General features: G+C 62.6%; 113 protein-coding genes, 1 tRNA gene and 1 pseudogene (1 of these 115 cut by a window edge). 71 read left to right on the top strand and 44 right to left on the bottom strand.

The genetic code is table 11. From position 1 onward, the window contains the following. Both ilvD and H0X95_RS09320 read left to right on the top strand, forming a co-directional pair. On the top strand, positions 1–599 hold the final stretch of the coding sequence (ilvD, locus tag H0X95_RS09325) for a dihydroxy-acid dehydratase (protein WP_059721385.1). Its footprint begins 1,075 nt before the window's first position; the window shows 599 of its 1,674 coding nt (coding positions 1,076–1,674); its start codon lies beyond the left edge, outside the window; its stop codon occupies positions 597–599. 129 nt (positions 600–728) lie between these two features. Then, positions 729–1,055, top strand: coding sequence for a c-type cytochrome (locus tag H0X95_RS09320; RefSeq protein WP_034201455.1), 327 nt, complete (start codon positions 729–731; stop codon positions 1,053–1,055). 137 nt (positions 1,056–1,192) lie between these two features. Here H0X95_RS09320 and H0X95_RS09315 read toward each other — a convergent pair whose 3' ends face one another. From H0X95_RS09315 to H0X95_RS09305, 3 genes are read right to left on the bottom strand one after another with little or no spacing between them, the layout of a single operon-like run. Next, positions 1,193–1,948 carry a DUF2486 family protein gene (locus H0X95_RS09315; protein ID WP_059721386.1) on the bottom strand — a complete coding sequence of 252 codons (756 nt, stop codon included), beginning with the start codon at positions 1,946–1,948 and terminating at the stop codon, positions 1,193–1,195. Between the two features lie 25 nt (positions 1,949–1,973). Next, the gene (locus H0X95_RS09310) at positions 1,974–2,390 is read right to left on the bottom strand and encodes a DNA polymerase III subunit chi (RefSeq protein ID WP_006484796.1); all 417 of its coding nucleotides are present in this window, start codon (positions 2,388–2,390) and stop codon (positions 1,974–1,976) included. 34 nt (positions 2,391–2,424) lie between these two features. Beyond that, entirely contained in the window at positions 2,425–3,936 is a 1,512-nt protein-coding gene (locus tag H0X95_RS09305) for a leucyl aminopeptidase (RefSeq protein ID WP_006484797.1), read from the bottom strand. Between the two features lie 122 nt (positions 3,937–4,058). On the opposite strand from H0X95_RS09305, the gene lptF reads away from it, so the two are divergent. From lptF to H0X95_RS09290, 3 genes are read left to right on the top strand one after another with little or no spacing between them, the layout of a single operon-like run. Next, complete coding sequence (gene lptF / locus H0X95_RS09300) at positions 4,059–5,153, top strand: LPS export ABC transporter permease LptF (RefSeq protein WP_006484800.1); 1,095 nt, start codon at positions 4,059–4,061, stop codon at positions 5,151–5,153. A gap of 3 nt (positions 5,154–5,156) precedes the next feature. Then, positions 5,157–6,305, top strand: coding sequence for an LPS export ABC transporter permease LptG (lptG, locus tag H0X95_RS09295; RefSeq protein ID WP_196446032.1), 1,149 nt, complete (start codon positions 5,157–5,159; stop codon positions 6,303–6,305). 27 nt (positions 6,306–6,332) lie between these two features. Further along, positions 6,333–6,716, top strand: coding sequence for a sirohydrochlorin chelatase (locus H0X95_RS09290; protein WP_006484798.1), 384 nt, complete (start codon positions 6,333–6,335; stop codon positions 6,714–6,716). Positions 6,717–6,797: 81 nt separating this feature from the next. Here the strand turns inward: H0X95_RS09290 and cobA are convergent, their stop codons facing one another. The 6 genes from cobA to H0X95_RS09260 form a co-directional block, all read right to left on the bottom strand. Beyond that, the gene (gene cobA / locus H0X95_RS09285; RefSeq protein ID WP_006484807.1) at positions 6,798–7,547 is read right to left on the bottom strand and encodes a uroporphyrinogen-III C-methyltransferase; all 750 of its coding nucleotides are present in this window, start codon (positions 7,545–7,547) and stop codon (positions 6,798–6,800) included. 60 nt (positions 7,548–7,607) lie between these two features. Continuing rightward, entirely contained in the window at positions 7,608–8,924 is a 1,317-nt protein-coding gene (locus tag H0X95_RS09280; protein ID WP_006484806.1) for a sulfate adenylyltransferase subunit 1, read from the bottom strand. A gap of 22 nt (positions 8,925–8,946) precedes the next feature. Then, positions 8,947–9,909 carry a sulfate adenylyltransferase subunit CysD gene (cysD, locus tag H0X95_RS09275; protein WP_006478076.1) on the bottom strand — a complete coding sequence of 321 codons (963 nt, stop codon included), beginning with the start codon at positions 9,907–9,909 and terminating at the stop codon, positions 8,947–8,949. 75 nt (positions 9,910–9,984) lie between these two features. After that, complete coding sequence (locus H0X95_RS09270) at positions 9,985–10,737, bottom strand: phosphoadenylyl-sulfate reductase (RefSeq protein ID WP_006484803.1); 753 nt, start codon at positions 10,735–10,737, stop codon at positions 9,985–9,987. Beyond that, positions 10,734–11,276, bottom strand: a complete 543-nt coding sequence (locus tag H0X95_RS09265; protein WP_059721387.1) for a DUF934 domain-containing protein — start codon at positions 11,274–11,276, stop codon at positions 10,734–10,736. The genes H0X95_RS09270 and H0X95_RS09265 overlap by 4 nt, the downstream gene beginning before the upstream one ends. Positions 11,277–11,301: 25 nt before the next feature. Beyond that, positions 11,302–12,981, bottom strand: coding sequence for a nitrite/sulfite reductase (locus H0X95_RS09260; protein ID WP_006484802.1), 1,680 nt, complete (start codon positions 12,979–12,981; stop codon positions 11,302–11,304). A gap of 212 nt (positions 12,982–13,193) precedes the next feature. Here H0X95_RS09260 and H0X95_RS09255 point away from each other — a divergent pair, with 212 nt between their 5' ends. From H0X95_RS09255 to H0X95_RS09245, 3 genes are all read left to right on the top strand, one after another. Further along, positions 13,194–14,135: a CysB family HTH-type transcriptional regulator gene (locus H0X95_RS09255; protein WP_006478072.1), complete on the top strand. Its 942-nt coding sequence runs from the start codon at positions 13,194–13,196 to the stop codon at positions 14,133–14,135. 70 nt (positions 14,136–14,205) lie between these two features. Then, on the top strand, positions 14,206–15,372 hold the full coding sequence (locus tag H0X95_RS09250; protein ID WP_059721388.1) for an ABC transporter substrate-binding protein: 1,167 nt from the start codon (positions 14,206–14,208) through the stop codon (positions 15,370–15,372). A 96-nt stretch (positions 15,373–15,468) separates the two neighbouring features. Next, positions 15,469–15,553 (top strand) — tRNA-Leu (locus tag H0X95_RS09245). Positions 15,554–15,693: 140 nt separating this feature from the next. Here H0X95_RS09245 and H0X95_RS09240 read toward each other — a convergent pair. Further along, a complete protein-coding gene (locus H0X95_RS09240) occupies positions 15,694–16,596 on the bottom strand; it encodes a LysR family transcriptional regulator (RefSeq protein ID WP_006482979.1) in 903 nt (300 codons plus the stop codon). A 121-nt stretch (positions 16,597–16,717) separates the two neighbouring features. Between H0X95_RS09240 and H0X95_RS09235 the strand changes: the two genes are divergently transcribed. Beyond that, positions 16,718–17,455: an SDR family oxidoreductase gene (locus H0X95_RS09235; protein ID WP_006496126.1), complete on the top strand. Its 738-nt coding sequence runs from the start codon at positions 16,718–16,720 to the stop codon at positions 17,453–17,455. A 42-nt stretch (positions 17,456–17,497) separates the two neighbouring features. Next, on the top strand, positions 17,498–18,397 hold the full coding sequence (locus tag H0X95_RS09230) for an SDR family oxidoreductase (protein WP_059721389.1): 900 nt from the start codon (positions 17,498–17,500) through the stop codon (positions 18,395–18,397). A gap of 30 nt (positions 18,398–18,427) precedes the next feature. Here H0X95_RS09230 and H0X95_RS09225 read toward each other — a convergent pair whose 3' ends face one another. Further along, positions 18,428–19,318, bottom strand: coding sequence for an alpha/beta fold hydrolase (locus H0X95_RS09225; protein ID WP_059721390.1), 891 nt, complete (start codon positions 19,316–19,318; stop codon positions 18,428–18,430). A 106-nt stretch (positions 19,319–19,424) separates the two neighbouring features. Here H0X95_RS09225 and H0X95_RS09220 point away from each other — a divergent pair, with 106 nt between their 5' ends. Further along, positions 19,425–20,321: a LysR family transcriptional regulator gene (locus tag H0X95_RS09220; protein ID WP_059721391.1), complete on the top strand. Its 897-nt coding sequence runs from the start codon at positions 19,425–19,427 to the stop codon at positions 20,319–20,321. 25 nt (positions 20,322–20,346) lie between these two features. On the opposite strand, the gene H0X95_RS09215 is transcribed toward H0X95_RS09220, so the two are convergent. From H0X95_RS09215 to copC, 4 genes are all read right to left on the bottom strand, one after another. Continuing rightward, positions 20,347–21,282: a LysR family transcriptional regulator gene (locus H0X95_RS09215; protein WP_006482774.1), complete on the bottom strand. Its 936-nt coding sequence runs from the start codon at positions 21,280–21,282 to the stop codon at positions 20,347–20,349. A gap of 165 nt (positions 21,283–21,447) precedes the next feature. Further along, positions 21,448–22,221, bottom strand: coding sequence for an SDR family oxidoreductase (locus tag H0X95_RS09210; RefSeq protein WP_006478064.1), 774 nt, complete (start codon positions 22,219–22,221; stop codon positions 21,448–21,450). 180 nt (positions 22,222–22,401) lie between these two features. After that, positions 22,402–22,902 (bottom strand): DinB family protein, encoded by a 501-nt coding sequence (locus tag H0X95_RS09205; protein ID WP_058901743.1) that lies wholly within the window; start codon positions 22,900–22,902, stop codon positions 22,402–22,404. A 66-nt stretch (positions 22,903–22,968) separates the two neighbouring features. Beyond that, a complete protein-coding gene (gene copC / locus H0X95_RS09200; RefSeq protein WP_059721392.1) occupies positions 22,969–23,343 on the bottom strand; it encodes a copper homeostasis periplasmic binding protein CopC in 375 nt (124 codons plus the stop codon). Positions 23,344–23,458: 115 nt separating this feature from the next. On the opposite strand from copC, the gene H0X95_RS09195 reads away from it, so the two are divergent. The 7 genes from H0X95_RS09195 to H0X95_RS09165 all read left to right on the top strand — a co-directional run bounded on the left by H0X95_RS09195 (position 23,459) and on the right by H0X95_RS09165 (position 31,307). Beyond that, entirely contained in the window at positions 23,459–24,175 is a 717-nt protein-coding gene (locus tag H0X95_RS09195; protein WP_006482773.1) for a 16S rRNA pseudouridine(516) synthase, read from the top strand. A gap of 594 nt (positions 24,176–24,769) precedes the next feature. Continuing rightward, complete coding sequence (locus H0X95_RS09190) at positions 24,770–25,252, top strand: DUF2778 domain-containing protein (RefSeq protein ID WP_125902558.1); 483 nt, start codon at positions 24,770–24,772, stop codon at positions 25,250–25,252. Further along, positions 25,249–25,527 (top strand): hypothetical protein, encoded by a 279-nt coding sequence (locus H0X95_RS09185; RefSeq protein WP_105775754.1) that lies wholly within the window; start codon positions 25,249–25,251, stop codon positions 25,525–25,527. Before H0X95_RS09190 ends, H0X95_RS09185 begins: the two co-directional genes overlap by 4 nt. Positions 25,528–26,392: 865 nt before the next feature. Beyond that, a complete protein-coding gene (locus H0X95_RS09180; protein ID WP_196446031.1) occupies positions 26,393–26,737 on the top strand; it encodes a hypothetical protein in 345 nt (114 codons plus the stop codon). Positions 26,738–27,803: 1,066 nt separating this feature from the next. Further along, entirely contained in the window at positions 27,804–29,675 is a 1,872-nt protein-coding gene (locus H0X95_RS09175) for a DEAD/DEAH box helicase (protein WP_105776998.1), read from the top strand. A 315-nt stretch (positions 29,676–29,990) separates the two neighbouring features. Continuing rightward, positions 29,991–30,308, top strand: a complete 318-nt coding sequence (locus H0X95_RS09170; RefSeq protein ID WP_146122870.1) for a hypothetical protein — start codon at positions 29,991–29,993, stop codon at positions 30,306–30,308. Positions 30,309–30,524: 216 nt separating this feature from the next. Beyond that, positions 30,525–31,307 (top strand): Rha family transcriptional regulator, encoded by a 783-nt coding sequence (locus H0X95_RS09165; protein ID WP_181154984.1) that lies wholly within the window; start codon positions 30,525–30,527, stop codon positions 31,305–31,307. Between the two features lie 323 nt (positions 31,308–31,630). Here the strand turns inward: H0X95_RS09165 and H0X95_RS36385 are convergent, their stop codons facing one another. Beyond that, positions 31,631–31,768, bottom strand: coding sequence for an H-NS family nucleoid-associated regulatory protein (locus H0X95_RS36385; RefSeq protein WP_370871465.1), 138 nt, complete (start codon positions 31,766–31,768; stop codon positions 31,631–31,633). Next, positions 31,765–31,989, bottom strand: a complete 225-nt coding sequence (locus H0X95_RS35935) for a hypothetical protein (protein ID WP_230878176.1) — start codon at positions 31,987–31,989, stop codon at positions 31,765–31,767. The genes H0X95_RS36385 and H0X95_RS35935 overlap by 4 nt, the downstream gene beginning before the upstream one ends. Positions 31,990–32,122: 133 nt before the next feature. Between H0X95_RS35935 and H0X95_RS09155 the strand changes: the two genes are divergently transcribed. The 31 genes from H0X95_RS09155 (at position 32,123) to H0X95_RS09005 (ending at position 62,098) form a co-directional block, all read left to right on the top strand. Then, positions 32,123–32,635: a helix-turn-helix domain-containing protein gene (locus H0X95_RS09155; protein ID WP_181154985.1), complete on the top strand. Its 513-nt coding sequence runs from the start codon at positions 32,123–32,125 to the stop codon at positions 32,633–32,635. Between the two features lie 263 nt (positions 32,636–32,898). Beyond that, on the top strand, positions 32,899–33,264 hold the full coding sequence (locus H0X95_RS09150; protein ID WP_146122872.1) for a hypothetical protein: 366 nt from the start codon (positions 32,899–32,901) through the stop codon (positions 33,262–33,264). A 54-nt stretch (positions 33,265–33,318) separates the two neighbouring features. Next, positions 33,319–33,981 carry a hypothetical protein gene (locus H0X95_RS09145; protein ID WP_146122873.1) on the top strand — a complete coding sequence of 221 codons (663 nt, stop codon included), beginning with the start codon at positions 33,319–33,321 and terminating at the stop codon, positions 33,979–33,981. Then, positions 33,896–34,801: a terminase small subunit gene (locus tag H0X95_RS09140; RefSeq protein ID WP_105777000.1), complete on the top strand. Its 906-nt coding sequence runs from the start codon at positions 33,896–33,898 to the stop codon at positions 34,799–34,801. Before H0X95_RS09145 ends, H0X95_RS09140 begins: the two co-directional genes overlap by 86 nt. Further along, a complete protein-coding gene (locus H0X95_RS35930) occupies positions 34,801–36,105 on the top strand; it encodes a hypothetical protein (RefSeq protein ID WP_146122874.1) in 1,305 nt (434 codons plus the stop codon). Before H0X95_RS09140 ends, H0X95_RS35930 begins: the two co-directional genes overlap by 1 nt. A gap of 25 nt (positions 36,106–36,130) precedes the next feature. Then, entirely contained in the window at positions 36,131–37,582 is a 1,452-nt protein-coding gene (locus H0X95_RS09130; RefSeq protein WP_105777002.1) for a hypothetical protein, read from the top strand. Positions 37,583–37,587: 5 nt separating this feature from the next. Then, on the top strand, positions 37,588–38,601 hold the full coding sequence (locus tag H0X95_RS35925) for a hypothetical protein (protein WP_230878175.1): 1,014 nt from the start codon (positions 37,588–37,590) through the stop codon (positions 38,599–38,601). 263 nt (positions 38,602–38,864) lie between these two features. Next, positions 38,865–39,587 carry a hypothetical protein gene (locus tag H0X95_RS09120; protein ID WP_105777005.1) on the top strand — a complete coding sequence of 241 codons (723 nt, stop codon included), beginning with the start codon at positions 38,865–38,867 and terminating at the stop codon, positions 39,585–39,587. Positions 39,588–39,603: 16 nt separating this feature from the next. Further along, positions 39,604–40,389, top strand: a complete 786-nt coding sequence (locus tag H0X95_RS09115; RefSeq protein WP_196446030.1) for a hypothetical protein — start codon at positions 39,604–39,606, stop codon at positions 40,387–40,389. A 24-nt stretch (positions 40,390–40,413) separates the two neighbouring features. Continuing rightward, positions 40,414–41,007, top strand: a complete 594-nt coding sequence (locus H0X95_RS09110) for a hypothetical protein (RefSeq protein WP_146122875.1) — start codon at positions 40,414–40,416, stop codon at positions 41,005–41,007. A gap of 46 nt (positions 41,008–41,053) precedes the next feature. Beyond that, on the top strand, positions 41,054–42,079 hold the full coding sequence (locus H0X95_RS09105) for a DUF2184 domain-containing protein (RefSeq protein ID WP_146122876.1): 1,026 nt from the start codon (positions 41,054–41,056) through the stop codon (positions 42,077–42,079). A gap of 200 nt (positions 42,080–42,279) precedes the next feature. Then, positions 42,280–42,759 carry a hypothetical protein gene (locus tag H0X95_RS09100; protein ID WP_105777009.1) on the top strand — a complete coding sequence of 160 codons (480 nt, stop codon included), beginning with the start codon at positions 42,280–42,282 and terminating at the stop codon, positions 42,757–42,759. Between the two features lie 26 nt (positions 42,760–42,785). After that, a complete protein-coding gene (locus H0X95_RS09095; RefSeq protein ID WP_105777010.1) occupies positions 42,786–43,253 on the top strand; it encodes a hypothetical protein in 468 nt (155 codons plus the stop codon). Between the two features lie 11 nt (positions 43,254–43,264). Continuing rightward, the gene (locus H0X95_RS09090) at positions 43,265–43,705 is read left to right on the top strand and encodes a hypothetical protein (RefSeq protein WP_105777011.1); all 441 of its coding nucleotides are present in this window, start codon (positions 43,265–43,267) and stop codon (positions 43,703–43,705) included. Positions 43,706–43,714: 9 nt separating this feature from the next. Beyond that, the gene (locus H0X95_RS09085; protein WP_227747574.1) at positions 43,715–44,482 is read left to right on the top strand and encodes a phage baseplate protein; all 768 of its coding nucleotides are present in this window, start codon (positions 43,715–43,717) and stop codon (positions 44,480–44,482) included. Positions 44,483–44,492: 10 nt separating this feature from the next. Then, positions 44,493–45,548: a hypothetical protein gene (locus tag H0X95_RS35920; RefSeq protein WP_227747575.1), complete on the top strand. Its 1,056-nt coding sequence runs from the start codon at positions 44,493–44,495 to the stop codon at positions 45,546–45,548. Positions 45,549–45,677: 129 nt separating this feature from the next. Continuing rightward, on the top strand, positions 45,678–47,030 hold the full coding sequence (locus H0X95_RS09075; protein ID WP_105777012.1) for a hypothetical protein: 1,353 nt from the start codon (positions 45,678–45,680) through the stop codon (positions 47,028–47,030). Positions 47,031–47,118: 88 nt separating this feature from the next. Continuing rightward, the gene (locus tag H0X95_RS09070; protein ID WP_105777013.1) at positions 47,119–47,559 is read left to right on the top strand and encodes a hypothetical protein; all 441 of its coding nucleotides are present in this window, start codon (positions 47,119–47,121) and stop codon (positions 47,557–47,559) included. A gap of 71 nt (positions 47,560–47,630) precedes the next feature. Beyond that, entirely contained in the window at positions 47,631–48,164 is a 534-nt protein-coding gene (locus H0X95_RS09065; RefSeq protein ID WP_105777014.1) for a hypothetical protein, read from the top strand. Positions 48,165–48,319: 155 nt separating this feature from the next. Then, positions 48,320–50,350 carry a phage tail tip lysozyme gene (locus H0X95_RS09060; RefSeq protein WP_105777015.1) on the top strand — a complete coding sequence of 677 codons (2,031 nt, stop codon included), beginning with the start codon at positions 48,320–48,322 and terminating at the stop codon, positions 50,348–50,350. A 15-nt stretch (positions 50,351–50,365) separates the two neighbouring features. Next, a complete protein-coding gene (locus H0X95_RS09055) occupies positions 50,366–51,028 on the top strand; it encodes a hypothetical protein (RefSeq protein ID WP_105781927.1) in 663 nt (220 codons plus the stop codon). 11 nt (positions 51,029–51,039) lie between these two features. Further along, positions 51,040–51,327 carry a hypothetical protein gene (locus tag H0X95_RS09050; RefSeq protein ID WP_105777017.1) on the top strand — a complete coding sequence of 96 codons (288 nt, stop codon included), beginning with the start codon at positions 51,040–51,042 and terminating at the stop codon, positions 51,325–51,327. Between the two features lie 5 nt (positions 51,328–51,332). Then, positions 51,333–52,508, top strand: coding sequence for a hypothetical protein (locus H0X95_RS09045; RefSeq protein ID WP_105777018.1), 1,176 nt, complete (start codon positions 51,333–51,335; stop codon positions 52,506–52,508). Between the two features lies 1 nt (position 52,509). Next, positions 52,510–52,935, top strand: coding sequence for a hypothetical protein (locus H0X95_RS09040; RefSeq protein ID WP_105777019.1), 426 nt, complete (start codon positions 52,510–52,512; stop codon positions 52,933–52,935). 20 nt (positions 52,936–52,955) lie between these two features. Continuing rightward, entirely contained in the window at positions 52,956–53,354 is a 399-nt protein-coding gene (locus H0X95_RS09035; RefSeq protein ID WP_146122877.1) for a hypothetical protein, read from the top strand. Between the two features lie 10 nt (positions 53,355–53,364). Then, positions 53,365–54,573, top strand: coding sequence for a baseplate J/gp47 family protein (locus tag H0X95_RS09030; RefSeq protein WP_105777021.1), 1,209 nt, complete (start codon positions 53,365–53,367; stop codon positions 54,571–54,573). A 54-nt stretch (positions 54,574–54,627) separates the two neighbouring features. Further along, complete coding sequence (locus tag H0X95_RS09025; RefSeq protein WP_227747576.1) at positions 54,628–56,208, top strand: SPRY domain-containing protein; 1,581 nt, start codon at positions 54,628–54,630, stop codon at positions 56,206–56,208. Positions 56,209–56,219: 11 nt separating this feature from the next. Continuing rightward, on the top strand, positions 56,220–58,967 hold the full coding sequence (locus H0X95_RS09020) for a hypothetical protein (protein ID WP_105777022.1): 2,748 nt from the start codon (positions 56,220–56,222) through the stop codon (positions 58,965–58,967). A 156-nt stretch (positions 58,968–59,123) separates the two neighbouring features. After that, complete coding sequence (locus H0X95_RS09015) at positions 59,124–59,819, top strand: hypothetical protein (RefSeq protein ID WP_227747577.1); 696 nt, start codon at positions 59,124–59,126, stop codon at positions 59,817–59,819. Positions 59,820–59,934: 115 nt separating this feature from the next. Continuing rightward, complete coding sequence (locus H0X95_RS09010; RefSeq protein ID WP_125902560.1) at positions 59,935–61,518, top strand: hypothetical protein; 1,584 nt, start codon at positions 59,935–59,937, stop codon at positions 61,516–61,518. A gap of 25 nt (positions 61,519–61,543) precedes the next feature. Further along, positions 61,544–62,098, top strand: coding sequence for a lysozyme (locus H0X95_RS09005; RefSeq protein ID WP_125902561.1), 555 nt, complete (start codon positions 61,544–61,546; stop codon positions 62,096–62,098). A 45-nt stretch (positions 62,099–62,143) separates the two neighbouring features. Here H0X95_RS09005 and H0X95_RS09000 read toward each other — a convergent pair whose 3' ends face one another. From H0X95_RS09000 to H0X95_RS08980, 5 genes are all read right to left on the bottom strand, one after another. Beyond that, positions 62,144–62,941, bottom strand: coding sequence for a lysozyme inhibitor LprI family protein (locus tag H0X95_RS09000; protein WP_105777026.1), 798 nt, complete (start codon positions 62,939–62,941; stop codon positions 62,144–62,146). A 201-nt stretch (positions 62,942–63,142) separates the two neighbouring features. Further along, complete coding sequence (locus H0X95_RS08995) at positions 63,143–63,559, bottom strand: DUF4279 domain-containing protein (protein ID WP_105777032.1); 417 nt, start codon at positions 63,557–63,559, stop codon at positions 63,143–63,145. 7 nt (positions 63,560–63,566) lie between these two features. Next, complete coding sequence (locus H0X95_RS35915) at positions 63,567–63,902, bottom strand: hypothetical protein (protein WP_227747578.1); 336 nt, start codon at positions 63,900–63,902, stop codon at positions 63,567–63,569. Positions 63,903–64,092: 190 nt separating this feature from the next. Then, complete coding sequence (locus tag H0X95_RS08985; protein WP_125902562.1) at positions 64,093–64,341, bottom strand: hypothetical protein; 249 nt, start codon at positions 64,339–64,341, stop codon at positions 64,093–64,095. A 594-nt stretch (positions 64,342–64,935) separates the two neighbouring features. Then, positions 64,936–66,123: a tyrosine-type recombinase/integrase gene (locus H0X95_RS08980; RefSeq protein ID WP_105777027.1), complete on the bottom strand. Its 1,188-nt coding sequence runs from the start codon at positions 66,121–66,123 to the stop codon at positions 64,936–64,938. Positions 66,124–66,415: 292 nt separating this feature from the next. Here H0X95_RS08980 and H0X95_RS08975 point away from each other — a divergent pair, with 292 nt between their 5' ends. Further along, positions 66,416–66,604 carry a hypothetical protein gene (locus tag H0X95_RS08975; RefSeq protein ID WP_006496133.1) on the top strand — a complete coding sequence of 63 codons (189 nt, stop codon included), beginning with the start codon at positions 66,416–66,418 and terminating at the stop codon, positions 66,602–66,604. On the opposite strand, the gene H0X95_RS08970 is transcribed toward H0X95_RS08975, so the two are convergent. Beyond that, positions 66,587–67,624: an NAD-dependent epimerase/dehydratase family protein gene (locus H0X95_RS08970; protein WP_006496134.1), complete on the bottom strand. Its 1,038-nt coding sequence runs from the start codon at positions 67,622–67,624 to the stop codon at positions 66,587–66,589. The genes H0X95_RS08975 and H0X95_RS08970 overlap by 18 nt on opposite strands. A gap of 107 nt (positions 67,625–67,731) precedes the next feature. Here H0X95_RS08970 and H0X95_RS08965 point away from each other — a divergent pair, with 107 nt between their 5' ends. The 3 genes from H0X95_RS08965 (at position 67,732) to H0X95_RS08955 (ending at position 70,709) form a co-directional block, all read left to right on the top strand. Continuing rightward, positions 67,732–68,763, top strand: a complete 1,032-nt coding sequence (locus H0X95_RS08965) for a CDP-6-deoxy-delta-3,4-glucoseen reductase (protein WP_006478058.1) — start codon at positions 67,732–67,734, stop codon at positions 68,761–68,763. 292 nt (positions 68,764–69,055) lie between these two features. Further along, positions 69,056–70,240 carry an acetylornithine transaminase gene (locus H0X95_RS08960; RefSeq protein WP_059721393.1) on the top strand — a complete coding sequence of 395 codons (1,185 nt, stop codon included), beginning with the start codon at positions 69,056–69,058 and terminating at the stop codon, positions 70,238–70,240. A gap of 13 nt (positions 70,241–70,253) precedes the next feature. Then, positions 70,254–70,709, top strand: coding sequence for a GNAT family acetyltransferase (locus H0X95_RS08955; RefSeq protein WP_059721394.1), 456 nt, complete (start codon positions 70,254–70,256; stop codon positions 70,707–70,709). A 17-nt stretch (positions 70,710–70,726) separates the two neighbouring features. On the opposite strand, the gene H0X95_RS08950 is transcribed toward H0X95_RS08955, so the two are convergent. The 8 genes from H0X95_RS08950 to H0X95_RS08915 all read right to left on the bottom strand — a co-directional run bounded on the left by H0X95_RS08950 (position 70,727) and on the right by H0X95_RS08915 (position 77,865). Next, complete coding sequence (locus H0X95_RS08950; protein WP_006488939.1) at positions 70,727–71,398, bottom strand: DUF2278 family protein; 672 nt, start codon at positions 71,396–71,398, stop codon at positions 70,727–70,729. A 246-nt stretch (positions 71,399–71,644) separates the two neighbouring features. Next, positions 71,645–72,361 (bottom strand): ABC transporter ATP-binding protein, encoded by a 717-nt coding sequence (locus H0X95_RS08945; RefSeq protein WP_012492822.1) that lies wholly within the window; start codon positions 72,359–72,361, stop codon positions 71,645–71,647. Next, entirely contained in the window at positions 72,361–73,137 is a 777-nt protein-coding gene (locus tag H0X95_RS08940) for an ABC transporter ATP-binding protein (RefSeq protein WP_006478053.1), read from the bottom strand. The genes H0X95_RS08945 and H0X95_RS08940 overlap by 1 nt, the downstream gene beginning before the upstream one ends. Before the next feature lie 23 nt (positions 73,138–73,160). Then, the gene (locus tag H0X95_RS08935) at positions 73,161–74,330 is read right to left on the bottom strand and encodes an ABC transporter permease subunit (protein ID WP_006488940.1); all 1,170 of its coding nucleotides are present in this window, start codon (positions 74,328–74,330) and stop codon (positions 73,161–73,163) included. Positions 74,331–74,349: 19 nt separating this feature from the next. Continuing rightward, positions 74,350–75,300 (bottom strand): branched-chain amino acid ABC transporter permease, encoded by a 951-nt coding sequence (locus tag H0X95_RS08930; RefSeq protein WP_006488946.1) that lies wholly within the window; start codon positions 75,298–75,300, stop codon positions 74,350–74,352. Positions 75,301–75,511: 211 nt separating this feature from the next. Beyond that, a complete protein-coding gene (locus tag H0X95_RS08925) occupies positions 75,512–76,222 on the bottom strand; it encodes a hypothetical protein (RefSeq protein ID WP_006488963.1) in 711 nt (236 codons plus the stop codon). A gap of 204 nt (positions 76,223–76,426) precedes the next feature. Next, complete coding sequence (gene ispH / locus H0X95_RS08920; RefSeq protein WP_006488968.1) at positions 76,427–77,407, bottom strand: 4-hydroxy-3-methylbut-2-enyl diphosphate reductase; 981 nt, start codon at positions 77,405–77,407, stop codon at positions 76,427–76,429. A gap of 2 nt (positions 77,408–77,409) precedes the next feature. Continuing rightward, positions 77,410–77,865 carry an FKBP-type peptidyl-prolyl cis-trans isomerase gene (locus H0X95_RS08915; RefSeq protein WP_006496137.1) on the bottom strand — a complete coding sequence of 152 codons (456 nt, stop codon included), beginning with the start codon at positions 77,863–77,865 and terminating at the stop codon, positions 77,410–77,412. A 135-nt stretch (positions 77,866–78,000) separates the two neighbouring features. Here H0X95_RS08915 and radC point away from each other — a divergent pair, with 135 nt between their 5' ends. The 4 genes from radC (at position 78,001) to nadB (ending at position 81,186) form a co-directional block, all read left to right on the top strand. Next, the gene (radC, locus tag H0X95_RS08910) at positions 78,001–78,774 is read left to right on the top strand and encodes a RadC family protein (protein ID WP_048984577.1); all 774 of its coding nucleotides are present in this window, start codon (positions 78,001–78,003) and stop codon (positions 78,772–78,774) included. Between the two features lie 237 nt (positions 78,775–79,011). Further along, on the top strand, positions 79,012–79,245 hold the full coding sequence (rpmB, locus tag H0X95_RS08905) for a 50S ribosomal protein L28 (RefSeq protein WP_004186391.1): 234 nt from the start codon (positions 79,012–79,014) through the stop codon (positions 79,243–79,245). Positions 79,246–79,262: 17 nt separating this feature from the next. Continuing rightward, positions 79,263–79,430, top strand: coding sequence for a 50S ribosomal protein L33 (rpmG, locus tag H0X95_RS08900; RefSeq protein WP_006478046.1), 168 nt, complete (start codon positions 79,263–79,265; stop codon positions 79,428–79,430). A 169-nt stretch (positions 79,431–79,599) separates the two neighbouring features. Next, positions 79,600–81,186, top strand: a complete 1,587-nt coding sequence (gene nadB, locus H0X95_RS08895; protein WP_006488962.1) for an L-aspartate oxidase — start codon at positions 79,600–79,602, stop codon at positions 81,184–81,186. Positions 81,187–81,281: 95 nt separating this feature from the next. Here nadB and nadC read toward each other — a convergent pair whose 3' ends face one another. From nadC to purN, 6 genes are all read right to left on the bottom strand, one after another. Next, on the bottom strand, positions 81,282–82,163 hold the full coding sequence (nadC, locus tag H0X95_RS08890; RefSeq protein ID WP_059721395.1) for a carboxylating nicotinate-nucleotide diphosphorylase: 882 nt from the start codon (positions 82,161–82,163) through the stop codon (positions 81,282–81,284). Beyond that, complete coding sequence (gene nadA / locus H0X95_RS08885; RefSeq protein WP_048984591.1) at positions 82,160–83,296, bottom strand: quinolinate synthase NadA; 1,137 nt, start codon at positions 83,294–83,296, stop codon at positions 82,160–82,162. The genes nadC and nadA overlap by 4 nt, the downstream gene beginning before the upstream one ends. 254 nt (positions 83,297–83,550) lie before the next feature. After that, positions 83,551–84,747: a DesA family fatty acid desaturase gene (locus H0X95_RS08880; protein WP_006491832.1), complete on the bottom strand. Its 1,197-nt coding sequence runs from the start codon at positions 84,745–84,747 to the stop codon at positions 83,551–83,553. A 215-nt stretch (positions 84,748–84,962) separates the two neighbouring features. Continuing rightward, complete coding sequence (locus H0X95_RS08875) at positions 84,963–86,345, bottom strand: mechanosensitive ion channel family protein (RefSeq protein WP_006488952.1); 1,383 nt, start codon at positions 86,343–86,345, stop codon at positions 84,963–84,965. A gap of 18 nt (positions 86,346–86,363) precedes the next feature. Continuing rightward, on the bottom strand, positions 86,364–87,629 hold the full coding sequence (locus tag H0X95_RS08870) for an RsmB/NOP family class I SAM-dependent RNA methyltransferase (protein WP_006488956.1): 1,266 nt from the start codon (positions 87,627–87,629) through the stop codon (positions 86,364–86,366). Continuing rightward, positions 87,626–88,288, bottom strand: a complete 663-nt coding sequence (gene purN, locus H0X95_RS08865; RefSeq protein ID WP_006496140.1) for a phosphoribosylglycinamide formyltransferase — start codon at positions 88,286–88,288, stop codon at positions 87,626–87,628. Before purN ends, H0X95_RS08870 begins: the two co-directional genes overlap by 4 nt. 123 nt (positions 88,289–88,411) lie before the next feature. Between purN and H0X95_RS08860 the strand changes: the two genes are divergently transcribed. The 5 genes from H0X95_RS08860 (at position 88,412) to dut (ending at position 94,629) form a co-directional block, all read left to right on the top strand. Next, positions 88,412–89,404, top strand: a complete 993-nt coding sequence (locus H0X95_RS08860) for a bifunctional riboflavin kinase/FAD synthetase (RefSeq protein ID WP_059721396.1) — start codon at positions 88,412–88,414, stop codon at positions 89,402–89,404. 103 nt (positions 89,405–89,507) lie between these two features. Beyond that, complete coding sequence (gene ileS / locus H0X95_RS08855; RefSeq protein WP_006488953.1) at positions 89,508–92,345, top strand: isoleucine--tRNA ligase; 2,838 nt, start codon at positions 89,508–89,510, stop codon at positions 92,343–92,345. A 2-nt stretch (positions 92,346–92,347) separates the two neighbouring features. Next, on the top strand, positions 92,348–92,848 hold the full coding sequence (lspA, locus tag H0X95_RS08850) for a signal peptidase II (protein WP_006488949.1): 501 nt from the start codon (positions 92,348–92,350) through the stop codon (positions 92,846–92,848). Between the two features lie 67 nt (positions 92,849–92,915). Next, on the top strand, positions 92,916–94,127 hold the full coding sequence (gene coaBC, locus H0X95_RS08845; RefSeq protein WP_006488958.1) for a bifunctional phosphopantothenoylcysteine decarboxylase/phosphopantothenate--cysteine ligase CoaBC: 1,212 nt from the start codon (positions 92,916–92,918) through the stop codon (positions 94,125–94,127). A gap of 55 nt (positions 94,128–94,182) precedes the next feature. Continuing rightward, positions 94,183–94,629 (top strand): dUTP diphosphatase, encoded by a 447-nt coding sequence (gene dut, locus H0X95_RS08840; RefSeq protein WP_006488961.1) that lies wholly within the window; start codon positions 94,183–94,185, stop codon positions 94,627–94,629. Positions 94,630–94,689: 60 nt separating this feature from the next. Here dut and H0X95_RS08835 read toward each other — a convergent pair whose 3' ends face one another. From H0X95_RS08835 to clpS, 4 genes are all read right to left on the bottom strand, one after another. Further along, positions 94,690–95,460 (bottom strand): COG4705 family protein, encoded by a 771-nt coding sequence (locus tag H0X95_RS08835; protein ID WP_006496142.1) that lies wholly within the window; start codon positions 95,458–95,460, stop codon positions 94,690–94,692. Positions 95,461–95,594: 134 nt separating this feature from the next. Beyond that, entirely contained in the window at positions 95,595–96,974 is a 1,380-nt protein-coding gene (locus tag H0X95_RS08830; protein ID WP_006488957.1) for an amino acid permease, read from the bottom strand. Between the two features lie 103 nt (positions 96,975–97,077). Further along, complete coding sequence (gene clpA, locus H0X95_RS08825; RefSeq protein WP_006496143.1) at positions 97,078–99,378, bottom strand: ATP-dependent Clp protease ATP-binding subunit ClpA; 2,301 nt, start codon at positions 99,376–99,378, stop codon at positions 97,078–97,080. After that, entirely contained in the window at positions 99,375–99,689 is a 315-nt protein-coding gene (gene clpS, locus H0X95_RS08820; RefSeq protein WP_006398529.1) for an ATP-dependent Clp protease adapter ClpS, read from the bottom strand. Before clpS ends, clpA begins: the two co-directional genes overlap by 4 nt. Before the next feature lie 545 nt (positions 99,690–100,234). On the opposite strand from clpS, the gene H0X95_RS08815 reads away from it, so the two are divergent. Beyond that, positions 100,235–100,438: a cold-shock protein gene (locus tag H0X95_RS08815; RefSeq protein ID WP_006488945.1), complete on the top strand. Its 204-nt coding sequence runs from the start codon at positions 100,235–100,237 to the stop codon at positions 100,436–100,438. A gap of 181 nt (positions 100,439–100,619) precedes the next feature. On the opposite strand, the gene H0X95_RS08810 is transcribed toward H0X95_RS08815, so the two are convergent. Continuing rightward, positions 100,620–102,218, bottom strand: a complete 1,599-nt coding sequence (locus H0X95_RS08810; protein WP_059721397.1) for a multicopper oxidase family protein — start codon at positions 102,216–102,218, stop codon at positions 100,620–100,622. A gap of 588 nt (positions 102,219–102,806) precedes the next feature. Here H0X95_RS08810 and H0X95_RS08805 point away from each other — a divergent pair. Next, positions 102,807–103,031 carry a hypothetical protein gene (locus H0X95_RS08805; protein ID WP_006490888.1) on the top strand — a complete coding sequence of 75 codons (225 nt, stop codon included), beginning with the start codon at positions 102,807–102,809 and terminating at the stop codon, positions 103,029–103,031. A 123-nt stretch (positions 103,032–103,154) separates the two neighbouring features. Here the strand turns inward: H0X95_RS08805 and H0X95_RS08800 are convergent, their stop codons facing one another. Together H0X95_RS08800 and icd are read right to left on the bottom strand one after the other, a co-directional pair. Continuing rightward, positions 103,155–105,383: an NADP-dependent isocitrate dehydrogenase gene (locus H0X95_RS08800; protein ID WP_006496145.1), complete on the bottom strand. Its 2,229-nt coding sequence runs from the start codon at positions 105,381–105,383 to the stop codon at positions 103,155–103,157. Between the two features lie 282 nt (positions 105,384–105,665). Next, positions 105,666–106,922: an NADP-dependent isocitrate dehydrogenase gene (gene icd, locus H0X95_RS08795; RefSeq protein WP_006478026.1), complete on the bottom strand. Its 1,257-nt coding sequence runs from the start codon at positions 106,920–106,922 to the stop codon at positions 105,666–105,668. Here icd and H0X95_RS08790 point away from each other — a divergent pair. From H0X95_RS08790 to H0X95_RS35910, 7 genes and pseudogenes are all read left to right on the top strand, one after another. Next, the gene (locus tag H0X95_RS08790) at positions 106,921–107,133 is read left to right on the top strand and encodes a hypothetical protein (protein WP_034178370.1); all 213 of its coding nucleotides are present in this window, start codon (positions 106,921–106,923) and stop codon (positions 107,131–107,133) included. The genes icd and H0X95_RS08790 overlap by 2 nt on opposite strands. Before the next feature lie 66 nt (positions 107,134–107,199). Continuing rightward, positions 107,200–107,778 carry a pseudouridine synthase gene (locus tag H0X95_RS08785; RefSeq protein WP_006490892.1) on the top strand — a complete coding sequence of 193 codons (579 nt, stop codon included), beginning with the start codon at positions 107,200–107,202 and terminating at the stop codon, positions 107,776–107,778. 281 nt (positions 107,779–108,059) lie between these two features. After that, positions 108,060–108,275, top strand: a complete 216-nt coding sequence (locus H0X95_RS08780; RefSeq protein WP_011352970.1) for a hypothetical protein — start codon at positions 108,060–108,062, stop codon at positions 108,273–108,275. 160 nt (positions 108,276–108,435) lie between these two features. Then, positions 108,436–108,936, top strand: coding sequence for a DUF192 domain-containing protein (locus H0X95_RS08775; RefSeq protein ID WP_006496146.1), 501 nt, complete (start codon positions 108,436–108,438; stop codon positions 108,934–108,936). A 239-nt stretch (positions 108,937–109,175) separates the two neighbouring features. Then, positions 109,176–111,287, top strand: a complete 2,112-nt coding sequence (gene fusA, locus H0X95_RS08770) for an elongation factor G (protein ID WP_006496147.1) — start codon at positions 109,176–109,178, stop codon at positions 111,285–111,287. A gap of 166 nt (positions 111,288–111,453) precedes the next feature. Next, positions 111,454–112,464, top strand: coding sequence for a HoxN/HupN/NixA family nickel/cobalt transporter (locus H0X95_RS08765; RefSeq protein ID WP_006496148.1), 1,011 nt, complete (start codon positions 111,454–111,456; stop codon positions 112,462–112,464). 290 nt (positions 112,465–112,754) lie between these two features. Then, a pseudogene (locus tag H0X95_RS35910) lies at positions 112,755–113,533 on the top strand (hypothetical protein); the annotation flags it as partial.

Below are 113,533 nucleotides of genomic sequence, written 5' to 3'. Positions count from 1 at the left end.
TGCCGCGCGCGGATCAGCACGTGATCCTCCCGATCGACCGCGCGCTGTACAAGGAAGGCCACCTGGCGATCCTGAAGGGCAATCTCGCGGAAGACGGTGCGGTCGCGAAGATCACCGGCCTGAAGAACCCGGTGATCACGGGCCCGGCGCGCGTGTTCGACGACGAGCAGAGCGCGATGGACGCGATCCTCGGCGACCGGATCCGCGCGGGCGACATCCTCGTGCTGCGCTACCTCGGCCCGCAGGGCGGCCCCGGCATGCCGGAAATGCTCGCGCCGACTTCCGCGATCATCGGCAAGGGGCTCGGCGAATCGGTCGGCTTCATCACGGACGGCCGCTTCTCGGGCGGCACCTGGGGCATGGTGGTCGGCCACGTCGCGCCGGAGGCGTTCGTCGGCGGCACGATCGCGCTGGTGCAGGAAGGCGATTCGATCACGATCGACGCGCACCGGCTGCTGCTGCAACTGAACGTCGACGAGGCGGAACTCGCACGCCGCCGCGCCGCGTGGCGGCAACCGGCGCCGCGCTATACGCGCGGGGTGCTCGCCAAATTCGCGGCGCTCGCGCGGCCGGCGAACCAGGGGGCGGTCACGGGCTGAGGCAGGGACACCATCGCATGCGGCCCCGATAAAGGGGGGGCCGCCTGGGGAACGCGCAAAACCTGCTTCCCCTTTGCTTCTATAATGCGCGGACCATGAAGCCGGCCGTCCCCGCCGGCGGAGAACCGCATGAAACAGACGATATTGCGCGTGCTGCTCGCGACGCTGCTGACCGGCAGCGCGGCGGCGGCGCGTGCCGACCAGGCCGACGGGCTCGTCCTGGCGCAGCGCAGGAACTGCATGGCCTGCCATGCGATCGGCAAGCCGCTGATGGGCCCGGCGTTCCGCGACATCGCCGGCAAGTACGCGGCGCGTGGCGATGCCGTCGATTACCTCGCGCAATCGATCGTGAAAGGCAGCGTCGGCGTGTGGGGCAGCGTGCCGATGCCCGCCAATACGCAACTGACGAGCACCGAAGCGCACACGCTCGCGCAGTGGGTGCTGTCGGTACGCTGAACCGGATAGCGGCGCGGCGCCCCCCGTCGGGTGCAGGGCGCCGCAAGAAGGCAGCCCTGTAACGACTGGCCAGCGCCTTCCCGGCGGCTTCACAGGCGCTTACCGCACCTGCTCCCCGTTCGCGAACGATGGCCCGTTCAGCCGGAATGACCGGCGCGACGACGGGCGATCTCTTCATCGACCGCATCGCGCACCCAGTCCATCACCTCGGTTTCCAGCGCGAGCGCGACTTCGCGCGTGACCTGGCCGACCAGCCAGGCCGAATGCTCGTGCAGCGCATCGCGACAACGCGCTTCGATGGCCTCGCGCCCGGCCCCGGTCAGATAATTCGTCAGGCGATTGCGCAGCCGTTCGGCGATGTGCTGTGCATCTTCCGGCGTCAGCCCGTCCGCGGCCTGCGCATCCGGCTGCGGCGCTGCGCTCGGCAGGACCGCCTCTGGCATCGCCGTACCGGGCGCGTGCCCGGCCGCTTCGTGCACCATCGCGGCGAACGTGGGCTGCGGCAGGTCGTCATTGACCAGCGACGAGCGCAGCGGCGCCATCGTCGCCCCGGCCTCTTCGGCGACCACGCGCTCCGCGGCGCCGGGTTCGGCCGGCGCATCGGTCTCGCCCGCGGCGGCCGGCGTCGCCACGTCGCCCGGCAGCTCGACGGCCGGCACGTGCGGCGTCGGGACGCGTTCGACCACGACGGAATCGGGGTCGGCTTCGGTTTGACGGGAATCGGCCGGCGCGGCAGCGGCGGCGCCCGGTGCGATCACGTCGGTGAGCACCGGAATCGCCGCGCGGTCGTGCGGCGCGGCGGCGGCGGACGCGGACGAACGCGCCGACGCCGGCTTGCCCGGCACCAGCACGTCGGTCAGTGTCGGGATCGAGGATGAATCGGCTTCTGTCACGGGAACACTCCGTCGACGGTTGCGGCTAGCCGCCCTGCTTGTAGTTGTTCAGCGCGTAGCCGCGGTCGCGGTAGAACCGGTAGCGGTCGCGGCCCGCGGCCAGCTCGTCCGGCGCGTTGCCGACCACTTCGAGCAGGCGCTCGAAGCGGGCGAACTGCGCGGGCACGGTCGCGCCGAGGTTCAGCAGCACGTGATGATGCGGCGCGCGATCGAGATCGGCGGCCAGCACGATCGGCGTGCCGGCTGCATGCTCGCTGTCGACGCCGCAATGCGGGATGAAATCGAGCGGCGAGAACGTCCAGAGCCGCTCGTCGAGCGCGCGCAGGCGCGCGGGCTCCGCGAGCACGACGACCGGCTGCCCGGCCTGATAGGCCTTGCGCAGCAGCCGGCACGCGTACGCGAGCGAATCGCCGACGTTCGAGTGGAAATCGATCCGCGTCATGGCCCGCGCACCCGCAGCGTCGTCAGCCCCGCCATCACTGGCCGGCGCGGTCGATCAGGAACTGCGCGAGCAACGGCACCGGACGGCCCGTCGCGCCCTTCGCGGCACCGCCCTTCCACGCGGTGCCCGCGATGTCGAGGTGGGCCCACGGGTAGCTCTCGGTGAAGCGCGACAGGAAGCACGCGGCCGTCACGGCGCCGGCCGGGCGCCCGCCGATGTTCGCGAGATCCGCGAAATTCGACTTCAGCTGATCCTGGTACTCGTCGTCGAGCGGCATGCGCCATGCCGGGTCGTTCGCCTCGCGCGACGCGTCGAGCAGTTCGCCCGCGAGCGCGTCGTTCGTCGAGAACAGCCCGCTGTTGTGGCCGCCCAGCGCGATCACGCAGGCGCCCGTCAGCGTCGCGACGTCGATCACGGCGGCCGGCTTGAAACGCTCGGCGTACGTGAGTGCGTCGCACAGGATCAGGCGGCCTTCGGCGTCGGTGTTCAGCACCTCGATCGTCAGCCCCTTCATGCTGGTGACGATGTCGCCCGGCTTCGTCGCATTGCCGCCCGGCATGTTCTCGCAGGTCGGCACGATCGCGACGACGTTGATCTTCAGGCCCATCTCGGCGACCGCGCGAATCGTGCCGAGCACCGAGCCCGCGCCGCACATGTCGTACTTCATCTCGTCCATGCCCTCGCCCGGCTTCAGCGAGATGCCGCCCGTATCGAACGTGATGCCCTTGCCGACCAGCACGACCGGCGCGGCCTTCGCGGCGGCGCCCTGGTAGTGCAGCACGATGAACTGCGGCGGCTCGACCGACGCGCGCGCGACCGACAGGAACGACCCCATCTTCAGCGCCTGGATCTGCTTGAGCCCGAGGACTTCGGCCTTCAGGCCCCAATCCTTCGCGATCTTCTTCGCGGTGTTGCCGAGATAGGTCGGCGTGCAGACGTTGCCCGGCAGGTTGCCGAGGTCGCGGGTGAGATCCATCCCGTTCGCAAGCGCGACGGCCTGCTTGACCGCGACCTTCGCGGCCTTTTCGTCCGCCGGGTCGACGCTGAACACGACGCGCTTGAGCGTGTGCGACGCCGGTTCCGGCTTGCTCTTCATCTGCGTGAAGCGGTAGGTCTCGTTGCGCAGCGCGAGGATCGCGGCGCGCACGCCCCAGTCGGAGCTGCGCTCGTCGACCGGCAGTTGCGCGAGCGAGAACGTGACCTGGACGACCTTGGTCGCCAGCAGCGCGCGCCAGGCGGCCGTCACCGCATCGTTATAGGCTTTCTGATTGAAAGCATCCTGCTTGCCGAGCCCGACCAGCAGCACGCGCGACGCGCCGATGCCCGACACTTCGTGCAGGAACAGCGTCTTGCCGCGCTTGCCGTCCATGTCGCCGGCCTTCACCACGCGCGAGATCAGTCCCTTGGTGGCCGTGTCGATGTCGAGCGCCGCGCCCGACAGGGTCTGCGCCTCGAAGATGCCGAGCACGATGCAGTCGGACTTCCCGGTCAGGAACCCCTTGGCCTCGCCTTTGCTCCAATCACAGCCTTTTATGCTAAAGTCCATCGCGCTTGTCCTCGGATAAAATCTGGGCTAAGGATGAAAGCCGCAATTATCCGCTATTTTTCCCGTGGCGGCGCGAGCGCTCCACCACGCGTGCGCAGCCTCCCGCCCTCTTCTCATCAAGAATGATCTTCGAACGCTCCCTCCAGCGCGAGCTTGCGTATACGGCTGGCGCCGTGTTCATGGTGCTGCTCACGATCATGCTCACGACGATGATGATTCGCATCGTCGGCTACGCCGCGTCCGGCGAAATCGATCCGCGGGACGTGCTCGTGCTGATCGGCCTGACCGTGATCGGCTATCTCGCCGTGATGCTCGTCGTCACGCTGTTCGTGTCGATCCTGTTCGTGCTGACCCGGTGGTACCGGGACTCCGAAATGGTGGTGTGGCTCGCGTCCGGCGTGAGCCTCACGCGCCTCATCAAACCGATCGGCGTGTTCGCCGCGCCGATCATCCTGCTGATCACCTTCTTCGCGTTCGTCGGCTGGCCGTGGTCGAACCAGCAGAGCAAGATGATCAAGGCGCGCTTCCAGCAGCGCGACGAAATCTCGCTGCTCGCGCCGGGCCAGTTCCGCGAATCGGCCGCGAACCATCGCGTGTTCTTCATCGAGAAGATGTCGCCGGACCAGAGCAAGGTCCAGAACGTGTTCGTCACGTCGACGGAAAACGGCAAGGTCAACGTGGTCGTGTCGCAGACGGGCCATACGGAAACCTCGAAGGACGGCGATCGCTTCGTCGTCCTCGAGGACGGCCGCCGCTACGACGGCACGCCCGGCCAGCCGAACTTCAAGATCATGGAGTTCGAGCGCTACGGCGTGAAGATCACGAGCAAGCCCGTCACCAACGTGCAGACCACCAACAGCACGCCCACGCCCGACCTGTTGCGCAACCCGACGCGCGACAACCTCGCGGAATTCGCGTGGCGCGCGGGGCTGCCGCTGATCGCGATCAACCTGATGGTGCTCGGCATCCCGCTCTCGTACCAGAACCCGCGCCGCAGCCGCACGATCAACCTCGTGATGGCCGTGCTGATCTACCTCACGTACTCGAACCTGCTGAACGTCGTGCAGGCGCAGATCGAGCAGGGCAAGATGTCGTTCGGCGTCGGGCTCGTCGGGCTGCACGTCATCGTCGCGGCGATCGTCGCGTTCATTTTCTGGTTGCGCGTGCGCAATCGTCCGTTGTTGACACGCGCGCTGTTCGGCCGCTCGGGAGCATGATCGATGCGGCTCTATGAAAAGTACTTCGCGCGACAGATCTACATCACGTTCATCTTCATCCTGTTCGCGTTCTCGGGTCTGTTCTTCTTCTTCGACCTGATCAGCGAGCTGAACTCGGTCGGGCACGGCAACTACAAGTTCGGTTACGCGGTGCTGCGCGTCGCGCTGCAGACGCCGTCGCGCTTCTACGAGATCATCCCGGTCGCCGCGCTGATCAGCGCGATCTACGTGTTCGCGCAGATGGCCGCGAACTCGGAATTCACGATCTTCCGCGTGTCGGGCCTCGCGACCAACCAGGCGCTGCGCTCGCTGCTGAAGATCGGCGTGCCGCTCGTGATCGTCACCTACCTGATCGGCGAATTCGTCGGCCCGTACGCCGACCAGTTGTCCGAACGCGTGCGGCTGCAGGCGCTCGGCGCATCGGTGTCGTCGAACTTCCAGTCGGGCGTGTGGGTGAAGGACACGCTCGCGGCCCGCGAGAACGGCGAGCAGGTCACGCGCTTCGTCAACGTCGGCAGCCTGTCGCCCGACTCGACGATCAGCAACGTGCGCATCTACGAATTCGACTCGAAATTCCAGCTGCGGAACGTGCGCATCGCGCAGACGGGCCGCTACGAGCCGCCCGGCCACTGGCTGCTGAAGGGCGTCACCGAGACGGAGCTGACGCCGATCAAGCCGATCAGCGGCCAGCCGGCCGATGCGCTGAACCCCGTGTACCGGTGGCAGCAGGTGTCGCTGCCCGAATACCGGCTGCGCTCCGACCTGACGCCGCAGATCCTGTCGGTGCTGCTCGTGTCGCCGGAGCGCATGTCGATCATCAACCTGTTCCGCTACATCCAGCACTTGCGCGAGAACCAGCAGGACACGCAGCGCTACGACATCGCACTGTGGCGCAAGCTGCTGTATCCGTTCGCGGTGTTCGTGATGCTCGTGCTGTCGCTGCCGTTCGCGTACCTGCATACGCGCGCCGGCGTGGTCGGCGTGAAGGTGTTCGGCGGCATCATGCTCGGCATGAGCTTCCAGCTGCTCAACACGCTGTTCTCGCACATCGGCACGCTGAATACGTGGCCCGCGCCGCTCACCGCGGCGACGCCGGGCCTCATCTATCTCGCGCTCGGCCTGTTCGCGCTCAAGTGGGTCGACCGGCACTGAGCGCCGCGTCGCGACGGAGGCTTCGACATGCATTCGCACGGTATCGTCCTGTTCGGCCACGGCGCCCGCGACCCGCGCTGGGCCGAGCCGTTCGAGCGGCTGGCCGCGCGGCTGCGCGGCGCCGGCTCCCCTGCCGCGCAGGTGTCGCTCGCCTTCCTCGAACTGATGACGCCGTCGCTCGGTGACGCCGTGGCCGCGCAAGTCGCGGCCGGCTGCACGCGCATCACCGTGGTGCCCGTATTCTTCGGCCAGGGCGGCCATGTCCGCCGCGACCTGCCGCAGCTCGTCGACGCATGCCGCGCCGCGCATCCGGGCGTCGAGATCCGCTGCGCGACGGCCGTCGGCGAAGACGACGGCGTGCTCGACGCGGTCGCGCGCTATTGCGTCGGGCAACTCGGCGGCGACGCGTAGGCCGCGCTTTCCGCGCAGCCAAAGAAAAAGCGCTGGCGGTTGCCAGCGCTTTTTTCGTTTCGGACCGCGTTCGAGCCGCGCTCAGGCGGCATTGCGCACCGGAGCACCCGCCTGCGCCAGCCGTGCGCGTTCGGCGAATGCATCGCCGATCATCAGCAGGCTCGGTTCCGCCGGATCGAGCCACGCCTGCGCGTCGCCGGCCGCCATCTGCGCGAGCGTGAGCGTCAGCGTGCGTTCGCGCGCGGTGCTGCAGGCCTCGACGATCGCCACCGGCGTCGCGGGCGCACGGCCGGCGTCGATCAGTTCCTGCGCGATGCCGGGCGCGCTGTCGCGGCCCATGTAGTAGACGATCGAATCGGCACGCGCGGCTTCGCGGATCTCGTCGCTGCCCGGCGCGCGGCTGTGCGTCGCGAACGCGACGCTGCGCGACACGCCGCGCAACGTGAGCGAACGCTTGAGCGTCGCCGCGCCGGCCAGCGCCGCGGTGATGCCCGGCACGACCTCGTAGTCGATGCCGGCCGCCTCGAGCGCGCGCATTTCCTCTTCGGCGCGGCCGAACAGCATCGGATCGCCACCCTTCAGCCGCACGACGCACGCGTGCTCGCGCGCCGCGTCGACGATCTGCTTGTTGATGAAATGCTGCGCGGTCGAGCGCTGCCCGCAGCGCTTGCCGACCGCGATCTTGCGCGCGTTCGGCGCATAGTCGAGCATCGCGGGCTCGACGAGCGCGTCGTGCAGCACGACGTCGGCCTGCTCGAGCAGCCGCATGCCGCGCACCGTGATGAGGTCCGCGGCGCCCGGCCCTGCTCCGATCAGATACACCTTGCCCATGTTTGTCGCTTCGTTAGGGTCCTGCCGCGGCGGCCGGTTCGCCGCCGCGCCGATTGACGATTACGCCGAGAACGCGCGGATCATGCCCGCGGCGACCGTGTGGTGGGTCGCCTCGTCGATCAGCACGAACGCGCCCGTACCGGGATGCGCATCGTAGGTGTCGCAGACGATCGGCTTCTGCAGCGTCAGCGCCACGCGGCCGATGTCGTTCATCTTCAGTTCCTGACGGTCGGTCGCGTGCGACAGCGTATGCACGTCGAGCACCTGCTTGACCGCGCCGATCTTCGCGAACACCGTGCTGGTGGTCTGCTTCAGCAGGTACTTGCGCTGCGGCGACAGCGGCGCCTCGTCGAACCAGCACAGGTCGGCCTCGAGCTTCTTGGCCGGCTCGACCGGCTCGGCGGTCGTGACGAGCATGTCGCCGCGCGACACGTCGACATCCTGTTCGAGACGGATCGTCACGGTCTGGCCCGCGAACGCGTGCGCAACCGCCGCGGTGCCGCCGGGCACCGGCGCGACGATCTCGGCCACCGTCGCGGTGCGGTTCGACGGCAGCACGACGATCTCGTCGCCGACCTTCACTTCGCCCGACTCGATCCGGCCCATGTAGCCGCGGAAATCGTCGGCCGAGCTGCCGTCCTGGCGCGCGACCCACTGCACCGGGAAGCGCAGCGCGTCATGCGCCTGCGTCTCGACCGGCAGCGATTCGAGCACGTCGAGGAGCGGCTCGCCCGCGTACCACGGCATGCGCTCGCTCGCGCCGACGATGTTGTCGCCCTTGAGCGCCGACACCGGCACGAAGCGCACGTCGGTCAGGCCGAGTTGCTTCGCGAGCGCGACGTACGCGTCGCGGATCTCGTTGAAGCGCGCCTCGCTGTAGTCGACGAGGTCCATCTTGTTGATCGCGACGATCACGTGCTGCAACCCGAGCAGCTTGACGATCGCGCTGTGGCGCTTGGTCTGCGGCAGGAGTTGCACGACGCCGTTCTCGACCGTGATGCGCGTCGCGTCGACCAGGATGATCGCCGCGTGCGCGGTCGACGCGCCCGTCACCATGTTGCGCGTGTACTGCTCGTGGCCCGGCGTGTCGGCGATGATGAACTTGCGCTTCGCGGTCGCGAAGTAGCGGTACGCGACGTCGATCGTGATGCCCTGCTCGCGCTCGGCTTCCAGACCGTCCGTCAGCAGCGCGAGGTCCAGTTCGTCGCCGACCGTGCGCTTGTTCTTCGCGCGCGACAGCGCGGACAGCTGATCGGACAGCACGGCCTTGCTGTCGTACAGCAGGCGGCCGATCAGCGTGCTCTTGCCGTCGTCGACGCTGCCCGCGGTGATGAAGCGCAACACGCCGAGGTCTTCGGTGTTCTCGATGATGCTCATGATGTGAATGTCCTCGTGTGCTTCAGAAATAACCTTGCTTCTTGCGCTGTTCCATCGCGGCTTCGGAGGCCTGATCGTCCATCCGGGTCGCGCCGCGCTCGGTGATCTCGGTCACCGCCGTCTCGGCGATGATCTTCTCGACGTCGTCCGCGTCGCTCTCGACCGGGCACGTGCAGCTGATGTCGCCGACCGTGCGGAAGCGCACCTGCGCCAGCTCGCTCGTCTCGCCGTCACGCATCGGCGTGAGCGGCGTGACCGGCACGAGCAGCCCGTTGCGGCGCACGATCTCGCGCTGGTGCGCGTAGTAGATCGACGGCAATTCGAGGTTCTCGCGCGCGATGTACTGCCACACGTCGAGCTCGGTCCAGTTCGAGATCGGGAACACGCGCAGGTGCTCGCCCTTGTGCAGGCGGGCGTTGTACAGGCTCCACAGCTCCGGGCGCTGCGCCTTCGGGTCCCACTGGCCGAATTCGTCACGGAACGAGAAGATGCGCTCCTTCGCGCGCGCCTTCTCTTCGTCGCGGCGCGCGCCGCCGATCAGCGCCGTGTAACCGTGCTGCTCGATCGTTTCCAGCAGCGTGACGGCCTGCGCGGCGTTGCGCGAATCGGTTTCGCGGCGCAGCACGACCGTGCCGCGCTTGATCGAATCCTCGACATGGCCGACCACCAGCTCGGCGCCGAGCTCTTGCGCACGACGGTCGCGGAAGTCGATCACTTCCTCGTAGTTGTGGCCCGTGTCGATGTGCACGAGCGGGAACGGCAGCGTCGTCTTGCGGTTCGCGCCGAGGCCGAACGCCTTCAGCGCGAGGTGCAGCACGACGACCGAGTCCTTGCCGCCCGAGAACAGCAGTGCCGGCTTGCTGCATTCGGCAACCAGTTCGCGCAGGATGTGGATCGACTCGGCTTCGAGCCAGTCGAGGTGGCCCATGCGGCTGTCGGCGCCGGTGGGCGGGGCAAAGGCGGATTGCTCGAGCGTCGTGCTCATGATTTCAGTCCTTCTCTTCTGGGTTCGTGCCGCCCGCTGTCGCGGGCGACGCAATATTCAGTTTCTTGTCGGCTTTCAGTGCGCGGCGCCGGCTTCGGCATTCGCGGGAATCGGCGTGATCGTCGTGATGTGCAGCCCGCATTCCTTCGTGTCGCGCGACTCCCACCACCAGCGGCCCGCGCGGCTGTCCTCGCCGGGGCGGATCGCACGCGTACACGGCTCGCAGCCGATGCTCGGGTAGCCGCGCGCATGCAGCGGATTGACCGGCACGTCAAACGCCTTAAGGTACGCCCACACGTCGGCTTCCGTCCAGTCGGCGAGCGGGTTGTACTTCGCGATCCCGCGCGCTTCGTCCTGTTCTTCCTCGTGCAGCTCCGCGCGCGTGACCGACTGCTCGCGGCGCTGGCCCGTCACCCACGCGCCGACGTCGGCCAGCGCACGGTTCAGCGGCTCGACCTTGCGGATGTGGCAGCACGACTTGCGCAGCTCGACGCTCTCGTAGAACGCATTCAGGCCGTGCTCGGCAACGTACCGGTCGACCGCGTCCTGCTGCGGATGGAACTGCTCGATCTCGTAGCCGTAGCGCTCGCGCACCCGGTCGATCATGCCGAGCGTTTCCGCGTGCAGGCGGCCCGTGTTCAGCGAGAAGATGCCGATCGGCACGCCCTTCGACAGGATCGCGTGCGTGAGCAGCATGTCTTCCGCGGCGAGGCTGCTCGCGAACTTCACCTTGTCGTGACGCTCGCCGATCTGCGCGAGCAGCGCGTCGAGGCGCTCGACCTTCGCGGCGAGTTCCGGCGTCAGCGCGGTGGCGGTCGCGGTGCTCATGCGCTCACCTTGGCGTCGGACGCGGCCTCGCGGCGGCGGAACAGCGGCGCCGGCTCGTCGAATGCGCCCTGGTAACGCTGCGTGAATTCGGTGAACGCATTCAGCGCGTCGTGGATGTCCTTGTCGGCACGCACCGCGAACGCGTCGAAGCCGCAACGCGACATGTACAGCAACTGGTCGCGCAGCACGTCGCCGATCGCGCGCAGCTCGCCGGTCCAGCCATGACGCTCGCGCAGCAGGCGCGCGATGCTGTAGCCGCGGCCGTCCGCGAAGCGCGGGAAGTCGACGGCGATCAGCGAGATCGCGCCGAAGTCGGCCACGAGATCGGCCGGCTCGCTGTCCGGCGCGAGCCACACGCCGAGTTCGTCCTTCGTCTTCGCGGCGACGAGCGCCGCACGCTCGGCCTGCCACAACGCGAACGGCACCAGCACCTTGCCGGCCGGCAACGCGTCGACCGCGGGCAGCGCACCGTCTTCCGCCGCGCGCACGACCTGCCATGCATCGTCGATCACTGCGCGGTTCTTGATAATCGAAGCCATCTGCAAATTCCTTCTACCCGGTTGGTTACGCGTTCACTGCCTGGCGCGCCGCATACACGCGCTCCTTGAACGGCGCGATGCCGATGCGGTCGTACGTGTCGACGAAGCGCTCGCCGTCGAGGCGCGCCTCGACGAACGTATCGATCAGCTTCGCGATCACGTCGGGCACTTCCTCGGCCGAGAACGACGGCCCGATCACGCGGCCGAGGCGCGCGCCGTTCTGGCCCGTGCCCTGCTCGCCGCCGAGCGACACCTGGTACCACTCGGCGCCGTCCTTGTCGACGCCGAGGATGCCGATGTTGCCGACGTGGTGGTGACCGCACGAGTTCATGCAACCGGAAATGTTCAGCGACAGTTCGCCGAGGTCGTACACGTAGTCGAGATCGTCGAAACGCTGCTGGATCGCCAGCGCGATCGGGATCGACTTCGCGTTCGCGAGCGAGCAGAAGTCGCCGCCCGGGCACGCGATGATGTCGGTCAGCAGGCCGATGTTCGGCGTCGCGAAACCGGCCGCCTTCGCCTTTTCCCACAGCGCGAACAGGTCGCGCTTCTTCACGTTCGCGAGAATCAGGTTCTGCTCGTGCGACACGCGCAGCTCGCCGTACGAGTACGCGTCGGCCCAGTCGGCGACCAGATCCATCTGCGCGTCGGTCGCATCGCCCGGCGCCACGCGGTGATCCTTCAGCGACAGCGTGACGGCTGCGTAACCGGGCACCTTGTGCGGCGCGACGTTACGCTCGACCCAGCGCGCGAACGCCTTGTTCTCGAGCAGGTGCTGTTCGAACGACGCGTCGGTGTCGGCCAGCTTCTCGTAGACCGGCGGCTTGAAGTACTGCGACACGCGATCGAGCTCGGCCTGCGTGAGCGTCGACGGGCCGTCCTTCAGGTGCTGCCATTCTTCCTCGACCTGCTGCGCGAACTTCGCCGGCGACAGCGCCTTCACGAGGATCTTGATCCGCGCCTTGTACAGGTTGTCGCGGCGGCCGTAACGGTTGTACACGCGCAACACGGCTTCGCAGTACGTGAGCAGGTGCTGCCACGGCAGGTCTTCCTTGATCACCGCGCCGATGATCGGCGTACGGCCGAGGCCGCCGCCCGCGAGGATGCTCGCGACCACTTCGCCCTGCGCGTTCTTCTTCAGGTACACGCCGAGGTCGTGGATCTGCACGGCCGCACGGTCACGCTTCGAGCCCGACACCGCGATCTTGAACTTGCGCGGCAGCCACGCGAATTCGGGGTGGAACGTCGACCACTGGCGCAGGATCTCGGCCCACGGGCGCGGATCGATCTCTTCGTCCTGCGCGACGCCGGCGAACTGGTCGGCCGTGATGTTGCGGATGCAGTTGCCCGACGTCTGGATCGCGTGCATCTGCACCGACGCGAGCTTCGCGAGGATCTCGGGCGTCTCTTCGAGCTGCACCCAGTTGAACTGGATGTTCGAGCGCGTCGAGAAATGGCCGTAGCCGCGGTCGTGTTCGCGGGCGATGCGCGCCAGCATCCGGAGCTGGTCGCTGCGCAGGTTGCCGTACGGAATCGCAATGCGGTGCATGTACGCGTGGCGCTGCATGTACAGGCCGTTCTGCAGACGCAGCGGACGGAATTCGTCTTCGCTCAACTCGCCCGACAGCCGGCGGCGCACCTGATCGCGGTACTGCGCGACTCGCTCGTCGACGATCGTCTGGTCGTATTGGTCGTACTGATACATTCGGGGACCCCAGGGTTTTCGTGGTGACTGCGCGACGTCCTAGCCACGTCGCGCCCGAATCTCCGTTCCGCCGCACCGCCGTATCCGCTGCCGGCTGGATTGCTAATGACGAAAACAGATATCCATATTTGAAAAACTCCGGTGAATCGTAATAAACTCGCCTTATATTTCAAACGACTAAAAAATTCTGTTGATATGCGGAAGGGTTATAAATGAACCTGCACCAATTTCGCTTCGTGCGCGAGGCCGTCCGGCAGAATTTCAACCTCACCGAGGCCGCCAAGGCGCTCTACACGTCGCAACCGGGGGTATCGAAGGCGATCATCGAGCTCGAGGACGAGCTGGGCGTCGAGATCTTCACGCGGCACGGCAAGCGCGTGCGCTCGCTCACCGAGCCGGGCCGGATCATCCTCGCGTCGGTCGAGCGGATTCTTCAGGAGGTTGAGAGCCTCAAAAGGGTCGGGAAGGATTATGCGGCGCAGGACCAGGGCAACCTGACCATCGCCGCGACCCACACGCAGGCCCGCTACTCGCTGCCGGCCGCGATCGCCGAGTTCAAGAAGCGCTTCCCGAAGGTGCACCTGTCGATCCTGCAAGGCAGCCCGACGCAGGTGGCCGAGATGGTGATCCACGACCAGGCCGATCTCGCGATCGCGACCGAGGCGATCTCCGACTACAAGGAACTCGTGTCGCTGCCCTGCTTCCAGTGGCACCACGCGGCCGTCGTGCCGGCCGACCACCCGCTGCTCGAACGCAAGCCGGTCACGCTCGACGATCTCGCGCAGTACCCGCTGATCACGTACGACGACGCGTTCGCGGGCCGCAAGAAGATCAACCATGCGTTCGCGCTGCGCGGGCTGTCGCCGGACATCGTGCTCGAGGCGATCGACGCCGACGTGATCAAGACCTATGTCGAGCTCGGCCTCGGCGTCGGCATCATGGCCGACATCGCGTTCAACCCCGAGCGCGACCGCGGCCTGCGGCTTATTCCGGTCGGCCACCTGTTCGGCAGCAACGTCACGCGCGTCGCGCTCAAGCAGGGCGCCTACCTGCGCAGCTATGTGTATACGCTCGTCGAACTGCTGTCGCCGACACTGAACCGCAAGCTGATCGAGCAGGCGCTCAAGGGCGAAGCCGAATCGTACGAGCTTTGACGGACAGGTATGAACACGGGGGCGCACATTGCGCCCCTTTTCGTTGCCCGACGGAGATGGAGATTCCCGCATGACGCTTCCCGCCCTGTTGCGCCGCACCCGCCTGGCCGCCGGCGCCGCCCTCGTGCTGGCCTGCGCGGCCGCGCATGCCGACCTGAAGGTCGGCGTCGACCTGTCGTCGACCGGCCCGGCCGCCGCGATCGGCATCACGAGCAAGAACGCGATCCTGATGTGGCCGAAGACGATTGCCGGACAGCCCGTGCAAGTCACGGTGCTCGACGACGCATCCGACCCGGGCGCCGCGGTGCGCAACATCCGCAAGCTGGTCGACGAGGATCACGTCGACGTCGTGGTCGGCCCGAACATCACGCCGGCCGCGCTCGCGGCGCTCGACACGGTGGCCGCCGCGCAGACGCCGATGATCACGCTGGTCGGCTCCGGCTCGATCGTCGAGCCGCAGGAAGGCGCGCGGACCTGGGCGTTCAAGATGGCGCAGAGCGACCGCGCGATGGCCGACGTGATGACGCGCTACATGGCCAACCACGGCGTGAAGACGGTCGGCTTCATCGGCTTCGCGGACAGCTACGGCGACAGCTGGCTCAACGAATTCACGCGCTTCGCGGACCTGCGCAAGATCCGCGTGATCGCGACCGAGCGCTTCAACCGCACCGACGCGAGCGTCACGGGCCAGGCGCTGAAGCTGATCGCGGCGAAGCCCGACGCGATCCTGATCGCCGGCGCGGGCACGCCGACCGTGCTGCCGCAGCGCACGCTGATCGAGCGCGGCTACAAAGGGCCGATCTACCAGACGCACGGGATCGCGACGCCGGAATTCATCAAGCTCGGCGGCAAGGACGTCGACGGGACGCTGTTCCCGACCCAGCCGGTGGTCGTCGCGCGCACGCTGCCGGCCGACCACCCGGCCCGCCAGGCCGCGCTCGCGTTCGTCGATGCGTACGAGGCGAAGTACGGCGCCGGCACCGTCACGCAGTTCGCGGGCGATGCGGCGGGCGTGTACCCGCGCCTCGCCGACGCGGTCGGCCGCGCGCTGAAAGCCGCGCAGCCCGGCACGCCGGCGTTTCGCGCGGCGCTGCGCCGCGAGCTGGAACGCGCGCATGAGCTGGTCGTACCGAACGGCGTCGTCAACACGAGCGACAAGGATCATGTGGGGCTCGATCAGCGCGCGAGCGTGATGGGGATCGTGAAACAGGGCCGCTTCGTCTACCTGAGCCAGTAATGTGCGTGCCGGGCATCGGCGCAGCTTGCCCGGCATCCGGATTTCCGCCATAATCCGCGTTTCGCCGCGCACCACCGCATGCGCGGCCAGGATCAAGCCCAGGTGGTGAAATTGGTAGACGCAGGGGACTCAAAATCCCCCGCCGCAAGGCGTGCCGGTTCGATTCCGGCCCTGGGCACCAGTATTTCGCAGCGTCACGCGCTGCATCTGTCGAAACCCGCGCAAGCTGCCGCTTCGCGGGTTTTTTATTTTTGCCGCGCGTTCCGCCCCGCACCGGGCGACCGACGGTGGCCTGCCGCCGATCTCCCTCCCACGATACGCTCAGACCGTCAACTCGCGGACGAAGTCGAGAAACACCCGCACCTTCGCGGCCACGAGGTTCGACGCGTGGTGATACGCGTAGAGCGGAAATGTCTCGTCCGTCCACTCCGGCAGCAGCAGGACCAGTTTCCCGTCGGCAACGATGTCCCGCGCGTAGAGTTCCAGCAATTGCGCGATGCCCGCGCCACCGACGCACGCGCCGAGCAGGCCGCCCGTATCGTTGACCATCAATCGTCCACCGGCATCGAACGGCACCACTTCCTTGCCCCGATGAAATTCCCATTCGTACGGCCGCCCCGTTACCGGGTCGCGGATCAGCACGCAACGATGCCCGTGCGCGAGATCGCGCGGATGACGCGGTTCGCCGTGACGCTCGACATAGGCCGCCGATGCGCAGGTCAGCACGCGCGTCTCGAGCAGTAGCCGCGCACGGTATGACGACGGCTCGGGCACGCCGAAGCGCACGGCCACGTCGAATCCGTCGGCGACGAGGTCGCCCATCCGGTCGCGCACGCTGATCTCGACGGACAGGTCGGGAAAGCGGTCGAGAAACTCCGCCATCCTCGGCGCCAGCACGTAGTGGCCGAACGTGCCGTCCACGTTGACCCGCAGCCGCCCCCTGACGCGTGCCTTCGATCGGCCGGCGTCGATCGCCGCGTCCTCGATGCCGGCCAGCAGCGGCGCGACCGCCTCGTAGAAGCGCCGTCCTTCGTCGGTCAACGTGATCGCGCGCGCCGTCCGGTTGAAGATCCGGATGCCGACCCGCTCTTCCAGCCGCGCGACGGCACGGCTCACCGCCGGCTGCGTCAGGCCCATCGCCTCCCCGGCACGCGCGAAGGTGCCCGCCTCGATCACCGCCGAGAGCACGCCGATTCCGCTCAGAAGCCTGCTGTCGAATGCCATAAGACATACTTTTAGTCATGTATTAACTGAGCATTATTCATTATTTTTATTGATCGCAGAAGCCTACATTTGTCCCTGTCGCCGGATCGAACGGCATTCATCCATTCACCAGGAGCAGGACATGAGCACATCGGAACAGGTCGCCCTCGTCACGGGTTCGTCGCGCGGCATCGGCGCGGAAATCGCCCGCCAACTCGCCCGGGACGGCTTCCGGGTCGTCGTCAACTATGCCGGCAGCGCCGGCCCGGCCCGCGAAGTGGTCGACGCGATCGTCGCCGACGGCGGCCATGCCGTCGCGGTGCAGGCGAACGTCGCCGACCCGGCGGCCGTGGCCGCGCTGTTCGACGCCGCCCGCGACGCATTCGGCGGTCTGGATGTGGTGGTCAATTCCGCGGGCGTGATGAAGCTCGCGACCATCGCCGACTGCGACGATGCGCTCTTCGACGAAACGTTCGCCATCAACGTGAAGGGCACCTTCAACGTCTGCCGCGAAGCGGCAAAGCGGGTGCGCGACGGCGGACGCATCATCAACCTGTCGACCAGCGTGATCGGCATGCGCATGCCGACTTACGGCGTGTACGTCGCCAGCAAGGCAGCGGTCGAAAGCCTCACGCAAGTGCTCGCGCAGGAAATGCGCGGGCGCGGCGTCCGCGTGAATGCCGTCGCGCCGGGACCGGTCGCGACCGAGTTGTTCCTGCAGGGCAAGAGCCCGGAACTCGTCGACCGGCTCGCGAAGCTGAACCCGCTCGAGCGGCTCGGCCAGCCCGACGACGTCGCGCGCGTCGTCGCGTTCCTCGCCGGCCCGGACGGTGCGTGGATCAACGGCCAGATCCTGCGCGCCAACGGCGGCATGTGCTGACGGCCGCTCGCTGCCCCCTATCTTTCCGCCAGGAGATCGCTCATGAAGGAAGTCGTCCTCGTCACCGGCGCGTCCAGCGGCTTCGGCTTGCTGACGGCCCAGGCGCTCGCCCGCGCCGGTCACACGGTCTACGCGTCGATGCGCGACAGCGCCGGGCGCAATGCGCCGCGCGCCGCCGCCGTCGCGGCCTATGCGCAAGAACACGGCGTCGACCTGCGCAGCCTCGAACTCGACGTCGGCGACGATGCGTCGGTCGACGCCGCCATCGAGCGCGTGATCGCCGACCACGGCCGTCTGGACGTCGTCGTCCACAACGCCGGCCACATGGTGTTCGGGCCGGCCGAAGCGTTCACGCCCGAACAGCTTGCGCAGCTCTACGACGTCAACGTCGTGTCGACCCAACGCGTGAACCGCGCGGCGCTGCCGCACCTGCGCGGCCAGCGCCGCGGCCTGCTCGTCTGGGTATCGTCCTCGTCGGCGCGCGGCGGCACCCCGCCGTTCCTCGCGCCCTACTTCGCCGCAAAGGCCGCGATGGATTCGCTCGCCGTGTCCTACGCCGCCGAACTCGCCCGCTGGGGCATCGAAACGTCGATCGTCGTGCCGGGCGCGTTCACCCGGGGCACGAATCACTTCCTCCATGCGGGCAAGCCGGCCGATACCGCCGTGCAGGCCGCCTACGACGGCGGGCCGTACGCGGGCGTCGCCGATCAGGCGTTGCGGGGCCTCGCCGCGCTCGAACCGGCGGACGCCGACGCGGGCGCCGTCGCCACGGCGATTGCCGAGCTCGTCGCGGCGCCGGCCGGCAAGCGCCCCTACCGCGTGTTCGTCGATCCGTCGCAGGACGGCGCCGAGGAAGTGTTCCGCGTCGGCGATCGCATCCGCCGCGAGATGTTCAGGAACATCGGGCTCGCCGACCTGCTCGCGCCGCGCGCCGGCGGTTGATCCTTCGCGCGCCGGGCCGGCCGGCGCGCGTCACCCGTGCCCGCAGAACCGGAGAATCGCGTCCGCGACCGCCGCCGCGGATTCACGCTGCGGGAAGTGCCCGATTCCGTCGAGCACCTGCCGCTCGTAGCGCCCGGAGAAGAACCGCTCGCGCCCGGCCGAGCTGTCCGGATGATTGCAGGTGTCCGCGCCGCCGTGCAGCACGAGCGTCGGCACCGCCAGCACGGGCGCCGGGTTCAGCCGCGCGTCGTCGTCGGCATAGGCCGGCGTGCCCGGCGCGAAGCCCCAGCGCTGCCGGTACGAATGCAGCACGACGTCGATCCAGTCGGGTCCGTCGAACGCAACGGCCGCAGCGTCGAAATCGCCGTCGCGATACCAGCCCGGCGGCGACCACGTATCCCACATCAGGCGCGCGAACGCACGGCGGTCGTCGCGCAGCGCCTGCTCGCCGCGCGGCGTCGCCATGAACCAGTGATACCAGTAGTTGCGCGCCTGCTGCAGCGACAGCGGCTGAGCGGGATCGTTGGTGCCGTACCCGACCGACAGCATCACGAGGTGCGACGCGACACCGTCGCGCAACCCGCACGCGTTCGCGGCCGCGCGGGCGCCCCAGTCGTGCCCGACCAGCAGCGGCCGCTCGATGCCGAGCGCATCGACGAATTCGAGCAGGTCGCGCCCGAGCGCCGCGAGCTGGCCGCTGCGCGGCACGGACGCGTCGCGAAAGCGCGTCGGCGCGAAGCCGCGCAACGCGAGCGCGAGCACGCGGTAGCCGCGTGCGGCGAGCGCCGCGGCCACCGCTTCCCAGCCGACCGGGCTGTCCGGCCAGCCGTGCAGCAGCACGGCCGCGCGTTCGCCGCGCGGGTTCCATTCCAGATAGGCAATATCGAGCGACGCGGTGGCCGCATGCGCATAGGTCGTCATCGTGTACTCCGTGAGGTCAGCCTGAACCTACGATGGTAGGCCGGTCTTTCATCACGATTCACGGAGTATCATGATTCATTCCTCATATTTCGCGTCGAATCGATCCATGGAACCGCCGACCGATCCCGCGTCGACCGCGCTCGACATCGCACTGCTGCGCACCTTTCTCGAAGTCGTCGACCGCCGCGGGTTCGCGCCGGCCGCCGAGCGCCTTGCGCTGACGCCGTCCGCCGTCAGCGGCCACATCAAGCGGCTCGAACAGGCCGCCGGCACCGTGCTGCTGGCGCGCACGACGCGCCGTATCGCGCTCACGCCGGCCGGCGACACGCTGTACGCCTACGCGCGCAACATCGTCGACATGGAGCGGGAGGTGCGCGCGCGGCTGCGCGGCGCGCCGGCGCACGGACCGTTGCGGGTGGGCGCGTCGGAGGACTTCGCCGGCGCGTGGCTGCCGCACGTGTTGCGCACGTTCCGCGACCGCCACCCGCACACGTCGATCGAGCTGAAGGTCGGGATCACCGCGTCGCTGCTGCGCGAGCAGATGCTCGGCCGGCTCGACGTCGTATTCGGCAAGCAGTGCCGGCAGGTCGACGCGCCGGGCGAGCTGCTGTGGGAAGAGCCGCTCGTGTGGGCGTTCGCAGCGGACCGCCCGCTCGACGCAGGCGGCGAAGTGCCGCTCGCGCTGTTTCCGCAGCCGTGCGTCTATCGGGAAGCCGCCGTCGCGGCGCTCGCCGCCGCGCTGCGGCCGTTTCGCGTACTGTTCGAAAGCGGCAGCATGGCCGGTTGCGTGTCGGCCGCGCTCGCCGGCTTCGCGGTCACCGCGCTGGCGCGCAGCCAGCTGCGCGACGGCTTGCGCGAATGCGGGCCGCAGGACGGCTTGCCGGCGCTGCCGGCCGCGCGCTTCCATGCGTTCGCGGCGAAACCGGACGGCCCCGGCGCGGCGTTGATCGAGGCCGTGCGGAACATCGGGCGCGACCGGCGGTTCGCCACGCAGCCCGACTGAAGAGCCGCGCGCGCCGGCCTGCCGGTCAGTCGCCGTCCGAACTCGCTGCTTCGCCGGTCCCCGTCAGCGCATCGGCCATCAGTTCCCCGAACCATTCGATGAACGCATTGAGCCGCCTCGACCGGTGCCGGCGGTGCGGATACACGGCCGACACGTCCATCGGCTCGGCGCGATGGCCGGGCATCACGTCGACGAGCGCGCCGCTTGCCAGCAGATGCTCGACGTCGAAGCGCGGAATCTGGATCAGCCCCATGCCCGCGATGCAGCTGGCGATATAGGTTTCGGCGTTGTTGACGATCACGCGGCTCGGCAGCGTCAGCACGCGCCGCTGCCCGTCCGCGCAGTATTCCCAGCCGAGTTCGCGCCCCGTCGTCGGGGACGCATAGCCGATCGCCCAGTGCCCGTGCGCGAGCGCGTCCGGATGCTCGGGCACGCCGCACTCGCGCAGGTAGTCGGGGCTCGCGCAGTTGATCAGCGTGAACTGCCCGAGCGGCCGCACGACGAGGCTGCTGTCCGCGAGCCGCCCGACGCGAATCGCGCAATCGACGCCCTCCTGCACGAGGTCGATCGAGCGGTCCGTGGAGCCGAGCGACAGCTGCAGCTTCGGATAGCGGCGAAACAGCGACGGCAGCGCGGGCGCCACGACGCGCCGCGCGATCCGGCTCGGCACGTCGACGTTCAGCCGCCCGACCACGTCGTGGTCGCGGCGCCGAAACAGGCGGTCGAGTTCATCGGCCTCCGCGAGCAGGCGCCGGCCGCGCTCCAGCAGCAGCGCGCCGTCGGCAGTCAATTGCACCTGGCGCGTCGTACGGTGCAACAGACGCGTGCCGAGCGCCGTCTCCAGTTGCTGGACGGCCGCCGACACGGTCGCGCGCGGCGCGTCGAGCGCATGCGCGGCCTTGATGAAGCTGCCCATCTCGGCAACCTGCAGGAAGATCCTGACCTGATCCAGCTTGTCCATCGGCGGGAAACCCGGGTTCGAACGACGGTCACCGCCGGCCGCCGCGCATCGCGACCGGCTTCGGCGGCACAGAGAAAACGGGCGCGCGGCCTCGTGGCTGCGCGCCCGTCCATTGTCCACGCAAACGCGCCAGTGCGGTGCGCCGTGCGGCCGCGAGCGGCCCGGTTACTTGGTCGTGTAGCCGCCGTTGATCAGGATCGTCTGGCCGGTGATCCACCAGCCGTCGGTCACCAGATGGCGGATGAACGGGACGACGTCCTCGATGTCGGTCAGCCCCGTCTTGCTGAACGGCGACAGCGCGGCGGCCGTCTTGTGATACGCGACCGCGTCGGCGCCTTCGGCCGGATAGAAGAACGGCGTGTCCATCGGGCCCGGCCCGACGGCCGTCACCGAGATCCCGCGCGCGCCGTACTCCTTCGACGCCGCGCGCGTGAAGTGCTCGACCGGCGCCTTCGACCCTTCGTACGCCGCGTAGAACGGCGTGAACGCGCCGAGCAGCGACGTCACGAGCGTGACGAGCTTGCCGTGATCCTCGAGATGCCGGCCCGCTTCCTTGATGAAGAAGAACGCCGACTTGCTGTTGACCGCGAACATCTCGTCGTACTCGGCCTCGCTGATCTCGGTGAACGGCTTCTTCAGCACCTTGCCGACCGTGTTGATCGCGATGTCGATCTTGCCGAAGCGCTGCTTCGCGTCGTCGAACAGCTTCTCGACCGCGGCGGCCGTCGTCAGGTCCGCCTGGAACGTCGCGGCCTCCGCGCCGGCCGCACGGACCGCCGCGGCGGTCTCCTCGGCCTGCGCCTGCGATGCCGCGCTGTTGTAGTGAATCGCCACCGCCTTCGCGCCGTGGCCCGCCAGGTCCCGGGCGATCAGGCCACCGAGATTCTTTGCCCCGCCTGCGATCAGGACGACCTTGTCTGCGAGCGTATGAGTTGCCACGGTTGACTCCTTTTTTCGTTGGACGAAGCTAGGAGTGTAGGCATCCGCGCCCGCTCGATCAGCCGGCTGCGGCTGGATGGATTATCCAGAAAACCGATCCAATCCGAGCCGCGCAATGTGGCGTGCCGCACCGACGGCGGCGCCGGATTCCGGCATGCCAATGCGCGAGCGCCGGCCGACTCAGCGCGCGTACAGCGCCGCGTCGATCTTGCCGAGCAGCCACTGCATGCCGGACAGGTGCTGCTGATCGTGGCTGCACAGGTAATGGACCAGCCCGCGCACGGTCAGCGAACCGTAGCCGTCGAACTCGCCGGTACGCGCGAACTGTTCGGGCGTGAGGCGCGACAGCAGCGCCAGCGTCTCGCGTCGTGCGTCGCGAATCGCCGCGAGCACGTCGGACGCATACGCGTCGTCGTAGCGCCGCTCGATCGCGAGTGCGTCGCCGTCGATCGAGACCAGCAGCGGCCGGTCTTCGTCGAGCATGCGTCGCAGCCGTACGTGATAGCCGTCGATCTCGATGTCGCGCACATGGCAGAGTTGCCCGAGCGGCGAGAAATGCTCGCTCGGCATGCCGGACCAGTCGTCGGGGGTCCAGCGCGCATAGCCGTCGGGCACGGCCGCGAAATGCGCTTCGAGCTGACGGGGAAAATCGGCGAGTGCGTCGAGCGTCGTCGGATTCATGCGGGAGACTCCCTGTCGGATAAAGGCGGGCGGCAACCCTGGCACGGGCCTGCCGCCGCCGTTGCGTCACTTCACGCTGAAGCCGTACGCGCCCTGCGTGCGATGCCCGTCGGTCGCGACGGCCACCCACTTCACCGTGTACGCGCCCGTACCGGGCGCCGCGAGCGGCACCGTCATCCGCTTGCGGTTCGACGCGTCGATGCGCGCGCGGCCGTCCGACACCGTCTTGCCGGCGCCGTCGACGACGACGATCGAGCTGAATGCCGGCTCCAGCGGCTCGGTGAAGTCGATCGTGACGGCGGCCGGTGCGGCAGCCAGCGCCGCGCCCGCCGCCGGGTCGCTGTGCGCGAGATGCGCGTGCGCGAACGCGGCCGACGAAACGGTTGCGGCCACGATGACGGCGGCAACGTGTCGGCCGAACGGGAACGAATCGAAAGGCATGGACTTTCCGTGAAGAATGAACGGGGCGCCGCGCACCGCGCAGCGTTCCGGCAGCTTACCAGCGCACGCGCGTTCATGCCGGTCGGGCACCAGTGCTTGATAGAATGCGCGCGCTATGGATCTCGAAAGCATTCTCTACACCCAGGGCTTCGGCTCGCGTCGCCAGTGCCGCGGCCTGATCGAAGCCGGCCGCGTCGCCGTCGCGGGCGCCGCCGCGACCGACCCGGACGCCGCGTTCGACACCGACGGCCTCGTGTTCTCGGTCGACGATGCGGCATGGCCGTTCCATGCGCGTGCGTATCTCGCGCTCAACAAGCCGGCCGGCTACGAGTGTTCGCGCGATCCGCAGCACCATGCGAGCGTGTTCAGCCTGCTGCCCGCGCCGCTCGTCGCGCGCGGCGTGCAGTGCGTCGGCCGGCTCGACCAGGACACGACCGGCCTGCTGCTGCTGTCCGACGACGGCCAGTTCGTGCACGCGTACACGTCGCCGAAGCGCAAGGTGCCGAAGACCTACGTCGCGACCGTGCGCCACCCGCTCGACGACACGCAACTGCACGCGCTGCGCACCGGCGTGCAACTGCACGGCGAGCCGAAGCCGATCGCGGCCGTCGCGGCCGACGCCCGCGCCCCGCACGCGCTCGCGCTGACCGTCCTCGAAGGCAAGTACCACCAGGTCAAGCGGATGGTCGCCGCGGCGAGCAACCGCGTCGAATTGCTGCATCGCGAAAGCATCGGCGGCTTCACGCTGCCGGCCGACCTCGCGCCCGGCGCATGGCGCTGGCTCGACGAAGCCGACCTTGCCGCACTGCGCAATCCCGTCAAAACCCTGTAAGGGAATTTTACGATCCTTATATGACAAGCCTGAGCGGGGTTGTACGTATTTTTGTACGTAGAAAAAATTTGGCTACTTCCCCAAGCTCCGCATGATGCCATGCGCCACTTGCCGAACTTCCTCCGGACGGGCGTGAACGGGACTCCACCGCGTGCGCGCGCCCTGCTTCACGACCGCCGCTGACAGGTCTATCAATTCCTGCCGGATCGCCGCATGGACTGGCGCACCGAGCACGCTTGGTGCGCGCCGCGCAAGTTCCCTCACTACGTCAAAGTCGCGTTGCAGGATTGACACAACGTGCGCCACAAGGTCGGCGCGCTCTCTGGTGGACCGCTTGATTTGCTCGGTGGAGATCGGAGTAAGAGCGATGGGTTCCAGCGCTGCGGGGGTCAAGTATTCGTGCTTCATAGGCCGAAGTGTACCGTGCCGGTGTAGCGGGCTTTGCTGTCATCCCGAGTCAGGTTCGTGACAGCGAGTTACCGGACGGTTGCCCCTTCCTTTGAGACCTGATGGAGGCAGACGAGGCTTATTGAGTTTGTCAGGCTCTTGTGCCACCATCCGTCGGACAATTAACTCAAATATTCCGAGGGATAAATGCCCGCAAGCTGCTTTTACACGTTGAACAAACAAAACATTTCCGCGCTTGTATGCTCTGGCTTGGGTAGCATGGCTGCATTCTCGGGTAAGCCGGGATTCATCAACGACCCAGCAGCCGTGGCGAAACAGGATACTGGCCCGATCCCACCGGGCCGTTATTACATCGTTGCAAGGCAGTCGGGCGGACACCTTGGCTGGCTTTACGATTGGCTTAAAGACCAAGCCTCGCACGTTGATCACAGTCAATGGTTTGCTCTTTACCGAGCGGACAAGCAGATTGACGACTTCACATATGTGTCCGGCGTGAAGCGCGGAAACTTCCGATTGCACCCGAATGGTCGGTTTGGGATTAGTGAAGGCTGTATTACCCTAAACTCTCAAGCGGATTTCAACCGACTCCGCGAATTCCTGCTCAAGCAGCAGACGGCGATAATTCCCGGCACATCGCTTCAATATTACGGAACGGTAGACGTGCGATGAAGCGATTCTTCCTCTGGCTGGGTGTCACGCTGCTTCTGACAATTCCGGCATTTCTCGTCCTTACTCGAATGGACCCGCTCATGGACTGGCTTTATAGCGGGTCGGGATGGGACACGCTTGCGCCGCTGTTCCACATTTCGAATGCGGTGGGGAGCGAAGGTCACGAAAACGTGATCGTGAACGTTCTACTGCTCGCTTCCTTTCTTCTGGCGGGACTTATTGGGGTCGTCGCGGTCAGGCTGATCTTCCCGCGCTCCCGGAATCCCTCGGCCTAATACGCGGAGAAGTACCGCTCTCCCTGTCGCCACCCGTCCAAGCCGCCCAACTTCGGTCGTGCTGGTTCGTCTATTCGCCCATTTTTCGGGATATATTACCTGTGTTGGGCCACATTGGCCCGGACTGAGGGGACCTACGCAACGTCGCACTGAAAGGTAGGAGCGGAGAATGAGAACAAGCAAATCGCTTATTGGAATGGGCTTGATTGCCGGTTTAGCGGGGTTATTGAATGGATGCGCGATGACGCCGGACGAAATCCACAACGCCACGACGGAGAAGTTGTGCCGGGCATATAGCGCCCCACTCAGCGACACCTACTTCAGTCCGGAGATTCGAGACGAACTCTATCGACGCGGTGCCGGTTGGTGTACCGATCCGAATGTCGTCATGAGTCGGGCCAACAACAGTCTCGCTCTTATACAGAGCGGCACCGCTTTGATGCAGCAGAGTGCACCCCGCCCCGCTCCCGTAATCGTATCGCCGCCTATCACGTGCCACAGCTACGGTGGCTGGACAACCTGCCAGTGACAAAAAAAGCCCCCGAGGGTGCTCAACTCTCGGGGGCCATACGAGGCCGGACGGCTTACACATGACCGCCCGTGGCGAGTGTACCACGCTTAGGGATTCACCTGCGTGACCTGCGTGTGACGTGCAGAAATGTGCGCTGAAAAAAACCCGTGCGAACAGGAGCGAACGCACGGGCCAAAGACCGCGTAACCGAGGCAGTATACGCGTGAAACCCATTATAGCTTACCCGAAGGTTCGAAAACGCTTAAAATCGACGTCTCACAATTTAAATCAGACGTATACTACATTTTGTCTGACAAAAAACGCCGACTTCGTAATCAGCCAGCAATGCGCCCGGTGCTTGACCTGATGCGGACTGACCGTGGTTACATGCTTGGTCGATTTTTGGGGCTGGTTTGTCACCTTTCGCGGACCATCGATCCGACCGATTTCCATCGGCATATCTCGGAAAAACCTGATGCGGCAGTCAAGCGCGCGTCCTTAGTCCTAAATTTCGAACTCGAAAAAATCAGAGCAAATGATCCCGAGCGTGCGGTAGTGATCCGACGGCGGATGCTCTCCATTGTGGAGCCTTTGCGCTCCGTCGATATGACCGCGCCGCTCAGTTTCGCGGAACAGCACGCATTTTCCCAAGGCTTATTTCTGGAGCGAGAAGCGCTCGAACTCGGCGGGATCATTTGACACGCCGGACTGAGGCACCGAGAGTTTCGCGCGCCGATCTTGCAAGCTCTTCAAAATGCGCTGCTCGGCTGCGTCGAAGTATGTCCAGTCTCGGGAGCGGCGATCGGGGCACGACGGATGCGTAGCACCTAATCTACCGGCGCTCGCCCCCACTCAATTCGCCGAATAGCGCGGCGTTTCCCTTCTTTTTCGTCGTTCCGTACTGGACCGGCCGTCTCGCAGAAAAGTGTGCAGTCAGCGCGTCTGCTCAACCGGCGTAACCACCTGCTCAAACGGCGTCACTGTCGGGGGCTGTCGCCCCAGCCGCTTCGCGGCTCCCCCCCTGAGCGCTGCGCTCCCCCAGCCGTCTTTTCCGTTTTTCCAGTCCGGTCGTAGGGACCGCCGTGGAAAATGGTAGACAACGGACCGTTCTATTAGAGGGGGGACGTTATCACCTCTTTCATGTCTGGTGCTTCGCACCAAGTCGAAAATAGCGATAACGAGTCCTCCTATAAGGAACGCTCAGTGTCTACTCTTTCCGGTCTGGTCCAGACGACCGATGCGGAAAACGATAGAACCAGATTGAAAAATATCATCAGATACCACCGTGCCGTATCGCGAGTGGCCGAAGGCCCGAAGCGATACGAGGTGGTGTTCCGAAGGAAAACCCCACACAGCCCCCATCCGATATCCAGATGGTTTCATCGTCGGCTGTATCTGAAATTGCGAGCATTGTCCGCCGTTCCGCTTCGCTCCACGGTCACGCCATGCCAAGACTGCGTGAAGCTGTTCCGACTTGGTGCTCCGCACCCGACTGGAACGAGTCCGCCAATCTGCTCGCCATTCCCGCCCGTCTCCCCCAGTCCCCCCGTCCCCAACAGTGACGCCGGTTGAGCAGGTGGTTACGCCGGTTCAGCACCGATTTTGACCCTCTCCCTTGTTTAGTAATTTCGCCCGCTCAGTTTAGTGAAATTTTTTGGTCGTGTGCATCGAAGAAACCGGAAATCGCGGAGTAAATACCAATTTTATTTTGTGAAGGGGCGTTGTCCCCGTCATCTACCAAAATTGACTTGAGGATTGAAACGTGATGAATATTTCCTTTGTCGCTGCACCTCCCGGTGCTCGCAAGACGACTGCTGCGCTGAATTACATCGCTGACCATATTCGGCGCGGTGACGACGGAGAAGAAGTCGGATTCATTTTTTACGTCGTGCCGACCCGGAAGCTCTTGCATCAAAGCTTGGACAACCTGAGAAAGCTGGTCAAGGACCATCAATTCCGAGATTACGTCCGCGAGATCACTTCTGAACGCGTTAATAGCCGCGCCGTTTCCGATCGAATCCATGCCGCACTTGACGGGAAGTCGCTGAACGGGATGTCGTCCCGCCCGTTTGTCGAAGGATCGGTCATTTTCATGACACACCAGGGTTTCCTTGGCCTGAAGGATCACGACCTGTTCGCGCGCACAACGATCGTGTTCGATGAAGCCCGGAAGTGGGTATCTTCTGTGGAAACGCTCAAGCTGCCCAAAGGGGCCGATACACTCTTTAACGGCTTGTTTGAACAGCAAAAGTTCAAGAAAAGCGAGTTCACGATCCTGCGGCCGAGGGACATTCCTCACAATAAGCGGGCATCCCTGATTACGAATGACGCGTCCGGGGAAGCGTACGCCAAACTGTCCGAAATGCACAAGACGCTATCTAAGCGCTATGACGGACATGAACGGGTACAAATATTCGCGCGCAAGACCGAAACTGAGAAGTCGCTTCGTATCACCTATATCGAGATGCCATCGTATCCGTTCAGGGGCTTCCGAGAAGTAATCATCCTGTCGGCGGACTTTGAAAGCTCCCAAATGCACCATTTGCTGCGCTACGAAGAAATTCAGCCGAAGAACATTACAGAAAGCTTTATGAACAAGTGGCTCGGCGGGGAGTATCGCAAGTGTCTACAGTCAGTCGAGGCGCGGCACAGTAATGTAACGATCCTGCCATTGATCCGGTCTGACCGCATGCCGTCGAAGTATCAGGCGCAGTCTGGCATTCTCATCGCACGCGATAAGCTCGTTGATTTGAAAGAGAAAATGGAAGCTCTGGACGTCGATACCCCGGCGCTGCATGCCGTGGTCGAGCACGAACGCAAGCACGGTAACGTTGACTACCTCCTCGACTCGTCGGCCATCAAGCTACGAACTGCTCTGCGGGAATACGGCTGCGAACTGGACATTCTTCAATGGATGATCGATCGGTCGACCGAAGCGGCTACCGAATGGTGGAAGAAGCACGGCAAACCCGCGAAAGGTGTTGGCATGCTCAATAACGATGCGGCTGAACGCGGATATGTGGCCGACCCCGACCACTTCGACACGATTTCCGTCGGCGAGATTGAGGGACGGAACGAGTTCTCAAAAGCGAATGTAGTCTGCTTTTTAGCCAGCATTAATCCAGACCCGATGGTCAGCAGACTGCTTAACACGATGCTCGGTCCGACCGGATACGATGCCTCGGAAGACTACATTGTGGACAAGGCGATTCAGGGGATCGGCCGGGGGAATATTCGCGATCATGATTCCCATGCCGAAATGTTGGCGATTGTCCCGACGACCGGTCTGGCCGAACGGCTGCGCGCGCGAATGAAGCTCTGCCCGACAATCGATTACAGCGTCGTGGACCAACAGGGGCTTACCTACTGGAGCCTGAACGAGGCTGCTTCTGAAGAAGAGCGAGAGCCTGAGTCGAAGAAGGCTGCGCGCCGACAAAAGGAGTATCTGAAAGACCCGCTCAATGCCGAATTGACCAAACTTCGCAAGCTTCGATCAAAGGCTAAGGCCCAGTTAGCGGCGGCCAAGACGCCGGAGAAGGTCGCCAAGTACGAGCGTCGAATTGCCGAAATCCAAGACCAAATTCGCGAAAAAACGGAAGAACGCAACAGATTTCGAGACGCACACGAACCGTTCTAACCGGTCGCCATCCTCTCGGAGACACACGTCGGAAGAAGAAAGAAGGGAAAGCCTACCCCTCATATATAAGACCGACTCTTTCCCGTTTTGTCGATCTTTTTCGGCGCGACTTCGAAAATTTCCCGCGCAAACGCTAATTTTAGTGATGAAGGGCGCAACAATTTCGCGCCTCGCTCACCCTCTTGAGAAACCACTATGAAAAAAACTCTGCTTCGCTCTATCGGCCTGACGTGCCTCGCATTGGCAGTCTACGCAAGCCTTTTCGCGATTCTGCATTTCTCAACTCATTGATTCAAAGGAAAAAAGGAAGATCGTATGTTGAATCTCGGTCCTACACAATATTCTCCGCCTACGTGGGACGATTTGCCGATCCAGCCAGAGACCAATCCTGCTGGACTGGAACGGGAAGCCCTGCGCGAGTCAGTTTACAGTTTCCTGACTAAGGTAATCCCAGTCGCGATTCGACGGATGGGCGAAGGGGATTACCCGCCTGCGCTATGTCGCGAACTACTGAACCGGCTGAACAACCACATTCAGATCGCTGGCGAACTTGGATGCATCAAAGAGGAAACCCGGCTGATTCAAACGCTGCGAAACGTTGCCGCACGAATGGATGCTTTGGTTTATTCCTGATTTTTCGTATTTCTCAAATCTGAGAAAAACTCCCATCCCCGCAGTAAATAAATGATACGGGCATTGGCGTGCCCAATTACACAGGGGTCATCCCTGCACCGTGCGCTTTGTGTAGCGTCACGCCAACTTTTGGTAAACAGCCAAATGACGGTGCAGGGGTGACCTTTTCTTCTTGCAGGTCTAAAAATGAATAACGGGCAAATGAATAACGGGCTTATGACTTTCGATCCGGCGCAGCCCCTCACTATGTCATCACGCGAGATTGCGGATTTGACGGGGAAAGAGCATCGTAACGTATTGCGTGATGTTCGCGCGTTGCTGGACGAGCTAAATCTAGATGCGCTCAGTTTTGAGCACATCTATAAAGACGCATCAAACCGACAGCAGACGGAATTTCGGCTACCAAAACGGGAAACCCTGATTCTTGTATCTGGGTATAGCGTGCAGATGCGTGCGCGAATCATTGACCGCTGGCAGGAGCTCGAAGCTACGACAGCTAACAAACTACCAACGCGAACAGAAGCGCTCCGTCTCGCATTGGAGCAATCAGAACGTGCCGATGCGGCCGAAATAGAAGCCGAAAAACAGCGTGCTCTGAAACAAGAGTGGAAACTGTACGCGAAAGAGCTTGAGAACGACGTGGAACAGAAGGCGGCTGTAATCCAAAGCCAAGCTCCAGCAGTAGCCTTTCACGCCACCTTTACCGCAAATGGTGAAGATATGGGATTCCGAGAGGTCGTGAAATTCATTCGCAGGGTTGATCCAGAAATTACCGAACCTTCGTTTCGCAAGTTCCTTCAGGATGGACGAATCGTCTACAAGCTCAATGGGAAGGATACACCGTATGCGTCTTATGACGCGCCTGCGCGCGGTCTGTTCCGTATGACGATGAATTGCGCAGGACAAAAGGACTGGAAATTCACAGCGAAAGGAGCGGAATGGATCAAAGACCTCTGGCTCAAGGATCAATCGCATACGCGCCCCGTTTCAGGCGCTTGACGCCACCATAGTATCGCACACTACACTGTACGTTTATACAGTGCATTGACGAGCATGGATAAGGACCGCTACGTCAGCAGCGACCGGTTCAGTTCACGCTGCTGCTGGGTGTGCGAGCACTGGTCTGGCGTCGCGATTTGTCAGGGGAGCCACGCGTGCTGTGGCCACCCCCGGCATCCCGGCTTGATCGGACGGCCGCGCTTGGGATGCGCATTTTTCGCGCGTGCAGTAGGTCTTGACGAACTCGACGCCGAGACTTGCGACGCGCTCGCGCACAAATACTCTAAGTCATGAAAAAACCCCGCTCAACGCGGGGTCTGGATTTATTCCGACGTTGCCGTATCGATCGCCAACTGTCGTTGGCGTGGATCGGTTTCCGGTCGGATTTCATATTCGGCTTCGTGGCCTGCTAACCAGCGCGGCAGCCTGCCTCGACCGTTCCACGTCTTCCCCGTGCTCATTTCGGCAGCATCTTGCTCGTTTTTCGCCGCTTGCCTGTCTTGCGCTGAAAATTGAAGCGCTCGTTCAAGAGCTTGATGACTTCGAGCGCGAACGATTCGCCAAGCTCATCAGCCAGCGCAGTAACGGTTTTAATTCCGGCCTCACGGGCTTCGGCTTGCGCAGATTGAATCTGCGCGTCGATCTCGGCCTTCCGTTTCAACAATTCACTCAGTTCGGGCATTCGTATTTTCCATGTGTAGTGAACCTAACGCACTTTCCCGTGCGCATTTGTGGACTATACCGCTCGATCCGATTCTATTCAACCTATCTATATGAAACGAATTCGCAGAATTCCATTCGAAGAGGTCATCCACATGACGCGCATGCTTCTGACGATGCCCCCCTCAGAAGTAGCCGCGCACTTTGATGTATCCACGGCTTTCCTCGACTCGCTATACCACATTGACCCCGCGCATATCCGCCATAAAGGCATGATCTACGAGTATGAGGTGCCGGACGAACCCGACGAACCCGACGAACCGGAAACGCCCGAAGTCATCGAAATCTGCGGCGTCGAATATAGTGGAGCGGCATTAAAGCTTCTTCGCATGGGCAAGGAAAAACGCATGCAGCTTGAGCTGCAGGCAAAGCAGCGCGCCGAACGGAAGGCACAACGTCTTGGCCCGAATGCCAAAACATACGGCAGGCGATCGACTCTCGGGCGCACAGGCCCGCTCACCCCGGACGAGGTTCGGGAAATCAAAAAGCTACTCTCGGAAGGTCTTTCAGGAAGGGCCGTGGCAAGACAGTTCAAAATTTCGCCCGCCACGGTGCGACGGGTTCGCACTGGGCAATCCCATCGATTCGTAACCGACACTCCTGAATAATGGGTGATACCTATCAAATCCTGAAAATTTGCTAATTTCATTATAAGAGCAAATGCAGGGGCATCTATGCTCTATTTTCCCAGTTAGGAAAATTTTCAATCGCCGCGCTTTCGAAGCTGGCATATGGCCCGTGATTCGAATGCCGCAGGCAGGGGGCTTACCGATTTCATCCCTACCCACAAGAAATCGGCCTAAATCCTAAACTTGGGCGGGTCCGGCCGATCGTTGATCCGCCCTAAACCTATTCTGGAGCGATTCAACGCATGGAAGAAATCGAACCGACAACCGAAGCGCGGGCAGACCAAATCGCCGCGAACCCCGTCTCCGATGATACGAGCGCAGCATCCACACAGGACGCTCAACCCGGCACTACCGGCGTGCCTGTCGTAGAAAACTCATTCGCCCGCGTCCATCCAACAATCGGCCTGCGGACAGCTACCGACAAGCTCAATCGTGCCGCTCCGATTATCGATGTTCAGACTGAAATCACCGTTTGCTTCGCGGACGGGACGATGTGCCGTACGTCGGTGGCCCACAGCCGCCACGACGCAGGAACGAATGCCGAGCGAATCGCAGCGGCACTGTCACAGGTGACTGTCGAATCCGCAATTCGCTGTATCGCCAACTGATTTACCTTCCCCTGATATTCACGGGAAGGTTTTTTGCGTTCGTGCGGAAGACCTATGACGACCTTAATACAACAAGAAAGACGCTCATTGGCAATCGCTCCGACGCGGGATCACGCAAACCCGACTGTCGCTGTGCTTCAACTCGACGCAGTTATTGAAGTCGGTTCCGAAGACGGCCCGCCTTTCGCGCTAGACGCTCATAAATGGTCCATCCTCCATATGGGGGCGCTCACCAATCCGATTACCGATCTGCGCGAGATATCGATGCAGTCTCAAAAGTTCTATGCAGAACTTTCAGATTTGATAATCGAGTACAGACCAGATGGACTGGCGGCATGCAATTTGATCAATAGCGACTGCGTTAGCGCAATGATCGGAATTATGTCTGTCATGCCCTCATCGACGTTCACCACAACACGGGGATTGGTATTCCCGGAAAACAGGTCCACCTACGTAAAGCCTCACATCGAAGAGCGGGTTGAGTTCTCGCCGCTGTACCTCTGCCCCGTCCCTCAAGAAAACGCGATTTTAATTGCTTCGCACGCACTCCAAGACGGCGTGCAGAAACGTTTTGGGCTGGAAATTCCCCGAATCAGTCCTCGGGAATTTAAGTCCATGATAAGGAACTACTATGGCACTACTAAAAAAGGAGCTTCCCGACCCGGAAAACGTCCAGAAAGGCTCATTCGGACCACGCGCAACGCCAATTCCCGATGAGGCGAAGCTCAGAATCACGCTCGAAAAGGATACCGAAACCGGTGAAACCAAGCGGTTGACATTTCAAGAAGAAACGTTGTGTCTGGAATATATCAAAGACCACAACTGGTTTCGCGCATGCAAACGGGCGGGTCTGAAAACCTCGACCGATCTCCGCATGCAGCCGCACATTCGCAAGCGTCTGGAAGAATTGCATGCTCTCAAGACAGCGCGCCACGCAATCGAAGCCGAAGCAATCACCGAGTACCTGTTTAATGTAGTCACGGCCGATCCTAACGAATTGGCAGAAGTCGTTACGGGCGCGTGCCGATACTGCTACGGATATGACATTTCGCACCTTGCCAAGCACGGCGAGTACAAATACAACCACCACTACCAGTTTCGAACCAAGGATGAGCAAAAGCGCGTCAAGGAAGCGAACAACGGGAAATACCCGAACGGCAATGGCGGGATTGGGTATTCGAGCGAACGCGCACCGAATCCTGACTGCCCGATGTGCGACGGTCGCGGCGAAACACATTACGTCGTCCACGACACAAACACTTTCAGTAACGCCCGCTACTTGATCAAAGGTTTGAAGATCGGGAGCAATGGCCAGATTGAAGTTCAGACGCTTGACAAGCTAAAGGCCGCAGAAATGCTGCTGCGCACGCTCGGCGCATTCGAAGCGGACAACAAACAGAAAAAAGATACGCACCTCATTATCGAGGGAGGCATCGATCGCGAACTACTCAAGAAGCTCCAATCAGCGTCACTTGACGACCTCGAAGCCGAATTGCAGGCGCAGCTACGAGACGAGCATGAGGTTGGGGATGATTAATGAGCGGTCTGATTCAAATTCCCAAGCTTCGGTACGATCAATCGCTCATTGTCGCGGACCCTCATCGCTGGAAAGTCGTTCGCTGTGGTCGCCGGTGGGGCAAGACCGTGCTGCTGTCAGCAATCGCAGAGGATGCCACAGCGAAAGGCGAGCCGGTCGCGATCTACGCTCCGCAATTTGCGACGCTACAAGAAACATTCAGGGATATCCGAAACGTACTCGATCCGATTATTACGTCAGCTTCGCAGGGACACGAAATCCGCACGTCAACAGGCGGGAAGTTGGATTTTTGGTCCCTTCAACCGGGCGGAATGTTCGGGCGAGGACGAAAGTACAAAACTGTCCTCATCGATGAAGCAGCGTTCGCTCCGCCCGGCACCCTGCACGAATATCGCACCGCAATCATCAACCTGACGAAAGAGTTCGCGGATAGTCAGATTTACGTGTTCTCGACGCCGGAAGAACCCGATCTCGATAACTTCTTCTACGCACTTCACGCGCACGACGATTATCGATGGATAGAAAACGATCCAAAGGGCAATCGCCGCAGGTTCAAGCAATTCTGGCGACCTACTCACTCGAATCCCGCCATTCCACGCCAAGAACTAGAAGATGACAAAGCCACCATGCACCCTCTCGCCTACAAGCAAGAGGTGCTGGCGCAGTTTGTTGACTGGTCCGGCGTGTCGCTATTCTCAAACATCAATCACGGCGTCCAGCCACACCCGCGATACGACTACATATTCGCCGTGATCGATTCCGCCATGAAATCCGGCGTCGAGCACGACGGCTGCGCGGTAATGTTTTTCGGCTACACATCAGCATTCACGCCACATTTGCACGTGCTCGACTGGGACATCGTTTCGCTCGAAGCCGTCAACCAATACCAATGGCTGCAACAAATTCTGGGACACGGTGAATATTTGGCGAAGCGCTACGCCGCACACCAAGGATTCACGACCTGCCTTATCGAGGATAAAGCCAGCGGAATCGTTCTGCTGCAACAAGGTCGCGACAACAACCTTCCCGTCGAACCGATTCACTCGGTCTACACATCCGTCGGTAAAGACGAACGCGCGCGAACCATCCTCGATCCCGTGTACTCGGGTGCAGTGAAGTTCGTGCAGTACGCGTACGACAAGGTGACCGAATATAAGAACGAAACCAAAAACCACGCGATAAACCAGATTCTGCGTTATCGCATCGGGGATAAAGAGGCATACAAGCGGCCGGACGACCTGTTCGACGCATTCAGCTACGGCGTCATCTACGCACTGGTCCCACAGATGCGCAGACGCGATTAATCGTGCTAACGCACAAGGCTTCAATATGGCACTTTCACCACACCAAGACGGAGACACCACGCTCTCATCCGCAGTGGATGTTTTCTTCCCTGAGTTCGAAGTCGCCCGGAACACCCAGCTCTACAACGACCTCTGCAACGAAGTCATCGAGCCCGGTTCTGGGTTGGACTATGAGCTCGCGAAACGCATATATCTCGAACACCCACTAGGTAGCCGCATCGTAGATAGCCCGATCACTTTGGCATTCACCCAAAAACGGGAAATCTCCGGCGTCCCTGAAGAAGCGAAAAAGGCGTTTCTCAGCGCGTGGAAGCAGGCTCGCGCAGACGTAGCAATCAAGAACACTGCACGCCATGCACGCATCTACGGCGCAGGGACGCTGGTGGACCTTGGCGACGGCACGTTCAAAGTATACGACCCGCTCCTGACCGCCGGATCAATCGTCGGCAACATCGGGGAACCGCTCTCCCGCGACTTCCTGACCGCAGACGATCCAGTCGTACGCGGCAGTCAGTTCAACAACCAAAACTCGATCGTCCTGTACAACGGCGCGCAAGTGTATCTGGCGTACTCGGCTTCCGCGTTCTCCTACGGTGGCCGCAGCGTGTTCTACAACATGCTCCCGATGCTCGCGGGCTTTCTGTACTCAATCGACGTAGACACGCTCGTTCTGAAGAAAGCCGGTGCGCTCGTCGCCAAAACAAAACCTGTCGGTGCGGCAGGCAACCGCATCACTCAATTCTTCCGGCGCAAGAAAGCCGACGACGTTAAGCGGGCGCTCAACGGCAATGTCATCGCGATAGAAACCGACGAGTCAATCGAAACTATCAACATGACGAATTCGGATGACATGGTGACGGCGCGGGACAACATGATTTCAAACATCGCGACCGCTATGGACGCGCCCGCGCTCATCCTGAAGAACGCCGTCCTCACGCAAGGTTTCGGGGAGGGTTCGGAAGACGCCAAGATCCTCGCCCAGTACGTCGAGCGATATCGTGAAGAAATTGAATGCCTGTTCGACTGGATCACCCCAAAGATTCAAGCACTGGCGTGGTCCGAAGAATGGTATCAATCGTTCCAGATGTCTCACCCTGAATACGCGAGCATCAGTTACCAATCCGCAATCAATTTCTGGAAGGCAAATTTTTCGTTTGCGTGGCCCAACTATCTGTCCGAGCCAGACTCCGAGAAACGGAAGGGCCAGAAAGATTCCTTCGATGCATATATGCAGGTCTATCGGGAATTGCAAAGCGGAATCCGAAACCCGGAGAACCGCAGAGCGCTCGCCCAAACCATGATCGACCTCACCCAATCCGACGCTTTCAAAACACTCTTGCCCGAGCCGATTCTGATTACATTCGATGAGGACGATTTTGCGGCTCCCGCACCTACCGAATTCAAAGGCTCAATCAAAGAAACTGAGGACTTGGACGGAGCCGCCGATACGGACGACAAATCGCAATCCAATGAGTAACCGAAATGGCCGCATGGAAGTCAACTCTCACGGCTATCATGCGGCAATTCGCAGATAGCGCAAGGTCAACGAATGACTTGGCTCTCGCCGTCACCAAACTGCGGGAGTTACTGCAACAAAGCCCACAGGACAAAGAAGAAATTCAAAAACGTGTCCGCAAAACACTCACCGATATTCACGATAGGGAACTGAAAAAACAGCCGCCCTCACCCACCAATACGTTCACGCGTGCGCGAGTCGCCCAATCCGCACAGAAGCTGTTGGACGAAAAAATCGTCCAGTCCCTTTCGCTCATCGAGCTAAATCGCTCGAAATCGGTAGAAACGACAGTGCAACGGTTCGTAGGCTGGGCCGCGTCGCTTCCCCCTAAACTCACTGTAGACCATCCTCGACAGGTCATTGAGAAGGTCGAAAAAGGCTTCAGAATCGTTGAAAAAAGCCCGATCGAGATAAAAAGAGAAGAAGAACGGCTCCGAGAAGCGGGTATCGAGCGCAAAGTCAAGACACATAAACGGGTAACGACGTACACGACCCGATACGTCCAAGCGCCGCCCGGACCCGAGAAAACCGAGTCCTACGCGATGCGAAAACTGCGTGCGGATCGAGACAATATCAGCAAAGCAGCAGAGAAAGCGCTTGCCAGATACGAAGCGCAGCGTGTCACGCAGGATCAAGCGCACAAGTTAGCGGCCGGTATTGCAGAGACAATCGCGGTCAATAATCAGGCGCTTGGGTTCGTGTGGGAGCACCATTGGTCTAAACACCCCCGAGAAGACCATGAAAAACGGGATGGGATAGTTTATCTCTATCGCGATTCGCCAATTATCCGGCTCGCCCACAGCAAAGGATGGATTCGAAATTCATCCATCGAGTACGTTGAGGACTTGCCCGAGATACCCGGACAGGAGATTAACTGTCGCTGCACTGCGTCATACATCTACAGTCTGTCCGGCCTGTATCGGAAAGCGCCTTACATGTTCACCCAAAAATACGTGGACGCCCGCTCTCAGATTACTTGACCTAGGCAACTATCCAACTCTCACCTGATGCGCCGATACAACGCAATTTAGTAAGCTATTTGTAACTCTATCGTCTCTCGCTGACTTTTTATAGCTGTTCGATATTGACAGTCGAATCGACATATGCAGGTCAGCTAATCCATTTTACATATTGGAGATAAACGCATTTTCCGGGGTCATATCACCCGATTTCAGGGTGGCTATCACAAATCGGAGCGTCTGCGGGCGATGCTTGCACAGTCAACTATACGGAGTGAATAAATGTGCTGAAACAGACCGAAATAATCCAGCAGCTAAAAGGCGGTGCGCCCTCACCCATCGCGTACGACAACAGCCTGTATTACCGCGCGCGGTTGACCGGCACCGGAGACGTTTGGCGAAGTCGTCAGGGCGATATGTTCCGGCCACCGGAGTTTTACATGACGCCGGAGTTTCTTTCGCGATGCGCGGGCGTGCCGGTCATCATGAATCATCCCGAGGATTCGGCAACGATTAACCCTCACGATGTGAGGATCGTAGGCACCATCATCTACGCCTACCTCAATCCGGACGATCCGACAGAGGTGCTGTGCATTCTGCGGATCATCGACGGCCTCATTCAAGAGGACTTGCTCACCAAGATTCTGTCCACGTCCCCATCGATCATCGTAGGGGGGTCCACCGTGAGCGACGGCGTAATCATCGAGGGTGCGCCGCTTGCCGCTCCCGACCATTTAGCAATCTGCGCTCAGGGCGTATGGGACCACGGCGGGCCACCGTCCGGGATCGACCAAACGATCATTCCGGCGACTGACGCTGAATCTTTGACTGAAAACTTAGAAGAAAACTCAAAGATCGATGACTCCGTTTCGGTGGACCCCGCCGATACGCCAAGAACCTCCCAATTTAATGAATGTAATGCGGAAAGCACCGGACCAGCAATCGATTGGCTTGCCGCGATACAGACTACTCCGCCAATGATGTTCGATTTGGCTCTAATCAAATAATTTCAGGATCACTCACATGACTGCTGAAGAATTCCAAAAGATGCTGTCGCCTATGGTCGCTCAGGCCATCAACGATAGCGTTGCCACGCATTTCGCTCCGTTGCGTGCAGAGATCGAGGCATTGAAGGCCGCAAAGGCGCTCAATGATTCGGAGAGCGACAAAGAAACCGGCGACGAGAAGAAGGAAAACGACTCGTTCGAAGCGCCCGTAAAGACGGCTGACGAGTCCGCATCCGCTCCGGTCGATCCGCTGACCGCTGCGCCAGTGACGAACGACACGCCGACCAATCCGGAGACGGACGAAGCGCAAGAGACGGCGCAGAACAGCGAGATTGCCGAACTGAAGGCCAAGATTGCGGCGCTCGAAGCGGCTCAGGCTGCACAAGCGGCACCCGCTCCGGCCCTGTCCGACGAGGAAGAAGCCGCCATCGCTGACGCGTATACGCACGCCGATTCTATCTACCAACTGCACGGCATGCGCGCTCCCAAGCACATGGAACGAGAAAGCTTGATCGCCTATCGCCGCCGTCTTGCAAAGGGGCTGCAAAAATTCAGTCCGGCGCAAAAAGCCGTGAAGCTGTCGGAGATTAACGATAGCGCCCTGCTGTCACTGGCAGAACGCGAAATCTACGCGGATGCAGCGAATGCAGCCAACAGCCGCGAGATTCGCCGCCCGGTTCGCGTTGTCGAGAAGAACGTCAACGGCGTTCGCATGCAGCAACTGGAAGGTGTGACCGCGAAGGAATGGATGAGCGACTTCATGGCTCCCGGCTTTTCCGCTCGCCTTGCCCGTCCGCAGTAAACCACACAATAAGGAAAACAAATCATGGTGCAATTTGACCCGATGAAGGTTGCCGCGTTTGACGGCATTTTTAACAAGGGCACTGAAGGCGTCACGCAAGGCGAAATCCAATCGATGGGCGGCTATGACCGTTTCCACATCGAAGGTGGCTACTCGATCGACAGCAAGTCCCTCTATGGCGGTCTGCCCGTGAACGTCGGCATCGCGGCAAAGGGTGCTCAGACGATGGGTTCGGCAGTCCGGCGCGCTACGACGGCTGCGGAAGTTTCCGGATTCGTCATCTCGACCCAGATGTTCAACGCGATCCAAGTTCCGGGCGGCGCAGGTGTCGTCAGCAAGGGCATGGGCGTGCAGTTTGGCCGCTTCGGCTCGGGCGTGCGCGTAGCTGTTCAGATCGACCCCGCGCTCGCTGAAACGCTGTACGGCGGCGGCGCACAGCCTGCTAACGGCTTCGGTTGGGACTACACGAACAACAAGCTCATCGCGGCTGCAACGGCGGCTGACAAGCTCCCAATCACGGTGACGGCGCTGTACCCGGATTCATTCATTCTCGTTGAGGATGCGGTGACGGGCTTCGTGTCGCAAGCAGTGGGCGCGGCGGCTGTTATCCAGCTCTAAACCATAACTAAAACAAAGGGGCTACGGCCCCTCATTGGAGTCCATAATGTCTCAAGCATTTTCGAATATCGTCAAAGCTCAACGCAGCTTTACGGAGCCGGGAGTGATCGTCTCGTACACCCAGCAGTCGGGCGCATTCAACATGCTCGCTGGCGGCGCGCCGGAAGTGAAGATCGGCCACTACGATCAATACGTGTATCAGCACATGATCGAAGTGCGTAGCGCGGCGACTGCAAACCAAGCTGCTGCGAACGTGATGCCGAATGCAACGTTCCGCACGTCGTACGGTTCGGTTCCGACCTACCTGCTTCGCTCGCGCGCGCAATACGACCATCACGAAGCCTCGGCGGCCTCAAGCTGGAATGTGAACCTTGCGGACGCGAAGCGTCTTGCTGCGTATCAAGGCATCTTCCAAGCGGCCCGTAACGGTCTGCTCTTTGGCTTCACGCCGTCGAATGGTGAAGGTCTGTTGAACGCGCCTATCACGGCCGTCAGCATCCCGCCGGACGCAGACAATCACACAACCCTGAGCACCATGAACGCGCCGTATCTGTTCGACTTCTTCCTGAAGACGATTCAGGACGTGCGTAAACGCGTGCTCAACGTCGGTCAGGGCGTCCCGACCAAGGTTGTGGTCGTCTCGACGCAAGACATCATCGGCTTCCTCGAAGCCAGCGTCGTTGACCTCACGTCGTATCAGCGTATCGGTTCGGGCGTGAACACGATCAAGGGCAGCATTACCGACGTGAACGACTGGAATGGTGTGGACGTGGAGTGGCACGTGGACGACAACCTGCAAGGTCAAGGCGCGGGCGGCACAGACGCAATCTTTGTGATCGTGCCGGAACTCGCTCCGCAAGGTAAGAGCCCCGTTTCTACCAACATCTTTGCGGAGAAGCTGCAACCTTCTGATTCGGGCACGGCTCGCCAATACTTCGGTTCGGATACGCCGATGGAATTCACTGCTCCGCTGTCGGGTGGCGTGGTGGACATCGTCTACGAACAGCGCATGACGCCGGGTTGGATGGTTCGCCCGAAAGCTGCAACCCTTGTATCGGTGAAGTACCAGTAAGCCAATTCTGGAATTCGGGGAGTCCACACGGGTTCCCCGTTTCCCCTTCACTTGGCTCGCATGGCAGAGCGATCCCCCGCTCGATAACAAGAATTACAAACTCACGCCATTCCGACCGTCCACACAAAAATACGCTCAGGAATTCGCCAATTTGAGTAATGGGCGGATCGTTTCCCGCTATCGAATTTCAAGGAAAATAAATGGACATTTTCATTACAAACCTCACGCCGCACGCAATCGAGTTCAAGTACCGCCTGTCGGGCGTCTCTGCATTGCAGGTTCGGCCCATCCCGCGCGCGGGCACGATCAAGCTGTCGCATGAGCCGGAAGTCATCAAGTCGATCATTGACCAGCATGCGATCTACGGAATGATGGACGTTACGGAAGCGCTGTCACGCGGAATTCCAGCGTCTAAGCTGCATTTGGTGTATCAGGAAGGTAAGCCGATCAGTGCGACACAACTGTATGACCTTGTGCATGGGCGCATGAAGAAGCGAGACGAAGAAGCCATCGCGATCGCAGAGCGGGGCTTCGAAGCAGTCGAGGAAGGCGCAGAGGACAACTCGCAAGAGCGCGAATTCACGCTGACTCGCGAAGCCGCTTCGATCACCGAGACAGATGGTGATGTACCGCGCGACGTTATCAGCCCCAAACAAGTGCTCAACAAGCGCAGCAAATAATAACTATCGCACAGGGGGCCGAAAAAATGCCTGACAACGATGAAGTCAATCAGTTGCGAAGCGAAATTAGAGACTCGCTCACGCAACTTGGATCGGGGATCAGTGAGATTCGCGCCGCGCTAACAGCATTCATTGAACGCATTACGAGGCTCGAAGAAAACAGCAAGCGCATTCCACAAATCGAGAAGCGCGTCGATGACCTCGACAAGAAGCTTGAACCTATCCGCGACGAAGTAGTTTCCGCCACCAACGCGGCGCGCTGGGCCAACAAGCTCGCGAAATGGATCATGCCTTCCGTGTTCACGGGTGCGGCCGCGATTGGCGCGATGTACATCCGCGACCACATCAACCAGCAGCTTCAGCCAGTCGTCGCAGAGATGCACGACATTCAAAGCAAGCAACAGTCGCAAATTAACGAACTCGACATACAGGTGCGTTCCGCACAACAGCAACAGCGTTCGGCTGGTGTGGACAGTAGACGCGATCGATATTGAACGGAGCTTTTATGGCAGTTTCACAAGCGGGATATCTGCAATTCTTGCGGAGTGTTGTAGGTGTGCCGGTTGAGGCACTGCCCGACGACAGCCCATTCATCACGATCAGTTACACGGTCGGTTTCGCGCTGACGCCGTGCGAATTCCAGTGCGCATCCGCCGCGATCTATGAACTGATGGTGTATTACGCGGCAACCTCATTCCTATACAACAATGCCGTCGATCAACCGGGCCAGAACTGGTTTGCCAACGTACAAAAAGAATACGGCTTACTGTCGGGTTTCAACGGGATCATTCAGAGTGCGGCCGATCAAGGTACGAGCGCCGCGACCGTCGTTCCGGATTGGGTAAAGAGCGCGACTTTGCAGGAATTGCAGTGGATGAAAGACCCTTTCGGACAGCGTTTCGTGGGATATCTGCAAATGATGGGGTCAGTTTGGAGTCTGGTGTAAGGGGCGTCTATGAACAATTTCGATCACATTCGCCGCCCATTCCAGTCGTCCATCAAGCAGGTTGCGCAGACGGCGGCAGAACAAAATGCGTGGAGTCAGTCTAAGGGCTGGCCTGCGATCGTTGAGTCGGTGAATGGGTCGATTGTGACGGTGCGGCTCGACGTAACGAGCCAGTGGACGTTTCCCCCTATCACGGTCCCGCTCGCTGGGCCGGAGTACATTCGCTACCCGATCAAGAAAGGCGACGCCGGGATTCTGGTTCCGGTCGCAGCCTCGACCGGCAAGATTTCCGGGCTGGGCGCGAATACGCCGCCTACGCTCGATCAACCGCCGAACCTGACGGCTCTCGTATTTGAACCGTGCGGCAACGTGCATTGGACACCGCCCATCGATCCGCAGGCGGTCGAAGTCTACGGGCCGAACGGCATCATCCTGCACGACACGGCCAGCAATTCAACGGTCACGATCGCTCCGGGCGGAATCACGATTACGACGGGCGGCGTCACGGCGACGTTGAAGGACGGCAAGGTCGACATCACGGCCAGCACATCGATAAGCCTCACGGCCCCTCAAATCGCGCTCAACGGCACGTTGACAGCTACGGATAGCTCAGGCGGAACGGCGACGATCAACGCGCCGGTCAAGATCAACAACAAGCTCGACACGACCGGTCCTGTCACGGCACCTGAGGCGACCATCAACGGCGTTACGCAATCTACGCACAAGCATACGGGCGTCCAATCCGGTAGCGGTACGTCGGGCGGACCAATTAACTAAGGGAGATTAAATGTCAGGACTATTTGATCAACTCCCGCCGCGCACATCGGACCCTTCAACTGAGCCTATCAATAACGCTCAAGCAGGCATTCTCAAAGCCGGGGTCCGCACCATTTCGCACAATCAGCAGTTGACGTTCACGCTGTACCAACAGTACGTGCTCCCACTCGATGGGATGGTGTACTGGATTCGTCAGGCCGATACGACATTCACCGTTCAAGGCTCTCTGCACGTCACCAACGAGCAACAGCAGCGCCCGTCCGAATCGTACGCACAGAACACCGTGATTTTTACTAGCTTGGACGTTGTCTCAAAATTCCAAGACATTGCGCCGTCCACGATGTGGGTTTGCGAGTACGACGGCATGCTGTTCGCGTTCAATCGGCGGACGATGCGGTATTGGCAGACAGACCTGAATCACTACGCGGGCACGGCGGTGTTCCCGACGATGCGCACGCAGTTTTTGGACTCGAACGCCAGCATACCCACTTCGAAAATCCTCAGTAACAGCATCCCGATTTGGCTATCGCTGACAGGTCCGCTCTCCGCTGTTCCCGGCTACGACCAGCCGTTAGCCGTGTTTGGTGAATACCTCGTCGCTGCGAATCAGCAGCCGCCGTATATCGCCGTGGAGATTCAGGAGACGACGAGCATCGAGCCGCAGCCGCGAAAGTACGCGTTTGAGGACGACACCGTGAATCCGCCAGTCTATCGCGAATTCATGTCGCAACTGAAGCGGGATCGGGTGCTCTTGCACCTATACGGGTTCGATAGCGATCACGCTATGGCCTACCTCGACTACCTGATGACTTTCTTCCTGAATCAAGGAAACACGGTGATGGGGTTGATGTCCGGCCCAAACATGAAAGACATGCCGATCATTCAATCGGAGTACAACATACGCGGCCCGAAGAAGACTATCGAGCTCGAAGTCAGCTATCAAACCTTCAAGGCTCTGGACTACGCAATCACGCTGCTTCGCAAGGCGCAACCCAACTTTACTGTACCGAGCCTGTATTCGGATCAACCCGGCTATCTGGTGCCTCCGTTCCCTCCGCAAAAATAGAAATCCGAAACGCGTAGCGCGAACAGACAAAGCAGTTTCGATTTAGCACCACTCCCCTCCAATCCCCCTGCGTTCCAGCCGGGCGGGTTCGCTCGCGCCTAACTTCCCATTCCAATTCAAGGATTAAAAATGGCAAATCAAATCGATGATATTGTCGATATCGTAATTTCGGTCCAGACGGCACCAATTGCGAATAATCTACAGCGCAACGCCGTCCTCGTATCACAAGGGGGCACGACGCTTCCTGCGGGCACGACCCAACTCGTCGCAAGTCCGAAAGACATTACGGCGATTCTGCAATCTCCGCTCCCGATCAGTTCGATTCAATGGTCGGCAGGCGTCGTCACCGTGGTCGTCAGCGGCACCATCCCGCTACCCGAAGGTGCGAGCGCGCAGTACACGATTTCTGGTGTGTCTCCGTCGGCGTACAACGGGACGTTCACGGTCACCGGCGTTTCTTCATCGTCCTTCACGTTCAGCCTGAGCAACGATCCGGGCACGACGCAAACACTCGGCACTGCTACACCGGCCGCCGTGGCTGAAATCCGCAGCATGGGGAACTCGTTCTTCGCTGGCGGCGCGACGATCGCGACCACTGTCCTCGAACTGGGCCTTGCGTCCGGACCGGATGCCGTTACCGCCCTTCGTGCGTATCTACAAGAAAACGCGCTTGAGAACTACGTCTATGTGGTCCCGCGTTCGTGGGCGACGAGCCAAGATTTCTCGATCCTCGTCTCGTCGTACGACAGTCCGCAGGCGATGACGTACTTCGCGGTGACTGCCACACGAAGCAATTTGCAGACGGTCGGCGCTGCGTTCGCCGGTCACAAATCCGTTCTGCTCTATGCGGAGTCTGACGAAGACTTGGCGACTCAAAACGTCTTCGGCGCGGCTGCGCTCACGTATTTGATTGTCAGCCAGAACCCGACCGCAACGCAGAAGCTCTTGCCTCTCGGACCCCGCCCGATCTATGGCGTGCAGCCGAGCAAATGGACTTCCGCAGAACGTGCGCTGTTCACCAAGTATTTCGTGAACTATCCGGATGTTGGGACAGAAGCCGGACTCACCAGTACCGTCTTGAAGGGCAATCGATATGCCTCCGGGGACTTCTTCGAGTACTGGTATGCGTCGGATCGCACGGCGATCAACGAGCATTTGGCGCTCGCGAACGCGATTGTCAACGGCAACGCGAATGCAATCAATCCGCTGAAGTTCGATCAACGCGGCATCGAGCGTTTGCAGCAAGTCGCGCAAGTCACCATCAACTCTCTCGTCGCGGCTGGCGTTCTCTTGCCTCCGGATCAAACCACCGGCACCGGCATCGTGAACGCAATCGACTTCCTCACGTATACGAGCCAGAACCCGAGCGACTATCGCGAAGGTATCTACCGGGGTCTTTCTGTGACCGTGATTCCGGCGCGCAGCTTCACGCATGTGACGTTCAACATGGCCGTGACCGATTTGGTTAATAGCCCGAGCTAATTCAAAAAATTCGAATGGGTGTGCTTTGCACCATGCGCATAGCGTGGCGATGACGCGCGCCCATTTCCAGCAATAGAAAGGAAACAACATGGCCGGAAATACGAAACAGCCATTGGGAACGCTCAACCGCGTTGCCGCGCACGTCGTCTTCAGCAGCTTCCCGCAACTGAACATCGTTCCCGAGAATTTGGCCAAGGCTGGCGTGTCGCTTGAACCGCAAGGTGCAGTCGTTACGATCATTGAAGCGATGACGGGCACGATCAACAGCCCGGAGCCTTACGTTCAGGTTCACCTGACCATCGCGCTCAACAAGACAAGCCCCGTTGCCGATTTGTTCAAGAAGCAAATCGAACAGTATGGCGTCTTGGGCGATGTGGATGTCTACACCGATACACCGGCGCTCTCGAAATACTCGCTTCGCAACGTCTCGATTCAGTCTCAAGGTGCCGTGAACACGTCGGGCACAGACGCGACATTCACCGTCACGCTCGCGGGCACGTGGGACATCAACAATTCGATGTGGGTTTAAAGAGCGGCGCAATTTGATCGAAATCTTGGGGGCTGCTCGCCCCCTTTTTCGATAACCACAACGGTACTCTTATGTTCGAAAATCAACCAAAACTGGATCGAAATCTGAACCTCGTGTTCGACCTCGAAAATGGCGTCTACGCGTACGTCATGCCGATCTCACTCGATATTTGGCGCTCGTACCGCATTCCGCTCGCGATGGTTCTTGAAGAGATCAGGTCGCTTCAGTGCGCCGGTTTGTCGGTAGCCGCTGACCTGTTTCGCGAGTCATGCGAAAAGCGTGGCGTGGATGCAGAACCATTCTTCGCGGAGATTAAGCGTTGCACGACCGTCGGCTTCGCAGATAGCGAAGAAGGATTCAAAACGCTCCCCTTTGGCGTCGCCAAGGCACAAGGAAAAATCACCGATGAGGGGGCGGATGAGATCGCAAATTTTACATCCTTCTGGCTGGCGAGCTTGCTGGCCAAGTGGGCGCGCGGTCTGTCGTACGTGGCGCTTTCACTGTCGCAAGTGGTCGGCACATCGTCAACCTTTACGGATTTTCTCGATTCATTGCAGACCTCGACAACGGTAGATGCTTCGGACGAGAAAACGACAAAAGCCTGATTCACGCTGTATTGGATTGGGTAGCAACGGAAGGCTGGCAAGAATGCTACGGGGACGACGCCGCAGGCGGACGATTTGACGGCTTCAAAGACGCGCACCACTACCGACAACGTTACTCCGACGAAGCCTATAACCATTAGAACAAGAGGTAGGAAATGGCCGTCTCCATTCTAAAAATCCAAGTAGATCGCGCCGAAGCGGACCAGTATTTCAAAGACTTCAAGGCGTTTGACGATCAGCTACAGGGAATGCCTGAACCGTGGAAAGATGCGCTGCGGCAGGCGAAGCTAATACAGGCCACTTTGGTGAATCTGCAAGCCGGTCAAAAACAGCAAACATCGAGCCTGAAAGATTCCAATAAGCAAATCGCGGTAATGGAGAAGCACTGGAAGAACATCGGCGGCACGGTGAGGGGCATCAACAAGGACGTGAGGGAAGTCATGTCCACCGTCTCGAAGTTGATTCCCGGACTGGGGACCATAGGCGGGATCGCAGGACTCGCGAGCTTGCCGATGCTGATGTTTGCCGGTTTCTCCAAGCTGATGAGTTCGGTCGGCGCGGATCGGACGACGAATTTGCAGATGGGCGGAATTTCGCAAGGCTCGCGCAAGGCATTTGAGAACACGTACGGCCGGTACGGATTCTCCGACGCGCAACTGCGCGCCGTAGCCGAAGCCCAGCTCGACCCGAACAAACGAGCTGGTCTGATACAGGCGCTCACGGCAGCGGGCCTCAGTGCGCAGGACGCCGCGCAGCTATCCGAACAGGGAACGGACGCCGGAGAGGTAATGAGCCGCCTTATCAACGCATCGCGCAGTGCGAACCCTCTGGTTCTGCGGTCGATGGGCGGCCCCTTCATCACGCCGGAGCAAGTCACGACGATTCAATCCGCTCTACCGGGAGAAATCGAGGGGCTGCGCAGCCAGTACCAGCGGCAAACGCCCGAGCTTGATGCGCAAGCAGCGGACCAACGTAGGGCGCTCGAATTCACGTCCCACCTGTCCGAAGCATTCGAAAAACTCCGAGTCGGCATATTTAACAAGCTGATTGCGTTAGAGCCAAGTCTCGACAAGATCACCAATGCGTTCGGCAAGCTGGTTACCGATCTTTTAGACAGTCCGGGCTTCCGACGCTTTATCGCGGAGCTTCCCAGCAAGATTTCGCAGTTCACGGACTTCCTCAGTTCCGAAAAATTTACGAAGTCCCTTTCGACCGTAACCGACAACCTGTTCAAGCTAGCTACCGCATCTACGCAACTGGTCGTCAGCATCGACAAGATAGCGAGCTTCATCAACGATCCCGTCGGTTTCTTCGAAAACGATCGAAAGATCAGTCGAAACAAGCAGCAGATCGCGATATTCGAAGCCGAACTGAAAGACGACGAGCGCTACGAGTCCGGCAAGATGTCGCCTTGGGAGAAGGTACGTTACGAAGCGAGCCACGCACCTGACATTATCAGTGGCGTCAAACGTTCGGAAAAGACGCGCGAGACTTTGCGCGACCTCTACGCGGAACGTGATGCACTGGTTGCCGCGTCGAACCCGACTCCTGCGCTCTCGACAGGTGCGGGTAATGACGGTCGCACGCTCAACTTGAATACCGCTCCCATGCTTGGCGTTACGTACGTCAGACCCGACGGCTCGGCACGCGGCCCCGCGACTATCGATGAAAAAGCGCAGTTTATCGGTGAATTCATTGCCGAAGGCAGACGCCGGGGCATGAACCCGGAACAGATTGCCGGGGTATTAGGCTCAATCGCTCAGGAATCCCATTTCGATCCGTTTGTGCGCAACGGTATCGGTGCATACGGCACCAGCCAGTGGCTCGATAAGAGTCGGCAACGCAAGCTGGAAGAATTCCGGAAGAAGAACGCGGGCAAGTCCGAATCGTGGATTCAAGCTCGGTTCGCTTGGCAGGAAATGGCCGACATGGGGAAACTCAATGGATTGCGCGAAACAAAGAGCATCGAGGAAGCCGCGATTTACCACCGCAAAAATATCGAAATGCCGGGCGAGTCAGGAGCGAACGATGCTGCTCGTATTCGCTATGGCAAACAAGCGCTCAACAGCTACGGAGACATCATGCGCGGCACGGTCAGCACTGTAACAGGAGTCAACTTGAATGTCGTCGTTCAAAACCAAACCGGCGCAAATCTGACGGCCAACGCAGCCGCATCGGCTATTTAAAGAGGAATCACAACAATGTCAATGACGCGCGACGCTTGGGAACTGATGTATCAGAAGAACCCCATCCTGTTAAACGGCGGCGTGATGGGAAATTCCAACATTCCGCTCCCGATTGGCTCGCTGTTGTCCCTATCAACGTCGGGCATCTCGTCGGTACTCTCGTTGCTCGGGAACGGCGCTCCCATCGCCGTGAACCAGATTGCGTTTCGGCCTGCTCCCGGAACTGCCCTTTTTCAAGCGCAGAATCCGACATACCCGACTGCGGACATTCGGACGGCCGCGAACGCCTCGGTTTTGCTACCCGCGCAGGTCACTATGATTATGGACATTCCAGCGCAGGGTGCGGGCGGCTACGAAGTCAAATCAGCCGCCCTATCCCTTCTCAAAGCGATTCTGAACAACCACCAGCGCGAAGGCGGCACTTTCACCGTCATTCATCCCGCGTACATCTATACGGGCTGTCTGCTCAATCAACTGGTGGATATAACGGGCCGTGGGAATCAACCCGCCGTTACTTGGCAATGGACGTTCGATCAACCTTTGACAACACAGCCCTCACCGCTCGGTGATTTTTTGAACGGGACGATGAGCGCCATCACGAACGGCGCGCAGGATTTGGGCGGAGCGCTCGGGACGCTGGTTGATAACGTCGGCAATGTTCTACAGAGCATGTTTTAAGAGGCAGAAAAATGGCATCAGAAAACACCCTGTATGTCGCGTTCAACCCGGACCCCAAGAACGGCTGGTCGTATTCGTTCACCGGGACGGACTTAACTGGACGCACGCAGGTTTACACGTTGTACTCATGGTACAACCACTACAGTAACCGGTATTACCTACGCGCTGTATCGGCAAATCAGACGATGGCGTTGCCGCTCATCGAAAGCCCGGATGACATGGATATTCCACTCAACGCCGGGTACCTCGCTACGCCAATCATCTACCGGGCGAGTTCGATGGTTCTAGAAATCGGATAATTGAAATGCGGTACTACAAGCTCACATTTCTACCGCCGATTCCGACCGCAAGCAATCCCAATCCGGTTCAATCACTGCCGACAGCGCTGCAACAGGTATTGGTTCCGGGCATCGGTGAGACACGCAAGCTGTCAGACGGTACAACGCAAGGCGTAGCAACGTACATTCTCGAATCGACCAATCCCAGCGCCCTACAGGTCGAGATTAACTGCATGTTGGGCGGCTCCGGCTACAACCCTACCGACTTGGGATCGAATTACGTCCAGATTTGGGGCTTGCCAACCGAAGCTATCGCCGACATTGCCAAGCTGAACGGCTGGATCATTCGTGTACAGGCGGGATTCGACAAGAAAAGTCTACCGCTCGGTAGGAAGCTGGCAAATCTGACAGGTGCGGATAACGTTCTTATCGAGGGGCAGATTCAGTTTCCCTACGGCAATGCGATCCGGCCTGAATTGCTGGTCGTTCTCCCGATCGCGCGCACGGTCCTCAACGAACAGGTTCAAGCGCCTGTCGGCGCGAGCGCTCCGCTATTCCACGGGAAGAAGGGCGAGCGGCTTTCGGACGTGGTAGCGCGCACGTTCAGCCAATACTATCCGGGCATTCAGCCCGAAATCAACATCACCGACACGATCACGCTGTACGAAGACCAGTTGCATGCGATTTCGAGTTTGCAGGATTTCGCCAATCTGGTGAACGTGCAGTCGAAAGCGTGCCTGCGCTCCCAATACCCCTCGTATATGGGCGTCATTTCGCGCTTTGTGGGTGACAAGTTCGTGATGAGTGACGTAATCGCGCCTTTGGGAAATGCGCCGAAGGTAATCGACACGATCGACATGATCGGCGTACCGGAATACGTGGACAGTCAGAATGTGCACGTCTCCTGCCCTATGCGCGCAGACATTCGCGCATTTGACTTAATCCAGTTGAACACGCCTGCGCTCGTTCGATCACTCGCGGCGTCTACCGCAATCACTGCGCTCGGATGGCCGCGTGATTTGGTTGGTGTATTCCAAGTTCTCAGCGTGCATCACGTCGGCAACAGTCGCGCCCCAGACGGGACAGGATGGGCTACGCACATGCTCATTAATGCCAATCCGGTTACCCCGTCCGACTACGGGCAGCCGCTCAACAGCCAGACGCCGCAGAAGACGACGCCACAGGCCTACGGGAATAACTGACATGGAAATCAATTTGGGCGTTATCGAGCAAGCCTATAAAGACGGGACGACCGTTCCGGAAGTGGCAAGGTATCTCGAAGACGAGTACGGCGTAATGCAGGTCTTCGTTGACTTGCACATGAAGGACATCAGCAATTCGGTTGCGCAGGCCGTCGCGGACGCGATGGATGACGAACTAATGGGTCTGCCGGTGTCACCTGACATTTATCAAGGTGCGATGGAAGAAATTCAGTCGGCGTTTCGCAATTTCTTGGACAACGAGGAATATCCCGCGCAGTCAGCCCCGCAGGTTCCAACACAGGCCGCGCTAGACGGCGTGAACCACCGCCTTTTACACCCCTACGCAAGCAAGAACCCTCCCCGTCCTTCGTTCATCGATACCGGGGAATATCAGGCTTCTTTCCGCGCGTGGGTCGAACAGCAATAGAAAACCATAAGAGTTGAATCATGGCCCGAATCTTTGGACGAGCCGTAGACCCAGCTACGGGCACATTCAAACGCGATGACGACGGCGCGTATTACTGGGAAGTGGTGGACACGCCGGATACGGGAGACGCATCCCAATTCTGGATCACCGCCCTTACACAAAACCTACAACTCGTGCTTGGCGAATCTCCATTCAACGGCAATTCAGGCGTTCCATTTTTCGACGCCGTGGATACGCAAGTGCCGCCGGACCTGTATGTCCAACTCATTCAGCAGAAGTACGCTCCGTACTTTCTCACGCTGACCATCACGCGCGTTCCACAGAATCAAGAAAGAGCGGATGGCACGTTCGCGCTCACGTATAACGTCACGGCGGTTCTAAAGAACGGGGAACTGTACCAACAAAACATCACTGGGTAATAAATAACTTATGGCGCTCACTACTCCAATCACATCGAGCGGGCTGGTTCCCCGTGATCCGGCAGAGATACAAGCAGACATTATCACGCGAGTGACCAAAGCACGTCCGGGATACACCGCGAACATTCCCGGATCGATGATTGACGATATTCTCGGAACGGACGTTGCCGCAGTCACGCTGATGGAACAGGCGCGCGTAGAGACTATCAACAGCCTGACGAGTCCGACAGCGCAGCCGTACATTTTGAACCGCATCGGGACACAGCTTGGAGTGCAACCGGGAACTGTTTCGAACGGCTCCGTTGATGTTGTCGCCGTCAACTCCACGCCCGGATTCGTGTTCAACAAGGGATTCATCATCTCGGACGGCAGCAAGCAATACGTCCTGACGACGCCAACGGCAGTCAAACCGGACGGCACCACCGATCCGATGAACTTCGTATGTCAGACGGCGGGCACCTTCGCGATCCCGGCGAACACGGTAAAAATCGTAGTGACGCCGCTACCGGACGGAATCACCGTCAATCTGAACAACCCGGCCGACGGCATTCCCGGCAAGGCGCAAGAAGACATTTCGTCCTACCGCGCTCGCATCATGGAAACCCAACGCGCGGTATCGCAGGGGTTTATTTCAACACTGCGCACTACGCTGCAACAGGTTCCCGGCGTGTCGAGCCGTCTGATTTCGATTGCGTATTCCGGATCAGACATCACGGCAGGCTATCGCGTGATCGTCGGTGGGGGTGACGACACCGCCGTCGCAATGGCGATCTTCACGTCGATGTTCGATCTACCTGCACTGATGCCTTCAGCGGACGCATCGCGCACTGTCACGGTGAATCTGCGCGACGGTTCGGACACGTACACCATCCCATTCGTTCGACCGCTTCAACAGAATGTCGGCGTCACCGTCACGTGGAACACACTGAGCGGAAACGTTATCAGCGACGACTCGATTACTCAGGTCGTTCAACCGGCCGTCTTGGCCTACATCAACAGCATTCAGGGCGGCGGATACATCAACGAAAACGTGCTTCGTAAGCGTGTAACAGACGCAATGTCCACGGTTATTCCCGAAGAAGACATTACGCGGCTCGTATTCGGTTACACCATCGATGGCGCGGTCGTCGCGCCTCCCGCAGGCGAGCAAGAAATCAAAGGCAACGACGAAGGCTATTTCGTCACGAACGTTGCATCTATATCTGTTGTGCGCGGCTAATAAAACCGATCTACGCCACTTAAGCACAAGTCAATTAAAACATAAGAGGCTTCAATGGCTGACCTCAAGATGAATCAGTTCCCGGACGGGCAACTGTCGGATACGCAAATGCTGGTCGGTTACGACCCATACGCGGCCGCGTCCGGAGAACGTAAATATTCTGCTGTAAACCTCGTCTCCTATCTGACGGGCGCTTTGCCGTTCATCGGGAATGCGAACCCGACCATCAACGGGATACTGACGCTCAACGGGGACATTCACTTTTCTGGTGGAGCGATCGTAACGTCTCTCGGTGACCTGTACCAAGTCGGCCGTGGGAAGTGGCTGTCTGCCGACATGGCGAAGCTGGATGACGCATGGAACAAGGCAAGCGCGGCGCAGTCGGCAGCCGATCAAGCGGCCGTATCAGCGGCTCAGGCGGCTACTTCGGCAAGCAGTGCGTCAGCGAACGCAGCGACCGCATCGAGCGCCGCAACGACGGCCACGCAGGCACAAACGAGCGCGTCAGGCTCGGCTACAGCGGCTCAAGCGTGGGCGTCGCAGCCGACCGGGACAGTACAGGGCACGTCAAGCTACTCGTCGCTCTACTACGCTGGACAGTCGCAGTATTGGGCCGGTATTTCACAGGCGATGGTTGCGGCTCCCACAACATTCGATCCGGGATACAAGCATTCGAGTATCACCCTGAGCAACGGGAACCTCACCGCGACCTTTGGAGGTAGCCAAGCCGTCGTTTTGGGAACCATCGGCTACGCGTCAGGTAAACACTACTTCGAAGTCACGTTCGCGAGCGGCAGCAACAGCGGAAACGCCAGCGTCGGTATCGCCCCGAGCAACGAACCGCTCGATAGCCAAGTCGGCTACGACGACGATTCGGGCGCTGTTGGTGCATTCCAGACAAGCGGGAATGTGTACGTCAACGGATCGAAGGTTGCTAGCGTGTCGGGATTCGCCAGCGCGAACGATGTCATCGGCGTTGCCGTTGACGCAGACCGCAAGCTGGTTTGGTTTCGCAGCAACACCGGGCAGTGGAACGCGTCTGCAACCGCCGACCCGGTGAGCGGCACCGGTGGCATTCCGTACACGCAAACAGGGAAGATGTTCCCGGCCCTCTGTACGGATTCGTCCGCTGTCTTCACGGCGAACTTCTCCGGCAACTTCAAGGCAACTATCCCGACCGGATTCAAAGCATGGGCGGCGGACGCGTTCCATTACGTTGTTCCGTATGCCACCACCTCGACGCCGGGTATCGTCGTTGCGGGTTCGGGCGTGTCCGTCGATTCCTACGGCAAGTTGTCGGTTGACACGTACTACGACATTGTGTCGATTCAGGCTCAGGACACGATCAACATCGATCTCACTTCGCCGGTGCCGGGATATCACGTCGTCCTCAATTCCCCTGCTGCGACCTTCGCATTTACCAATCTACAGCTTCCCGCAGGCAAGGCGTTGCGGCTCACCTTCTATTTCGAACAGGGCACCGGCAATAACACGATCAGTTCGTGGGACTCGCGTATCAACTGGGTTGGCTCGCGCCCCATCTTCGCATACACCGTAGGCTCCCGGAACGTGATCGAACTGGAAACCATCGACGGACAGACCTTCGCGGGATTCTACGTCGGTCAAATCAATTAAGTGGAGGCGGCATGCGTCCCGGTCTTCTGGCGGCAAACAAGTCCGATCAACAAAACATCAACAGCATTCTGTACGGTCTGGATAACTTCTTGGAAAGGCACACAGGCGATGTAAACGATGACGGCGACAATCTCATCAACAAGTTCATCATCAACAATGAGGGGGTGCTCGCCAACAACATGCACTTCGAAGGTGGGCCGCAGGATTACACCCCGACGCAGTGCGCCACCACGGAAGGGCAGGCGCTGACGATTCTCGGCTACTACTACGCATACAAAGGAACGGGCGACCCCAAATTCCTCGACAAAGCGAAGTATTTCTTCGATGCGTACGTGAAATACTTCTATGGCGGGGTTCCCGTTCCGAATCCGCCCGATATCTATCGCGCGAACTGGATGCTCAACGGCAAGAACCCGTTCGAGGTGTACGGCCCGTCCAACCCGCAGAACACGGGCAGTCCGGGCTTCTACGGGCAGCCCGTAGCATTCGTCAACGGTATTGGTCAGATTCCGCAAGGACAGCCGACGTTTGGTGAACAGACGGTTAAGGTCTACAAGGTCTTTACCGGCCGCTACGCGTACGAATCGGTGCGGGCGGGTCCGGCGCACGGTGGAACGCTTCTTCCGTTCGAGTACTTCGTTGCGACAAACGGGACTTGGGATAGCAACTACGATGCCGTCACGCCTGCTCCGAACCAACCAGTCGGAACCATCGTGCTTCAGGACAAGACCTTCAATGGCACGGCGAGCGTGAGCTACGTTATCCATTCGGGGGTGATGATTCCACGTAATACCCCGTTCGATGTATGGCCGACATGGCGCTCGTTGACACCGGACCAATACGGTAACGCCATCGATGCGGAACAGTGGTTCTGCGAAGCGGCGCTCTTGCTGTATCGCGAGACGGGGAATGAGTACTACAACCAAATCTATCAGTGTTCGCTAAAGACTTGCCTCGAAGCGTCGGTTGTGGACGACGTGCGGTACTACTTCCGTCAAGAGCCGCAGACCGTTGACCCTTGCGACTACGGCATCTCCTACTATTGGAGCTACACGCCGACGAACAGCGTTGTGAACGTGACGCGGAATGCGGCGGGCTACATTCAGGTGACGAAGACGGCGGAAACGACCGCCAGCATGGGGACGGCCGCGCTTGAGCAAATCGCGGTATTCAATCGCGTTCAAAGCAACACGGCGATGAACGTCGTGATGTCCCTCAGCAGCCCTGCTGCTCGCGTGGAGTTTTTCACGAACATCGTTCAATCGGTTGACCAACCCAACGGCCAGCAGTACCGGTATCCGTTGGTTCCGAAAACGATCCCCGTTCCAACCACGCTGACCATCCCGTTCAATCAGATGCTCTCCGTTACGCAGAGCAATGGGCAGCCGATTGTCCCGTTCGACGGAAACAACTTCACCGCCTATGGCAATGCGTCGGCAGGATCGCAGTTCACGACCTTCAACGTTGGTACGGTGACCTATACGGATTACGTCGGAGTGGCGAGCGTCCCTGACAGTACTTCCGGTGTTGTCGCGGGTTTCTGGTTGCTCGATTCCAAGCATGCACCACTCTCAACGCTCACGTACAAGACGCTATCCGGTCAGATGTATTTGAGCCTGAAAGACAAGCTCGGCATCAAATACTGGTTGGCTTTGCCGCAGGCGCTCAACTGGACGACGCTTAATCTCACGTGGGACATGTTCTCGCTCGCGCCGAATCAGCCCGCAGGATCGTCACCCACTCCGACGCCGACAGACCAACTCACGCAGGTCATCTTTGAAATCCCGGCAGGCTCGATGAGCGCCAGCATTTCTACCTACACGTGGGGAGAAGTGCCGAAGTACTACGTTCCCAACGGAGAATGGTCCACGCAGTGGTTCATGCACGTCAGCGATTCCGGTGCGTTCACGTGGCTGGTGGGCGACGTGACCATCCGAAATGAGATGGATAGCGGCTTGAAGTACACGCCCGGTGTCGTGCCCTTTTCGAATCAGTATTCGCCGACCCTGCGCCGTAACGAATTCTGGCGCGGCACGCCGTATACCGGCTACCAGTATCCGGTCAATTGGCTGAACGCGGGTCTGCCGGACTACTACGAAAACGTGATTCAGTTCTGGTACGACGCGCAGATAGCCTATCAGCAACGCATTGGGGTGTTGGGTCCGTTCTGCCCGCTGTACGTTTGGCCGCGATACGACAACCTTGGCGAAGGGGCCATCAATTCCTTCGACTGGGGTTCGGACCAACCGTACCCGTGGGCGGGCTACGAGGCGCGTGGCATGTGGTCCGCTTGTCACCTGTGGGCGGAGTTGGTTCGTCAGGGTAAAACCGTCGATCCGAAGCTCGTTACGGTGTGTCAGAACTGGGCGAAATTCCTGCTCAACTTCCAACAGAACAACGGTGGGCTGACTCCCTCGAAGTTCCCGCGCGATGCGCCGCCGTTCAATGACGGCTACAACCCCGACCCTACACGCAGCGATCCCGATAACGTCGGTCACATGACCGGCTTGTTCCTGTCGGCTTGCGTGGAAATGCTCAACGCAGGCGACAAGACCGGGATTCCGGAGCAAGTCATTAAGGGACTGCTAACTCAATTGAACCTGACGTATGTGATCGGCAATGGATCATACGCCGACATGAGCGGTTCGTTCTCAAGCTGGCCCGGTGGACATTACTTCTATGGCTTCTGGGCCGGAGAAATTTTCCGTGGACTGGGTCTGCTGCTCGAATGGATGAACAAGGGGAACGTGCTCGTTTGAACTTTGGTAAGGATAGGCGAGCATCGATCTATCCTTGCGCACAACACAACGGACCCAAGGACACAATGTAGGTAAATAAAAATGCCAATAACACCTATTCAGACACCTGATGGGGACAACGTAGAGCTTATCGACTCGTCCGGTTACTGGATCGCGATGACATACAACGTGACTCCGTACGAAGCGATCATGTACCCGAATCAGAACATTCAGGTCATGGCCGCCCCGTGGAAGTCGTATCTGTTCTACCAGTATCAGCACGATCCGAACATTCGAGCGTTCGTTGATGCGTACAACGCGATCGCACAAGACTATCTGGACTGGTTCAACTCGATTGAGTTTCCGATCTACGTCGGCAACACCGTTATCGAGGGTGCCGGTCTGGATTATCTGATGAACAACCTGTACGGGATTCAGCGCCCTGCACTCCCCGCCGCGATGATCGCGGACAAAGGCCCGTTCAACAGCACGCCGTACAACACCATCGAATACAACGCGTACACGAAGCGGGAAGTTACCGAAACTTACGTCGCGACCGACGATATCTACAAGCGTATCGCCACGTGGAATCTCTACAAGGGCGACGGGTACGTGTTCTCCGTACCGTGGTTGAAACGCAGGATTCAGCGATTCTTGACCGGCACCAACGGCGTTGACGGTGCGAACGAAACCCAACTCGGCGCGGGCGTCGATCAAACCAACGCCATTTCCGTGACGTTTACAAGTCGTCGCAACGTCACTGTAACGGTCGATACCACCGACGGGACAGAATACGCGTGGAAGGTTCTGAAAGCCGCGATTCAAGGCGGCGTCTGTCAGGTTCCGATCGGCATCGCGTTCACCCTCATCTAATAATCCCCCTCCCCCTGCTGTAGTCGCGCATTCGCGCAATTCACGCGCAGCAAAAATCCGCATGCCTCACCGGCGGGACAACGCGCGCCATATCGATTCGTAAAAGGACAACAAAATGATCGAAATTTCCGCCAATAACGCAAGTACCACATTGGCGCTTGCACTGCCCGCTTCCGGTGTCGGTTCCACGCAGGTGACGCTTACGAGCGGGACGGGCAAGCTGTTCCCGCAACCGGGTCCGGCGACCTACCCGCCCGGTGAAACGACCTACTTCCGGTTGAGCCTCGTAGACGCTGCGACGCAGACCAAGCACGAAATTCTGTATGTGACGAACCGTGTTGGTGATGTGCTGACGGTACTGCGCGGACAGGAAGGAACCGCCGTTCAGCAGTGGAACGCGGGTGACATTGCGTTCAACGGCAACACGGCCGGAACTGAAGGTGTACAGGTTCAGGTCACTCAGCTTCAAAGCGGATACCTCACGTACGTTGCTGGACAAGGCTCGACTTCCGCTTTGACCGCTACCCTGCCGATTCAGGGGTTGTCTGCTCTGAGCGCCGGTATCTCTCTCAACGTGTTGGTTCCGTCTACGAACTCCGGCCCGTACACGTTCAACCTGAACAACTTCGGGAACCGCGCGGTTGTCGATAACTTAGGGAACCCGCTCGACGCCGGTTATCTCGTCGGCGGCGTCATCTATCAGTTCGTCTACGACGGAACACGATGGGTCGTTAGCGCCGGGAACGACAAGGCGCGCGTGTTGTACGTAGATGATACTGCGCCAGCAAGCGCGCCAAATGGGTTGATCGTCAACACCGGCTTGAACCTCACCGCGCTGACACGGGGTTTCTGCGTCTACGTTCGCGCGGCAAACACGAACTCCACGGGCGTCACGCTCAAGGTGGACAACCTGCCCGCTATCCCCGCTGTCGCGTCGGATGGAAACGCAATTCAAGCGACCGGCATCAAATCCGGGGGTACGTACCGCTTCCTATACGACGGACAGCGTTTTGTGACGGACGTTTCGAACAACCAATCATTTCCGATTGGAACGATTCTTGATTACTGGGGCAACCAAGCTGACATCGTGACGAAGTATGGTCCGGGCTGGCAGGTTGCAGACGGTACGAACGGCACTCCGGACTTGCGCGACCGGATGACGATTGGCGCGGGTCTGAGCTACCAGAAGGGTGCCGTTGGTGGAGCGACGACCGCAACTCTCAGCGTCGAGAATCTTCCGGCGCACGGTCACCCCGCGTCACAGGCTCCCCATGTGCATCACTTGGCGTGGGATCACGCGCACGGTGTCAACGACGGCGGACACGCGCACGGCATTTCGCAGTCTCCGCACGGTCACGGCGTCAACGATGGCGGTCACCAGCACGCATACCATGTCATAGCCCGAGCCGCAACAGATGAGGGGTCAACGGCCCTCACTGGCGGCGGTACTAACACGTCGTGGGATGGGCAATTTGACGGCATCACGGACGTTTCTGGCTCGAACATCAGCATCCAGCCGCAGTACGCGAACGTCTCTATCAACGGCTCGGGCGCGAACATCAGCATCCAAAACTTCCACACCGAAATCGACACATTTGGAGCCAACGCCAACATCACCGTCGGCAACACCGGCAACGGGACGCCAGTTAGCATCTTAAATCCTTATATTGCTTTGTGGAAGATTATTCGGGTGTCCTGATTTTTTAGACCTGTAGGACTTAACAATGACGATACAGCTATCAAAGAAATGGCTGGTCGGTGCGGCGAGCGCGGCCGTGGTTGCGGCTGCGCCCTTCGTTACTGGGTTTGAAGGCTGGCGCAATACGGTCTACAAGGATCAGGGCGGCGTTTCCACCGTGTGCGCGGGACATACCGACGGGATCGGCACAGAGAAGATCACCAAGCGGACCTACACCAACGAGGAATGCGGACGAATTCTCATCAAGGATTTGAACAAGGACGAGGCGCAGCTACGCGCCTCGATTGGCTACGACGTGCCGCTTACGCAGGGACAGGAAGTCATCTTGATTGACTTCGTGCACAACCTTGGAATCGGCGCGTTGAACGCCGGATCGTTGCGCCCCCTGCTTTTGCGTGGCGACGTGGACAAGGCATGCGCGAAGATTCTTGAGTACAAGTACGCGCGCGTGGGTCCGGGCGGTTCGTTGCAGGAAGTGAAGGGATTACGGCTGCGGCGCGAAGCAGAAAACCGGGTATGCACGGGTCAGACGACGGTGGACCAAGAAGCCGCGCTACGCGGTGTCGTACTGGTTCAATGAAAAAGCCCCTTGGACAAAAATCCAAGGGGCTTTTTCGTTTCAGATTCAGTTGAAATCTTCGATTGCCTTGATGCGTTGCTTCGTGGTTTCGACAAAGCAACTCGTCTGCTCAATAGTCTGTGCAGTGCCACCAGAAAATTCCTTACCTGCCGCATTGCACTTCGCGTCACGCGCCTTGATCCACAGGCGTTCCTCATTGCGCAGCACCGCTTTGCGAGTGCCGCTCAAGCGGGCCATTGTTGCCTTATATGATTCGTTGAGCTGCTTGTCAGCCTTGTCCCCTTCTGCATTGAGACAATCGAGAATGTCAGCGGTTACGCCGGATTCTTCCGCCGCCGCACAACTCTCTTGTTGCGACACTGGCTGCGTCCCGCCTTGAGTCGAGACTGGTGTTACTTGTGGCGCGGATTGTGCCGACTGTATGTCCATGTTGACGATCTTCATGTCGTCCGCCGACAGTTCCCGCGCAAAACCCAACGCAATCTGATCACCAGTATTCGTTACCAAGCGCAGATTGAAGCTCTTGTGGCCGTCGCGCCACGTACGACGCAGGGTCCAAAGCATCGCCGGAGTATCGGCACCAATAACAGACACGCGCATGTTGAGGTAGTCTTGCTGCGCGTTAAATTCGGCGGGCACCGCCTTGAAGCGCATCAGCGATGAAGTGTCGGCCAAGATCAAATCGCCGTTTGTCGCCGTCCCGATGATGAACAGACCGCTACCGGAGGTCCACACGCCGCTAACCGCTCTGACGAAGTCTGCCTTACTCTCGGCTTTCGCTGATGATGAGAACGCGAGTATTGCAACGAACCATACAGCAACCAGCGACCGCATTGTTTTCATGTTACCCCCGTAGTTTTTATCCGCATTTGTCGGACGTCGGAATTCTACACGACCGACTGAAAACTTTCCCTCGGGCAATTCGGTGTTTGATGATGCTAACCCGATGTGATGCAGTAAAACGAAAGCCCCCGGCCTGTGAAGGTTCGGGGGCTTTTCGTTTGGCGAACGGGTCAGAGGTTGTCAGTGGCGTGCTGGTCCGCTCTATCGATATTCATCGATTTCGACAACGCCTCCAATCGATTCCATGAGCGCGCGGATATCGTCCGGCACGTCCGGCACACGCTCCCCGCTCTCGTTGTCCCAATAGCAGCGGATACGAACCCGAGCGCCTTGGCTCTCGATGAGTTCGCGCAGGTCCGGGCGCGGCAGAGATAGATGCTTGACGAGATAGCGCAGATGGGGTTCCAGTTGATCGCTCTCGATAGCGCTCTCACTGCGAATGGCCCACACACCCGTTCGACGGGTAATGACACGCCCCTGTCCTGTCGGATCGTTCACACGGTCGCCTTTGGTCACAGCCGTATCGGGAGTAACGTCAAAATACTCGGTCCAGAAGGACGGAACCACATCGTCGCCAGCGATCGAGAAGGACGCATGCGCAAGCTGATGCTTTTTCATGACGCGCTCAGTTTCCATAGTTGTGCATGTTGTCGATCACGACGCCTTTGAATTCAACGTCTCCGTTGTCGTGCCAGAGAACGTTATCCGCCCCACCGAGATCGTTAGCGTCTTTCATTTGGTGGATCATGTTTCCAAAGATTTTACGTTCGTACCCGAGCATCTTGGCCGCGTAGTTCGGGTTGTTCGTGGATGCCGCGAGTTCTTCAACGTCGCCGCTCAAAACATCGGGCGTATAGTCGAACGGCGCAGCGTCTGCTAAAGCCGTTCCGTCAACCAGTCCAGACGCAGTACCAGCAACGGCACCGCCCGACCCCGCGACAACGCTTTGCAGGTAGCTCATCAGTTCGCCTGCGGACACGTCGCTCGGCGTGGCCCAAGACGGCAGCGGTTTATCGACGGGGAGCGACGGTACGCCCGGAACGCCCGCGAGCCTGTTTGCCTTTGGGAACGGTGGGGAGGACGGTTGACCGCCAGCGGCACCCCCGCCACGCGGGATCACCTTGTCTATGGCCACGGCTACGCGCCCACCCTCAATTAACCAGCGCAGCGGGCCATCGTTTCAGGCGACGCAGAACCCCCGTATCGCTTCTGATGCGATAGACCGCCATAATTCCCCTGACATTGCGCAGCACCACGTATTCCCTCCCGGCATGCGCGAATACGCCCGAAGCGCTGTTCGAGGGAATATCTGCCACACTTCCGTTTTTCGAGACGAAAATGCGATGCGCTCGCGCGGCACGCTGAATCAGGTTGTCGTTCGGGATTTGAGACTTACTCATACGATACTCAGGAATTCGCGGTCGGGCAATATCACCACACGCGATCCGAGTTGTAAAGCAAAAAAGTCCGTATCTATCGACGTGGTTTGCGCGGATCGCTAACCTCCGCCCAAACCTCACTCGGCTTCGCCGGTACTACTAGGTTTACATCTATATGTATTGTTCATATCTGTGTTATTACCTTGCTATTTTCGCAAGGGGGGTATAGCTATTTTCGCAAGGGGGTATAGCTATTTTCGCAATACCCCCTGCCGCTCCCGCGCCGGGGCGAGTGCACGTTTTTCAGACTAACGAGCGCGCGACGCGGGGGTTTCCAACATTCCCGAATGCGGGTAAGCACCTCCCCGAATGTTGGTTTCCCGCATTCCGGGGAGGGAGAAAGTAACATCCGTCTAGATACAGAGATTACTTCATAGACTACAGCGGAGATTACTCACACTGCTGACGTGAACGGAAAGCTGGGAGTGGGGATTTTTTAGAGCGGCATGTGTAATGTGCGGACTTCAACGCGCATCGCAACGATGTTTTTCAGACTTTCCCCTTTCACGAAAATGGGAACTGTCCGGACGAGAAACCAGACAGTTCCCGAAGCAATCAGAGAAGGGAAACGCGGTTAATCGCTTCGGCCGTTCTCAATGTCAAGTGCCCGTATGTCGCGTCAATCATTTTCGAGCTAGTACCGGTCAGTTTTGCGACCAAGAAAATATCAACGCCTTGCGATAGCATTTCGCTGATGTAGCTGTGTCGAAATGAGTACATCACGGCATGCGGAAGTTTCGCGTCTTTGCGCGCCTGCCGGAACGGTTTCGCGTAATTCAATGCAGTCCACCGCTTTGAATCCTTTGCGCGAATAAAGATCGGACCAAGTTTCCGCGAACCAATAGCTTGCTCGAATAACTCACGCGCATGATTCGATAGCGCAACTTCGCGATACTTTTTTGAACTATCCGTATGCTTGCCCTTGTTATTTATTACAGTCAGCATGCCGGATGCTCTATCGTAATCGGCTATATCTGCCTTCATCAACTCACCCGGACGCGCTCCGGTAAGCAACAGTGCCTTAGCGAGCATACGCAAGTCATCGGGCATCGCATCCAACAATCTATTGCGCTCATCGGCTTTCAGCCATCCTTTACGACCCTTGCTAACGCCCTTGTGACGGCCGATAGCCTTCCAAGCCTCATTGCTTTTGATGAAGTTCTTTTTATATCCAAAATTGAGCGCAGCTTTAAAACTGGTAAATTCGCGGTTAGCATAGTCCTTAGCCCTCCGCAGGTCGTCGGATTCTAGCCCCTTCGGCACCAAAGAGTCCCGCCAACCTTCCACGTCCTCAGCGGTCAATTGATCCAAGGCGATGGAGGCTATAGGGCGGTCATAGATGCGCCGCTTAAATATTCTCTCAGCGTTGTATGCGGCCGAGTCGCCCGATTCCTTACGCCGATCCTCAACGTACAGCGCGCACACGTCTGCAACCGTCTTAGGCTTCCCCTTCTCTTCTTGAGCGATCACGGCCGCAGCCATGTTATCGGCCCATTCCCGGACCTTGCGTGACGCGCTCTCAAACTCGTCGACCATCCCCCCGTAGGTGTCCACCTTTCCGAACGAGTTGAACTCGTACCGTCCATCCGCGCCCTTCCTTCTCCCTATCCACGTCCCGCCCTCTGCCGTCCGTCTGTAGCCGATATGCAGGCCCTTGACGATCTGCAACCAGTAGGGGTCACGGCGCGGGGCCAGCTTGGCGCGGGCGGTCTTGGTGCGAATGGATTCCTTGGCTTTTGCCATGTTCGTATGCTCCCCGTAGTCGGGCTTTCCCGTACGTACGTATTTCGTACGTATTTTTCACCTTAGACGAAAACGCGATAGGAGTGCTCCTATCGAACTTTTCTCTGCAAGGTCTTGATTTTACGTACGTTAGATGTGAAAAAACGCGATAGGAGCAATTCTATCGCGTTTCTTCTGTTCCCTGTAAGGGAAAATCCGCACGACCGTTCGGTGTCCGGCCGCCTCTTTGCCGCAGGTTCCCCCGCTATACTGAAATCACAAGCTGCAAGAGCAGCGACGCAGGGGAGACATCATGAACATCGACCATTCTTTCGAACTGTCGTCCGTGATGATCGCGTTCGCGGTCATCGGCGTCATCGTGATCGGCGGCCTGCTGGCCGCGATGCATCTGAAGCACAAATATCACCCGAACCTGATCGGCGCGCTGATTGGTGCGCTGCTGTGCTTCCTGCTGATCGAGGCGTTACCGGCGCTCACCTGACGCGCTGCCCGGCGCGAGCGTTTGAAGGAAATCGTCTACGGTCGGATAGCGCAACGTCACGCACAATTCGGCCTTGAGCCGTGCGTTGGACAGGCGCCGCGACTCGCGCATGAACGACAGCAGCGTCGGCTCGAGCAGACGCTCGGCGTCCGCGCGACTGACGCGCGGCGGCCTCGGCAGGCCGAGCACCTGCGCGACCCGGTCGAAATACTCTCCCATCCGCAGTTCCGTGTCGTCCGACGCGTGCACGACGCGCGCCGGCTTGCCGCGCACGGCCGCACGACGCAGGATCGCCGCGAGATCGTCCGCGTGGATGTGGTTCGTGTACACGTCGTCGGCCGGCTCGAGCGCCGGCGTGCCGCGCTCGAGCCGCGCGACCGGCAGGCGGTTCGCCGCGTAGATGCCGGGGATGCGCACGATGCGCGCGGACAGCACGCCGCGCACCGTCGCCGCACGCAGTTGCCGCTCGGCCGACACGCGCCGGAACGCGCGCGGATTCGCCGGGCGCAGCGGCTGCGTTTCGTCGATGCGCGCGCCGCCGCAGTCGCCGTAGACGCCCGTCGTACTGGCGTAGACGAGCGTCGGCGCGCGAAGACCGTCGGGTACAATACGCGCTGCCCGAACGGGCGCGCCGGCCTGTCGGGCCGCGGTGCGCAGCGTTCGGAGCCGGCCGACCGCCGGGGCCGGCGGTGCCGCCGGCCGACGCGCGGGCATGGACGTTGCGGCGATCAGCGCACGCGTGCGCCGGTCGTCGCGGCCGTCGGATGGCGGCGGCGCGAGATGCAGGATCATGCGGGCGAGGCCCGCGAGACGGCCGAGCGTCGCCGGGCGATCGAGGTCGCCGACGATCGGCGTCGCGCCCGCGGCGCGCAGTTCGTCGCGGCGGGCCGGGTGGCTCGTCAGCGCGAGGATGCGCAGATTGCGGCGCGCGTCACGCCATTGCGCGACGCAGCGCATGCCGACGTCGCCGCAGCCGACGATCAGTACGCGCGGCCGGCGCAGGATTCGTGTCGCGATCATGTTGGTTGCGAAATCAGTAGCCGCCGTTGCGCGACGCGCAGCGGTTTTGCATTGTAGCTGCCGTGCGCGACATGCACGGTCCCCCCATTTTGTTCTAGTTTGGTTCTATGGCATTCAACGTCACTCTCAAGCAAAGCGGCCGGCAATTCCAGGTCGAGTCGGACGAAACCGTGCTGGCGGCCGCGCTGCGCCAGAACGTCCATCTGCCGTACGGCTGCAAGAACGGCGCGTGCGGCTCCTGCAAGGGCCAGATCGTGTCGGGCCAGATCGAACAGGGCCCGCACGCCGCGTCGGCGCTGTCCAACGACGAACGCACGCGCGGCCTGGCGCTGCTGTGCTGCTCGAAGGCGCAATGCGACCTCGAGATCGACGTGCGCGAGATCGCCGGCGTCGACGGCGTGCAGGTCAAGAAGCTGCCGTGCCGGATCGCCGCGCTCGAACGCAAGGCGGACGACGTGATGGTCGTGAAGCTGCAGTTGCCCGCCAACGAACGCCTGCAGTACCTCGCGGGCCAGTACGTCGAATTCATCCTGAAGGACGGCTCGCGCCGCAGCTACTCGATGGCGAACGCGCCGCACGAGGAAGGCCCGATCGAGCTGCACATCCGCCACATGCCGGGCGGCAAGTTCACCGACCACGTGTTCGGTGCGATGAAGGAGCGCGACATCCTGCGCTTCGAAGGCCCGCTCGGCACGTTCTTCCTGCGCGAAGACTCCGACAAGCCGATCGTGCTGCTCGCGTCGGGCACCGGCTTCGCGCCGATCAAGGCGATCATCGAGCATGTGAAGCATTCGGGCATCACGCGCCCGATGACGCTCTACTGGGGCGCGCGCCGCAAGAAGGACATCTACCTCGCCGAGCTCGCCGAGCAGTGGGCGCGCGAGATCCCGAACTTCAAGTACGTGCCGGTGCTTTCCGAGCCGGACGACGCCGACCAGTGGACGGGCCGCACCGGCTTCGTCCATCGCGCGGTGATCGAGGATCTGCCCGACCTGTCCGGCCACCAGGTGTACGCGTGCGGCGCGCCGGTGATGGTCGAATCCGCGCAGCGCGACTTCACGCAGCACCACGCGCTGCCGGCCGACGAGTTCTACGCGGACTCGTTCACGAGCGCCGCCGATCTCGCGCATCCGGTCTGAACACCGGGCGCGACCGCACCCCGCCGTGCGCCGCCGTGTCACATCCGTGGCATCGCGGCGGTTTACAGTGGGGCGCGGGATGCCTTATGCTTGCGCACATGAACCGCTTCCTGTCCGCTCTCCGACGTCGCCGCTCGCCGCTCCGCCCGGATGCCGCCGGCTCGTCACGGACTCGCGCGTAACCCTCCTCCGCTTCACCGGTTACGCACAAGCTGTTCGACCCACCAGCCACGGCCTTCCGTGGCTTTTTTATTGCCCGTTTCCCTTTCAACGCCCGCTGGAGTCTGCTGCCATGCCCCTGAACGATTATCCGATCGACTCGCTGATGTACATCACGAACCGCCCCGACATCGTGTTTACGCACGGCAAGGGTTCGTGGCTCTACGATCACACGGGCAAGCGCTATCTGGACTTCATCCAGGGCTGGGCCGTCAACAGCCTCGGCCACTGCAACGACGGCATCGTCGAAGCGCTGAAGACGCAGGCCGACAAGCTGCTGAACCCGTCGCCCGCGTTCTACAACGAGCCGATGGCGAAGCTCGCGGGCCTGCTCACGCAGCACAGCGTGTTCGACAAGGTGTTCTTCACGAACAGCGGCGCGGAAGCGAACGAAGGCGCGATCAAGCTCGCGCGCAAGTGGGGCCGCAAGTTCAAGAACGGCGCATACGAGATCATCACGTTCGACCACAGCTTCCACGGCCGCACGCTCGCGACGATGTCGGCCAGCGGCAAGCCGGGCTGGGACACGATCTACGCACCGCAGGTGCCGGGCTTCCCGAAGGCCGAGCTGAACAACATCGCGTCGGTCGAGAAGCTGATCACCGACAAGACCGTCGCCGTGATGCTCGAACCGATCCAGGGCGAAGGCGGCGTGATTCCGGCGACGCGCGAATTCATGCAGGCGCTGCGCGCGCTGACGAAGCAGCACAACCTGCTGCTGATCGTCGACGAAGTGCAGAGCGGCTGCGGCCGCGCGGGCACGCTGTTCGCGTACGAGCTGTCCGGCATCGAGCCGGACGTCATGACGCTCGCGAAGGGCATCGGCGGCGGCGCACCGCTCGGCGCGCTGCTGTCGAAGGCCGACGTCGCGGTGTTCGAGGCCGGCGACCAGGGCGGTACGTACAACGGCAACCCGCTGATGACGGCGGTCGGCTATTCGGTGATCTCGCAGCTCGTCGCGCCCGGCTTCCTCGAAGGCGTGCGTGCGCGCAGCGAATACCTGAAGCGCAAGCTGCTCGAACTGTCGGAGGAGCGCGGCTTCGAGGGCGAACGCGGCGAAGGCCTGCTGCGCGCGCTGCTGCTCGGCAAGGACATCGGCCCGCAGATCGTCGAGAAGGCGCGCGACATGCAGCCCGACGGCCTGCTGCTGAACGCCGCACGCCCGAACCTGCTGCGCTTCATGCCCGCGCTGAACGTGACGACCGACGAAATCGACCAGATGATGGCGATGCTGCGGTCGATCCTCGACACGCTGTAAGGAGACCGCCGCGATGGATGCCGCCGCCGATGCTGTCGCTATCCGCCGGTTCGAACGCGCCGACACCGATGCCGTGCTCGCGGTATGGCGCGACGCGTTCCCGCACTACGACGAAGCCGGTGCGCCGCCGCACCGCGATCCGCTGCGATCGATCGAGCTGAAGCTCGCGACCCAGCCGGAACTGTTCTTCGTCGCGACCAGCGGCGCGCGGGTCGTCGGCACGCTGATGGCCGGTTTCGACGGACATCGCGGCTGGCTCTACTCGTTCGGCGTCGCGAACGACGCGCGCCGGCTCGGCGTCGGCCGCGCGCTGATCGCGCATGCGGAAAGCGCGCTCGCCGCGCGCGGCTGCCTGAAGATCAACCTGCAGGTGCTGCCCGGCAACGACGACGCATGCCGCTTCTATGCGGCGCTCGGCTATCGCGTCGAGGAACGCATCTCGTTCGGCAAGACGCTGCCGGCCGCGTAAGACCGCCGCCGGCCGATTCAGCGCGTGATCGGCCCCGCGCCCGGCAGCGGATTGCCGAGCACGTCGGTCGGCACGGCCTGCTGCTCGAACGCCGCGAAATACGCGGCCCACTGCGATTCGCTCACGCGCACCAGCAGCGCGCCGTCCTGCCACACGTCGTTGTGGTCGTTGTGGTCGTCGCCCGCGCGATGCAGGTAGTGCGGGCCCGTCGAGCCCTGGTTCATGTGCGTGTCGTGGATGCCGTTGCCTTGCGCATAGGTGCGTCCGAACACGACGACGTCGAGGCCCTGCGACTGCGCGGCGCTCACCAGCCGCAGCAGCGACGGGATCGGCTCCGGATGCTCGGTGCCGTCCATCACCGCGCTCGCGCGCCACGCGCCCGTCTCGTTCAGGATGTCGCTGCGCAGGTAGTCGAGCGCGGGCAGCGCGGTCTGCGCCGTCAGATCGGTATAGCCTTCGGCCGCGGCGGCGAGCGTCTGCGTGACCGGATGGTGGAAATCGTAGACGAGCTTGTAGTTCAGCAGGTCGTCCGCGTCGTTGGTGCCGACGTTGATCGCGACATCCCAGTCGCCCGCCGGCAGCGCCAGCGTCAGGTGAACGTGATACTGGATCTCGCTGCCGTGCGGCGAGCCCTTCAGCTTCGCCACCGACGTCACCTTCGCCTTCACGAAACCGTAGTCCAGACTCATGCGTGTTCTCCGTGTCCCGATGGGTCATCGATGCTACGCAGCCCGTGTGTCGGTTTGCCGACGGCCGGCCGCGGTGTCGCCGGCACGCGATGCAGCCTGCGCAGTGCAACAGTCGAATGGAGTCGCCTTTGCGCGCACAGTTCGACGCGAATCGCGCACGACGAAAAAAAGCCGTCACGGTTTCCCGTGACGGCTTTTCGACAGCCCGGATGCGCCATGCGCAACCGGGCCCGCGCGTTCGATCGCTTACTCGCCCAGATACGCGGCGCGCACCTTCGGATCGTCGAGCATCTGCTTCGCGTCGCCTTCCATCGTGACCGTGCCCGAATCCATCACGTAGCCGCGGTCGGCCGCCTGCAGCGCGAGGCGTGCGTTCTGCTCGACCAGCAGCACCGTGATGCCCTCCTTCGAGATCTCGCGCACCACTTCGAAGATCTTCTCGACCATGATCGGCGACAGGCCCATCGACGGCTCGTCGAGCAGCAGCAGCTTCGGCTTGGAGAGGATCGCGCGCGACATCGCCAGCATCTGCTGCTCGCCGCCCGACAACGTGCCCGCGAGCTGCGTCGCCCGCTCCTTCAGGCGCGGGAAGAAGCCGAACATCCGGTCGACGTCCTTCTTGATCTGCTCGTTGTCGTTGCGCAGGTACGCGCCCATCTGCATGTTCTCGATGATCGACATCCGCGCGAAGATCCCGCGGCCTTCCGGCACCATCGCGAGGCCGCGCTTGAGCAGTTCGTGCGGCGGGATGCCCTTGATCGACTTGCCGTCGTACTCGATGTCGCCCGCCGAGTACGGCTTCAGGCCGGTGATCGCCTTCATCGTCGTGGTCTTGCCGGCGCCGTTCGCACCGATCAGCGTCACGAGCTCGCCCTGACGGACTTCCATGTCAACGCCCTTGACGGCCTGAATGCCGCCGTAGTTGACCTGCAAGCCCTTGATTTTCAACATTGCCGCTGCCATCAGTGCACCCCTGCGCCGAGATATGCCTCAATCACCTTCGGATTCTTCTGCACGTCCTGCGGCAGACCCTCGGCGATCACCTTGCCGTAATCGAGCACCGTCATCCGGTTGCACAACCCCATCACGAGCTTCACGTCGTGCTCGATCAGGAGAATGGTGCGGCCGTCCGAGCGGATCTTGTCGAGCAGGCGCGTGAGTTCGACCTTCTCGGTCGCGTTCATCCCGGCCGCCGGCTCATCGAGCGCGAGCAGCTTCGGGTCGGTCGCGAGCGCGCGGGCGATTTCCAGACGACGCTGGTGACCGTACGACAGGTTGCGCGACGTGTAGTCCGCGTACTGCAGCACGCCGACGTATTCGAGCAGCTCGATCGCGCGCTCCTTGATCTCGCGCTCTTCCTGGCGTTCGGCCGGCGTCTGGAACACCGCGCCCAGCAGACCGTGCTTGGTGCGCACGTGGCGGCCCACCATCACGTTCTCGAGCGCCGTCATCCCGCCGAACAGGCGGATGTTCTGGAACGTGCGCGCGATGCCGGCCTTGGCCACCTGGTGCACGGCCGTCGGCGTGTAGTTCGTGCCGTCCAGCTTGAAGTCGCCGGAGTCCGGCGTGTAGAGGCCCGTGATCACGTTGAAGAACGTCGTCTTGCCGGCCCCGTTCGGGCCGATCAGACCGTAGATCTCGCCTTCGCGGATCTGCAGGCCGACGTCGGACAGTGCCTGCAGCCCGCCGAAGCGCTTGTTCACGCCCGAGACGGACAGTCGGATTTGCTTGTCGCTCATGTGTGTATCCCCTTGTCCGTAGGTTAAGCGCGCACCGGCTTCTTGCTGTTGCGCTTCGCCAGTTTCGCGATCTTGTCCTCATGCTTCGGCGCGGGCCACAGGCCTTCCGAGCGGTACAGCATGATGATCACCATCGCGAGGCCGTACAGCGCCTGACGGATCACTTCGGTATCGACGATGTCGTGACCGAACAGCGCGTGCTGCAGCGGGCTCATCGTCGAGCGCAGGAATTCCGGGAAGATCGCGAGCAGCACCGCGCCCAGGATCACGCCCGGGATGTGGCCCATGCCGCCGAGCACCACGCAGGCGAGCACGACGATCGATTCCCAGAACGTGAACGACTCGGGCGACACGAAGCCCTGGAACGCGCCGAACATCGAGCCCGACAGGCCGCCGAACGAAGCGCCCATCGCGAACGCGAGCAGCTTCACGTTACGGGTGTTGATGCCCATCGCCTTCGCGGCGATTTCGTCTTCGCGGATCGCGGCCCACGCGCGGCCGATACGCGAGTGCTGCAGACGCGTACACACCCAGATCACCAGCAGCGAGCAGAGCACGAACAGGTAGTAGTACATGTACACCGACGGCAGCTGGAAGCCGAACAGCGTATGCGTCTGCGACAGGTTGAAGCCGCCGACGTGCACCGGATCGATGCCCGTGATCCCCTTCGGGCCGTTGGTGATGTTCACCGGACGGTCGAGGTTGTTCATGAAGATCCGGACGATTTCACCGAAGCCGAGCGTGACGATCGCCAGGTAGTCGCCGCGCAGGCGCAGCGTCGGCGCGCCGAGCAGGATCCCGAAGGTCGCCGCCAGCGCCATCGCGATCGGCACGATCAGCAGGAACGGCACGTGCAGGCCGTTCGGCGCGAGCGCCGCGATCCACTCGAACTGCGAGGTCAGGTGCGGCGAGCTCAGCAGCGCCGCCGTGTAGGCGCCCACCGCGTAGAACGCGATGTAGCCCAGGTCGAGCAGGCCGGCGAAGCCGACCACCACGTTCAGGCCCAGCGCGAGCATCACGTACAGCATCGCGAAGTCGAGCACGCGGACCCAGTAGTTGCCGCCGGCCGAGCCGATCACGATCGGCGCGGCAATCACGAGGACGGCAGTGAGGAGGCCGATGACGACGGTCTTGGCGGTGTTGCGCTCTTCGACCAGCGACGTCGACGATTCGATCGGTTGAATGGATGTCATGTTGTTTGCTCCCCTTCCGTTACGCGCGGTCCGCGACACGTTCGCCCAGCAGGCCCGACGGACGGAACACCAGCACGATGATCAGCACGATGAAGGCGAACACGTCCTGGTAGTTGCTGCCGAATACGCCACCCGTGAGGTTGCCGATGTAGCCGGCCCCGAGCTGCTCGATCAGGCCGAGCAGCACGCCGCCGACCATCGCGCCGCCGAGGTTGCCGATCCCGCCGAGCACCGCCGCGGTAAACGCCTTCATGCCGGGGATGAAGCCCATGTAGAAGTGCACGTTGCCGTATTCGGACGCGATCATCACGCCGGCCAGCGCGGCGAGCGCGGAGCCGATCATGAACGTCGCCGAGATCACGAAGTTCGGGTTCACGCCCATCAGGCTTGCCGTATTCGGGCTTTCGGCGATCGCGCGCATCGCGCGGCCGAGCTTGGTCTTGTGCACGAGCAGCAGCAGGCCGCCCATCACGATGAACGCGACCGCGATGATCACGATTTCCGTGACCGAGATCACGGCGCCGGGCGTCGTGTCGGTCGCCTTGATCACGTTGATCGGGTCGGTCGGCAGCAATTGCGGGAACGGCAGCGGGTTGCGCGACCAGATGATCATCGCAGCCGTCTGCAGCAGGATCGACACGCCGATCGCGGTGATCAGCGGCGCGAGACGCGGCGCGCGGCGCAGCGGCCGGTACGCGACGCGTTCGATCGTGAAGCCGACGAACGCACAGACGACCGCGGCGATGCCCAGGCCGATCGTCAGCGTCGCGACGTTGCCGAGTCCGGGAAAGTGGTTCTGCAGCACGGTGATGGCCGACAGCGCAACCATCGCGCCGATCATCAGCACGTCGCCGTGCGCGAAGTTGATGATGCCGAGAATGCCGTACACCATCGTGTATCCCAACGCGATGATGGCGTACACACTGCCGAGCACCAGCCCGTTGAGAACCTGCTGGACGAAAATATCCATTTAAAGCTCCTTGGCCCGTGCTGCCGGAGGACGTTGCGCCCCGCGGGTAAGCGAGGAATCGCGCCTTCTCGGCGACACTGCGGGTACTAGTCGATACCGGTAAGGGTGGATCGTCCCGGCGCGCGCCGCCCGGCCTGTACGGCCGGACCTGCCGCCGGAGCGGATACAAAAACGGCACCGCACTGTTCCGGTGCCGTCATGAGTCCCGTCGCTAAATCGTCACGACATCGAGGACGGTGTTCGTGGCCTCCTTGAAGTCGTGGGGCAGCATGCCGAGACGGCCGTCGTCCGGTTTCCCGGCATCCGTGCCTTGGCCCGTCCGGCGCCGCGCAAGCAGCGCGCCCGGACGGATCGGATTCCGCGCCGCGTCGCCCGGCAGGGCGTTGCGGCAGTCGCGCCCGACTTTCGTCAGGACTGCATCGGAATCCATCGTACGAACCAGACTGCGCGTCACGACACGGTCGGTCGCGGCGGCGCGCTGTTTCGTCGAATCGAATTGAAGGGGGGACAGTGGCTTCGGCACGCTGCCGGCAACGCCGCGATCGTCCGGCATCCGTCGACCGGCGGCTTGCCGCGACGCAGTCTGCATGCCCGCTGCCCGGCCCGTCGTCAGGCCAAGCGCGTTGATGTCCTCGATCGTCAAACCTGCCCCGTTTTCCTTGTCCCTGCCCAGTTGCGCGATACGGCGCGCCGATGGCGCCGCACGTCCGGCTCCGGCGACGCGCACGCCGCTGGCCGATGATGCCGCGATTACCGCAGCGTCCCTGCCCGCCCCGTCGTCGCTCTTTTTGCTGCAGCCGGCAAGCATTGCAACCGGTGCGGCGACGGACACGGCGTAAGCCAACTTCACATGCATTGAATGGTCTCCCGCGCCTTGCCAAAACCCGATTTCAAAGCCATTCCGGCTTGAAAACGGGCGCATTGTAACTCCATTTATAGGACGCCAATAATCCTGATTCGATGGGGTTTTCCTGCATTGCAACCAATTTTGAGAAACGATTGGATGAGGCGGGAGCAACCGGGTTGCACCATGATTGGGAATAATGGTTGCGATTACAATTTCGAGACACCAAAAAAAAGCGCGCCGGGAGGCGCGCTTCGGTGTTCCGCGGGTGCGATGCGGCAATCAGGCGGCGGGCGGCAGGTTCAACCCGCGCGGCAGCGGAAACGACACGTTTTCCTCGATGCCGTCGAGTGCGCGGACGTTGCGCACGCCGAGCTCGCGCAGCCGCGCGATCACGGCCTGGGCGAGCACCTCGGGCGCCGACGCACCGGCCGTCACGCCGATGCGGCGCTTGCCGGCGACCCACGCCGGATCGATCTGGTCCGGTGCATCGACCATGTACGCGGCCACGCCGCGCTTCTCGGCCACTTCGCGCAGCCGGCTCGAGTTCGAGCTGTTCGGACTACCGACCACGATCACGACATCGCATTGCGGCGCCATGAACTTCACCGCGTCCTGGCGGTTCTGCGTCGCGTAGCAGATGTCCTGCTTCTTCGGCTCGCGGATCTTCGGATACTTTGCCTTCAGCGCGCCGATGATCTCGGCCGCGTCGTCAACGGACAGCGTCGTCTGCGTGACGAGCGCGATGCGCTCGGGATCGGCGAGCTCGAGCTTCTGCACGTCCTCGACACTTTCGACGAGGTGCATGCCGCGCTCGACCTGGCCCATCGTGCCTTCGACTTCGGGATGGCCCTTGTGGCCGATCATCACGATGTCGACGCCGTCCTGGCGCATCTTCGCCACTTCGACGTGCACCTTCGTGACGAGCGGGCAGGTTGCGTCGTAAATGCGCAGCCCGCGCACGTCGGCCTCGTCGCGCACGGCCTTCGACACGCCGTGCGCACTGAAGATCACGGTGTTGCCGGCCGGCACTTCCTCGAGTTCCTCGACGAAGATCGCGCCCTTCTTTTTCAGATCCTCGACCACGTACTTGTTGTGGACGATTTCGTGACGCACGTAGATCGGCGCACCGTGCATCGCGATGGCGCGCTCGACGATCTCGATCGCGCGATCGACACCCGCGCAGAAACCGCGCGGCTGGGCCAGCAGGATTTCGGCGTCGGCGGCGACGGTCTGCCCGGACAGCGTATCGGTGGTACTCATGATTACAGGATTCCGATGATTTTCACTTCGAACGTGAGCGCCTGGCCCGCGAGCGGATGATTGAAGTCGAACAGCGCCGAGGTTTCGCTGACTTCCTTCAGCACCCCCGCGTAGCGACCGCCATCCGGTGCGTTGAACTCGATGAGTTCGCCCGGCGTGAAATCGTCGCCGACCATCCCGTTCTCGCGCAGCGTCGCCAGCGTCACGCGCTGGAGCATGTCGGGATTGCGGGGGCCGAACCCCTGATCGGGGGCTAGCTGAAAAGTCGAATGGTCGCCGACCCGGAGCCCGAGCAGAATCTGTTCCAGCGACGGCGCCAGCTGCCCCGCGCCCAGCAACAGCGTGGCCGGCTTGTCCGAGAAGGTGTTGACGATGTCGGCGCCGTCGGCCAGTGCCAGCCGGTAATGCAACGTGACGTGGGAACCGGGCTTCACTTCGGATAGATCGATGAGGCTCATGAATTACTCGTTCAGTCGGCGCCCGCTACGGCCGAATGGCCCGGCGCAAAGCCAATATTGTAAGTCACCTGAGCGTGCAAGGCGGAAAGTGCGACGACGTTGCGCACGCCGCCCGCCGCCAATGGAGTTCCGACCATGCTGTCACCCTGCCTCATCGCGCCGCCGGCCGAATGCCGCGACACCGCCGACACGCCGGCCGATCCGCCCGGCCGCGTGATCCCGATCAACCGGCGCAGGCGCCGCCCGGGCGACTGGCGGCCCGAGCGGCCACGCGAGCGATTGCTGGAGCGCGGGCCGGCCGCGCTGACCGACGACGAGCTGATCGCGCTGCTGCTCGGCACCGGCAAGCCCGGTCACGACGTCTTCGTCACCGCCCGCGCACTGGTCGAGCAGTTCGGCACGTTGCGCGGGCTGCTCGAAGCGAGCGCCGACGATTTCGAGGCGTACCCCGGCATCGGCCCCGCACGCTCCGCGCGACTCGTCGCGGTCACCGAGATCGCGCGGCGCATGCTGGTGGAGAAAGCGGAAGAACGGATGCCGATCGACTCGCCCGGCGCGGTCGAGGATTGCTTGCGACTGAAGATCGGCACGCGCCAGTACGAAGTGTTCATCGCGGTCTATCTGGATGCGCGCAACCGTCTGATCGACATGGAGGAAATCGCGCGCGGCTCGCTCACGCGGATGGCCGTCTATCCGCGCGAGATCGTGCGCCGCGCGATGAAACACAACGCCGCGGCGCTGATCGTCGCGCACAATCATCCGTCGGGCGCGGTACAGCCGAGCGCGGAAGACCGCCGCCTGACCCGCGTGCTGAAAGACGCGCTCGAGCTCGTCGACGTGCGGCTGCTCGATCACGTCGTCGTCGGGGTCAGCGATACTTTCTCGTTCGCGCGGGCCGGTTGGCTGTAGACTGTGGCGCGGCGGCCCGTCCCAGGGCGCCGCAACGACGAAGCGAAATTGGGTTTGATTTTTCTGAACTTTTTCTGCTAGAATCGTCGTCTGTCTTTTTTCCAACCAGTTCTAGCCATCGAAGGGCCTTGTCTGTAAGGGCTACGGCGTTCTGAGTGCAGCCATGGATCACGTGGCGGTGCGATGGAACCTTCACCGGCGATCGAACCCCGAATTTAGCGTATTAGGAGTGCTCTCATGGCACGCGTATGCCAAGTAACTGGGAAAGCGCCGATGAGCGGCAACAACGTTTCCCACGCCAACAACAAGACGAAGCGTCGCTTCCTCCCGAACCTGCAGAACCGCCGGTTCTGGGTTGAGAGCGAAAACCGCTGGGTGCGCCTGCGCGTCTCGAACGCCGGCCTGCGCCTGATCGACAAGAACGGCATCGATTCCGTGCTCGCTGACCTGCGCGCACGCGGCGAAGCCTAAGCCCAAGGAGCACAATCATGGCAAAAGGCGCCCGCGACAAGATCAAGCTCGAGTCGACCGCTGGTACGGGTCACTTCTACACGACCACGAAGAACAAGCGCAACATGCCGGAAAAGATGGCGATCAAGAAGTTCGATCCCGTCGTCCGCAAGCACGTTGAATACAAAGAAACCAAGATCAAGTAATCTCCGGTTTCTGCCAGCCTGACGGCGACCGAAAAGCCCCGCACATGCGGGGCTTTTTGTTTTGCGCGGTTTTTGCGCGCACGCGTGAGCCCGACGCGGTATGCTCTCCCCTTTCCGCGGCCGCGGTCGACGGAACGCAAGATCAAAAGCGTAACGATGGAGATGCAGCATGAAATTCGACGTGGCGATCGTCGGCAGCGGCCTGGCAGGGCTGTCGGTCGCACTCAATCTGGCCAGCACGCGACGTGTCGCGCTGATCGCGAAACGTTCGATGATGGAGGGGGCGAGCGATAACGCGCAGGGCGGCATCGCGGCGGTCCTCGACTCGGCGGACAGCATCGAGAACCACGTCGACGACACGCTGGTCGCCGGTGGCGGCCTCTGCGACGAAGGCGCGACGCGCTACATCGTCGAGCACGGCCGCGAAGCCATCGAATGGCTGATCTCGCAAGGCGTGCCGTTCACGAAGGACGACGCGGCCGAACTCGGCTTTCACCTGACGCGCGAAGGCGGCCACAGCCATCGCCGGATCATCCATGCGGCCGATGCGACCGGCCATGCGGTGCTCGCGACGCTGTCGGCGCGCGCGCGCCAGCATCCGAACATCACGTTCTTCGAAAATCATCACGCGATCGACCTGATCACGTCGGATCGGCTCGGCCTGCCCGGCCGCCGCTGCCACGGCCTGTATGCACTCGACGTCGACAACGACCGCACGATCACGATCGAGGCGCCGCACACGGTGCTCGCCACCGGCGGCGCCGGCAAGGTCTACCTGTACACGACGAACCCCGACACCGCGACCGGCGACGGCATCGCGATGGCGTGGCGTGCCGGCTGCCGCGTGTCGAACATGGAATTCATCCAGTTCCACCCGACCTGCCTGTTCCATCCGTACGCAAAATCGTTCCTGATTTCGGAAGCCGTGCGCGGCGAAGGCGGCCTGCTGAAGCTGCCTGACGGCACGCGCTTTATGCCGTCGCACGATCCGCGCGCCGAACTCGCGCCGCGCGACATCGTCGCGCGCGCGATCGACTTCGAGATCAAGAAGCGCGGGATCGACTGCGTGTATCTCGACATCAGCCATCAGCCGGAAGCGTTCCTGCGCGAACATTTCCCGACGATCCATGCGCGCTGCCTCGAATTCGGCATCGACATCGCGAAAGAACCGATCCCGGTCGTGCCGGCCGCGCACTATACGTGCGGCGGGGTCGTCACCGATCTCGCCGGACGCACCGACCTCGCCGGCCTGTACGCGGTCGGCGAAACCTCGTACACGGGGCTGCACGGCGCGAACCGGCTCGCGAGCAACTCGCTGCTCGAATGTCTGGTGATCGGCCGCGCGGCAGCCGAGGCGATCGAGGCGGCCGGCTTCGACGCCGACACGCCGGCCGCGCTGCCCGCGTGGGACGAAAGCCGCGTGTCGGACGCGGACGAGGAAGTCGTCGTGGCCCACAACTGGGACGAACTGCGCCGCCTGATGTGGAACTACGTCGGCATCGTGCGCACCGACAAGCGCCTCGAGCGCGCGAAACATCGCCTGTCGCTGCTGCGCGACGAGATCCACGAGTACTACGCGAACTTCCGCGTGACGCGCGATCTGCTCGAACTGCGCAACCTCGTCGACGTGGCAACGCTGATCGTGAAAAGCGCGCACTCGCGCCGCGAAAGCCGCGGGCTGCACTACAGCCGCGACTGGCCGCATACGCTGCCGAAAGCATTGCCGAGCGTGCTCACGCCGCGCGTGCGCCGCTGAGCGGCGCGCCGCCCTTCCGCGGCCGCGGCAGCACAAGAAAAAAGCCGTTGGCGCTTGCGCGCCAACGGCTTTTTGTCTGATCGGATGATGTTCGGTCAGTCGACGATCCGCATCGAATAATCGGTCGCCCGCACATCCTTCGTCAGCGCGCCGATCGAGATGCGATCGACGCCCGTCTCCGCGAACGTGCGGACCGTCTCGAAATTGACGCCGCCCGAGACTTCGAGCACGGCCTTGCCATCCGCCACGCGCACCGCTTCGCGCATCATGTCGAGCGTGAAGTTGTCGAGCAGCACCGACTGCGCCCCGTGCGCGAGCGCCGTGTCGAGCTGCGCGAGCGTCTCGACTTCGACCTGCACGGGCACGCCCGATTTCAGCGCGAACGCCGCATCGAGCGCCTCGCCGACACCGCCTGCCGCCGCGATGTGGTTCTCCTTGATCAGGATGCCGTCGTACAGCGCGAGACGCTGGTTCTCGCCGCCGCCGACCCGGACCGCGTACTTCTGCGCGAGCCGCAGCCCCGGCAACGTCTTGCGCGTATCGAGGATCTTCGCGCGCGTGCCTTCGACGCGATCGACGTAACGGCGCGTCGCCGTCGCGACGCCCGACAGCAACTGCAGGAAGTTCAGCCCGTTGCGCTCGGCCGTCAGCAGCGCGCGTGCCGGCCCTTCGAGTTCGCAGACGGTCGAATCGGCCGTCATCCGGTCGCCTTCGCGATAGCGCCAGTGCACGACGATCGACGGATCGATCCATGCGATCACGGCCTCGAACCACGGTACGCCGCACAGCACGGCTTCCTCGCGCACGATGATCCGCGCGCGGCGGTGCTCGCCGGCCGGCACGAGCCGCCCGGTCTGGTCGCCGGCACCGACGTCTTCGGCGATCGCATCGGCCACGTTGCGCGCGATCGCTTCGTCGAATGCCGCGCCGTACTGCGCGCGGACGGCTTCGAACAGCGGGGATACGGCGTTGCTCATGCGGCCCCCACGTTCGCGAACAATTGCTGGTCGCGCTGCAGGTCGCCGCTCGCCTGCACGCGCTTCTTGTGCGCAGCCGCGAATTCGAGCATCCGGTCGATCGGCAAACGCGCGCGCTCGCCGATCGCGGGATCGACGAAGATCTCGTTGTGACCGCGTTCGAGCACGTCGGCGAGGTTCGCGAGGCCGTTCATCGCCATCCACGGGCAATGCGCGCAGCTCTTGCAGGTCGCGCTGTTGCCGGCCGTCGGCGCGGCGATGAAGGTCTTGCCGGGCGCGGCAAGCTGCATCTTGTGCAGGATGCCGAGATCGGTCGCGACGATGAAGCGGGTCGCGTCGAACTTGACGGCCGCGTCGATCAGCTGCGTGGTCGAGCCGACGACATCGGCCTGCGCCACGACGTTTTCCGGCGACTCGGGATGGACGAGCACCTTCGCGTCCGGATATTCGGCGCGCAGCAGGTCGAGCTCGATGCCCTTGAACTCGTCGTGGACGAGGCACGAGCCCTGCCACAGCAGCATGTCCGCGCCGGTTTTTTTCTGGATGTAGCTGCCGAGATGGCGGTCCGGCGCCCAGATGATCTTTTCGCCGCGCGCGTGCAGGTCGGCCACGATCTCGAGGCCTATCGACGACGTGACCATCCAGTCCGCGCGCGCCTTCACGGCCGCGCTGGTGTTCGCGTAGACGACGACGGTACGGTCGGGATGCGCATCGCAGAATGCCGAGAATTCGTCGACCGGGCAACCGAGGTCGAGCGAGCAGGTCGCGTCGAGATCGGGCATCAGGATCCGTTTGTTCGGGCTCAGGATCTTCGCGGTTTCGCCCATGAAGCGCACGCCGGCGACGACCAGCGTCTGCGCGTCGTGATCGCGGCCGAAGCGGGCCATTTCGAGCGAATCCGCCACGCAGCCGCCCGTTTCGTCGGCCAGTTCCTGCAGTTCGGCGTCCACGTAGTAGTGGGCGACCAGCACGGCCTTTTCACGGGCGAGCAACGCCTTGATGCGTGCTTTCAGCGCAGCGCGCTCCTCGGCGGACGGCGCATCGGGCACCTTGGCCCATGCCTGCCCCACGCCGCACACGGTCCCGGCTGCGACGGGCCGGTCGTACTCGACGGGTTTGATCGTCGATTGCATCTCCATATCTCCTGTCGATCAGCGTTGGCGCTTGAGCGCTTACCCTGATCCCATGCTACGCGGTCGATCGGCGTTGGCGCGTTCGCGCCTGCCCCGATCCCATCCCTTTCATTCGCCCCGGGACACCACCCGCCACGGCCCCAAGCGTCAGACAAATCCCGGCCCGCCGACGCGCTTCACAAACCGGCGGCCCAAATGAAAAAACCCCGCCAACGCGGGGTTTGTGACGTCCTGAGATTCTAATCGATTTCGAATCAGGCGTAGCGACGCAGGCGCGTCGCGAATTCCTGCAGCGCCTTGATGCCGCTTTGTTCTGCGCGATGGCACCAATCCTGCAATTGCGCGAGAAGCTGTTCGCGCGACGCGGTCGAACGATCCCAGATCGCGGCCAGATCCTGGCGCAGCTGGAAGTACGTATGCAGCTTCTGGCTGTTCGCGAAGATTTCCGGCAACAGCTTCTTCTGCGGCTCGTCGAGACCGTCGGCGTCCTTGTGGAACCACTTGCGGGCACCGCGCATCAACTGGTACTTCTCGCTCGAACCGAGTTCCTTCAGGTGCGCGAGCTCCTGGCGGTACGCACGCTTCACGGCCTTGCCGTAGCTCGCCATCACTTCGTAGCGGTTCGACAGCACGGCCTGCAGCGTTTCCTGGTCGAGCACCGTCTTCGGCTTGTTCAGGCGCGGCGTCGGCGCGACCTTCTTCACCTTCGCGAGACCGAAGGCCGACATGATGCGGATGTACATCCAGCCGATGTCGAACTCGTACCACTTGTTCGACAGCTTCGCCGACGTCGCGAACGTGTGGTGGTTGTTGTGCAGCTCTTCGCCGCCGATCACGATGCCCCACGGGAACAGGTTCGTGCTCGCGTCGGCCGAGTTGAAGTTGCGATAGCCCCAGAAGTGACCGAAGCCGTTGACGACACCGGCCGCCCAGAACGGGATCCACACCATCTGCACGGCCCAGACGGTCAGGCCGAGCACGCCGAACAGCGCGACGTCGATCACCATCATCAGGCTCACGCCGAGGATCGGGTACTTCGAATAGAGGTTGCGTTCGATCCAGTCGTTCGGCGTGCCGTGGCTGAACTTGCGCATCGTCTCTTCGTTCTTCGCTTCCGCGCGATACAGCTCGGCGCCCTCGAGGAACACCTTCCAGATGCCGCGCGTCTGCGGGCTGTGCGGATCTTCCTCGGTCTCGCACTTCGCATGGTGCTTGCGGTGAATCGCGGCCCACTGGCCGGTCAGCATGCCGGTGGTCATCCACAGCCAGAGACGGAAGAAGTGGCTCGCGATCGGATGCAGCTCCAGCGCGCGGTGCGCCTGGCAGCGATGCAGGTAGACCGTCACACCGATGATCGTGACGTGCGTGACGGCGAGCGCGAACAGCGCGACCTGCCACCACGAAAAATGCAGGAGCCCGTGGGAAAGAAAATCGAGCAGGGAATTCAACAAGGCAGTTACCTGTGATGAGAGCGACGCCGCACCGGCGTCAGAAGAATGAAAGCATACCGCGTGTAGACCAGAATTTTACTTCAACCGTTCCAAGTCTTTGTAAAAAATGAATATTTTCTTGCCCTGACGCAATCCGCGCGGTCCACGGCCGGACTGGGAAAGGCCCGCGATCCGGTTCCGACCGCGGAATCGGTACGATTGACCGCCCGCACCCGCTACGCGGCCGGCGCGCGCCCGTCCAGCGCACCGTTGGCGGCGGCCGAATCGTGCCCGGCCGCCACGCCGGCCGCGGCGAAGCCGTCCGGCAACCCGACCACGCGCACTTCGCGCTGCGGAAACGGAATCGAAATCCCGTGCTCGCTGAAGAGCCGCCAGATGTTGCGGTTCACGCTCGAACGCACGCCCGACGTGCCCTTCGCCGAATCCTCGATCCAGAAGCCGAGCTCCAGGTCGATCCCGTCCGCGCCGAAACTCACGAGGTACGGGGTGGGCGCCGGCTCGGCCAGCACGCGCGGCACGTCCTTCGCCGCGTCGGCGAGCAACGCGAGCGCCTGCTCGACGTCGCTCGTGTACGCCACCTGCACCGCCACCTTCGCATAGCCGCGCGTCAGGTACGACGACTGGTTCTGCACGACGTCGGTGATCAGCTTCTCGTTCGGGATCAGCGTCTCGTTGCCGTCGAGGCCGCGCACGACCGTGTAGCGCGTGCGGATCTGGGTGACCACGCCCTGCAGCCCGCCGACGCTGATCGCATCGCCGAGCCGCAGCGAGCGGTCGAGCAGGATGATGAAGCCCGACACGTAGTTGCTGGCGATCTTCTGCAGCCCGAACCCGAGGCCGACGCCGACCGCGCCGCCGAACACGCCGAGCACCGTCACGTCGATGCCGACGAGCGACAGCCCGATCAGGATCGCCGCGAACACGAGCAGCGCGCGGCCGACCCGCGACAGCACGACCTTCAGGTTCGCGTCGAGCGTGCTCGCGCGCGACAGGCGATCCTCGAGCACCGAGCCGAGCCACATCGCGACCATCAGCGTCACGCACACCCACAGCGCGCCGGAAATCACCGACAGCAGCGTGAGGTGCGCGGTCGCGACGCGGAACTGCACGCTGTCGAGCCAGCCGAGCACGTCGCGCTGGATGCCGAGCACGGTCATCACCATCGCGGCCCACACGACGGTCGACACGATCTTCTCGACGATCGACAGCCATGCGTGCGTGTGGCCGTCACGCGCGAACACGCGCCGCGCGAAGAAGAACAGCACGTAGATCAGCCCGATGCCGAACAGCGGCACGAGCGCGAGCGACAGCAGCGACGTCGACATGAACGGGTCGAACGCGAGCTGCGCACCGCCGACGAACACGCTGCCGAACAGCGGAAACAACGCGCGCTTGAGGCTTTGCGCGCCCGCGCCCGGCGCGCGTCCGGCCGCCCGGCGCCGCGCATCGATCCGGCCGTGCACGAAGCGCGCGGCGACCCACGCGAAACACAGCGCACCGACGAGGATCGCCGCCTGCCAGATCATCACCGGCTGGTGGAAATCGCGAATCACCGAGGCCAGCCGGTGCGACAGCAGGCGGCTCTGCAGGTTCTCCATCGTCCGTCCGGGCGGTCGTTACTGCGCCGCGCGGCGCTCGAGCACCGCGGCGAAGAAGCCGTCGGTCGCGTGACGGTGCGGCCACAGCGACAGATAGTCGCCCGTCTCGAGCTCGATGCGCTGGTCGGCCAGCACCTTCTGCGCCGGCACCAGCACGAAGTCCGGATGGTCGGCCAGGAACTGTTCGACGATGCGCTCGTTCTCGGCATCCAGCACGCTGCAGGTCGCGTAGACGAGCCGGCCGCCCTTCTTCACGAGCCGCGCGGCGCTCGCGAGGATCGACGCCTGCTTCGGCGTCAGTTCGTCGATCGCGGTGCGCGTCTGGCGCCATTTGAGGTCCGGATTGCGACGCAGCGTGCCGAGGCCGCTGCACGGCGCATCGACCAGCACGCGGTCGATCTTGCCGGCGAGGCGCTTGATCTTCGCGTCGTGCTCGCTGTCGATCAGCACCGGGTTCACGTTCGACAGCCCGCTGCGTGCGAGGCGCGGCTTCAGCTTCGCGAGACGCTTCTCCGACACGTCGAACGCATAGAGGCGCCCGGTCGAGCGCATCATCGCGCCGAGGGCGAGCGTCTTGCCGCCCGCGCCCGCGCAGAAATCGACGACCATCTCGCCGCGGCGCGGCGCGACCAGCGAGCACAGCAGCTGGCTGCCTTCGTCCTGGACCTCGATCGCGCCCTCCTCGAACAACTTGAGGCGCGTCAGCGCCGGCTTGCCGACCACGCGCACGCCGAACGGCGCGAACGGCGTCGCGCCCGCATCGATGCCGCTCACGCGCAGCGCTTCGATCACCTGGTCGCGGCTTGCCTTCTGCGCGTTGGCACGCAGGTCGAGCGGCGCCGGGTAGTTCAGCGCGGCGGCGAGCTGCGCGAGCTCCTCGGCATCGAAACGCTCCGACAGCGCCTGGTGAATCCAGTCGGGCAGGTTGGTGCGAATGCGCACCGGCAGGCTCGCCGGATCGATCTTCGACACGTGCTCGAGCCACGCGGACTCGGTGTCGGACAGGAACGGCTTCAGCGCATTGCGGCCGACCGTCTGCATCAGGCCGAGCAGCGTGAGGCGTCGCGCAGGCGTGCCGGTGCCGCTCTCGGCCAGGTGCGAAAACTCCATCTTCCGGCGCAGCACCGCGAACACGGCCTCGGCGATCACGCCGCGCTCCGCATGCCCGAGCTTCGGGTGCGCGCGGAAGAACCGGCTCGTCGTCGCGTCGGCGGGGCCGGCGAACTTCAGCACCTCGGCCAGCAAAGTCTCGGTCTGGCCGATCAGGAATCCGTGCAGCTTCATACGCCCTCACTCGTTTCGGTTTGCGGTTGGTCCGCGAAAATCCAGCGCGCCTCTTCGGGCGCCACCACTGCGCGGCCGTTCTCGAGGCGCAACCGCCCGTCGACGAACCAGCGCACCGCACGCGGATACAGCACGTGCTCGACCGCCAGCACGCGCTGCGCGAGCGCGGCCGCGTCGTCGCCGGCGCGCACGGGCACCGCGCCCTGCGCGACGATCGCCCCGCTGTCGAGCTCGGGAATCACGAAATGCACGCTCGCGCCATGCAGCGCGACCCCGGCGTCGAGCGCCTGCTGGTGCGTGTGGATGCCCTTGAAGCTCGGCAGCAGCGACGGATGGATGTTCAGCAGCCGGCCCTCGTATCGTCTGACGAATGCGGGCGTGAGGATGCGCATGAAGCCGGCGAGGACGACGAGATCGGGCGAGAAGCGGTCGATCTCGGCGGCGAGCGCCGCGTCGAAGCTGTCGCGGCCGTCGAACGACCGGTGGTCGACCACCGCCGTCGCCACCCCGTGCGACGCGGCAAAAGCCAGTCCGGCCGCATCGGGCCGGTTGGCGATCACGGCGGCAATCTCGGCCGGCCAACGTTCCTGCGCGCACGCGCGGACGATGGCCTCCATGTTGCTGCCGCGACCGGAAATCAGGATCACGAGTTTTTTCATCCGCGAATTTTACCATTCGCCCCCGCGTTTCCCGCCTTCTCGGCCGCCGGCCCGCCCGAACGTTTATAATCTTCTGCTTTGCGGCATCCCACCGCCCATTCCCCCGACGCTGCATCCGCTATCGTGAAAGTCTTCCGCGGCCTGCCCAACGCCGAGAGCCGCGCCCCGTGCGCGCTGACGATCGGCAACTTCGACGGTGTCCATCGCGGCCACCAGGCCCTGCTCGCGCGCGTGCACGCGGCAGCGGACGCGCGCGGCCTGCCCGTGTGCGTGATGACGTTCGAGCCGCACCCGCGCGAATTCTTCAATCCGGCCGGCGCGCCGCCGCGCATCGCGATGCTGCGCGACAAGCTCGAAGCGCTGCGCGATCACGGTGTCGACCGCGTCGTCGTCGAGCACTTCAACCACACCTTCGCGAGCCAGTCGCCGCAGGCGTTCGTCGAGCGCACGCTGGTGAACGGGCTGCATACGCGCTGGATGATGGTCGGCGACGATTTCTGCTACGGCGCGAAGCGCGCGGGCACCTTCGACACGCTGAAGGCGGCCGGCGAGCAGCACGGCTTCGAGGTCGAGCAGATGGGCACGGTGGCCGGCAGCGACGGCACGCGCATTTCCAGCTCCGGCGTGCGCGCGGCGCTCGCCGCGGGCGATCTCGACGCGGCCGCGCAGGCGCTCGGCCACGGCTACGCGATCAGCGGCCACGTCGCGCACGGGCTGAAGCTCGGCCGCGATCTCGGCTTCCCGACGCTGAACCTGCCGATCGCGCACAAGCGGCCGGCGCTCGCGGGCATCTTCGTCGTGCAGGTGCACGGCCTCGGCCCCGAGCCACTGCCGGGCGTCGCGAGCCTCGGGCTGCGCCCGACCGTCGACGATTCGGGCCGCGTGCTGCTCGAAGTTCACCTGCTCGACTGGCACGGCGATGCGTACGGCAAGCTGATCCGTGTCGAATTCCTGAAGAAGCTGCGCGACGAGGCGAAGTTCGACGATCTCGAGGCGCTGTCGCGCGCGATCGCGCTGGACGTCGCGAATGCGCGCGCGTACTTCATCGAACGCGACCGTGCGCCGGGCAGCCGCGCGACGGGCTTCGCGACGTCGGCTACCGACCGAATTAGCTGATCCGGACGGCGGCGCGCTGGCGCCGCCCCCTCGCGCCGCCCTCTCGCGCGCATCCCCGATTCACGACGCCCGAGCGTCCCCCGATTGAGATAGCGATCCCATCATGAGCAACAAGAAAGCCGATTCGAAACCGCAGGCCAAGTATCCGGTCAACCTGCTCGACACGCCGTTCCCGATGCGTGGCGACCTGCCCAAGCGCGAGCCGCAGTGGGTCAAGGAGTGGGAAGAGCGCGGCATCTACGACAAGATCCGCGCGGCCAGCCAGGGCCGGCCGAAGTTCATCCTGCACGACGGCCCGCCGTATGCGAACGGCGACATCCACCTCGGCCACGCGGTCAACAAGATCCTGAAGGACATCGTCGTCAAGTCGCGCAACATGGCCGGCTTCGACGCGCCGTACGTGCCGGGCTGGGATTGCCACGGGATGCCGATCGAGATCCAGATCGAGAAGCAGTTCGGCAAGTCGCTGCCGGCGGCCGAAGTGATGAGCAAGGCGCGCGCGTACGCGACCGAGCAGATCGAGAAGCAGAAGGTTGGCTTCAAGCGCCTCGGCGTGCTCGGCGACTGGGCGAATCCGTACAAGACGATGAACTTCGTGAACGAGGCGGAAGAAATCCGCGCGCTCGGCAAGATCATCGAGAAGGGCTACGTGTACCGCGGGCTGAAGCCGGTGAACTGGTGCTTCGACTGCGGCTCGGCGCTCGCGGAAGCGGAAGTCGAGTACAAGGACCGTACCGATCCGACGATCGACGTGATGTTCGCGTTCGCGGAACCGGAAAAGACCGCGCAGGCGTTCGGCCTGCCCGCGCTGCCGCGCGCCGACGGCGGCATCGTGATCTGGACCACCACGCCGTGGACGATTCCCGCCAACCAGGCGCTGAACCTCCATCCGGAAATCGTCTACGCGCTGGTCGACACCGAGCGCGGGCTGCTGATCATCGCGGAAGAGCGCGTCGAAGCCTGCATGAGCGACTTCAAGCTGACGGGCCGCATCATCGCGACCACGCCCGGCGTGAAGCTCGCGAACCTGCGCTTCCACCACCCGCTCGCATCGGCCCACCCCGGCTACAAGCGCACCGCGCCCGTCTACCTCGGCGACTACGTGACGACCGACACCGGTACCGGCGTCGTGCACTCGTCGCCCGCGTACGGTATCGAGGACTTCATGTCGTGCAAGGCGCACGGGATGACCGATTCCGACTTCATCAACCCGGTGATGGGCGACGGCCGCTATATCGAATCGCTGCCGCTGTTCGGCGGCCTGTCGATCTGGGATGCGAACCCGAAGATCGTCGACGCGCTGAACGCGGCCGGCTCGCTGCTGCGCAGCGAGAAGTACACGCACAGCTACATGCACTGCTGGCGCCACAAGACGCCGATCATCTACCGCGCGACGTCGCAATGGTTCGCCGGCATGGACGTGACGCCGCGAGACGGCGGCAAGACGCTGCGCGAAACGGCGCTCGAAGGCGTCGACGCGACCGCGTTCTACCCGTCGTGGGGCAAGCAGCGCCTGTTCAGCATGATCGCGAACCGTCCGGACTGGACGCTGTCGCGCCAGCGCCAGTGGGGCGTGCCGATGGCGTTCTTCGTGCACAAGGAAACCGGCGAGCTGCACCCGCGCACGCTCGAGCTGCTCGAGGAAGTCGCGAAGCGCGTCGAGCAGTCGGGTATCGAGGCGTGGCAATCGCTCGACCCGCGCGAGCTGATCGGCGACGACGCGAACCTGTACGAAAAGAACCGCGACACACTCGACGTGTGGTTCGACTCGGGCACGACGCACTGGCACGTGCTGCGCGGCTCGCACAAGGATCAGCTGCAGTTCCCGGCCGACCTGTACCTCGAGGGCTCGGACCAGCATCGCGGCTGGTTCCACTCGTCGCTGCTGACGGCCTCGATGATCGATGGCCGCGCGCCGTACAAGGGCCTGCTCACGCACGGCTTCACGGTGGACGGCGAAGGCCGCAAGATGAGCAAGTCGCTCGGCAACGGCATCGACCCGCATGAAGTCGCGAACCGCCTCGGCGCGGAAATCATCCGCCTGTGGATCGCGTCGACCGACTACTCGGGCGAGCTCGCGATTTCCGAGGAAATCCTGAAGCGCGTGACCGAAGGCTATCGCCGCATCCGCAACACGCTGCGCTTCCTGCTCGCGAACCTGTCGGACTTCGACTTCGCGCAGCACGCGGTGCCGGTCGACGAATGGCTCGAGATCGACCGCTATGCGGTCGCGTTCTCGCAGCAACTGCAGACGGAACTGCTCGGCCACTACGAGAAGTACGAATTCCACCCGGTCGTCGCGAAGCTGCAGACGTACTGCTCGGAAGACCTCGGCGGCTTCTACCTCGACGTGCTGAAGGATCGCCTGTACACGAGCGCCGCCGATTCGCGCGCGCGCCGCTCCGCGCAGACCGCGCTGTACCACCTGACGCACGGCTTGCTGCGCGTGCTCGCGCCGTTCCTGTCGTTCACGGCGGAAGAAGCGTGGAAGGTGTTCCAGCCGGCGAGCGACACGATCTTCACGGAAACCTACTATGCGTATCCGGAAGTCGCCGGCTCGGCCGCGCTGATCGACAAGTGGGCGCTGCTGCGCGACGTGCGCGGCAACGTGACGAAGGCGCTCGAGGAAGCGCGCACCGCGAACCGCATCGGTTCGTCGCTGCAGGCCGAAGTCACCGTCCATGCGAGCGGCGCGCGCTACGACGCGCTGACGAGCCTCGGCGACGACCTGAAGTTCGTGCTGATCACGTCGGCCGCGACGGTCGTCAAGGTCGACGACGAAGCGCAGGAAAGCGTCGACGTGGCCGCGTCGAAGTACCAGAAGTGCGAGCGCTGCTGGCACTACCGCGAAGATGTCGGCGCGCACGCCGAGCATCCGACGCTGTGCGGCCGCTGCTTCTCGAACCTGTTTGAAAACGGCGAAATCCGGAGCGCTGCGTAAATATGGCGAAGACCCTGTCGAAACCGGCCAGCGGCGCGCTCGCGCCCTGGCTCGGCATTTCGCTGATCGTGATCCTGTTCGACCAGCTGTCGAAGATCGCGATCCTGAAAACGTTCGCGTACGGCGCGCAGCATGCGCTGACGTCGTTCTTCAACCTCGTGCTGGTGTACAACCGCGGCGCCGCGTTCGGCTTCCTGTCGACCGCGAGCGGCTGGCAGCGCTGGGCGTTCACCGCGCTCGGCGTCGGCGCGACGCTCGTGATCTGCTTCCTGCTGAAGCGCCACGGCCACCAGCGGCTGTTCAGCGTGTCGCTCGCGCTGATCCTCGGCGGCGCGCTCGGCAACGTGATCGACCGGCTGGTCTACGGTCACGTGATCGACTTCCTCGATTTCCATCTCGGCGCGTGGCACTTCCCGGCGTTCAACCTTGCCGATTCCGCGATCACGATCGGCGCGGTGCTGCTGATCTACGACGAGCTGCGGCGCGTGCGCGGTTCGCGCTGAGCGCGCATACTCCGTGTCGACGGCCGGCTTCGCGCCGGCCGTTCCGTTTGACCCCAGGAGGCCTGAGTTGGCACACGCAGAACTCGCAGGAAAACACCTCGTTCTCGGCCTGACGGGCGGCATCGCCTGCTACAAGATCGCCGAGCTCACGCGGCTGCTCGTGAAGGCCGGCGCGACCGTGCAGGTCGCGATGACCGACGCCGCCACCCAGTTCATCACGCCCGTCACGATGCAGGCGCTGTCGGGCCGGCCCGTCTATACGAGCCAGTGGGACGCGCGCATCGACAACAACATGGCGCACATCGACCTGTCGCGCGAAGCCGACGCGATCGTGATCGCGCCCGCGTCGACGGATTTCCTCGCGAAGCTCGCGCACGGGTTCGCGGACGATCTGCTGTCGACGCTGTGCGTCGCGCGCGACTGTCCGCTGCTGGTCGTCCCCGCGATGAACCGCCAGATGTGGCAGAACCCGGCCACGCAACGCAACGCCGCGCAACTGCGCGCGGACGGCGTGTCGGTGCTCGGCCCGGATTCGGGCGCGCAGGCGTGCGGCGAAGTCGGCGACGGCCGCATGCTCGAGCCCGAGGCGATCTATGAGGCGATCGTCGCGCACTTCGCGCCGAAGGTGCTCGCGCACCGGCGCGTGCTGATCACGGCCGGCCCGACGTTCGAACCGCTCGACCCGGTGCGCGGCCTGACGAACCGCTCCAGCGGCAAGATGGGTTTCGCGCTCGCGCGCGCCGCGCAACAGGCCGGCGCCGACGTCCATCTGGTCGCCGGGCCGGTCGCGCTCGACACGCCGTGGGGCGTGTACCGCCAGGACGTGCAGACCGCGCAGCAGATGTACGACGCGGTGATGCATGCGGTCGCCGATGCCGACATCTTCATCGCGGTGGCCGCGGTTGCCGACTGGCGCGTCGACCAGCCGGCCGAGCACAAGATGAAGAAGACGGCCGACCGCAAGATGCCGGCGCTCGCGTTCGTCGAGAATCCCGACATCCTCGCGTCGGTCGCGGCGCTGCCCGATGCGCCGTTCTGCGTCGGCTTCGCGGCCGAAAGCGGCGACCTCGACGTGCACGGCGACGAGAAGCGCAAGCGCAAGAACGTGCCGCTGCTCGTCGGCAACCTCGGCCCGCTGACGTTCGGCCGCGACGACAACGAAGTCGTGCTGTTCGAGGCCGCCGGCCTCACGCGCCTGCCCCGCGCGCCCAAAGACGAACTCGCGCATGCGCTCGTCGCGGAAATCGCGAAGCGCCTGCCCGACAACCGCCTGATCTGATCACCCGCGCGGCGGCGCGTGCCGCTGCGCCCTTCCCGACCGATTCGACGACCGCATGAAACTCGACCTGAAGATCCTCGACGCGCGCATGCGCGACTACCTGCCCGCCTACGCGACCACCGGCAGCGCGGGCCTCGACCTGCGCGCGTGCCTCGACGCACCGGTCACGCTGCAGCCGGGCGAGACCACGCTCGTGCCGACGGGCCTCGCGATCCACCTTGCGGACCCCGGCTATGCGGCGCTGATCCTGCCGCGCTCGGGCCTCGGCCACAAGCACGGGATCGTGCTCGGCAACCTCGTCGGCCTGATCGACTCCGACTACCAGGGCCAGTTGATGGTCTCGACATGGAACCGCGGTCAGACCGAGTTCGTGCTGAACCCGTTCGAACGCCTCGCGCAGCTCGTGATCGTGCCGGTCGTGCAGGCGCAGTTCAATATCGTCGACGAATTCACCGAGAGCGATCGCGGCGAAGGCGGCTTCGGCAGCACCGGCCGCCACTGAACCTGAGCCACGCAGCACGAAAAAGGGGCCTCGCGGCCCCTTTTCTTTGGCGCGCACCCGTCACTTGCCGGCTGGTTGCGCGATCCGCGCGGGCACCGGTTCGCGACGCCGCGCCTGCGTGATGCTCGCATAGGCGACCATCGCGACCAGCACGCCCGACAGCACCACCGACGAGCCGACCGTGCCGAGCGCGAGGCCGCCCTTCGCGACCGGCTTCGTCAGCAGGTCGCCGACCGTCGCGCCGAACGGCCGCGTGAGCACGAACGCGGCCCAGAACAGCAGCACGCCGGAGAGGCGCGTGAAGTAGTGCGCGAGCACGATCGCCGCGAGCAGGCCGCCGATCAGCAATGCGCCGCCGCCGAAGCCGAGCCCCGAGCTGTCCGCGAGGAAGTCGCCGAGCGCGGTACCGAGCGTGTTCGAGAACAGGATCGCGATCCAGTAGAGCAGCTCGACCTTGCGTGTACGGATCAGGTCGACCGACAGCGATTCGCCGCTGACGCGCCAGACCGCGAAGATCGCCAGCAGGATCGCGACGAGGATCGACGAGCCGGCCGCATAGCCGAGGCCGAGCGTGCGATCCATGAAATCGGACATCGTCGTGCCGGCCGTGCTCGTCGCGACGATCACGGCCCAGTAGATCGCCGGGCGATAGCGCGTCGTCCTGAGCTGGGCGCCCAGCGTCACGAGAAAGAAACCGAACAGCAGGATCGAGCTGACCGCGTAGCCGACGTTCAGCGTCATCGACAGCAGATCGCCGCCGGTCTCGCCGAGCGTCGTCGCACAGATCTTCATGATCCAGAACGCGAGCGTGATTTCGGGAAGTTTGTTCATTCGAACCCCTTTTTGCAGGAAGCGGCGTGCCGGTGCGGACCGGCACGCATTGCAGACAGGATCGAATGTAGTCGCCGCTCGCTTAACGGAACCTTAGCGACTGGAGAACGGCGTGGGCGGCCGCCCCGGCGCGGTCAGCGCGCGTGCTGGTGCCGGTAATGCAGTGCGTAGGCGAGCGTCAGCAGCACGACGAACACGACGCCGACCACCATCGTCATCCGGAATTCGCGCGTGAAGGCGGTCGTCAGCAGGATCGCCGCGACGAGCCCCGCGCCGAGCAGGCTGCCGAACGGGTGCCCCCACATCCGGAATGCGAGTGCGGGGCCGCGATACTGCGAGCGGAACCGCAAGTGCGTGACGAAGATCATCAGCCACGTGAACAGCGCGCCGAACATCGCGATCGCCATCATCACGGTGAACGCGGTGTCGGGCGCCACCGCGACCAGCACGGCCGCCACCGCGACGCCGCTCGTCGAGATCCACAGCGCCGCGCGCGGCACGCCGTTCGCGCCGAGCCGGCCGAACACCGCGGGCGCGAGGCGCGCGCGCGACAGGCTGAACATCATCCGCGTCGTCACGTAGAGCTGGCTGTTCATCGCCGACAGCGCCGCGATCAGCAGCACGAAATTGATCACGCCGGCCGCATACGGCACGTGCGTCGCGGCCATCACCTTCACGAACGGGCTTTCGTCGGTACCGGCCTGCGTCCACGGGACGATCGCGAGCATCAGCGACAGCGTCAGCAGGTAGAACAGCACGAGCCGGAACACGGTCGAGCGGAATGCGCGCGTGACCGCGTGCTGCGGATCGCGCGCTTCGCCGGCCGCGATCGCGACGGCTTCGATGCTCATGTAGCTGAAGATCGCGACGATCACCGCGACCCAGGTGCCCCACGGTCCCTTCGGCATGAAGCCGCCGTGCGCGGTGTAGTTCGCGAAACCGATGCCCGACGCGGCCGGCGCCGCCCACACGAGATAGGCGCCGAGCACGATGAACACGACGATCGCCGCGATCTTCAGCAGCGAGAACGCGTATTCGACCGTGCCGTACAGCGTGACGCTCGCGAGGTTCACCGCGATCAGCAGCGCGGAGAAGCCGATCACCCAGTACCAGCCGGGCACCGCCGGGAACCAGTACTTCATGAACACCGCGATCGCGCTGATCTCGGTGCCGATCGCGAACACGACCGCGAACCAGTACGCATAGCGCACCAGGAAGCCCGCGAGCGGGCCGACGTAATGCTCGGCATACGCGCCGAACGAGCCGGCCGTCGGATGCGCGACGGTCATTTCCGCGAGCGCGCCCATCAGCAGCAGCGCGATCAGCGCGCCGATCGCATAGGAAACCAGCACGCTCGGGCCGGCGAGCCCGATCGCGAACCCGCTGCCGAGGAACAGCCCCGTGCCGATCGCGCCGCCGATCGCGATCATCGCCATCTGCCCCGACGTCAGCGCGTGGCGCAACCCTTGTTCGCGCGCGACGATAGCGTCGAACGACCGTTGTTGTTGTGTCACTGCGTTACCACTCCCCTGCACCACCATCGCGCCGCCGGCGCCGGATAAAACGAAACGGCGCGGAGACCTTCCCGCGCCGTTCGCATGAACAACGAATTATCGCTTACTCGACTTCGACCGTCTCTTCGTTCGGCTTGTGCGGCGGATTCGCCAGCTTGTCGAACGACAACTGCACCTTGTCGCTTTCGTCGACGTCGACCGTCACGTGGCCGCCGTTGAGGAGCTTGCCGAACAGCAGTTCGTCGGCCAGCGCACGCCGGATCGTGTCCTGGATCAGCCGCTGCATCGGCCGCGCGCCCATCAGCGGGTCGAAGCCGTGCTTCGCGAGATGCTTGCGCAACGCGTCGGTGAAGAGCGCGTCGACCTTCTTCTCGTGCAGCTGTTCCTCGAGCTGGATCAGGAACTTGTCGACCACGCGCATGATGATCTCCTCATCGAGCGAGCGGAAGCTGATGATCGCATCCAGGCGGTTGCGGAACTCCGGCGTGAACAGGCGCTTGATGTCGGTCATCTCGTCGCCCGTTTCGCGGCGCGTCGTGAAACCGATCGTCGCCTTCTGCATCGACTCGGCGCCCGCGTTCGTCGTCATGATGATGATGACGTTGCGGAAATCCGCCTTGCGGCCGTTGTTGTCCGTCAGCGTGCCGTGGTCCATCACCTGCAGCAGCACGTTGAAGATGTCCGGATGCGCCTTCTCGATTTCGTCGAGCAGCAGCACGCAATGCGGCTTCTTCGTGACGGCTTCGGTCAGCAGGCCGCCCTGGTCGAACCCGACGTAGCCCGGCGGCGCGCCGATCAACCGGCTCACCGCGTGACGCTCCATGTATTCCGACATGTCGAAGCGGATCAGCTCGATGCCGAGCGTGAACGCGAGCTGGCGCGCCACTTCGGTCTTGCCGACGCCCGTCGGGCCGGAGAACAGGAACGCGCCGATCGGCTTGTCCATCTTGCCGAGACCCGCACGCGCCATCTTGATCGAGGCCGCGAGCGCGTCGATCGCCGGATCCTGGCCGAACACGACGCTCTTCAGGTCGCGGTCGAGCGTCTGCAACTTGCTGCGATCGTCCTGCGACACGCTTTGCGCCGGCACGCGCGCGATCTTCGAGATGATTTCCTCGATCTCGCTCTTGCCGATCGTCTTCTTCTGCTTCGACTTCGGCAGGATGCGCTGCGCGGCGCCGGCCTCGTCGATCACGTCGATCGCCTTGTCCGGCAGGTGACGGTCGGTGATGAAGCGCGCCGACAGCTCGGCCGCGGCCGATAGGGCGCCCGACGAGTACTTGACGCCGTGATGCTCCTCGAAGCGCGACTTCAGCCCGCGCAGGATCGCGACCGTCTGCTCGACGCTCGGCTCCGTCACGTCGACCTTCTGGAAGCGCCGCGACAGCGCCGCATCCTTTTCGAAGATGCCGCGATATTCGGTGAACGTCGTCGCGCCGATGCACTTGAGCGTGCCCGACGACAACGCCGGCTTCAGCAGGTTCGACGCATCGAGCGTGCCGCCCGACGCGGCGCCCGCGCCGATCAGCGTATGGATTTCGTCGATGAACAGGATCGCGTGCGGGCGCTCCTTCAGCTCTTTGAGCACCGTCTTCAGGCGCTGCTCGAAATCGCCGCGATACTTGGTGCCCGCGAGCAGCGCGCCCATGTCGAGCGAGTACACCTGCGCGTTCGCGAGGATGTCCGGCACTTCGCCGCGCGTGATCCGATACGCGAGCCCTTCGGCGATCGCGGTCTTGCCGACGCCGGCTTCGCCGACGAGCAGCGGGTTGTTCTTGCGGCGACGGCACAGCACCTGCACGACGCGCTCGACCTCGGGCTCGCGACCGATCAGCGGATCGATGCGGCCGTCCTTCGCCATCTGGTTCAGGTTCTGCGTGAACTGCGCGAGCGGCGTTTCCTTCTGCGCATTCGCGTCTTCGCTTTCCGCGTTCGCGTCGGTCGACTTCGCGGCTTCGCCGTTGTTCGTCTTCGCGATGCCGTGCGAAATGAAGTTCACCACGTCGAGGCGCGTGACGCCCTGCTGCTGCAGGTAGTACACGGCGTGCGAATCCTTCTCGCCGAAGATCGCGACCAGCACGTTCGCGCCGGTGACTTCCTTCTTGCCGTTCGACGTCGACTGGACGTGCATGATCGCGCGCTGGATCACACGCTGGAAACCGAGCGTCGGCTGGGTATCGACATCGTCGGTGCCCGGGACGGTAGGTGTGTTGTCGTGGATGAAATTGCGCAGGTTCTGACGCAGGTCCTCGATGTTGGCCGCGCACGCGCGCAACACCTCGGCTGCCGTCGGATTATCCAGCAGGGCCAGCAGCAGATGCTCGACCGTAATGAACTCATGGCGCGCCTGGCGTGCTTCCATGAACGCCATGTGCAGGCTGACTTCCAATTCCTGGGCAATCATGCTTCCTCCATCACGCACTGCAGCGGATGCCCTGCCTGCCGCGCATGGGTAACGACTTGCTCAACCTTGGTCGACGCGATGTCCCGCGTATAGACCCCACAAACCCCTCGCCCTTCGCGATGGACCTTCAGCATGATCTGCGTGGCCGTCTCGCGATCCTTCTTGAAATACTCCTGGACCACCATCACGACGAACTCCATCGGCGTGAAGTCGTCGTTGAGCAGCACCACCTTGTACATCGAAGGCGGCTTGAGCTTCTGCTGCTTGCGTTCCAGGACGGTACTGTCCTGCTTGTCCGGGATAATCGCCATACACCCATTCTAAACAACTCGGACAGGCCCGCAATCCTGCCATTACCCGACCGACCGGCCGGCGCCCTCCCCGGTATCCCGGAACACGCGCTCGTCTTCGCGCCATACGAAAGCCGGCTGCGGTGCCGGCTTTCACGCATGGCGCGGAACACGAACCGTCAGGGGGAATCGCACCGGAACGTCGTGTCCGCATCCAGTATCCCACAAGCCGGGACGACTCGAACGCGTGTCACTCGAGCCTGGTATATGAGCCGATTATGCGGCTTTTCAAGCCCCCGCGCTTGGCCGCATGCTGCAAAGCAAAGCCGGAAAAACCCTGAAAATGGGTTCTTTACAACGACCCTCTAAACGTCTAAAAATTCCACTTGACACTCCAATAAAGAGCGCCAACAATCAAGCTGGCACTTTTTTCAATTTGCCGGTTGGCGAAACGAAAGAGGCCGAGGTGAGCTTGTGAGGGGGGAACGGCTGCATTTTCCGGTCGTTTAGCTTTTCGAGCGTGCTCGTGGTAAGTAGCAGCGACTGTGTGACAGGGGAAGTAGGAAATGGCAACTGGTATCGTTAAGTGGTTCAACGACGCGAAGGGCTTCGGTTTCATCACTCCCGATGAGGGCGGTGAGGATCTGTTTGCGCACTTCTCGGCTATCACCATGAATGGCTTCAAGACGCTGAAGGAAGGCCAGAAGGTGAGCTTTGACGTCGTCCAAGGGCCGAAGGGCAAGCAAGCGTCGAACATCCAGGCCGTATAAGGCATCGGATATCTGACGAAGAAACCCGGCGCATTTGCGCCGGGTTTCTTTTTTTGTGGCCGGCCAATCGATAATCGATTGGCCGGCCTTTTCGTTCAATCCCGATAATTGAACACGCATTGTCTTGTCACGCGCGCAGATCGGATATCGACTCCGCACGTGAAACAGTTTCGCGGCTTCGTTACACGACCTTCAGCGTCCCCATCATCCCGAGATCCTCGTGTTCGAGAATGTGGCAGTGAAACATGCGCTCGCCGGGCATGTCTTGGGTGACCAGAATCGACACGGTTTCACCGCTGCGCACGTTCACGGTATCGCGCCACGCGCGGAACGGTTCGCTCGTGCGCGAACCGGCCGACGCCCGCTCGATCACCTGGAACTGCGTGCCGTGCAGATGGAACGGATGGTCCATGTCCGTCGTATTGCGGATCTCCCAGCGCTCGACGTCGCCGCGCCGGCTCGTCAGCGTCGCACGGTGCGGCGCGTAGGTGTCGCCGTTGATCGTGAAGCGCATGCCCGCCGGCCGGCCGTGCGCCGCGCCCTTCATCATCGCGTCCATGTCCATTTCCTCGCCGAACGCGACCGTCTTGTGCGCCACCGGTTCGCCCAGCGGCGCCACCGCGCGCAACGTGGCAGGCAGCGCGCGGGCCTCGGCGGGCGCGAACGCGACATCGGCCAGCGCCAGCGCCGGATCGGGCGGCAGGCTGCCGTGGCCGGCGTCGTGCGACATCGCCATCTTGCGGCGGTCGTACTCGGCCGCCTGCAGCACCGCGCGCGACGCGCGGTCGCCGGCACGCACCAGCAGTTCCGCACGCTCGCCCGGGGCGATCAGCAGCGACGTCACGCGCCGCGGCGCGTCGAACAACCCGCCGTCGGTGCCCACGTGCTCGAACGCGCGGCCGTCGTCGAACGCGATGCGCAGGTAGCGCGCGCTGCACGCGTTCCAGACCCGCCAGCGTTCGTCACCCGCGACGTCGACGCGCGGCCGGCGCGCGCCGTTGACCAGCACGAACTGGCCTTCACGGCCGTTCATCCAGTCCATCATGTCGTTCGGCGCAATCGTGCCGTCGCGTGCAAGCTTCAGGTCCGACACGAACAAGTGGCGCTCGGGCCAGCCGGCAAGCGGATCGTCCGCGGCGCGCACGACGAACGGGCCCGCCAGCCCGCGGAACACCTGCTCGGCGGTCATCATGTGCGGATGCGGGTGGTACCAATAGGTACCGGCGCTGCCCTTCGGCAGCGTGAAGCGATACACGCGCGACGCGCCGGGCGCGACGGGATCGGACGGATTGCCGTCCTGGTCGGGCGGCACAGGCAGGCCGTGCCAGTGAATCGTCGACGGCTGCGGCAGCTTGTTGACGAACCTGATCTCGACCGTATCGCCCTCGCGCACGTCGATCAGCGGGCCGACGACGGGGCCTTGCGTGCCTGCGCCGAACTGCCAGAACAAGGTCGGCCGCGCGCCGTGCAGCAGCGGTCGCGCCACCGGTTGAGCAACCAGCGTGGCCCGGAACGTGCCGGGCTCGCGGCTTTCGTTGGCCAGCGTGCGCAACGTCGCGAGCGGCGCGCCGGCCGGCAGCGCGTCGGCGGCCGCCAGCGCGGCCGGCGCGGGCTGGCCGTGCTGCGCGTGCGCCGACATCCCCGACATGCCCGCCATGTCGTCCATCGCATCCATGCCGGCCATGCCCGCGTGACCGGCATGCTGCGCCCACGCGGTGCGCGCGAACAGCGATGCGGCCGCGACACCGACGGCACGCGACAGGAAAGTTCTCCGTCTCATCAATCGATCCTCGTTGTTCATGCAGCGCCGCGCGACAGCCGCGGCGGTCGCGTCATCATAACCGCAGGGCCGGATCGGAAAACGCCGTCGCCGGGCGGGCGGCGATACGCCGCAGCGAGCATCGCCACCGTGCCGGATGCGGCGCCACGCTAGGCATCGCCGAGCGGCGCTTCGCCAGCGGTCGCTCCTCGTCCGCCGTCCCCATGCGCGTTGCGCCCGCCCCCACGTTTCCACCCGCTGCATCGACGATCCGCAAACCCGTTAATTTTTCACGATGCGGAACAAGTCACTGCGTTATAAAAATTCGTGGTGCAGGGCACAAATTTCCCGTTTCGCGATGCCGAAAAACGTTCCGCAATACAAAATGCTCGAAATAATTATTTGTTTTTAAAAGAGAATTTTTGTTTCGAGAAGCCGTTCTACATGCACCATCCGGGCGGGTCGCGGACGTAGACTTTGTTCCATGCACTGACGCTTCGCCACGACGGTCCGACACGGAACGCGGCGCAGGCAGCCAGTCGGGCCACAGCCGGCCGAGCCGGCAGGCGGCACAACAGAATCGCTCGTCATCAGAAAGGGAGAACGGAAATGAAGGGATTTCGCTTTGGTTCAGCGCTCGGGTCGTTCTACATCCTGCCGGGTAACGGCGGCTGGGAAGCGACGTTCGGCAACGCCCTGCTCGGCGCATTCTCGTGCCCCGAAGTGGCGGCCGACCACATCTCCCGCGGCGACTGCGAGCAACTGTCCGAACTCGACACTGCAACGCTCGAAGTGCCGCACGAAATCGCCGAATGGGAAATCGTTCACGTCTGAATGGCACGCCTGCAACGAAAAACGCCCCGGGCGACCGGGGCGTTTTCATTGGATGTCGGGCGGCGAACGGCTGACCGCGCCGCGTCGACACGCGCATCGGCTCGCGCGAGTGCGCGCCCGGCGTCAGGCGACCGCGTCGACGATGCCGTTCAGCGTCGCGCTCGGGCGCATGGCCTGGCTCGTCAGCTCGACGTTCGGACGGTAGTAGCCGCCGATCGCCTGCGGCTTGCCCTGCGCGGCCGCCAGTTCTTCCAGGATGCGCGCTTCGTTGTCGGACAGCGCCTTCGCCACGCCCTCGAACTGCGCCTTCAGCGCGGCGTCCTCGGTCTGCTCGGCCAATGCCTGCGCCCAGTACAGGCACAGGTAGAAGTGGCTGCCGCGGTTGTCGAGGCCGCCGACCTTGCGCGCCGGCGACTTGTTCTCGTCCAGGAACTTGCCGGTTGCCTGGTCGAGCGTCTTCGCGAGCACGAGCGCCTTCGGGTTCTGGTACGCGTTGCCGAGGTGCTCGAGCGACGCGGCCAGCGCGAGGAATTCGCCGAGCGAATCCCAGCGCAGGAAGCCTTCCTCGACGAACTGCTGCACGTGCTTCGGCGCGGAGCCGCCCGCCCCCGTTTCGAACATCCCGCCGCCGGCCATCAGCGGCACGATCGACAGCATCTTCGCGCTGGTGCCGAGTTCCATGATCGGGAACAGGTCGGTCAGGTAATCGCGCAGCACGTTGCCGGTGACCGAGATCGTGTCCTTGCCCGCGCGGATGCGCTCGAGCGAGAAACGCGTGGCGTCGACCGGCGTCATGATCCGGATGTCGAGGCCGTTCGTGTCGTGATCCTTCAGGTAGCGTTCGACCTTCGCGATGATCTGCGCATCGTGCGCGCGCGCCGGATCGAGCCAGAACACGGCCGGGGCGCCGGTCGCGCGGGCGCGGTTGACCGCGAGCTTGACCCAGTCCTGCACCGGTGCGTCCTTCGTCTGGCACATGCGCCAGATGTCGCCCGCCTCGACCGCGTGCTCGAGCAGCACGTTGCCGGCTTCGTCGGTGACGCGCACGACGCCGTCCGCCGGGATCTGGAACGTCTTGTCGTGCGAACCGTATTCTTCGGCCGCCTGCGCCATCAGGCCGACGTTCGGCACGCTGCCCATCGTGACCGGATCGAACGCGCCGTGCTGCTTGCAGTCCTCGATCACGGCCTGGTACACGCCTGCGTAGCAGCGGTCCGGAATCACGGCCTTCGCGTCGTACAGTTGACCGTCCGGGCCCCACATGCCGCCCGAATCGCGGATCATCGCCGGCATCGATGCATCGACGATCACGTCGCTCGGCACGTGCAGGTTCGTGATGCCCTTGTCCGAGTTGACCATCGCGAGGCGCGGGCGCACCGCGTACTCGGCCTTGACGTCGGCCTCGATCGCTTCGCGCGTGTCGGCCGGCAGGTCCTTCAGGCGCGCGTACAGGTCGCCGATCCCGTTGTTCGGATTGAAGCCGGCCTTCGCCAGCACGTCCGCGTGCTTCGTGAGCGCGTCGCGGTAGAACACCGACACGAAGTGACCGAACAGGATCGGGTCCGAGACCTTCATCATGGTCGCCTTCAGGTGCACCGAGAACAGCACGTCCTGCGCCTTCGCATCGGCGATCTGCGCTTCGATGAAGCTGCGCAGCGCGTTGCGGCTCATCACCGATGCGTCGATCACTTCACCGGCCTTCACGGCCGTCTTTTCCTTCAGCACCTTCTTCGCGCCGTCGGTCGTCGTGAGTTCGATCTTCACGCTGCCGGCCTCGGCGATCAGCGCCGACTTCTCGCTGCCGTAGAAGTCGCCTTCGCTCATGTGCGCGACGTGGGCCTTCGACGTGGACTTCCACGCGCCCATCTTGTGCGGATGCTTGCGTGCGTAGTTCTTGACCGACAGCGGCGCGCGGCGGTCGGAGTTGCCTTCGCGCAGCACCGGGTTCACCGCGCTGCCCTTGATCTTGTCGTAGCGCGCCTTGACGGCCTTCTCTTCATCCGTCGACGGATCTTCCGGATAGGCCGGCAGCGCGTAGCCCTGCGCCTGCAATTCGGCGATCGCGGCCTTCAGCTGCGGCACCGATGCGCTGATGTTCGGCAGCTTGATGATGTTCGCTTCCGGCTTCAGCGTGAGCTGGCCCAGCTCCGCCAGATCGTCGGAACCCTTCTGCTCCGACGGCAGGACGTCTGCGAATGCCGCGATGATGCGGCCGGCGAGCGAGATGTCGCGCGTTTCGACGGCGACGCCGGACGAACGCGTGAAGGCCTTGACGATCGGCAGCAGCGAATAGGTCGCGAGCGCCGGCGCTTCGTCGGTGAGGGTGTAGATGATCTTGGGCGAAGTGGACATGGTGGTCAAAGCATTGCTACGTAATGGTGGGACTGAAGAGCGCCGGCGGTAACCGGCGGGGAGCGACCGGGTCGATCGCGAAAGGGGTGCGCCGGCTCAGCCCGGCGGAGGTGTTGCGAGGGCCGTCATGTTCTACCTTGCAGGGCTTGCGGGCCGCATCGCGGCGCCGCGGCCCGCATGCCGGACCGCCCTGCCAACAAACCTGCCATCCACGAAACGCTCCGGCGCCGGCAGTCAGCGCCGGGGCGGCCGGCAACGTGCCGGCCCACCCCGGAAGGGGTCTTACATGTTCTCGATCAGCACTTCGCCGAAGCCGGAGCACGACACCTGCGTCGCGCCTTCCATCAGGCGCGCGAAGTCGTACGTGACGCGCTTCTGCAGGATCGACTTCTCCATCGCGGCGATGATCGTGTCGGCTGCTTCCGTCCAGCCGAGGTGGCGCAGCATCATTTCCGCCGACAGGATCTCGGAACCCGGGTTCACGTAATCCTTGCCCGCGTACTTCGGCGCCGTGCCGTGCGTCGCCTCGAACATCGCGACCGAATCCGACAGGTTCGCGCCCGGCGCGATCCCGATGCCGCCGACCTGCGCGGCCAGCGCATCGGAGATGTAGTCGCCGTTCAGGTTCAGCGTCGCGATCACGTCGTATTCGGCCGGGCGCAGCAGGATCTGCTGCAGGAACGCGTCGGCGATCGAATCCTTGATCACGATCTCGTTACCCGTCTTCGGGTTCTTCACGCGCATCCACGGGCCGCCATCGATCAGCTCGCCGCCGAATTCCTTCTGCGCGAGCGCGTAGCCGGCGTCACGGAACAGGCCTTCCGTGAACTTCATGATGTTGCCCTTGTGCACCAGCGTGACCGACTTGCGATCGTTGTCGATCGCGTACTGGATCGCCTTGCGCACGAGCCGCTCGGTGCCTTCCGTCGACACGGGCTTCACGCCGATCCCGGAGGTTTCCGGGAAGCGGATCTTCTTCACGCCCATCTCGTCCTGCAGGAACTTGATCACCTTCTTCGCCTGCTCGGAGCCCGCGGCCCATTCGATGCCCGCGTAGATGTCTTCCGAGTTCTCGCGGAAGATCACCATGTCGATCTTCTGCGGCTCGCGCACCGGCGACGGCACGCCCTTGAAGTACTGGACGGGGCGCAGGCACACGTAGAGATCGAGCTCTTGGCGCAGCGCGACGTTCAGCGAACGGATGCCGCCGCCGACCGGGGTCGTGAGCGGCCCCTTGATCGACACCACGTATTCCTTCAGGACCTGCAGCGTTTCGTCCGGCAGCCACACGTCCGGACCGTACACCTTGGTCGCCTTCTCGCCCGCGAAGATCTCCATCCAGTGGATCTTGCGCTTGCCCTTGTACGCGTGCGCGACCGCCGCGTCGACGACCTTGATCATGACCGGCGTGATATCGAAGCCCGTACCGTCGCCTTCAATATAGGGAATGATCGGCTGATCGGAAACGTTGAGCGAGAAGTCCTTGTTGACGGTGATCTTGTCACCGCCCTCCGGAACCTTGATGTGCTGATACGGCATGATCGACTCCAGTGACGTGGCTGAGCAGGTGATGCTGGTCGAAGCTGCGCGCGCGGCGGGGGCGCGGCATGGCCACCCCGTGACGGCAACAGCGAGCCGCTATTCTAGCGCCCCAACCGGGCACTTCGGCGTGAACCGCGGCACTGCGTATCAAGACCTCACTTATGTCTTATATAAGACAGAGGACTTGCCGTTCCGTATTATGCATTAAGATTCCGCCATTTGCCATAGACCGCCCGCTCCCGCCTCCCGCGGTGCGCCGGGCGGGCGCCCTGCCATGAACCTCATCGCCCTCAACAAGCCGTTCGGCACGATTTGCCAGTTTTCCGCGCACGAGACGCGGCCCTCGCTCGGCGACTGGGTCAAAACGCCCGGCGTGTACGCAGCCGGCCGGCTCGACGCGGACAGCGAGGGGCTGCTGCTGCTCACCGACGACGGCGCGCTGCAGGCGCGCATCGCGGAGCCGCGCCACAAACTGGTGAAGCGCTACTGGGCGCAGGTCGACGGCGCACCCGGGCCGGCCGACCTGAAGGCGCTCGCCCGCGGCGTCGACCTCGGCGACTACGTGACCCGCCCGTGCCGCGCCGAATTCATCGAGCCGCCCGACACGCTGTGGCCGCGCAACCCGCCGATCCGCTACCGCGCCGCGATTCCTACCACGTGGATCGAGCTGGCGATCACCGAGGGCAAGAACCGGCAGGTGCGCCGGATGACGGCAGCCGTCGGGTTTCCGACGTTGCGCCTCGTGCGCGTCGGCATCGGCGCACTCGATATATTCGCGCTCGGCATTGCGCCAGGCGAAACAATTGCCCTGCCGCCGCGCGCGCCATGGGACGGTTTCGCGCCCGCCGGATGACGCATCCGGGACGCGCGAATTTTTCGTCATCTTTTTCGTCAACCGCCTGCGGAGATCGTGCGTTAAACCACGCAGATGCCAACCTTAGCTATCCGGCATTGGCAGCCGAACCCGTGTTTGCGTCACGAAAGCGACGTTTTATTCGAATACGATTCGGCGCCCGCAGCGCAAAGAGAAATTTCTCGAAGCGTCTGTCAACCGAAAGGTGGATGGCACCGTTAGACGACATGACTCCTATTGCCGGGTCATTTGGTTAATTAACTAAAGCTGAGGAACACAACATGAACAAACTGATCGCCGCTCTGGTCGCTGGCCTCTTCGCAACGGCTGCTTTCGCACAAGCTTCGGCTCCGGAAGCTGCTCCGGCAGCAGCAGAAGCTGCTTCGGCACCGGCTAAGCACGCTGCCAAGAAGCACCACGCTGCCAAGAAGCACCACAAGGCATCGAAGAAGGCTGCAGCAAGCGACGCAGCAGCACCGGCAGCTGCTTCGAACTAAGTAAGCAAGCTGTAATAACGCAGTCAAGAACACGCAGTCTTGCCGTTCTTACGGCGTTGAAAGGCAGATCACCGCAAGGCGATCTGCCTTTTTCTTTTTTGTGCCCGCCGGCGCGCATCGCGTACCATGCGGGTCTTGTTTTCCAGACAGGAGCCATGCTGTGCACTTCTCCCTGCGCCCGTCGCTCGGCCGCCTTGCGCGTGCCGCCGTGTTTCCCGCCGCGCTCGCCGTCCTCGCGCTCGGCATGCAGGCCGCCGGCGCGCAAGTGCCGTCCGGCGCCAAGCAGCCGAGCGAGTTCCCGCGCGTGAAGCTGCGCGCCGGCATGTACGTGATCGACGCGGCCGTCGCCGCGAACGACGCCGACCGCGAACAGGGGCTGATGTACCGTTCGCAGCTCGCGCCGAACGAAGGCATGCTGTTCGTCTTCAACGAGAACGCCGTGCACTGCTTCTGGATGAAGAACACGCTGATTCCGCTGTCGATCGCGTTCATCCGTGCCGACGGCACGATCACCGACATCGACGAGATGCGCGCGGAAACCACCGACAACCACTGCCCGCGCAACAACGGCGTCTATGCGCTCGAAATGAGCAAGGGCTGGTTCGCCGCGAAGGGCATCAAGCCCGGCATGAAGCTCGACGGCCTGCCGCGGGCCCAGTAACCGCCCCGGCGCGCGCGGCGGCACCGCGCCGCGCACCGACCGAAAGCCGGCCGCCCGTCATTTGTCGTCGGGCGCCGGTTTTTTTTCGCCCGCCGGCGGCGCCCGCCTTGATTCGGCACCCGCTGCCCGCATCTGCAAAAGCCACGGACAAGCGCTATCCTTTAAATCTCGCTAGTTCCAGCCCGGGCCGGCACCCAATCAGACGGCCCGCTTACGATCCGAACCACCAGGAGGTTCACGTGCCCCGCAAAACCCCCATCGAGCGCTATCGAAATATCGGGATCAGCGCTCACATCGATGCCGGCAAGACCACGACGACCGAGCGCATCCTGTTTTACACCGGCGTGAGCCACAAGATCGGTGAAGTGCACGACGGCGCGGCCACGATGGACTGGATGGAGCAGGAGCAGGAACGCGGCATCACGATCACGTCGGCCGCGACCACGGCCTTCTGGAAGGGCATGGCCGGCAACTATCCGGAACACCGGATCAACATCATCGATACGCCCGGGCACGTCGACTTCACGATCGAGGTCGAGCGCTCGATGCGCGTGCTCGACGGCGCGTGCATGGTCTACGACTCGGTCGGCGGCGTGCAGCCGCAATCGGAAACCGTGTGGCGCCAGGCGAACAAGTACAAGGTGCCGCGCATCGCGTTCGTCAACAAGATGGACCGGATCGGCGCCGACTTCTTCCGCGTGCAGAAGCAGATCGGCGAGCGCCTGAAAGGCGTCGCCGTGCCGATCCAGATTCCGATCGGCGCGGAAGACCATTTCCAGGGCGTCGTCGATCTCGTGAAGATGAAGGCGATCGTGTGGGACGACGAAAGCCAGGGCGTGAAGTTCACCTACGAGGACATCCCCGCGAACCTCGTCGAGCTCGCGCACGAATGGCGCGAGAAGATGGTCGAGGCCGCGGCCGAAGCGAGCGAGGAACTGCTCGAGAAGTATCTGCACGACCATGAATCGCTGACCGAGGACGAGATCAAGGCCGCGCTGCGCAAGCGCACGATCGCGAACGAGATCGTGCCGATGCTGTGCGGCAGCGCGTTCAAGAACAAGGGCGTGCAGGCGATGCTCGACGCGGTGATCGACTACCTGCCGTCGCCGGTCGACGTGCCCGCGATCCTCGGCCACGACTTCGCCGATCCGGAAAAGCCGGCGGAACGTCATCCGAGCGATGACGAGCCGTTCTCGTCGCTCGCGTTCAAGATCATGACCGACCCGTTCGTCGGCCAGCTGATCTTCTTCCGCGTGTATTCGGGCGTCGTCGAGTCGGGCGACACGGTGCTCAACGCGACGAAGGACAAGAAGGAGCGGCTCGGCCGGATCCTGCAGATGCACGCGAACGAGCGCAAGGAAATCAAGGAAGTGCGCGCGGGCGACATCGCGGCGGCCGTCGGTCTGAAGGAAGCGACCACCGGCGACACGCTGTGCGATCCGGCCAAGCCGATCATCCTGGAAAAGATGGAATTCCCGGAACCGGTGATCTCGCAGGCCGTCGAGCCGAAGACGAAGGCCGACCAGGAAAAGATGGGCCTCGCGCTGAACCGTCTCGCGCAGGAAGATCCGTCGTTCCGCGTGCAGACCGACGAAGAGTCCGGCCAGACGATCATTTCGGGGATGGGCGAGCTCCACCTCGAAATCCTGGTCGACCGGATGAAGCGCGAGTTCGGCGTCGAGGCGACGGTCGGCAAGCCGCAGGTCGCGTATCGCGAAACGGTGCGCACGACGGCGGCCGACGTCGAAGGCAAGTTCGTCAAGCAGTCGGGCGGGCGCGGCCAGTACGGTCATGCGGTGATCACGCTCGAGCCGAACCCGGGCAAGGGCTACGAGTTCCTCGACGAGATCAAGGGCGGCGTGATTCCGCGCGAGTTCATCCCGGCCGTCGACAAGGGCATCACCGAGACGCTGAAGAGCGGCGTGCTCGCGGGCTACCCGGTCGTCGACGTGAAGGTGCACCTGACGTTCGGTTCGTACCACGACGTCGACTCGAACGAAAACGCGTTCCGGATGGCCGGCTCGATGGCGTTCAAGGAAGCGATGCGCAAGGCGAAGCCGGTGCTGCTCGAGCCGATGATGGCCGTCGAGGTCGAGACGCCCGAGGAGTTCATGGGCAACGTGATGGGCGACCTGTCCAGCCGGCGCGGCATCGTGCAGGGGATGGAGGACATCGCGGGCGGCGGCGGCAAGCTCGTGCGCGCCGAAGTGCCGCTCGCGGAGATGTTCGGCTATTCGACGTCGCTGCGCTCGGCCACGCAGGGCCGCGCGACGTACACGATGGAGTTCAAGCAGTACGCGGAAACGCCGGCCAACGTATCGGAAGGCGTGATCAGCGCGAAGACGAAGTAAGCGCCGTTCGCCCGCGCGCTGTCGCAGGCACGCAAGGCCCGTCCGGTTCCGGACGGGCCTTTTTTTCATCCGGCGCACCACGGCGTGCGCGGCTTTTTGATCGGCACGCCGGACATTTTTTTCGCGTGCCACAATGGATCGCGATTCGTCCGATGGAACCCGCCCGATGCCGCCCACCCCTGCCCTGCGCCGCCTGCTGACTCTCTATGCCGGCCTGATCGCCGCGAACGTCGCCGTCTGGCTGTGGGCGCTCGCGGTGCTGCGCGATCATCCGCTGCTGCTCGGCACCGCGGCGATCGCGTACGGGCTCGGGCTACGTCACGCGGTCGACGCGGATCACATCGCCGCGATCGACGTCGCGACGCGCAAGCTGATGCAGGACGGCCAGCGTCCGGTGAGCGTCGGCCTGTTCTTCTCGCTCGGCCATTCGACGATCGTGATCGCCGCGACGCTCGGCATCGCGCTGACTGCGTTCGCGCTGCGCGACCGGTTCGATGCGTTCCGCGATATCGGCGGCACGATCGGCACGGCGGTATCGGCCACGTTCCTGCTGGTGCTCGCGTGCGTGAACCTGATGATCCTGCGCGACGTGTGGCGACGCTATCGCGGCGTATCCGCGCCCGCGCACGACGGCGCGCATGATCATCGCCCCGCCGGCCTCGTATCGCGGCTGCTGCGCCCGCTGTTCCGGTTCGTGTCGAAGAGCTGGCACATGTACCCGGTCGGCGTGCTGTTCGGGCTCGGTTTCGATACTGCAACCGAAATCGGCCTGCTCGCGATTGCCGCCGCGCAGGCGAGCCAGGGGCTGCCGATCTATACGGTCATGCTGTTTCCCGCGCTGTTCACGGCCGGCATGACGCTGATCGACTCGACCGACAACGTGCTGATGATTCACGCATACGGCTGGGCGATGGACGATCCGCAGCGCAAGCTGCTCTACAACGCGAGCATCACGTTCGTGTCGGCTGCCGTCGCGCTGGCGATCGGCGGGATCGAGGCAGCCGGACTGCTGGCCGAAAAGCTGTCGCTGACGGGCCCCGTGCGCGACACGCTCGATGCGCTCGGCGAACGCTTCGGCTCGATCGGCTACGGCATCGTCGCGCTGTTCCTCGTCTGCTGGATCGCGTCGATCCTGTTTCACCGCTGGCAGCGCGCGGCCGACGCGCCGGCGCGCTGAACGACGCCCCGACGTTTCATTCCGGAAACAAAACCCTCCCCAACGACGTTGCATGCGTGGTCACGCGACTGCGCCCGCCTTGCGCCACGGCCCCGCGCGGCCGATGGCACGAATCTCGCAGAGTGGGATGCGCACGGCGGGCCCGCGTGCCGATCCGCGTTCGCGGCTAGCGTCAAGCGCTGGCCAGGAGGTCATCGGCTGACGATAGGACAACGAATCTTTTAAGCCCCCCTGCACCACACGTGAATAGTCGCGCGGCAACGAGGCATCGCGCGCATGGGGAGGCCATGATGCATAAGACGAAACAACCGTTCCGCGCGGCGGGACGGCGCCCTCGTGCAACCTTGCTGGCCGCGGCCGCGTTTGCGTGCTGCTGCTCGTATGCCGTCGCACAAAACACCACGCCCGACACCGCGTCCGCCGCGAACGCCAGCGCGGACACCATCATGACGCTGGTCGAGAATGCCTCGCCGTGCGCCGCCAATCCGGCCGCGTGCGCGGTGCACGTTTATGCCGGTCGGGGCGTCGGCAACAGCGGGGCCGGTGCGAGCGGCAGCGGTAATGGGAATGGAAGCGGCAGCGGCACCGGTAATGGCAGTGGCAACGGGACCGGTAGCGGCGGAAATAACGGGAACGGGGCCGTCGGGCCCGCCGGTGTCGGTGGAACGACAGGTGGAACTTCAGGCAGTACGAGCGGCACGGGCCGCGGAGGCAATGCGTCGGGTAACGGTGGTTCGGGTGGCGGCACTTCCGGTGGCGGCACTTCCGGTGGTGGTACTTCCGGTGGTGGTACTTCCGGTGGCGGCACCTCAGGTGGCGGCACCTCGGGCGGAGGCACTTCGGGTGGCGGCACTTCGGGCGGCGGCACTTCAGGCGGCGGCACTTCAGGCGGCGGCACCTCAGGTGGCGGCACTTCCGGTGGAGGCACTTCCGGTGGCGGCACCTCAGGTGGCGGTGGGCACGGTGGTGGCGGCGATGGTGATGGCGGTGGTCACGGCCATGGTGGCGGCCACGGCGATGGCGACGGTGACGGCGGTGGTCATGGCCATGGTGGCGGCCACGGCGATGG

The organism is Burkholderia sp. 9779_493 (genome assembly GCF_015712215.1).
Lineage (GTDB): Bacteria > Pseudomonadota > Gammaproteobacteria > Burkholderiales > Burkholderiaceae > Burkholderia > Burkholderia cenocepacia.
This window is presented reverse-complemented; position numbering and strand designations above follow the sequence as displayed.

What these genes read in the sequence shown, in the direction of transcription:
- H0X95_RS09320 (WP_034201455.1), top strand. Translation starts at nt 729, where the DNA reads ATGAAACAGACGATATTGCGCGTGCTGCTCGCGACGCTGCTGACCGGC.
- H0X95_RS09310 (WP_006484796.1), bottom strand. Translation starts at nt 2,390, where the DNA reads ATGACGCGGATCGATTTCCACTCGAACGTCGGCGATTCGCTCGCGTAC.
- H0X95_RS09305 (WP_006484797.1), bottom strand. Translation starts at nt 3,936, where the DNA reads ATGGACTTTAGCATAAAAGGCTGTGATTGGAGCAAAGGCGAGGCCAAG.
- lptF (WP_006484800.1), top strand. Translation starts at nt 4,059, where the DNA reads ATGATCTTCGAACGCTCCCTCCAGCGCGAGCTTGCGTATACGGCTGGC.
- lptG (WP_196446032.1), top strand. Translation starts at nt 5,157, where the DNA reads ATGCGGCTCTATGAAAAGTACTTCGCGCGACAGATCTACATCACGTTC.
- H0X95_RS09290 (WP_006484798.1), top strand. Translation starts at nt 6,333, where the DNA reads ATGCATTCGCACGGTATCGTCCTGTTCGGCCACGGCGCCCGCGACCCG.
- cobA (WP_006484807.1), bottom strand. Translation starts at nt 7,547, where the DNA reads ATGGGCAAGGTGTATCTGATCGGAGCAGGGCCGGGCGCCGCGGACCTC.
- H0X95_RS09280 (WP_006484806.1), bottom strand. Translation starts at nt 8,924, where the DNA reads ATGAGCATCATCGAGAACACCGAAGACCTCGGCGTGTTGCGCTTCATC.
- cysD (WP_006478076.1), bottom strand. Translation starts at nt 9,909, where the DNA reads ATGAGCACGACGCTCGAGCAATCCGCCTTTGCCCCGCCCACCGGCGCC.
- H0X95_RS09270 (WP_006484803.1), bottom strand. Translation starts at nt 10,737, where the DNA reads ATGAGCACCGCGACCGCCACCGCGCTGACGCCGGAACTCGCCGCGAAG.
- H0X95_RS09265 (WP_059721387.1), bottom strand. Translation starts at nt 11,276, where the DNA reads ATGGCTTCGATTATCAAGAACCGCGCAGTGATCGACGATGCATGGCAG.
- H0X95_RS09260 (WP_006484802.1), bottom strand. Translation starts at nt 12,981, where the DNA reads ATGTATCAGTACGACCAATACGACCAGACGATCGTCGACGAGCGAGTC.
- H0X95_RS09255 (WP_006478072.1), top strand. Translation starts at nt 13,194, where the DNA reads ATGAACCTGCACCAATTTCGCTTCGTGCGCGAGGCCGTCCGGCAGAAT.
- H0X95_RS09250 (WP_059721388.1), top strand. Translation starts at nt 14,206, where the DNA reads ATGACGCTTCCCGCCCTGTTGCGCCGCACCCGCCTGGCCGCCGGCGCC.
- H0X95_RS09240 (WP_006482979.1), bottom strand. Translation starts at nt 16,596, where the DNA reads ATGGCATTCGACAGCAGGCTTCTGAGCGGAATCGGCGTGCTCTCGGCG.
- H0X95_RS09235 (WP_006496126.1), top strand. Translation starts at nt 16,718, where the DNA reads ATGAGCACATCGGAACAGGTCGCCCTCGTCACGGGTTCGTCGCGCGGC.
- H0X95_RS09230 (WP_059721389.1), top strand. Translation starts at nt 17,498, where the DNA reads ATGAAGGAAGTCGTCCTCGTCACCGGCGCGTCCAGCGGCTTCGGCTTG.
- H0X95_RS09225 (WP_059721390.1), bottom strand. Translation starts at nt 19,318, where the DNA reads ATGACGACCTATGCGCATGCGGCCACCGCGTCGCTCGATATTGCCTAT.
- H0X95_RS09220 (WP_059721391.1), top strand. Translation starts at nt 19,425, where the DNA reads ATGGAACCGCCGACCGATCCCGCGTCGACCGCGCTCGACATCGCACTG.
- H0X95_RS09215 (WP_006482774.1), bottom strand. Translation starts at nt 21,282, where the DNA reads ATGGACAAGCTGGATCAGGTCAGGATCTTCCTGCAGGTTGCCGAGATG.
- H0X95_RS09205 (WP_058901743.1), bottom strand. Translation starts at nt 22,902, where the DNA reads ATGAATCCGACGACGCTCGACGCACTCGCCGATTTTCCCCGTCAGCTC.
- copC (WP_059721392.1), bottom strand. Translation starts at nt 23,343, where the DNA reads ATGCCTTTCGATTCGTTCCCGTTCGGCCGACACGTTGCCGCCGTCATC.
- H0X95_RS09195 (WP_006482773.1), top strand. Translation starts at nt 23,459, where the DNA reads ATGGATCTCGAAAGCATTCTCTACACCCAGGGCTTCGGCTCGCGTCGC.
- H0X95_RS09190 (WP_125902558.1), top strand. Translation starts at nt 24,770, where the DNA reads ATGCCCGCAAGCTGCTTTTACACGTTGAACAAACAAAACATTTCCGCG.
- H0X95_RS09185 (WP_105775754.1), top strand. Translation starts at nt 25,249, where the DNA reads ATGAAGCGATTCTTCCTCTGGCTGGGTGTCACGCTGCTTCTGACAATT.
- H0X95_RS09175 (WP_105776998.1), top strand. Translation starts at nt 27,804, where the DNA reads ATGAATATTTCCTTTGTCGCTGCACCTCCCGGTGCTCGCAAGACGACT.
- H0X95_RS09170 (WP_146122870.1), top strand. Translation starts at nt 29,991, where the DNA reads ATGTTGAATCTCGGTCCTACACAATATTCTCCGCCTACGTGGGACGAT.
- H0X95_RS09165 (WP_181154984.1), top strand. Translation starts at nt 30,525, where the DNA reads ATGACTTTCGATCCGGCGCAGCCCCTCACTATGTCATCACGCGAGATT.
- H0X95_RS36385 (WP_370871465.1), bottom strand. Translation starts at nt 31,768, where the DNA reads ATGAGCACGGGGAAGACGTGGAACGGTCGAGGCAGGCTGCCGCGCTGG.
- H0X95_RS35935 (WP_230878176.1), bottom strand. Translation starts at nt 31,989, where the DNA reads ATGCCCGAACTGAGTGAATTGTTGAAACGGAAGGCCGAGATCGACGCG.
- H0X95_RS09155 (WP_181154985.1), top strand. Translation starts at nt 32,123, where the DNA reads ATGACGCGCATGCTTCTGACGATGCCCCCCTCAGAAGTAGCCGCGCAC.
- H0X95_RS09150 (WP_146122872.1), top strand. Translation starts at nt 32,899, where the DNA reads ATGGAAGAAATCGAACCGACAACCGAAGCGCGGGCAGACCAAATCGCC.
- H0X95_RS09145 (WP_146122873.1), top strand. Translation starts at nt 33,319, where the DNA reads ATGACGACCTTAATACAACAAGAAAGACGCTCATTGGCAATCGCTCCG.
- H0X95_RS09140 (WP_105777000.1), top strand. Translation starts at nt 33,896, where the DNA reads ATGGCACTACTAAAAAAGGAGCTTCCCGACCCGGAAAACGTCCAGAAA.
- H0X95_RS35930 (WP_146122874.1), top strand. Translation starts at nt 34,801, where the DNA reads ATGAGCGGTCTGATTCAAATTCCCAAGCTTCGGTACGATCAATCGCTC.
- H0X95_RS09130 (WP_105777002.1), top strand. Translation starts at nt 36,131, where the DNA reads ATGGCACTTTCACCACACCAAGACGGAGACACCACGCTCTCATCCGCA.
- H0X95_RS35925 (WP_230878175.1), top strand. Translation starts at nt 37,588, where the DNA reads ATGGCCGCATGGAAGTCAACTCTCACGGCTATCATGCGGCAATTCGCA.
- H0X95_RS09115 (WP_196446030.1), top strand. Translation starts at nt 39,604, where the DNA reads ATGACTGCTGAAGAATTCCAAAAGATGCTGTCGCCTATGGTCGCTCAG.
- H0X95_RS09110 (WP_146122875.1), top strand. Translation starts at nt 40,414, where the DNA reads ATGGTGCAATTTGACCCGATGAAGGTTGCCGCGTTTGACGGCATTTTT.
- H0X95_RS09105 (WP_146122876.1), top strand. Translation starts at nt 41,054, where the DNA reads ATGTCTCAAGCATTTTCGAATATCGTCAAAGCTCAACGCAGCTTTACG.
- H0X95_RS09100 (WP_105777009.1), top strand. Translation starts at nt 42,280, where the DNA reads ATGGACATTTTCATTACAAACCTCACGCCGCACGCAATCGAGTTCAAG.
- H0X95_RS09095 (WP_105777010.1), top strand. Translation starts at nt 42,786, where the DNA reads ATGCCTGACAACGATGAAGTCAATCAGTTGCGAAGCGAAATTAGAGAC.
- H0X95_RS09090 (WP_105777011.1), top strand. Translation starts at nt 43,265, where the DNA reads ATGGCAGTTTCACAAGCGGGATATCTGCAATTCTTGCGGAGTGTTGTA.
- H0X95_RS09085 (WP_227747574.1), top strand. Translation starts at nt 43,715, where the DNA reads ATGAACAATTTCGATCACATTCGCCGCCCATTCCAGTCGTCCATCAAG.
- H0X95_RS35920 (WP_227747575.1), top strand. Translation starts at nt 44,493, where the DNA reads ATGTCAGGACTATTTGATCAACTCCCGCCGCGCACATCGGACCCTTCA.
- H0X95_RS09075 (WP_105777012.1), top strand. Translation starts at nt 45,678, where the DNA reads ATGGCAAATCAAATCGATGATATTGTCGATATCGTAATTTCGGTCCAG.
- H0X95_RS09070 (WP_105777013.1), top strand. Translation starts at nt 47,119, where the DNA reads ATGGCCGGAAATACGAAACAGCCATTGGGAACGCTCAACCGCGTTGCC.
- H0X95_RS09065 (WP_105777014.1), top strand. Translation starts at nt 47,631, where the DNA reads ATGTTCGAAAATCAACCAAAACTGGATCGAAATCTGAACCTCGTGTTC.
- H0X95_RS09060 (WP_105777015.1), top strand. Translation starts at nt 48,320, where the DNA reads ATGGCCGTCTCCATTCTAAAAATCCAAGTAGATCGCGCCGAAGCGGAC.
- H0X95_RS09055 (WP_105781927.1), top strand. Translation starts at nt 50,366, where the DNA reads ATGTCAATGACGCGCGACGCTTGGGAACTGATGTATCAGAAGAACCCC.
- H0X95_RS09050 (WP_105777017.1), top strand. Translation starts at nt 51,040, where the DNA reads ATGGCATCAGAAAACACCCTGTATGTCGCGTTCAACCCGGACCCCAAG.
- H0X95_RS09045 (WP_105777018.1), top strand. Translation starts at nt 51,333, where the DNA reads ATGCGGTACTACAAGCTCACATTTCTACCGCCGATTCCGACCGCAAGC.
- H0X95_RS09040 (WP_105777019.1), top strand. Translation starts at nt 52,510, where the DNA reads ATGGAAATCAATTTGGGCGTTATCGAGCAAGCCTATAAAGACGGGACG.
- H0X95_RS09035 (WP_146122877.1), top strand. Translation starts at nt 52,956, where the DNA reads ATGGCCCGAATCTTTGGACGAGCCGTAGACCCAGCTACGGGCACATTC.
- H0X95_RS09030 (WP_105777021.1), top strand. Translation starts at nt 53,365, where the DNA reads ATGGCGCTCACTACTCCAATCACATCGAGCGGGCTGGTTCCCCGTGAT.
- H0X95_RS09025 (WP_227747576.1), top strand. Translation starts at nt 54,628, where the DNA reads ATGGCTGACCTCAAGATGAATCAGTTCCCGGACGGGCAACTGTCGGAT.
- H0X95_RS09020 (WP_105777022.1), top strand. Translation starts at nt 56,220, where the DNA reads ATGCGTCCCGGTCTTCTGGCGGCAAACAAGTCCGATCAACAAAACATC.
- H0X95_RS09015 (WP_227747577.1), top strand. Translation starts at nt 59,124, where the DNA reads ATGACATACAACGTGACTCCGTACGAAGCGATCATGTACCCGAATCAG.
- H0X95_RS09010 (WP_125902560.1), top strand. Translation starts at nt 59,935, where the DNA reads ATGATCGAAATTTCCGCCAATAACGCAAGTACCACATTGGCGCTTGCA.
- H0X95_RS09005 (WP_125902561.1), top strand. Translation starts at nt 61,544, where the DNA reads ATGACGATACAGCTATCAAAGAAATGGCTGGTCGGTGCGGCGAGCGCG.
- H0X95_RS09000 (WP_105777026.1), bottom strand. Translation starts at nt 62,941, where the DNA reads ATGAAAACAATGCGGTCGCTGGTTGCTGTATGGTTCGTTGCAATACTC.
- H0X95_RS08995 (WP_105777032.1), bottom strand. Translation starts at nt 63,559, where the DNA reads ATGAAAAAGCATCAGCTTGCGCATGCGTCCTTCTCGATCGCTGGCGAC.
- H0X95_RS35915 (WP_227747578.1), bottom strand. Translation starts at nt 63,902, where the DNA reads ATGAGCTACCTGCAAAGCGTTGTCGCGGGGTCGGGCGGTGCCGTTGCT.
- H0X95_RS08985 (WP_125902562.1), bottom strand. Translation starts at nt 64,341, where the DNA reads ATGAGTAAGTCTCAAATCCCGAACGACAACCTGATTCAGCGTGCCGCG.
- H0X95_RS08980 (WP_105777027.1), bottom strand. Translation starts at nt 66,123, where the DNA reads ATGGCAAAAGCCAAGGAATCCATTCGCACCAAGACCGCCCGCGCCAAG.
- H0X95_RS08975 (WP_006496133.1), top strand. Translation starts at nt 66,416, where the DNA reads ATGAACATCGACCATTCTTTCGAACTGTCGTCCGTGATGATCGCGTTC.
- H0X95_RS08970 (WP_006496134.1), bottom strand. Translation starts at nt 67,624, where the DNA reads ATGATCGCGACACGAATCCTGCGCCGGCCGCGCGTACTGATCGTCGGC.
- H0X95_RS08965 (WP_006478058.1), top strand. Translation starts at nt 67,732, where the DNA reads ATGGCATTCAACGTCACTCTCAAGCAAAGCGGCCGGCAATTCCAGGTC.
- H0X95_RS08960 (WP_059721393.1), top strand. Translation starts at nt 69,056, where the DNA reads ATGCCCCTGAACGATTATCCGATCGACTCGCTGATGTACATCACGAAC.
- H0X95_RS08955 (WP_059721394.1), top strand. Translation starts at nt 70,254, where the DNA reads ATGGATGCCGCCGCCGATGCTGTCGCTATCCGCCGGTTCGAACGCGCC.
- H0X95_RS08950 (WP_006488939.1), bottom strand. Translation starts at nt 71,398, where the DNA reads ATGAGTCTGGACTACGGTTTCGTGAAGGCGAAGGTGACGTCGGTGGCG.
- H0X95_RS08945 (WP_012492822.1), bottom strand. Translation starts at nt 72,361, where the DNA reads ATGGCAGCGGCAATGTTGAAAATCAAGGGCTTGCAGGTCAACTACGGC.
- H0X95_RS08940 (WP_006478053.1), bottom strand. Translation starts at nt 73,137, where the DNA reads ATGAGCGACAAGCAAATCCGACTGTCCGTCTCGGGCGTGAACAAGCGC.
- H0X95_RS08935 (WP_006488940.1), bottom strand. Translation starts at nt 74,330, where the DNA reads ATGACATCCATTCAACCGATCGAATCGTCGACGTCGCTGGTCGAAGAG.
- H0X95_RS08930 (WP_006488946.1), bottom strand. Translation starts at nt 75,300, where the DNA reads ATGGATATTTTCGTCCAGCAGGTTCTCAACGGGCTGGTGCTCGGCAGT.
- H0X95_RS08925 (WP_006488963.1), bottom strand. Translation starts at nt 76,222, where the DNA reads ATGCGCCCGTTTTCAAGCCGGAATGGCTTTGAAATCGGGTTTTGGCAA.
- ispH (WP_006488968.1), bottom strand. Translation starts at nt 77,407, where the DNA reads ATGAGTACCACCGATACGCTGTCCGGGCAGACCGTCGCCGCCGACGCC.
- H0X95_RS08915 (WP_006496137.1), bottom strand. Translation starts at nt 77,865, where the DNA reads ATGAGCCTCATCGATCTATCCGAAGTGAAGCCCGGTTCCCACGTCACG.
- radC (WP_048984577.1), top strand. Translation starts at nt 78,001, where the DNA reads ATGCTGTCACCCTGCCTCATCGCGCCGCCGGCCGAATGCCGCGACACC.
- rpmB (WP_004186391.1), top strand. Translation starts at nt 79,012, where the DNA reads ATGGCACGCGTATGCCAAGTAACTGGGAAAGCGCCGATGAGCGGCAAC.
- rpmG (WP_006478046.1), top strand. Translation starts at nt 79,263, where the DNA reads ATGGCAAAAGGCGCCCGCGACAAGATCAAGCTCGAGTCGACCGCTGGT.
- nadB (WP_006488962.1), top strand. Translation starts at nt 79,600, where the DNA reads ATGAAATTCGACGTGGCGATCGTCGGCAGCGGCCTGGCAGGGCTGTCG.
- nadC (WP_059721395.1), bottom strand. Translation starts at nt 82,163, where the DNA reads ATGAGCAACGCCGTATCCCCGCTGTTCGAAGCCGTCCGCGCGCAGTAC.
- nadA (WP_048984591.1), bottom strand. Translation starts at nt 83,296, where the DNA reads ATGCAATCGACGATCAAACCCGTCGAGTACGACCGGCCCGTCGCAGCC.
- H0X95_RS08875 (WP_006488952.1), bottom strand. Translation starts at nt 86,345, where the DNA reads ATGGAGAACCTGCAGAGCCGCCTGCTGTCGCACCGGCTGGCCTCGGTG.
- H0X95_RS08870 (WP_006488956.1), bottom strand. Translation starts at nt 87,629, where the DNA reads ATGAAGCTGCACGGATTCCTGATCGGCCAGACCGAGACTTTGCTGGCC.
- purN (WP_006496140.1), bottom strand. Translation starts at nt 88,288, where the DNA reads ATGAAAAAACTCGTGATCCTGATTTCCGGTCGCGGCAGCAACATGGAG.
- ileS (WP_006488953.1), top strand. Translation starts at nt 89,508, where the DNA reads ATGAGCAACAAGAAAGCCGATTCGAAACCGCAGGCCAAGTATCCGGTC.
- lspA (WP_006488949.1), top strand. Translation starts at nt 92,348, where the DNA reads ATGGCGAAGACCCTGTCGAAACCGGCCAGCGGCGCGCTCGCGCCCTGG.
- dut (WP_006488961.1), top strand. Translation starts at nt 94,183, where the DNA reads ATGAAACTCGACCTGAAGATCCTCGACGCGCGCATGCGCGACTACCTG.
- H0X95_RS08835 (WP_006496142.1), bottom strand. Translation starts at nt 95,460, where the DNA reads ATGAACAAACTTCCCGAAATCACGCTCGCGTTCTGGATCATGAAGATC.
- clpA (WP_006496143.1), bottom strand. Translation starts at nt 99,378, where the DNA reads ATGATTGCCCAGGAATTGGAAGTCAGCCTGCACATGGCGTTCATGGAA.
- clpS (WP_006398529.1), bottom strand. Translation starts at nt 99,689, where the DNA reads ATGGCGATTATCCCGGACAAGCAGGACAGTACCGTCCTGGAACGCAAG.
- H0X95_RS08815 (WP_006488945.1), top strand. Translation starts at nt 100,235, where the DNA reads ATGGCAACTGGTATCGTTAAGTGGTTCAACGACGCGAAGGGCTTCGGT.
- H0X95_RS08810 (WP_059721397.1), bottom strand. Translation starts at nt 102,218, where the DNA reads ATGAGACGGAGAACTTTCCTGTCGCGTGCCGTCGGTGTCGCGGCCGCA.
- H0X95_RS08805 (WP_006490888.1), top strand. Translation starts at nt 102,807, where the DNA reads ATGAAGGGATTTCGCTTTGGTTCAGCGCTCGGGTCGTTCTACATCCTG.
- H0X95_RS08800 (WP_006496145.1), bottom strand. Translation starts at nt 105,383, where the DNA reads ATGTCCACTTCGCCCAAGATCATCTACACCCTCACCGACGAAGCGCCG.
- H0X95_RS08790 (WP_034178370.1), top strand. Translation starts at nt 106,921, where the DNA reads ATGATCGACTCCAGTGACGTGGCTGAGCAGGTGATGCTGGTCGAAGCT.
- icd (WP_006478026.1), bottom strand. Translation starts at nt 106,922, where the DNA reads ATGCCGTATCAGCACATCAAGGTTCCGGAGGGCGGTGACAAGATCACC.
- H0X95_RS08785 (WP_006490892.1), top strand. Translation starts at nt 107,200, where the DNA reads ATGAACCTCATCGCCCTCAACAAGCCGTTCGGCACGATTTGCCAGTTT.
- H0X95_RS08780 (WP_011352970.1), top strand. Translation starts at nt 108,060, where the DNA reads ATGAACAAACTGATCGCCGCTCTGGTCGCTGGCCTCTTCGCAACGGCT.
- H0X95_RS08765 (WP_006496148.1), top strand. Translation starts at nt 111,454, where the DNA reads ATGCCGCCCACCCCTGCCCTGCGCCGCCTGCTGACTCTCTATGCCGGC.